Source organism: Maribacter sp. UBA3344 (genome assembly GCF_002362375.1).
Classification (GTDB): domain Bacteria; phylum Bacteroidota; class Bacteroidia; order Flavobacteriales; family Flavobacteriaceae; genus Maribacter; species Maribacter dokdonensis.
This window is the reverse complement of sequence record NZ_DERI01000028.1, coordinates 57,672-173,014: the sequence shown is the minus strand read 5'-3', so window position 1 is coordinate 173,014 and position 115,343 is coordinate 57,672. Positions and strand designations below refer to the sequence as shown.

At 36.0% G+C, this 115,343-nt stretch carries 89 protein-coding genes and 1 tRNA gene (1 of these 90 only partly in view); 46 read left to right on the top strand and 44 right to left on the bottom strand.

The genetic code is table 11. The annotated features are described in order from the left end of the window. Nucleotides 1-11,921: the 5' portion of a T9SS type B sorting domain-containing protein gene (locus B2Z27_RS17360; RefSeq protein ID WP_286814624.1), read on the bottom strand. It extends 5,989 nt beyond the left edge of the window; 11,921 of the gene's 17,910 nt are visible here — the first part of the coding sequence; it begins with the start codon at nucleotides 11,919-11,921; its stop codon lies beyond the left edge, outside the window. 1,103 nt (nucleotides 11,922-13,024) lie between these two features. Here B2Z27_RS17360 and B2Z27_RS17355 point away from each other — a divergent pair. Next, a complete protein-coding gene (locus B2Z27_RS17355) occupies nucleotides 13,025-13,858 on the top strand; it encodes a class I SAM-dependent methyltransferase (protein WP_286814623.1) in 834 nt (277 codons plus the stop codon). After that, nucleotides 13,848-14,030 carry a hypothetical protein gene (locus B2Z27_RS17350; protein ID WP_058104576.1) on the top strand — a complete coding sequence of 61 codons (183 nt, stop codon included), beginning with the start codon at nucleotides 13,848-13,850 and terminating at the stop codon, nucleotides 14,028-14,030. The genes B2Z27_RS17355 and B2Z27_RS17350 overlap by 11 nt, the downstream gene beginning before the upstream one ends. Before the next feature lie 293 nt (nucleotides 14,031-14,323). Here B2Z27_RS17350 and B2Z27_RS17345 read toward each other — a convergent pair whose 3' ends face one another. Together B2Z27_RS17345 and B2Z27_RS17340 are read right to left on the bottom strand one after the other, a co-directional pair. Continuing rightward, the gene (locus tag B2Z27_RS17345) at nucleotides 14,324-16,501 is read right to left on the bottom strand and encodes a PorP/SprF family type IX secretion system membrane protein (RefSeq protein ID WP_286814622.1); all 2,178 of its coding nucleotides are present in this window, start codon (nucleotides 16,499-16,501) and stop codon (nucleotides 14,324-14,326) included. A 7-nt stretch (nucleotides 16,502-16,508) separates the two neighbouring features. After that, nucleotides 16,509-18,755: a gliding motility-associated C-terminal domain-containing protein gene (locus B2Z27_RS17340; RefSeq protein WP_286814620.1), complete on the bottom strand. Its 2,247-nt coding sequence runs from the start codon at nucleotides 18,753-18,755 to the stop codon at nucleotides 16,509-16,511. Nucleotides 18,756-18,981: 226 nt separating this feature from the next. Here B2Z27_RS17340 and B2Z27_RS17335 point away from each other — a divergent pair, with 226 nt between their 5' ends. Continuing rightward, the gene (locus tag B2Z27_RS17335; RefSeq protein WP_286814619.1) at nucleotides 18,982-20,667 is read left to right on the top strand and encodes a glutamine--tRNA ligase/YqeY domain fusion protein; all 1,686 of its coding nucleotides are present in this window, start codon (nucleotides 18,982-18,984) and stop codon (nucleotides 20,665-20,667) included. A gap of 248 nt (nucleotides 20,668-20,915) precedes the next feature. Here the strand turns inward: B2Z27_RS17335 and B2Z27_RS17330 are convergent, their stop codons facing one another. Then, the gene (locus tag B2Z27_RS17330; protein ID WP_058104579.1) at nucleotides 20,916-21,845 is read right to left on the bottom strand and encodes an SPFH domain-containing protein; all 930 of its coding nucleotides are present in this window, start codon (nucleotides 21,843-21,845) and stop codon (nucleotides 20,916-20,918) included. 177 nt (nucleotides 21,846-22,022) lie between these two features. On the opposite strand from B2Z27_RS17330, the gene B2Z27_RS17325 reads away from it, so the two are divergent. Further along, nucleotides 22,023-22,382, top strand: a complete 360-nt coding sequence (locus B2Z27_RS17325; RefSeq protein ID WP_286814618.1) for a bleomycin resistance protein — start codon at nucleotides 22,023-22,025, stop codon at nucleotides 22,380-22,382. Between the two features lie 67 nt (nucleotides 22,383-22,449). On the opposite strand, the gene katG is transcribed toward B2Z27_RS17325, so the two are convergent. Further along, on the bottom strand, nucleotides 22,450-24,696 hold the full coding sequence (katG, locus tag B2Z27_RS17320) for a catalase/peroxidase HPI (protein WP_286814617.1): 2,247 nt from the start codon (nucleotides 24,694-24,696) through the stop codon (nucleotides 22,450-22,452). A gap of 463 nt (nucleotides 24,697-25,159) precedes the next feature. On the opposite strand from katG, the gene B2Z27_RS17315 reads away from it, so the two are divergent. From B2Z27_RS17315 to B2Z27_RS17305, 3 genes are all read left to right on the top strand, one after another. Further along, nucleotides 25,160-25,738 (top strand): PepSY domain-containing protein, encoded by a 579-nt coding sequence (locus B2Z27_RS17315; protein WP_286814614.1) that lies wholly within the window; start codon nucleotides 25,160-25,162, stop codon nucleotides 25,736-25,738. 15 nt (nucleotides 25,739-25,753) lie between these two features. Beyond that, nucleotides 25,754-26,752: a 23S rRNA (adenine(1618)-N(6))-methyltransferase RlmF gene (rlmF, locus tag B2Z27_RS17310; protein WP_339632680.1), complete on the top strand. Its 999-nt coding sequence runs from the start codon at nucleotides 25,754-25,756 to the stop codon at nucleotides 26,750-26,752. Nucleotides 26,753-26,883: 131 nt separating this feature from the next. Continuing rightward, the gene (locus B2Z27_RS17305; RefSeq protein ID WP_286814613.1) at nucleotides 26,884-27,279 is read left to right on the top strand and encodes an ACT domain-containing protein; all 396 of its coding nucleotides are present in this window, start codon (nucleotides 26,884-26,886) and stop codon (nucleotides 27,277-27,279) included. A 3-nt stretch (nucleotides 27,280-27,282) separates the two neighbouring features. Here B2Z27_RS17305 and gltX read toward each other — a convergent pair whose 3' ends face one another. Then, a complete protein-coding gene (gene gltX, locus B2Z27_RS17300; protein ID WP_286814612.1) occupies nucleotides 27,283-28,791 on the bottom strand; it encodes a glutamate--tRNA ligase in 1,509 nt (502 codons plus the stop codon). Between the two features lie 338 nt (nucleotides 28,792-29,129). On the opposite strand from gltX, the gene B2Z27_RS17295 reads away from it, so the two are divergent. From B2Z27_RS17295 to B2Z27_RS17275, 5 genes are all read left to right on the top strand, one after another. Further along, nucleotides 29,130-32,459 (top strand): DUF4175 family protein, encoded by a 3,330-nt coding sequence (locus B2Z27_RS17295; protein ID WP_286814611.1) that lies wholly within the window; start codon nucleotides 29,130-29,132, stop codon nucleotides 32,457-32,459. Continuing rightward, nucleotides 32,452-32,871 (top strand): rRNA maturation RNase YbeY, encoded by a 420-nt coding sequence (gene ybeY, locus B2Z27_RS17290; protein WP_286814610.1) that lies wholly within the window; start codon nucleotides 32,452-32,454, stop codon nucleotides 32,869-32,871. Before B2Z27_RS17295 ends, ybeY begins: the two co-directional genes overlap by 8 nt. Nucleotides 32,872-32,876: 5 nt before the next feature. After that, nucleotides 32,877-34,745: a tRNA uridine-5-carboxymethylaminomethyl(34) synthesis enzyme MnmG gene (mnmG, locus tag B2Z27_RS17285; RefSeq protein WP_286814609.1), complete on the top strand. Its 1,869-nt coding sequence runs from the start codon at nucleotides 32,877-32,879 to the stop codon at nucleotides 34,743-34,745. Between the two features lie 60 nt (nucleotides 34,746-34,805). Further along, on the top strand, nucleotides 34,806-35,642 hold the full coding sequence (locus B2Z27_RS17280; protein WP_286814608.1) for a class I SAM-dependent methyltransferase: 837 nt from the start codon (nucleotides 34,806-34,808) through the stop codon (nucleotides 35,640-35,642). 238 nt (nucleotides 35,643-35,880) lie between these two features. Beyond that, the gene (locus B2Z27_RS17275) at nucleotides 35,881-36,387 is read left to right on the top strand and encodes an OmpH family outer membrane protein (RefSeq protein ID WP_286814607.1); all 507 of its coding nucleotides are present in this window, start codon (nucleotides 35,881-35,883) and stop codon (nucleotides 36,385-36,387) included. A gap of 45 nt (nucleotides 36,388-36,432) precedes the next feature. Here B2Z27_RS17275 and B2Z27_RS17270 read toward each other — a convergent pair whose 3' ends face one another. The 3 genes from B2Z27_RS17270 to rnr all read right to left on the bottom strand — a co-directional run bounded on the left by B2Z27_RS17270 (nucleotide 36,433) and on the right by rnr (nucleotide 40,080). Then, nucleotides 36,433-37,113, bottom strand: a complete 681-nt coding sequence (locus B2Z27_RS17270; RefSeq protein ID WP_091607994.1) for a LysE family translocator — start codon at nucleotides 37,111-37,113, stop codon at nucleotides 36,433-36,435. Between the two features lie 6 nt (nucleotides 37,114-37,119). Then, on the bottom strand, nucleotides 37,120-37,797 hold the full coding sequence (locus B2Z27_RS17265) for a head GIN domain-containing protein (protein WP_210708609.1): 678 nt from the start codon (nucleotides 37,795-37,797) through the stop codon (nucleotides 37,120-37,122). Nucleotides 37,798-37,887: 90 nt separating this feature from the next. Further along, nucleotides 37,888-40,080: a ribonuclease R gene (gene rnr, locus B2Z27_RS17260; RefSeq protein WP_210708610.1), complete on the bottom strand. Its 2,193-nt coding sequence runs from the start codon at nucleotides 40,078-40,080 to the stop codon at nucleotides 37,888-37,890. Nucleotides 40,081-40,727: 647 nt separating this feature from the next. Between rnr and B2Z27_RS17255 the strand changes: the two genes are divergently transcribed. Then, nucleotides 40,728-41,159 carry an RpiB/LacA/LacB family sugar-phosphate isomerase gene (locus tag B2Z27_RS17255; RefSeq protein WP_286814606.1) on the top strand — a complete coding sequence of 144 codons (432 nt, stop codon included), beginning with the start codon at nucleotides 40,728-40,730 and terminating at the stop codon, nucleotides 41,157-41,159. 109 nt (nucleotides 41,160-41,268) lie between these two features. Continuing rightward, nucleotides 41,269-41,712: a GNAT family N-acetyltransferase gene (locus B2Z27_RS17250; RefSeq protein ID WP_210708611.1), complete on the top strand. Its 444-nt coding sequence runs from the start codon at nucleotides 41,269-41,271 to the stop codon at nucleotides 41,710-41,712. Between the two features lie 47 nt (nucleotides 41,713-41,759). Here the strand turns inward: B2Z27_RS17250 and B2Z27_RS17245 are convergent, their stop codons facing one another. Beyond that, nucleotides 41,760-42,134, bottom strand: coding sequence for a hypothetical protein (locus B2Z27_RS17245; protein ID WP_058104594.1), 375 nt, complete (start codon nucleotides 42,132-42,134; stop codon nucleotides 41,760-41,762). A 160-nt stretch (nucleotides 42,135-42,294) separates the two neighbouring features. After that, the gene (gene dcm, locus B2Z27_RS17240; protein WP_286814605.1) at nucleotides 42,295-43,524 is read right to left on the bottom strand and encodes a DNA (cytosine-5-)-methyltransferase; all 1,230 of its coding nucleotides are present in this window, start codon (nucleotides 43,522-43,524) and stop codon (nucleotides 42,295-42,297) included. 55 nt (nucleotides 43,525-43,579) lie between these two features. Here dcm and B2Z27_RS17235 point away from each other — a divergent pair, with 55 nt between their 5' ends. Together B2Z27_RS17235 and B2Z27_RS17230 are read left to right on the top strand one after the other, a co-directional pair. After that, nucleotides 43,580-44,773 (top strand): C40 family peptidase, encoded by a 1,194-nt coding sequence (locus B2Z27_RS17235; RefSeq protein ID WP_286814604.1) that lies wholly within the window; start codon nucleotides 43,580-43,582, stop codon nucleotides 44,771-44,773. A gap of 109 nt (nucleotides 44,774-44,882) precedes the next feature. Then, on the top strand, nucleotides 44,883-45,509 hold the full coding sequence (locus B2Z27_RS17230; RefSeq protein WP_286814603.1) for a hypothetical protein: 627 nt from the start codon (nucleotides 44,883-44,885) through the stop codon (nucleotides 45,507-45,509). A gap of 120 nt (nucleotides 45,510-45,629) precedes the next feature. Here the strand turns inward: B2Z27_RS17230 and B2Z27_RS17225 are convergent, their stop codons facing one another. Next, nucleotides 45,630-47,135, bottom strand: a complete 1,506-nt coding sequence (locus tag B2Z27_RS17225) for a S10 family peptidase (RefSeq protein ID WP_286814602.1) — start codon at nucleotides 47,133-47,135, stop codon at nucleotides 45,630-45,632. Between the two features lie 180 nt (nucleotides 47,136-47,315). Between B2Z27_RS17225 and B2Z27_RS17220 the strand changes: the two genes are divergently transcribed. Further along, nucleotides 47,316-48,191: a 3-keto-disaccharide hydrolase gene (locus tag B2Z27_RS17220; RefSeq protein ID WP_286814601.1), complete on the top strand. Its 876-nt coding sequence runs from the start codon at nucleotides 47,316-47,318 to the stop codon at nucleotides 48,189-48,191. A 2-nt stretch (nucleotides 48,192-48,193) separates the two neighbouring features. On the opposite strand, the gene B2Z27_RS17215 is transcribed toward B2Z27_RS17220, so the two are convergent. The 7 genes from B2Z27_RS17215 to B2Z27_RS17185 form a co-directional block, all read right to left on the bottom strand. Next, a complete protein-coding gene (locus B2Z27_RS17215; protein WP_286814599.1) occupies nucleotides 48,194-49,822 on the bottom strand; it encodes a S41 family peptidase in 1,629 nt (542 codons plus the stop codon). Further along, entirely contained in the window at nucleotides 49,803-50,186 is a 384-nt protein-coding gene (gene rnpA / locus B2Z27_RS17210; RefSeq protein ID WP_210708616.1) for a ribonuclease P protein component, read from the bottom strand. Before rnpA ends, B2Z27_RS17215 begins: the two co-directional genes overlap by 20 nt. Before the next feature lie 72 nt (nucleotides 50,187-50,258). Beyond that, nucleotides 50,259-52,112 carry a M1 family metallopeptidase gene (locus tag B2Z27_RS17205; protein WP_286814598.1) on the bottom strand — a complete coding sequence of 618 codons (1,854 nt, stop codon included), beginning with the start codon at nucleotides 52,110-52,112 and terminating at the stop codon, nucleotides 50,259-50,261. 15 nt (nucleotides 52,113-52,127) lie between these two features. Beyond that, nucleotides 52,128-53,777: a S8 family peptidase gene (locus B2Z27_RS17200; protein WP_286814597.1), complete on the bottom strand. Its 1,650-nt coding sequence runs from the start codon at nucleotides 53,775-53,777 to the stop codon at nucleotides 52,128-52,130. Between the two features lie 52 nt (nucleotides 53,778-53,829). Beyond that, complete coding sequence (locus B2Z27_RS17195) at nucleotides 53,830-54,690, bottom strand: MBL fold metallo-hydrolase (RefSeq protein ID WP_210708619.1); 861 nt, start codon at nucleotides 54,688-54,690, stop codon at nucleotides 53,830-53,832. Between the two features lie 133 nt (nucleotides 54,691-54,823). After that, nucleotides 54,824-55,243: a response regulator gene (locus B2Z27_RS17190; protein ID WP_099190569.1), complete on the bottom strand. Its 420-nt coding sequence runs from the start codon at nucleotides 55,241-55,243 to the stop codon at nucleotides 54,824-54,826. Continuing rightward, nucleotides 55,224-59,420 carry a PAS domain S-box protein gene (locus tag B2Z27_RS17185; protein ID WP_286814594.1) on the bottom strand — a complete coding sequence of 1,399 codons (4,197 nt, stop codon included), beginning with the start codon at nucleotides 59,418-59,420 and terminating at the stop codon, nucleotides 55,224-55,226. The genes B2Z27_RS17190 and B2Z27_RS17185 overlap by 20 nt, the downstream gene beginning before the upstream one ends. 636 nt (nucleotides 59,421-60,056) lie before the next feature. On the opposite strand from B2Z27_RS17185, the gene B2Z27_RS17180 reads away from it, so the two are divergent. Continuing rightward, nucleotides 60,057-61,922 carry a cation:proton antiporter gene (locus B2Z27_RS17180; RefSeq protein ID WP_286814592.1) on the top strand — a complete coding sequence of 622 codons (1,866 nt, stop codon included), beginning with the start codon at nucleotides 60,057-60,059 and terminating at the stop codon, nucleotides 61,920-61,922. Nucleotides 61,923-62,046: 124 nt separating this feature from the next. Here the strand turns inward: B2Z27_RS17180 and lepA are convergent, their stop codons facing one another. Further along, nucleotides 62,047-63,843, bottom strand: coding sequence for a translation elongation factor 4 (gene lepA, locus B2Z27_RS17175; protein ID WP_058104607.1), 1,797 nt, complete (start codon nucleotides 63,841-63,843; stop codon nucleotides 62,047-62,049). Nucleotides 63,844-64,046: 203 nt separating this feature from the next. Here lepA and B2Z27_RS17170 point away from each other — a divergent pair, with 203 nt between their 5' ends. Continuing rightward, nucleotides 64,047-66,449 (top strand): outer membrane beta-barrel family protein, encoded by a 2,403-nt coding sequence (locus B2Z27_RS17170; protein ID WP_286814589.1) that lies wholly within the window; start codon nucleotides 64,047-64,049, stop codon nucleotides 66,447-66,449. Between the two features lie 110 nt (nucleotides 66,450-66,559). After that, nucleotides 66,560-68,959, top strand: a complete 2,400-nt coding sequence (locus B2Z27_RS17165; RefSeq protein ID WP_286814588.1) for a TonB-dependent receptor — start codon at nucleotides 66,560-66,562, stop codon at nucleotides 68,957-68,959. Between the two features lie 6 nt (nucleotides 68,960-68,965). On the opposite strand, the gene B2Z27_RS17160 is transcribed toward B2Z27_RS17165, so the two are convergent. The 3 genes from B2Z27_RS17160 to B2Z27_RS17150 are packed head-to-tail and all read right to left on the bottom strand — an operon-like array spanning nucleotide 68,966 to nucleotide 71,308. Continuing rightward, on the bottom strand, nucleotides 68,966-69,163 hold the full coding sequence (locus B2Z27_RS17160; RefSeq protein WP_058104609.1) for a hypothetical protein: 198 nt from the start codon (nucleotides 69,161-69,163) through the stop codon (nucleotides 68,966-68,968). Further along, a complete protein-coding gene (locus tag B2Z27_RS17155; RefSeq protein WP_286814586.1) occupies nucleotides 69,160-70,554 on the bottom strand; it encodes a radical SAM protein in 1,395 nt (464 codons plus the stop codon). Before B2Z27_RS17155 ends, B2Z27_RS17160 begins: the two co-directional genes overlap by 4 nt. After that, nucleotides 70,526-71,308, bottom strand: coding sequence for a prolipoprotein diacylglyceryl transferase family protein (locus tag B2Z27_RS17150; protein WP_286814584.1), 783 nt, complete (start codon nucleotides 71,306-71,308; stop codon nucleotides 70,526-70,528). The genes B2Z27_RS17155 and B2Z27_RS17150 overlap by 29 nt, the downstream gene beginning before the upstream one ends. A 207-nt stretch (nucleotides 71,309-71,515) precedes the next feature. On the opposite strand from B2Z27_RS17150, the gene dusB reads away from it, so the two are divergent. Then, nucleotides 71,516-72,514, top strand: a complete 999-nt coding sequence (gene dusB / locus B2Z27_RS17145) for a tRNA dihydrouridine synthase DusB (protein WP_286814582.1) — start codon at nucleotides 71,516-71,518, stop codon at nucleotides 72,512-72,514. Here dusB and B2Z27_RS17140 read toward each other — a convergent pair. Both B2Z27_RS17140 and rbfA read right to left on the bottom strand, forming a co-directional pair. Continuing rightward, a complete protein-coding gene (locus B2Z27_RS17140; protein ID WP_286814580.1) occupies nucleotides 72,511-73,716 on the bottom strand; it encodes an ABC transporter permease in 1,206 nt (401 codons plus the stop codon). The genes dusB and B2Z27_RS17140 overlap by 4 nt on opposite strands. A 4-nt stretch (nucleotides 73,717-73,720) precedes the next feature. Continuing rightward, nucleotides 73,721-74,113 carry a 30S ribosome-binding factor RbfA gene (rbfA, locus tag B2Z27_RS17135; RefSeq protein ID WP_058104613.1) on the bottom strand — a complete coding sequence of 131 codons (393 nt, stop codon included), beginning with the start codon at nucleotides 74,111-74,113 and terminating at the stop codon, nucleotides 73,721-73,723. A gap of 65 nt (nucleotides 74,114-74,178) precedes the next feature. Between rbfA and mce the strand changes: the two genes are divergently transcribed. From mce to B2Z27_RS17120, 3 genes are all read left to right on the top strand, one after another. Next, on the top strand, nucleotides 74,179-74,583 hold the full coding sequence (gene mce, locus B2Z27_RS17130) for a methylmalonyl-CoA epimerase (protein WP_058104614.1): 405 nt from the start codon (nucleotides 74,179-74,181) through the stop codon (nucleotides 74,581-74,583). 132 nt (nucleotides 74,584-74,715) lie between these two features. Further along, nucleotides 74,716-74,789 (top strand) — tRNA-Ile (locus B2Z27_RS17125). A gap of 361 nt (nucleotides 74,790-75,150) precedes the next feature. Next, entirely contained in the window at nucleotides 75,151-75,618 is a 468-nt protein-coding gene (locus tag B2Z27_RS17120; RefSeq protein WP_286814578.1) for a hypothetical protein, read from the top strand. Between the two features lie 533 nt (nucleotides 75,619-76,151). Here B2Z27_RS17120 and B2Z27_RS17115 read toward each other — a convergent pair. The 12 genes from B2Z27_RS17115 to B2Z27_RS17060 form a co-directional block, all read right to left on the bottom strand. Continuing rightward, on the bottom strand, nucleotides 76,152-77,174 hold the full coding sequence (locus B2Z27_RS17115; RefSeq protein WP_286814577.1) for a nucleotidyl transferase AbiEii/AbiGii toxin family protein: 1,023 nt from the start codon (nucleotides 77,172-77,174) through the stop codon (nucleotides 76,152-76,154). Next, entirely contained in the window at nucleotides 77,174-77,770 is a 597-nt protein-coding gene (locus tag B2Z27_RS17110) for a DUF6088 family protein (protein WP_286814576.1), read from the bottom strand. The genes B2Z27_RS17115 and B2Z27_RS17110 overlap by 1 nt, the downstream gene beginning before the upstream one ends. A gap of 224 nt (nucleotides 77,771-77,994) precedes the next feature. Next, nucleotides 77,995-78,462 carry a DUF6730 family protein gene (locus B2Z27_RS17105; RefSeq protein ID WP_286814575.1) on the bottom strand — a complete coding sequence of 156 codons (468 nt, stop codon included), beginning with the start codon at nucleotides 78,460-78,462 and terminating at the stop codon, nucleotides 77,995-77,997. A gap of 12 nt (nucleotides 78,463-78,474) precedes the next feature. Then, the gene (locus B2Z27_RS17100; protein WP_286814574.1) at nucleotides 78,475-79,344 is read right to left on the bottom strand and encodes a relaxase/mobilization nuclease domain-containing protein; all 870 of its coding nucleotides are present in this window, start codon (nucleotides 79,342-79,344) and stop codon (nucleotides 78,475-78,477) included. Continuing rightward, nucleotides 79,341-79,637 carry a mobilization protein MbpA gene (gene mbpA / locus B2Z27_RS17095; protein ID WP_286814572.1) on the bottom strand — a complete coding sequence of 99 codons (297 nt, stop codon included), beginning with the start codon at nucleotides 79,635-79,637 and terminating at the stop codon, nucleotides 79,341-79,343. Before mbpA ends, B2Z27_RS17100 begins: the two co-directional genes overlap by 4 nt. Nucleotides 79,638-79,671: 34 nt before the next feature. Then, the gene (locus B2Z27_RS17090; protein WP_286814571.1) at nucleotides 79,672-80,697 is read right to left on the bottom strand and encodes an IS110 family transposase; all 1,026 of its coding nucleotides are present in this window, start codon (nucleotides 80,695-80,697) and stop codon (nucleotides 79,672-79,674) included. Nucleotides 80,698-81,003: 306 nt separating this feature from the next. Further along, on the bottom strand, nucleotides 81,004-81,246 hold the full coding sequence (locus B2Z27_RS17085; RefSeq protein WP_286814630.1) for a toprim domain-containing protein: 243 nt from the start codon (nucleotides 81,244-81,246) through the stop codon (nucleotides 81,004-81,006). 21 nt (nucleotides 81,247-81,267) lie between these two features. Beyond that, nucleotides 81,268-81,906 carry a DNA primase gene (locus B2Z27_RS17080; protein ID WP_286814570.1) on the bottom strand — a complete coding sequence of 213 codons (639 nt, stop codon included), beginning with the start codon at nucleotides 81,904-81,906 and terminating at the stop codon, nucleotides 81,268-81,270. Nucleotides 81,907-82,114: 208 nt separating this feature from the next. Then, nucleotides 82,115-83,320, bottom strand: a complete 1,206-nt coding sequence (locus B2Z27_RS17075; RefSeq protein ID WP_286814569.1) for a primase-helicase family protein — start codon at nucleotides 83,318-83,320, stop codon at nucleotides 82,115-82,117. A gap of 66 nt (nucleotides 83,321-83,386) precedes the next feature. After that, on the bottom strand, nucleotides 83,387-83,689 hold the full coding sequence (locus B2Z27_RS17070; protein ID WP_286814568.1) for a helix-turn-helix domain-containing protein: 303 nt from the start codon (nucleotides 83,687-83,689) through the stop codon (nucleotides 83,387-83,389). Nucleotides 83,690-83,818: 129 nt separating this feature from the next. After that, entirely contained in the window at nucleotides 83,819-85,003 is a 1,185-nt protein-coding gene (locus B2Z27_RS17065; protein WP_286814567.1) for a hypothetical protein, read from the bottom strand. Nucleotides 85,004-85,037: 34 nt separating this feature from the next. After that, nucleotides 85,038-86,285, bottom strand: a complete 1,248-nt coding sequence (locus tag B2Z27_RS17060; protein WP_286814566.1) for a site-specific integrase — start codon at nucleotides 86,283-86,285, stop codon at nucleotides 85,038-85,040. Nucleotides 86,286-86,547: 262 nt separating this feature from the next. Between B2Z27_RS17060 and B2Z27_RS17055 the strand changes: the two genes are divergently transcribed. The 8 genes from B2Z27_RS17055 (at nucleotide 86,548) to B2Z27_RS17020 (ending at nucleotide 93,010) form a co-directional block, all read left to right on the top strand. After that, the gene (locus tag B2Z27_RS17055; protein ID WP_286814565.1) at nucleotides 86,548-86,847 is read left to right on the top strand and encodes a GIY-YIG nuclease family protein; all 300 of its coding nucleotides are present in this window, start codon (nucleotides 86,548-86,550) and stop codon (nucleotides 86,845-86,847) included. Between the two features lie 382 nt (nucleotides 86,848-87,229). Beyond that, nucleotides 87,230-89,845: a M14 family metallopeptidase gene (locus tag B2Z27_RS17050; protein ID WP_286814564.1), complete on the top strand. Its 2,616-nt coding sequence runs from the start codon at nucleotides 87,230-87,232 to the stop codon at nucleotides 89,843-89,845. A 256-nt stretch (nucleotides 89,846-90,101) separates the two neighbouring features. Further along, nucleotides 90,102-90,863 (top strand): hypothetical protein, encoded by a 762-nt coding sequence (locus B2Z27_RS17045; RefSeq protein WP_286814563.1) that lies wholly within the window; start codon nucleotides 90,102-90,104, stop codon nucleotides 90,861-90,863. Between the two features lie 438 nt (nucleotides 90,864-91,301). After that, nucleotides 91,302-91,478, top strand: coding sequence for a hypothetical protein (locus B2Z27_RS17040; RefSeq protein ID WP_156894545.1), 177 nt, complete (start codon nucleotides 91,302-91,304; stop codon nucleotides 91,476-91,478). 8 nt (nucleotides 91,479-91,486) lie between these two features. Further along, entirely contained in the window at nucleotides 91,487-91,756 is a 270-nt protein-coding gene (locus B2Z27_RS17035; RefSeq protein ID WP_074670753.1) for a hypothetical protein, read from the top strand. A gap of 41 nt (nucleotides 91,757-91,797) precedes the next feature. Next, nucleotides 91,798-92,040, top strand: a complete 243-nt coding sequence (locus B2Z27_RS17030) for a hypothetical protein (protein ID WP_286814562.1) — start codon at nucleotides 91,798-91,800, stop codon at nucleotides 92,038-92,040. Between the two features lie 106 nt (nucleotides 92,041-92,146). Then, a complete protein-coding gene (locus tag B2Z27_RS17025; protein WP_286814561.1) occupies nucleotides 92,147-92,335 on the top strand; it encodes a hypothetical protein in 189 nt (62 codons plus the stop codon). 108 nt (nucleotides 92,336-92,443) lie between these two features. After that, nucleotides 92,444-93,010, top strand: coding sequence for a TlpA family protein disulfide reductase (locus tag B2Z27_RS17020; RefSeq protein ID WP_286814560.1), 567 nt, complete (start codon nucleotides 92,444-92,446; stop codon nucleotides 93,008-93,010). A 68-nt stretch (nucleotides 93,011-93,078) separates the two neighbouring features. Here B2Z27_RS17020 and B2Z27_RS17015 read toward each other — a convergent pair whose 3' ends face one another. Further along, entirely contained in the window at nucleotides 93,079-93,525 is a 447-nt protein-coding gene (locus B2Z27_RS17015; RefSeq protein WP_286814559.1) for a PepSY-like domain-containing protein, read from the bottom strand. A 160-nt stretch (nucleotides 93,526-93,685) separates the two neighbouring features. Here B2Z27_RS17015 and B2Z27_RS17010 point away from each other — a divergent pair, with 160 nt between their 5' ends. The 4 genes from B2Z27_RS17010 (at nucleotide 93,686) to B2Z27_RS16995 (ending at nucleotide 97,359) form a co-directional block, all read left to right on the top strand. Continuing rightward, nucleotides 93,686-94,363 (top strand): response regulator transcription factor, encoded by a 678-nt coding sequence (locus B2Z27_RS17010; RefSeq protein WP_286814558.1) that lies wholly within the window; start codon nucleotides 93,686-93,688, stop codon nucleotides 94,361-94,363. A 12-nt stretch (nucleotides 94,364-94,375) separates the two neighbouring features. Continuing rightward, the gene (locus tag B2Z27_RS17005; protein WP_286814557.1) at nucleotides 94,376-95,650 is read left to right on the top strand and encodes a histidine kinase dimerization/phospho-acceptor domain-containing protein; all 1,275 of its coding nucleotides are present in this window, start codon (nucleotides 94,376-94,378) and stop codon (nucleotides 95,648-95,650) included. Between the two features lie 94 nt (nucleotides 95,651-95,744). Beyond that, nucleotides 95,745-96,629 (top strand): SdiA-regulated domain-containing protein, encoded by an 885-nt coding sequence (locus tag B2Z27_RS17000; RefSeq protein WP_286814556.1) that lies wholly within the window; start codon nucleotides 95,745-95,747, stop codon nucleotides 96,627-96,629. A gap of 4 nt (nucleotides 96,630-96,633) precedes the next feature. Then, nucleotides 96,634-97,359 carry a TVP38/TMEM64 family protein gene (locus tag B2Z27_RS16995; protein WP_286814555.1) on the top strand — a complete coding sequence of 242 codons (726 nt, stop codon included), beginning with the start codon at nucleotides 96,634-96,636 and terminating at the stop codon, nucleotides 97,357-97,359. Here the strand turns inward: B2Z27_RS16995 and B2Z27_RS16990 are convergent. Beyond that, nucleotides 97,340-98,392 carry a phosphotransferase enzyme family protein gene (locus B2Z27_RS16990; RefSeq protein WP_286814554.1) on the bottom strand — a complete coding sequence of 351 codons (1,053 nt, stop codon included), beginning with the start codon at nucleotides 98,390-98,392 and terminating at the stop codon, nucleotides 97,340-97,342. The genes B2Z27_RS16995 and B2Z27_RS16990 overlap by 20 nt on opposite strands. A gap of 191 nt (nucleotides 98,393-98,583) precedes the next feature. Between B2Z27_RS16990 and B2Z27_RS16985 the strand changes: the two genes are divergently transcribed. After that, on the top strand, nucleotides 98,584-99,138 hold the full coding sequence (locus tag B2Z27_RS16985; protein ID WP_058104628.1) for a hypothetical protein: 555 nt from the start codon (nucleotides 98,584-98,586) through the stop codon (nucleotides 99,136-99,138). A 2-nt stretch (nucleotides 99,139-99,140) separates the two neighbouring features. On the opposite strand, the gene B2Z27_RS16980 is transcribed toward B2Z27_RS16985, so the two are convergent. From B2Z27_RS16980 to nirB, 5 genes are all read right to left on the bottom strand, one after another. Next, entirely contained in the window at nucleotides 99,141-99,725 is a 585-nt protein-coding gene (locus tag B2Z27_RS16980; protein WP_058104629.1) for a precorrin-2 dehydrogenase/sirohydrochlorin ferrochelatase family protein, read from the bottom strand. Then, nucleotides 99,712-101,562, bottom strand: coding sequence for an ATP-binding protein (locus B2Z27_RS16975; protein ID WP_286814553.1), 1,851 nt, complete (start codon nucleotides 101,560-101,562; stop codon nucleotides 99,712-99,714). The genes B2Z27_RS16980 and B2Z27_RS16975 overlap by 14 nt, the downstream gene beginning before the upstream one ends. A 22-nt stretch (nucleotides 101,563-101,584) precedes the next feature. Then, nucleotides 101,585-102,175, bottom strand: coding sequence for a DUF4202 domain-containing protein (locus B2Z27_RS16970; RefSeq protein WP_286814552.1), 591 nt, complete (start codon nucleotides 102,173-102,175; stop codon nucleotides 101,585-101,587). A 21-nt stretch (nucleotides 102,176-102,196) separates the two neighbouring features. Next, nucleotides 102,197-102,577 carry a nitrite reductase small subunit NirD gene (nirD, locus tag B2Z27_RS16965; protein WP_058104632.1) on the bottom strand — a complete coding sequence of 127 codons (381 nt, stop codon included), beginning with the start codon at nucleotides 102,575-102,577 and terminating at the stop codon, nucleotides 102,197-102,199. A 91-nt stretch (nucleotides 102,578-102,668) separates the two neighbouring features. Then, a complete protein-coding gene (gene nirB / locus B2Z27_RS16960; protein ID WP_286814551.1) occupies nucleotides 102,669-105,185 on the bottom strand; it encodes a nitrite reductase large subunit NirB in 2,517 nt (838 codons plus the stop codon). 123 nt (nucleotides 105,186-105,308) lie between these two features. Here nirB and cobA point away from each other — a divergent pair, with 123 nt between their 5' ends. From cobA to B2Z27_RS16915, 9 genes are all read left to right on the top strand, one after another. Next, nucleotides 105,309-106,082 (top strand): uroporphyrinogen-III C-methyltransferase, encoded by a 774-nt coding sequence (gene cobA / locus B2Z27_RS16955; protein ID WP_286814550.1) that lies wholly within the window; start codon nucleotides 105,309-105,311, stop codon nucleotides 106,080-106,082. Between the two features lie 246 nt (nucleotides 106,083-106,328). After that, nucleotides 106,329-107,756, top strand: a complete 1,428-nt coding sequence (locus B2Z27_RS16950; protein ID WP_286814549.1) for a NarK family nitrate/nitrite MFS transporter — start codon at nucleotides 106,329-106,331, stop codon at nucleotides 107,754-107,756. A gap of 12 nt (nucleotides 107,757-107,768) precedes the next feature. Next, complete coding sequence (locus B2Z27_RS16945; RefSeq protein WP_286814548.1) at nucleotides 107,769-108,527, top strand: Crp/Fnr family transcriptional regulator; 759 nt, start codon at nucleotides 107,769-107,771, stop codon at nucleotides 108,525-108,527. 250 nt (nucleotides 108,528-108,777) lie between these two features. Further along, nucleotides 108,778-110,166: a CmpA/NrtA family ABC transporter substrate-binding protein gene (locus B2Z27_RS16940; protein WP_286814547.1), complete on the top strand. Its 1,389-nt coding sequence runs from the start codon at nucleotides 108,778-108,780 to the stop codon at nucleotides 110,164-110,166. 33 nt (nucleotides 110,167-110,199) lie between these two features. Continuing rightward, nucleotides 110,200-111,300 (top strand): ABC transporter permease, encoded by a 1,101-nt coding sequence (locus tag B2Z27_RS16935; RefSeq protein WP_286814545.1) that lies wholly within the window; start codon nucleotides 110,200-110,202, stop codon nucleotides 111,298-111,300. 17 nt (nucleotides 111,301-111,317) lie between these two features. Then, a complete protein-coding gene (locus B2Z27_RS16930; protein ID WP_058104637.1) occupies nucleotides 111,318-112,157 on the top strand; it encodes an ABC transporter ATP-binding protein in 840 nt (279 codons plus the stop codon). An 11-nt stretch (nucleotides 112,158-112,168) separates the two neighbouring features. Continuing rightward, nucleotides 112,169-112,993 (top strand): ABC transporter ATP-binding protein, encoded by an 825-nt coding sequence (locus B2Z27_RS16925; protein ID WP_058104638.1) that lies wholly within the window; start codon nucleotides 112,169-112,171, stop codon nucleotides 112,991-112,993. A 35-nt stretch (nucleotides 112,994-113,028) separates the two neighbouring features. Continuing rightward, complete coding sequence (locus B2Z27_RS16920; RefSeq protein ID WP_286814544.1) at nucleotides 113,029-114,309, top strand: alginate export family protein; 1,281 nt, start codon at nucleotides 113,029-113,031, stop codon at nucleotides 114,307-114,309. A gap of 111 nt (nucleotides 114,310-114,420) precedes the next feature. Next, nucleotides 114,421-115,095: a response regulator transcription factor gene (locus B2Z27_RS16915; protein ID WP_286814543.1), complete on the top strand. Its 675-nt coding sequence runs from the start codon at nucleotides 114,421-114,423 to the stop codon at nucleotides 115,093-115,095. Nucleotides 115,096-115,343: the final 248 nt, after the last annotated feature.

Below are 115,343 nucleotides of genomic sequence, written 5' to 3'. Positions count from 1 at the left end.
TTAGTTTGTGAAATAGAAACATAGTATTCACCAACACCTAAATTAATTATTGGTGTAGGACCGTTCGCAGCTTCAGAACCACTAAGAACAGAAGTATTATCTGTACGGAAAATTTCCCAATCAAAACCTGTGCTGTATGTAGCATCTATCAATTCAAAAGTTACTTCACCGGTATTTGTTCCAAAGCAAATAACATCACTTGTTTTAACAACATCAATCGTAAACGTGTTTGGCTCTTCAATTCTAGCCGAAGCAGTTATAATACAACCCGTATCTGTATGTCTTATCAAGAAGTTATGGTTTCCAGCAGACAATCCGCCAAAAACATTGGTAGAAAGGTATGTAACACCATTATCAATACTATACTCGTATTTAGAACTATCACTAGCTGTAGAAGTTGCCGTTACGGTAATTTCACCATCAGCACCAGGCGCACAAGTAACCGTATTGGTCACCGCGGCCGTTGCTCCTGTTAATTCATCATACGGAAGCACAGTAGCCGTAGTGCTACCGGAACATCCATTATCATCATAAACATTGATGGTATATGTTTCACCCGTTCTATCGGTAACCGTTAAAACATTAGATGATCCAGACTGAACAACAGCAGAGCTGCTATCAATAAATTCGTAAGTTACATAGGTATTGCTACCTCCTGTAATTGCTGCCGTATCTACGGTTATTGTTGCATTGTTTGAATTGTTACCAGCTGTACAACCAAATTCAACAACATCTGCATTTACATTTGCAATTTGTAACGGAGTACCTACAGGACTATCTACCTCTAATTCACAACCACGACCAGAAATTACCCTAACAACGTAATCATCATTTGCGGCTAAATTTGTAAATGTTCCTGTTGTTTGAGGGGCACTTGCAGGAGTTAACACCGAAGGCGCGGTTTCAATAAATAACTGATAAACGTACGGTGGGTTATCCATAGATGCATCTAAAATGGCCACTATAGAACCATCTGTTGCTCCAAAACAAGTTACATCTGTTATATCTGTCGTAAATAAAACAGGGGTTGCCAACTCTAATTCTACGTCTGTTTGTGCAGTACAACCACCCAAAACCGTATCATAAACATGAGCTGTATAAATGCCTGAATCTAATCCTGTAAAAATAGGTGAAGGTTGAGGGCTTCCAGTTACACTAACTCCGCCATTATCGAATAATTCATATTCATAGAATGTAGATCCGCCATATGCCGTAATTACTATTTCTCCATCGCCTTCCGTACATGAAGGTTGGGTAGTAACTTCAGCTGTAATAGCTGTCGGTGCAAAAATTTCGATCGTCTCTACATTTCCACAACCGTTAAAATCACGAACTTGAACGGTGTAGTTTCCAGAACTTAAATCTGTAAACTGATGTGTTGAGCCTGCAGTGGTCAACGTAGATGATTGGTAAGAACCGCTATTTATACTCAAAGTATAAGGTTGAATACCTTCTCCGTCCAAAGTAATTTCTATAATAAAGTCACCTTCATCTGCCGTACATTGGTTGATTACGACACCAGAAATAGCCGGTGTTGGGTCATCTGCAATAGTAACATCCAATGGTAGTGCCGTAGAACAACCGTTACCGTCCATCACATAAATATCCCATTCTGTATTAACTGAAGGATCTAGTTCCGCATAGTTATTAGTAACATAATCACCAGCAACAGGAGGAACACCATTTTCAACATAGGCATACGTATAAGAGCCATTTCCACCGCCTGCAATTACGGTTACATTAGCATCTTCAGAGCAGTAACCGTTATTTTGATCCACCAAGGTCAAAGTCACCGGATTAGGCTCTAAAATTCTGAATTCGAAAGTATTTGTACACTCAGGAGTAGCTGCTTCTTGGAAAAATAGTACATAATCTCCAGGAGGAATGTTTGAAACCGTTTCCAACGGTGTTGGACCAGGACCTATTGGACCTGTAACACTACCTGAATATGCTCCACCTAATGGTGTATTACTAATGCTTTCTCTTATTTCATAATTTATAGTAGTTACATTAGGATCATATTCTTCAAACTGGAAAGAAATAGACCCATCTGTATCTCCATAACAAGAAACATCTGTTACCGTTGGATCTGCAACTACATCAATAGCAGATACATTAGGAATATCAACTTCAACAAAACTAGAACATCCTGTTGTCGTGTCGATCACTTGAAAAACATAACTAGCACCAGGGTTTAGTCCGTTGTATGTTGCAACTTCCTCATCAGCTGTAGCACCCGCCGCCTCAGCATCTGGTGCGGTACCTGTACCATAAATAGTAAAATCGTAATTTCCTGAACCTCCACTTGCGGTAAGTTCAGCGGTACCACCAGCAATACAACTAACTGGCATTAAAACCGGGTCAACCGATAAATATGGACTAGACAAAACCCTAACCGGATTCTCATAATACTCACAACCATTGGCATCCAATACACGAACATAGTAGTCTCCGAAAGCCAATCCGTCAAAAGTTACTGTAGTTGCTGTCGTATTTACCACAGGGTTTGGTCCTGTCGTAGGAACAACATTATTAAGATTATCATATAGGGTGTATGTAAAATTAGGGACCCCACCACTTGTAATTGTAATTTCAATACTACCTGGAATATCACCAGAAGGACCACAACTAACGTCTGTTGCTACAACATTTGCATCAAACAATACTGGATCAACAACAATTGCACTACCATTATACGTACATTCTTTAGAATCTCTAACTATATAATTATAAGTACCAGCGGCCAAACCTGTGTAAACCCTTTGGCTTGTAAAGGCACTGCCGGCAAAACTAATTTCATAAGGTGATGAACCAAAGTTAGGATCCACATTGATTTCAACGATACCATTGGTATCTCCAAAACACGTAGGGTTGGTAACGGTTTCAGTTGCAACAGGGTTTACTGTTGGTGTAACCGTAACTATATTAGAAACAGCTGTACAACCTTGATTATCAGTTATTCTAAACCTATACGTACCTGCTGTAGAAGTGGTATATGGAAATGTTCCCGTAAAAGCGGTATAACCACCACTATTTACATCTAACTCATAAGTATAAGGAGCATAACCACCAGCAATCTGTAAATCCATAGTTGCATCTGGCGATACCGAGCAATCCAAATCTTTTGTTAGTGTAAGGTTCGCCGTTAATTGAGGTTCAACATCAAAAGTTACCGTATCTGTACAACCATTGGCATCTCTAATCTCAAAAGTATAACTACCTGGGGTAAGACTTGTAAAACTGTTCGATGCTCTATATGCACCCGTTCCAATTCTGTAAGTGTAAGGTGCCATTCCACCTGATGCGCCTACCTCTATAGTAGCTGATCCGGTAACCGAAGAATCAAAACATACATCTGAACTTGGTAAAATACTCGCTACAGGAGCTACAGGAGCGGTTAATGTAAATGTATCCGTTTCCGTACAGCCATTTGCATCGGTAACCGTTATCGTATGTAAACCTAATTGATCCAAACCTGTAAATACCCCTGTGCTTTGTGCAGCCGTATTGGAGCCGTCTGGCAGTTCTATTACATAAGAATATGCTGAAGTACCACCGGTTACATTAATAGTTACCGAACCATCATCATCACATGTTGGTTGAACAGGTGTATTTGAAACTACAAGTGCTGCAGGTTCTGTTATTGTTTGTGTTAAAGGAACCGTACACCCTGCAATAGGGTTATCTACGTCTCTAACATAAATAATATAAGTACCGGCAGCTAGACCAGTAATTTGATGTGTTGTTGCGGTATCACTACCTGCTATAGTTGCAAAAGAACTATCATAGCTATATTCATAACCACCAGCTCCAAAATTATCGACTTCAAAAGTAATTGTACCACTATTATCTGCATTACAATCCAAATCTTCAAAAGATAGAATTGCAGCTTCAAAAGCATTACCGTCTTGAACATTTACAATAATATCTGTTGTACAGTCACTACCATAATCCACGGTAACCGTATGTTGACCAACAGATGTGTTGTTAAATACATTGCTTGTCTGTGGCGTATTGCCATCAATACTGTATGTATATGTAGCATCATTAGGAAGAATTGTAACATTTCCTGTACCGTCACAATTATAAGTAACACTACTACTTAAAGATGGTTCCGTTGGTAATGGAGCTATAACAATATTTGGAAGGTCAACAACACAACCTGTATTATTTGCATCTCTAACCTGCACAGTATACGCACCATCTGTTAATCCTGTGAAAACCGTACCACCTGTGGTAGCAGTCGTCCAAGAACCACCGTTTAAGCTATATTGATAAGAACCAGAACCGCCCACAGTAGGTGTAATGCTACCTACCGAAATTTCTGCCAGTTGATTACAGGTATAATCTTGTGTTTGTTGGCTCTCAGCGACAATTTCTGGTAATTGATCTACGTCAACAGACAACGTTAGCTCACAATTATTTACATCCCTAACTCGAACATCATATGTGCCTGCAGTTAGATTATTGAATAAACTTACAGACCCGAAGTTTGCACCGCCATCTATACTAAAAGTATACGGAGCCTCACCACCACTAGGGGCTAAAGAAATACTACCGTCATTTCCACCAAAACAAGTTACATCTACTACTGTTGGTACAGCAGCTACTGGAGCATCTTGATCAATATTGATGTCGTACATGGCAGGACATGCATCTGCCGCTCCATTGTTATCCAAAACATACACATCATAATCCCCAGCACCACTAACGGTAACCGGATTGGTAGCTGAATAATCGCTCGCTGTAGGCGTTACACCATCAGCAACTACTGCGTAAACATAATTTCCGTCACCACCTGCTGCTGTAATATTAATTTCACTATCGGTACCGCAAGCTGTTATAGTACTTGCACTTGCGCTGACCGTTACTTGTTGTTCAATGGTTACGGTTTGGGCAGGAGCATCACAACCATAAGCATCGGTAACCTCAATAGTGTACGTTCCATTTGAAAGACCTGTAAATGTATATGTGGTTGCATCAATTGGAGTAGGGGTAACAAACGCTCCTCCATTGATTCTAAACTGATAATCACCATTACCGGCGGTAACATCTACAACAATAGTTGCATCATTACCACCACTATAACACGTTGTTTCCAATAATGTAAAAGCTGGTGTTTCCGGAGCCGTAACTACAATTGGGGTGTCAATTAAATCTGAACAACCATTGGCATCTCTAGCACGAATATTATATGTTCCTGCCGATAAGCCATTGAACACTGTATTCGTTTGATATGCAGTTATAATTCCGCCAGAAGTATCTTCTAATTGGTACTCATACCCTGGAGTACCACCTGTAGCACTCGCTGTTATTTCTGCTCCGCCATTATTACAAGTAAATTCTTGTGAAAGGTCTGCATCAGCAACCACAACTGTTGGTTCATTAATAGTATGATCAAAAAATGTTGTACAACCAGGTAAAGAACTCGCCGCGTCTCTAACATATACTCTATACGTACCTGCAGAAAGTCCAGATATAGTTTGTGGCGATACCGTTGTACTACCTAAAATACTAATAAAATTATCTAAGCTATATTCAAATCCGCTTGCGCCATAGTTATCTACTTCAAAAGTAATTGATCCAGAATTATCACCATTACAATCTAAATCTTCAGAAGAAAGAAGACTAGCTTCAAATGCATTACCATCTTCAATGATAACGTCAATTGATTCCCTTTGCGAACATTGTTCTGGACTCTGAAAAGCTTGAATATTATCTATAGCAACATCGTTTCCGTTTGTTCCTGTTGCAATTGTTCTAATTACAATATCAATAGTACTATTGGTTCCTGGATCTAAAGGTGGAATATTAATATTTCTCCAATCGTTAGCTCCTGTGTTTTCATCAATTAAACCTGTTGTACCACTATCAATTACATTACCAGATGGATCAACTATCTCTACTAATATATTTGGTCTAATTAGACCTGATCCTTGTCTAACTAAGTTAATAACATCTAACTCTACCTCAACATCTCTGTTAGGTATAATCTCAATATCAGTTTTGCTATAAACTATGGTATTTACTCCTGGGTCACCAACATTTACCGCTAAATATCTTCCGTTAGGGTCTCCAGAATTATCAATAGGACTTACCCACGTTCCAAAAGGAGCAACAATAGTGCTAGTTACACTATACTGCAAATCGTTTATATTGAAATTGGTGTCTGAACATGTGCCTAATGAGGCATCTTGAGACTCATAACAATAATAAGTTGTATCGATCTGAGGTATAGAAATATTTGAACCTGTACCAAAATCTTCGCGCATTAATACGCTTCTTGCAGGTGGTGTATTACTTATATAATCAACATCAATAGTATGTGTACCTACAGGAACATTCGTAAATACATTTGAATCTCCAGGGGAATTGATCGTACCGTTAAGATAATATGTATAATCTAAGTTTGGATTATCTGGAGTTATGGTTACGATACCTGTTCCGTCACAAGAATAATCAACCTCTGGTGTAAGCACAACATTAGGAGGTGTTGGCGCTTGTTCAATAGTTACATCCATTGGATAGGTACAGTTATTTGCATCTTGAATATATACCGTGTGCGATCCAGGTAATAAGTATCCTATTGCATCTGAGCCAAAAGAGCCACCTCCATCAAAACTGTAGGTATATGGGGCGGTACCGCCTTGAGCGTTCGTTATTCTAACCTCAGCACCATCTGCGGGGTTACATTCAACTAATTGGGTAACCGCTGCCGATGCAGAAAGTGTAAATGGTTCTGAAATGGTATACACTTGGGCAACCTCACAATTATTTACATCTCTAACACGAATATTGTACGTGCCAGCACCAAGGTTATTAAAGGTATTCGGAGTTTGATAATTTGCCCCATTATTAATACTATAGGTATATGGTGCCTCACCACCAGAAGCAACTATTGTTATAGTAGATTGATTTTCTCCACTACAAAGTATATCTGTATTAGAAATAGATAATGCTAATGGATCATCTTGGTCAATAGTGATGTCATAATTAGATTCACAGAAATCAGCATTACCGCTATTATCTCTAATGTAAACGTCATAATTACCTGCGCCGGTAACCGTCACAGTAGTACTTGGATCAAAGTCTCCGGCATTTGGGGTAACCCCGTCAGCAACTACTGCATATACATAATTACCATCGCCACCTGCACCACTAATGGTAATATCGGTATCGGTGCCGCAGGCAGTAATGTTACTTGCGCTTGCAGTTACCGTAAGTGCAGGATTTACAGTAATACTTTCAGTGTCTGTACAATTATTACCATCTCTTACCTCAACCGTATATGTTCCTGCTGAAAGATCAGAAAATACATTGGTTGTACTAAAAGGACCGCCATTTAAACTATATTCAAAAGTACCGTCACCACCAGAAGAAACACTTGCGGTCAAGGTCAATAACACGGCATCATCAAAACAATCTTGATTTGGTGTAATAACCAATACCGGAGCAGTTGCAGGGTTAAGGTCAAAAGTAAACGGAACGCTACAGTTATTAGCATCTGTTACCGTACCGTTATATGTACCAGACTGGGTTAAACCAGTAAAAGAACCTGTTGAGTTAGACCCAAAAACCGAATTATCTGGATTGTTCAATTCATATACATAGCTTCCCCATCCGCCAGTTGCGGTTACACTAACACTACCATCTGTTATACAACTAGGTTGTGTTTCTGTTAGGTTAGAAATGGTCAACGCCGAAGCAGGACCTTCCAATTCATGTGTTTCAGAATAGGTACAGTTAGTATCCGTATCTACAATGTCTATGGTATAAATACCGGCAACCAAGTTATTGATGTTGTCAATGACAGCTTCTGTACCACCAGTTCTAACACCACCTGTAGGACCAGTGATTGTATATGTGAAGTTTTGACCTGCTTGGAAATTTACATTGAACCTAACAACCCCATCTGCAGCTCCAAAACAACTAATAGGCTGTGTGGTTTCTCCACTAGCCGATATTGGATTGATTGCATTTATCGTATAATTTTCTTCATAGAAACAGCCATCCGCATCAGTAACCCTAACCGTATAGGTATCTGGAGACAAATCTTCAAAGACAGCCTCATTTCCTGAGGTACTTGTTGGATCAATGGCAGAAGATGCAGTAATGGTATATACGTAAGGTGCTGTACCATTAATTGCGTTAACAGTTAAGTTAGATGTTCCAGCAGGACATGTAATTTGAGATTCCGTAATAGTTAAATCCGTTGGTGGATTTGGTCTATCAATAACAATTTGATTGGTTACAAAAGTACAGTTATTAGCATCTCTAATAGTAATGGTATAAGAACCATCTGTTAAGTTTTCAAAACGATTAGCATTTGCTGTCGTATCGGGTACAAAATTAATACCGTCAATACTGTATGAATATGGTGCGGTACCTCCTATTACATTTTGTGCCTCAATAATACCCTCTTGTAAACAGGTATAATCTTGAACCAAAATAGCATCACCACTAATTGCAGCCGTTGGTGCGTCAATACTAAAACTTTCTTCTGAAATACAAGTTGCCGTACCCCTTGTTTGGGTAATTTCAACTCTATAGTTTCCTGCTGCCAAGTTTGGAAAACTACCTGTACTGTTATCTGCTAATGGTTGATCGGTATCATCAAATAATGCGAAATCTAAAGTATAGCCATTAGGGTTGGTTACATTAAACTGAATTCTACCGGTAGTTTCACCAAAACAAAGTACATCTGTAACAGTAGTTGGATCAAAATCTGCAGTTGGGTGATATTCTATAGAGACCGTATTTGATTCTACATAACAGCCTGTTCTATCCAATACCAAGAAAACATAATCTCCAGCTCCAGAAACATTGAACGTAGTCTCTGTTTGGAAATTGGTTGCAGGAATATCCGCAAAATCAGAATAAGAAATAACCGTAGCTCCTCCCTCATCAACATAGCTCCAAATTACATAAGAGTAATCTGGGTTACCACCACTAGCATTCATTGAAATAATACCATCTTCACAAGTAATATGTTGGTCTACACTAGCGGTAAGTTCTAAATCGTTCTCATCTAAAACAGTAACCGCTTCACTATAAGAACATCCATCATCTGTAGAAATATAGGCGATATAATTACCGGCACTTACATCTGTAAAAGGATAATTATTATCTGCATGACCATTTTGGCTATCTACTAATGTACCCAATCCACCATTAGTGCCATCATCTAGTCTTATTTCAAAATCATATGGAGAATCAGCATCTGTAATCTGAAGCGTAATAGTACCTAAATTGAAACACGTCTCTGGAGTTACACTTACGTCATATGTTACCGCTCTTTCTCTAATACCTATAACCGGAGTTGAAAAAATACATGCATCTTGAATTGGATCACCGTTTGTATCTAATTGAGTAACCTCAACTCTATAAGAACCGTTCTCACCAGAAGCAAAATCAAAACTTGGACCGTTGTTAGCACTAAATGGAACAATAACATTATTAGTGTCATTATCTACCAATTGATAACCGTAACCCGCTCCAATATTTGTAATGGTAATATTACCATCAGTGTCACAAACAATATCCCTATTATTAAAATCTATATCTAAATTGTTCTGAAAACCTTTGAAATAGAAACTGCTAGTACATCCATTTTGATACACTACGGATAGCCTATATTCACCTGGTGCATTTAATAAATAATTACTACCGGTACCTACTTCTGTCCAAGAACAAGTAAGGGCCCTGTTGGCACAATCCTCACCAACAGTAACACCGCAACTACCTTCATCCAAAATCTCCCAAGTAACACTTTGAGCATCAACAATATTAACAGCCAATGGTTGGGTATCGTTAATACCGCACAGGAAAATTTTAGGTAAAAAAGAGCTATCATCTGAACAGAAAACTATTTCGCCAGGTATGTCATTACTAGGGTCGGCATCACCATTTACTTCATTAAAGTATTCCGTAACAGGGTTTGGTAAATTACCCGAACCAAATGGCTCTACATTTATAATTTCTTTAAACCCTTTACATGGATCGGCAACAATTTTATCTACTATATATTGACCAACAAGTGTTACTACTTGTGTACTTGGGTCATTATCTGGATCACCATCATTGATTTCAATATCGGTAGCATCAATTTCACCGTTACTATTTGTATCTCTATACCATACATAGGAATCAAAACCATCACCTGCATTTAAAATAGTACTTGTACCACAAAGTTCTATGGTTCTTTGAAAATTACAATCGGACAAATCATCCAATAGGAAATTGGTAGCTCCCGGAACAACAAATCCACAAGAATTAAAATCTGTAACACTTGGGTCATCTGTAACTTGGGCAGAGTTGTTTTCACCTCTATATGAGCTATAAGCCAAGTTCTCGATTAAATCTGAACATGCGTCTATAAAATCAAAACAGTTTTCAGCAACTTGAACTCTAAAAATAATTGAATATTCCCCATCTTCATCCTCAACATAAACATCCGGAACATTAAAAACTATTTCCCTGCTTGCTGGATCATAGGTATACGTAATTTCATAACATGTTCTGGGTGTTCCCGTACATATAGGTGCAGGAAAAGAAAAATCAGTATCATTGAAAAAGCTACGTCCGTCTGGTGGAGAAACGTTAACTGGCAATACGTCTCTAATGGTATAGTTGACCCCATCATCATTACCAATATTTTCAAAAGTCAATACATAATCCAATGTTTGACCTAAGTTTACCCCTTGACCTGTAATGTCGACACCGCCTGGAGTTTGTACTCTTTTTTCCAAAACAATGTTTGGCGCAATTATATCGACATCAAAAGAAGTAAAGAAGATATCATACTTATCTTGTGAAGAACTTGCCCTTAAAATAGCACTTGTAGAACCATTAGGTATTACGGTATTACTGGCACCACCATTAGGTATTTCAAAAAGATCAACATCCCAACCCAGTGTATTTACACTATTAGGGTTTCTATTGGTATACTGAGCATCGAACTGAGTAATACTGGAATTAAAAAAGTTATTTGCTGGGTTTTGACCATTTGACAATGTGGTAAAAGAGCCGTTGGCATTAATTTGCAAAGCATCACCACCAATTCTATTATCACCTTCTAAGGCAGCAACACCCATATTTGCATACACAGGAAAAGGTGCTGGCAAGGTTGTAAATCCGTTTACGGGTATGTCAATACTTTCACCGGATTTTACACCCGCATAACCATCAAAAGTGGTGATGAATTTATCACCCGGTAAATTTGGGTTTTCATATACAATGACCATTTTCCATCCACCGGAAATACCACCTGAAATATTATTGCCTGTACTAGCTCTAACATTTGCTACAAAGTAATCTCCATTTGGGTTTCCTAAACCAGCTACTATAGAAGTTACATCTTTATAAGCTGCATAAGGACTGTAATACCCAAAATCTACATCACCATTACCATCAAAAATTATTTCATCTGCAGTAATATCTTGGTAAGTTCCTCCTGGAGTTCTAAACTTAATATCATCAATAGTACTTCTATCTGGATTTACATAAACGGCTGACCAATAAAGACCTGCATAACGTACCAATGAACAATCAACATCCGGTATTTCTAAGTTAGCACTACTAGAACTGAATGTGCTGTTATCATTATCGACATCAATATACTGCATGTCGTAATTATCATTATAATCTGAAGAACTTCCGGTAGCGTTAAGTGGTTCATTAGGTGAAACTTCAGGAATTGTTACAGTTTCGCGTCTCCATCTGCCATTTCTATAAACCCATTGTCTACTTGTGGTCTCTGGTATTCTTCTATTTACAATGTTGTTAGCAATGAATGTAAGTTCACCTCGAATATCCGCTTCGTAACGAACATCAAAATCATTTTTAACCTGAGCAACCGCAGTTTGTAAACCAAGTACCAAGAATAAAATGAAAAATAAACATTTTGAGTAATGTTTTCCCATAAGAGAAATGTGTTTGTTGAAATCTAAAAATGTGGTCAGCTTTGTCATGTCCTAAAATTGTTGAAGCATTCCTTTCACTCGACATCGATTACCCATCGGTCCACGTGGAATTCTCCAATAACAAATATTAACCTTAGTAGTAACGTGAAGAATTTATTGTTGTGGTAACGATGTTTTCTGTTGTGAAACAGCAAATAAAATGGGTTTGTTTTTATCAAAAAGTGTGCATTTCAACGATAATACACACATAGGCACGACTTTAAAAATGCATTGAATGAGGTAATCCTAATAAAAATTTTGGCAGATTTTTTATGTAAACACCTCTTTTTCAGGGATAAAAATCAGTGTCATTTTTTCTGAAATTAGAGTAAATTTTTCATGTATTTCTAACTCAATTTTAATGCACTAACAACAATTTTAAATGAGTAAAATAATGCTATTTTATGCTTAAAAAATGAACACAAAACACATTAACCAAACGTTTCAAAAATTGTATTTCCAGATATTTTTTAATAACATTTAGCTGTTTTTCTGATATTAAAAGGCGCTTAAAATCAAAATGAAAAATGTTATTTGGAGTGCATTAAAGCGTTTTAAACAATATTAAAAGCAATGTGGTCTTCTGCAAAAAAACAGTCTTTAAAATAGCTTATATAAAGCTGTAGGGCACTAATAGTTTTCAAGCACTTTACTACAACTACAAACCTTGTGCTGCTCCCCTATATTTTAAAGTCAAAATTCTTTAAAGGCACTGCTATGAGCAACTATTATATTAAATATCTACTACTGTTTATTGTATACCCAAATATTAAAACTGAGACTTTGAACCTCTATTTTAATGTACATAAACAAAAATTATTTAGAAGTTCAAATGAGTACGAGATAAGAATTACTATATTTATAGCCTGTTATATTCATACTACATATTAGCAATGTCTTTCTAAAAGACTTTCTCGGAAAGCGAGTAAAAAAGCTTTGAGCCCTTTCAAGGCTTAGCTAATTACAGCCAAATTATTTATTAGAATTTTTATTACGAAACTTTAGGTTTTAAGCACTATATAATTTTGCATTTTAACCTTTTGTGCCAAAACATGTAGTATGAAATGAACAAACAATTAATATCTAAAACCATTGAAACATTCTACAATCAAGCCTCGGAGGAAACCCGACTTGAAAGTGGAATGGGATTATTTGAATTTGAAAGAAATAAATTGCTAATTGAAGCATATCTAACCGCACCAAACTTACAAATAGTAGATGTTGGCGGAGGAACAGGAAAATATGCGGAGTGGCTATCAAAAAAAGGTCATAAGGTCCATTTAATAGAGCCGGTTGAAAAACATGTGCACTTAGCAAACCAAAGGTCAAAAAGACTTAAGAACAAGTTTAAGGTGCATTTAGGAGAATCTAGAAGTCTTAATTTTCCAGATGATTTTGCCGACTTGATCATACTTCATGGTCCACTTTACCATCTTCAAAGAAATGAAGATAGAGCATTAAGTATTATAGAAGCTAAACGTGTCTTGAAAAATGGCGGAATCATTTTGGGTTTTGCCATAAACTATACAGCTTCAACCGTGGTAGGACTTTTAAATGGTCTCATTCACAAAAGGTCATTTTTTGAGATGTGCAAAAGTGAATTGACAACGGGCATACATAATCCGCCAGATGATTTTCCTTGGCTCTTGGCAGAGGCTTATTACCATAAACCAGATCAATTAAAATCAGAATTTGAAAATCAAGGTTTAGCCTATTTAAAAACCTATGCAGTGGAAGGTATGGCATGGCTTGACAAAGAATTTTTTGTCAACATTCAAAATGTCAAAAAAAGAAAGACTTTAATAGCGTTACTTAAAATCACGGAAAACGACAGCTACATTTTACCTTTTAGTCCACATATGATGATAGCAGTAAAAAAAGAAACACATGGAAAATAAAGACAGATACTTAAAAGCCCTCATTGAAAACCGTGGTCAATTAAATGAGATTGATTTAGGAGAAAAGATTCAATTGGAAGAAGAGGAGACAAGGGAAATAATAGCACAGCTATTATCTGAACATAGAGTTATTTACCAAGAAAACGGATGTTGTGCATATAACGTTAAGTAAGTACTTTCCACAGGTCTCCATTCTACTTTTTTTGAAATTAACTATGTAGTAAAAATGACCGGTATAGACAGTTACATTCTATTCCAAGCCACTTAAATATACCCATATGTATATTTTGTGAAAAAATGACAGATAGAGTTTCTGTGCAAAAATGGTTTATTATAATTTATACTACATATAACGATTGGTATATGATAGATTGTCATTTAAAAATAAAAACAAGTAAAAACAACAAATCCCTTGTCAATGTAATGACAAGGGATTCAATATCGTAGAATTACCTTATAGTGGTTCTATGCCATCTGCTCTTGATTGACCCGCATAATCCACATTTTGTCATCATAGGCATCATTTAGCTTAGAGTAATAGGATATAAGGGCATTGGTCCAAGAGTCGTGCTTTTTAAGGTACACGTATCTATAATTGTTCTTAGGGTTGATAAAGTAGCTAGCACTTAGTCCAAATGAATTTAGCAGCGCCACAAACTTTTTAGCATTATTTGGGTTTGCAAATACATTTGCAATTAAGTAGTAACCAGAACCGGCTCCTTCTATCACATAAGATTTAGAATCGATCTCTCTAGAATCTACATTGTCTCTCACCACCTCATTGGAGGTTAAAACATTAGAATCATATTTGGAAGACTTCTCTTTTAGTTTGTTTACATTACTGGCGTAGGCCTCATTAGAGTACTTATTATCAACGTTCATGATCCACATGGCACCATCATAAGCGCCATTTAATTTTGAGTCATGTGCGGCAACAGCATCTTCAAAAGTTTCAAAACGTTGTAAGTACACATATTTTAAACCAGTGTTGGGGTTATCAATATAATCGGCTTGTATCCCTTTTGCATTAAGGTCATCTATGAAGTTGTTCATGTACTGCCCACCTTTATACACATTGGCTACTACGTAATACCCATCGGTAACATCTGGTAAATTTTTAAATCTTCTACTCTTAACTCCGTCTTGTACAATCTCTGTACTCGTAGCAGTAGGTGTTGTGGTAGTGGTTCTTCTTCTACTTCCCACAACTGCATCTTTAGGTTGTACCTGCTTTTGATATTCGCGGTCAACGGTTGATCTATCGGTAGTATTAGTTGCCACAACCGCTTCGCTTTTAATAACAGGTTCTTTAGTGTTATTAGCTGCAACAACTACTCTATCCTGTTGACTTTCATTTACTACTTTATTCGAATTTATGGGTTGTCCTGTGTTGCTTGGGTTATAACTAGATGCAATCCCAGTATCACTATTCTCATCTAAGAAAAGTTCCTTTGCCCTTTGCTCTAAATCTGGTCTTTCACCGTTGGTCTCGTTACGTACCATACGCATAACCATGGCAAAACGTCTTTCTAGGTCAGACTGGCGAATAGCTTCCAAAGAATCCTGACGAAACATCAGCTCTTCGATTATAGCATCATTTTCGGCCAGCTTCATTTTTAGCTCCTCAATTTCTTCATTGGTTGCAACGTTCTCAGGCTCTTCATCGTTCTTAACCAGATCATCTTCAAAATCATCTTCTAACATTACCCTATCTTCGGTTAGGTTAGGAGAGAATGAATATGCAACGGATATCTCATGCGTAAGACCAAAATTGTCAAAATTATTGGACAGACCTTTTTCCATGGTATACCCTAATGATATTCTTTCATTCAAGTTAAAACCAACACCTGCAGCAGCTCCATAGAAACTATCATAACCACCCTGAATCCAACCTAATTTAGGAAGATCAAGAATTAAACTACCACCCAAGGTGACATCTTCTTCACCTACTTTTCTAACCCTTGCCAACGGCATTAATCTAGCCTCTTCAAAAATTCCTTTTTGATTTTCAAACTGATGGGTATATTGTAAGTGGGCAGAATATGTTTTATCCTTAAATTCGGTTACCGACTCGCTATTCTTTAAATTGTAGTCAAATAGGTTTTCTGCAAACATACCTACATCAAACTTTCCATAAGAAAGGTTAAAACCAGGTTGAAACGATAATAGGCTTTGATCTTGTAAACCCGCCAAAAAAGGATCTTCTTCAACCGTTGAAGCCCTACCGTTATCAAATCCACTTTGATAGTACGATACGTTAGCACCAAAGGTAAAATTACTCTTATCGTTCAACTTAACGCCATAAGCGTAGTTTGCAAGTACACCAAAATTACTTAGAATACCTTCTCTTTGTGAATATAGACTTAAACCAAGTCCGGTTCTATCACTAATACGTCCACTATAGCTTAAGAAATAGTTCTGATTGTTATCATCAAATTGTACCGATTGGTTTCTGTGTAACAAGTTGATATATGATTTATCTTCCCTAACCGTTGAAAACGTAGGGTTAATTAAGAATCGGTTATACTTCAATAAGTTTTGGGCAGGAACGTCATATGATACAAACGGACTTTCCTCTTGCCCACTAACCTTCATGATAGCAAACACAAATAACAATAGATATAAAACACTTTTCTTTAGCATGGTGAGCTTAACGTATTACTGTGATCGTACCTTGTTTAAGTACTTCACTGGCATTTCTAATTTTATAATAGAATACCATATTTTGTTTGGTGAAAGCCGTAGTTGACTGCGGCCAATTATTTTTATAGTCGAATTCGTTTACAATTTCCTGACCTTGTTCATTATAAATTATGATATTAACATCGGCCTTATTAGAATATGAGTTAGGGATTACCCATTGATCATTAATTCCATCTCCGTTTACCGTAATTACATTAGGTACTTTAAACGTATCTAAGTACGAGACTTCCACTTGTCTAATGATCTCACAATTATCAATTGAAGCGATCAATGTATAGCTACCAGCTTCCGTAAAAGTTATACTATCCGCATTGCCTATTTCAACGGCATTGGCATCTAGCCATCTATATGCGGTACCTCCACTTGCGGTAACCAATTTTGTAGTGCCTTCTGGCATTACAATCTCAGTTCCCGGATCAAGCGTAATCAAGTTTTCATCAAGGGGACTAATGACAATTTCATTGGATAATAAAGCACAACCATCTCGGTTTACTGCCAATCTATAGCTACCTGCAGTAGTTACCGTTAGTGATGTATCTGTTGTATTTACAGATGCTCCATCTAGTTGCCATTCAAAAGTGGAAGAACCTAAATCACTAGAGGTACTTAAAGTTATCGTTTCGCCACCAGAACAGAATACAGTACCTGAACTTGCTATAGAAATGGTCTCGCTAGTTAATAACTGAACAGTTAACGAATTGGAATCTACAGTAAAACTATCTACCGATGCGTTAAGATCGTATGTTCCATTTTCAGCATTAGAAGCCAAACTTATTGTACTACTTGTTGCACCACTAACAGCTGTACCATCTTTGGTCCATTGATAGGTGAACCCATCTACTAAGGCGCTGGTAACATCTGTTTTAGTACCATCTGTAGCAACGGCATTAATTTGTTCTACACCCAATATCGTACTTGTTGATTCACATGAAGTATACGCATCGGTATAATTAATGGTCATTTCAAAAGAAGCAGGTGACACAACCGTAGTCACATCAGAATTTTTTGAGGATACAGAACACGACCCCCCTGTTTGGGTTACCTCAGCGTAATACTCGCCGTCTTGCGAAATAGTTATAGCACTATTGGTCTCGCCAGCTATTTCTATTCCATTTCTAAACCATTTATAACTAGGTGTATTTGCCGTTGTACTAATTGATAAGGTTTGGCTCTGCGTAGGCAAAAGCACCATATTAATTTCGTTTTCTACATCTACCGTATATACATCTGCATTTGTTATAGTAATCGCCGAAGATCTTTCATTACAGATACCCGTGCCCGAAATTTCTATGGCATAGTCACCTTCAAATCCTGCAGCGGATGCATCAACGGTATAAGAAGTTGCTGTAGCACCTAATATAGCAACATCATTTTTAAACCATTGATAGCTCCATGAAGCATCTGTTTGATCTATAGTAAGTGTTTCAGCATCTGTACTACACAAAGCAGTTTTGCTTGGTGCCGTTACAGCTATCCCCGTACCAGAACCTCCAATCGTTACATCAACGATATTAGAATCTGTATTACCGGAACCGGTACAACGTGGTCCGTAATCAATATAAACATTATACATACCAGACTGGGTTACGTTTAATGTATGACCTGTTTCACCTGTTAACTCAGTTCCACTTCTAAACCAAATATACTGGTAGGTTTCTGGGTTGCTTATATTATCTACTTGCAAGGTAATAGGACCAGTGCTACACACTGTACCCGGAGGCACACCATTACCTTGTTCACTAATGTTCAAGTTAGAAGTTACATCCATGTAATACATGTTATATGCGGGAGATTCGTTACCAATCTTTTCAGGATCGGTACTGCGAACCCTCATTTTGTAACCTTCGCCACGCGTATCAGTCGGTATGGCAAAACTGGTATCAAAGTCCTTTACAGTATTTTTATCGCTAATAGTTTGTAAAGTTTGCGCATTAGCAAAGCTACCAGTGGCATCAGATAATTCGAGAATAAACTCATTACCTGCATTGGCGGTACCAATCCACGTGATATTCACAAAATATTCATTGAAACCAGAGTTTCCCGCACAAACGGCGGTCCATGGCGTACTTCCTGACAGATTAGGATTGTCTGCAGGTTCCGGGGCATTGAGTACTATTGCCTGTGCCGATAATTGATAGGCACTAAATAGCATACAAAATGCGGTAAAAAAGGTAATTTTGGTCAAGGTTTTCATAAGTATTTGTAGTTATGGGGGCCACTACGGTTGAAAAGTTGGTTAATAAATTATTTTACTTTTCCATCATTTCATAGACAAATATGTTATTTAATCCGACGAAGAGGAATTTATTGTTGTCGGAAGGAAGATTTATGTTGTGAAACTCATTTTATGTAAGGTGTACTTTATTTAAACCTGTCGTTTAAGGCAATTTTGCTACTTTTGTAGCTTGAAATATATTGACATGAGCGAGACAACAAAGTCTTTGAATTTTATTGAACAAATTGTTGAAGAGGACTTGGTAAATGGTTATACCAAAGATCAATTACGATTTCGTTTTCCCCCAGAACCTAATGGATACCTTCATATAGGTCATGCGAGTTCCATTTGCTTAAACTTTGGTTTAGGTTTAAGGTATAATGCCCCTGTAAATCTGCGTTTTGACGACACCAACCCGGCAAAAGAAGAACAAGAGTTTGTAGATGCCATTAAAAAGGACGTTGAATGGTTAGGTTTTAAGTGGGATACCGAACGGTATGCATCTGATTATTTCCAACAATTATATGACTGGGCAATTGAATTGATCAAAAAAGGAAAGGCATATGTGGACAATCAATCTTCTGAAGAAATGGCCGCACAAAAAGGCACGCCTACAGAACCCGGTACAAATAGTCCATTTAGAAATAGATCGGTTGAAGAGAATCTAGCGCTTTTTGAAAAAATGAAAAATGGCGAATTTGAAGAAGGTACACATGTACTTAGGGCAAAAATTGATATGTCATCTTCAAATATGCTAATGCGCGACCCTATTATGTACAGGATCCTGCATAAAGCGCACCATAGAACAAATACCGATTGGTGTATTTATCCTATGTACGATTGGACTCACGGTGAAAGTGATTATATAGAACAAGTATCTCATTCCTTCTGTACGTTAGAATTTGCCATGCACCGTGAATTGTACAACTGGTTTTTAGATCAGGTATATGATCAAGATAAGGTAAGGCCTAAACAACGTGAGTTTGCACGTCGTAACTTAAGCCATACCGTAGTTAGTAAAAGAAAATTAGCCCAGCTGGTAGAAAAGGGCATTGTTAATGGGTGGGACGACCCAAGAATGCCAACCATATCAGGTCTGCGTAGAAGAGGATATACGCCAGAGTCTATCCGTAATTTTGCGGATACCATTGGAATTGCTAAAAGGGACAACTTAATTGATGTTTCTTTATTGGAATTCAACATACGTGAACATTTAAATAAAACCACGCATAGGGTAATGGGTGTTCTAAATCCATTAAAACTGGTTATTACCAATTATCCAGAAGGAGAAACCGAGTGGATAGAAGCAGAAAATTCCCCTGAAGATGAAAATGCAGGTTCAAGACAAGTTCCTTTTTCAAGAGAACTATATATAGAACAAGAGGATTTTAAGGAGTCTGCCAACAAAAAGTTCTTTCGTTTAAAATTGGGCGGAGAGGTTCGTTTAAAGAACGGATATATCATAAAAGCTGAAAGTTGTACAAAAGATACCGATGGTAATATTACAGAAGTCCAATGTACATATGACCCAAAAAGTAAAAGTGGTAGCGGTACGGAAGAAAGTTTGCGTAAGGTAAAAGGGACTTTACACTGGGTTTCAATAGCACATGCCTTAAAGACGGAAGTTAGGTTATACGATAGGCTATTTACAGATGAGAGTCCAGATGCTCACAAGGACAAGGATTTCTTGGAGTTTATTAATCCAGATTCTTTAACCGTAATAACAGGATATGTAGAGCCTGCGTTAAAGGATGCGAAGGCAGGTGATCGTTTTCAATTTCAACGACTAGGATATTTTTGTGTTGATCCGGATACCACAACAGATAAATTAGTCTTCAACAGAACTGTTGGTTTACGAGATTCTTGGGCTAAAATCCAGGAAAAAAAGTAATATAATCATTGCTTATAAAGACACGTTAGTTTAATCAATAAGTCTTATACAAAAGCGCCGTTAGATATACGTTCTAACGGCGCTTTATAAATTAAAGACCTATTGGTATTGTTTAGCCGGCAAAACTCCACTAAAAGGGTGTATTTAGCGAAATCCTATATAAGTAAGAACCTTTACTATCAAAAAAAGCCAGACATAAAAAAAGCCCGAAAAAAAATTTTCGAGCTTTTTTAAAATTGGTCTTTAAATTATTCTTTTGGTTTGGGCTTGTTGGTTTTTTTCATGCTTTCTCCGATCATGTTACTTGCCGTAAAGCTTGCTACCATATTATTCAACATATCACTACCGGCTTGTGGTGAGTTAGGTAATAGAATTAAATTGGTATTGGTTTCTTCACCTATACTTTGAAGTGTATCATAATGCTGTGTTACAACGATCAATGCAGAAGCTTCTTGCGAGTTTATACCTACCTTGTTCAATACCTCTACAGATTCTTCTAGACCACGGGCAATTTCTCTTCTTTGATCGGCAATACCCTGACCTTGTAATCTTTTGCTTTCCGCTTCGGCTTTTGCCTTTTCCACTATTAATATACGAGCAGCATCACCTTCAAACTGGGCAGCTGTTTTTTGGCGCTCAGAAGCATTAATTCTATTCATGGCCTCTTTTACCTGTGGATCTGGATCAATATCCGTTACCAAGGTCTTTATGATATCAAAACCATAATCCAACATGGCCTCCTGTAGTTCAGATTTTACCGCAATTGCTATATCATCTTTTTTAACGAAGACATCATCCAATTTCATTTTTGGCACTTCTGCACGTACAACATCAAATACATAAGAAGTAATTTGCTCGTGCGGATATTCCAACTTATAGTAAGCATCATAAACTTTTTCTCTAATTACTACATATTGTACCGATACTTTCAGCTTAACAAAAACATCATCCAACGTTTTAGTTTCAATAATTACATCTAGCTGCTGAATTTTTAAACCTATTCTTGCTGCTATACGTTGTACAAAAGGAATTTTAAACTGAATACCCGATTGTCTAACACTGGTAAATTTTCCAAATGTTTCTATTAAAACCGCGGTTTGCTGTTTTACAATAAACACACCGGATAAGATGGTCACAATGACCAGAAACAAAATTGGAATCCAAATAAATGAGCCCATAATAATTGATTTTTAAGTTAATAATGGAAGATACTAAAAGCCTTCTTAACATTAGTTGTCAAATAGCCACATTTGTTACATGAATTCTCTGTTTAATTCATAACGGGTAATTCAAACGTTACACTGTATTGATAATTAACTAACTATCTGTACATTTAAAGCTATAAAGTTATTTCAATGCTATTAGCCATACAACCAAAACTACCTATGCGAAATAAGTCTAAAACCAAGGCCTATTATATAGATATGCTAGGTTTTAAAGAGTTGGGCACTGCCACATATCCGGATTACTTAATGCTTGTAAAAGAGCATATAGAAATTCATTTCTTCTTGTTCAAAACACTTGAACCTAAGGAAAATTATGGCCAGGTATATATACGAACCAAAGACATAGAAATATTATACCAATCATTATTAAATATCAAAGTTCCTATTCATCCTAATGGTAAACTAGAAGTAAAACCATGGGGTCAAAAGGAATTTTCCCTTTTAGATCCAGACAATAATCTATTGACATTTGGTGAATCTACAACTTAAATTCTACTATAAAAAAAGGGCAGTACCCAACTTGGATACTGCCCTTTGATTTAATATTGAAGTGTTATTACTTTAAATCATAACGATCTAAATTCATAACCTTTGTCCAAGTCTTCGCAAAATCTCTAACGAATTTCTCTTTAGCATCTTCCGTACCATATACTTCCGCTAAAGCACGTAGTTCAGAGTTGGAACCAAAGATAAGATCTGCTCTTGTACCTGTCCATTTAATCGCTCCAGATTTACGATCGCTACCTTCAAATACGGTGTCATTATCTGATGCCGCTTTCCAAGTAGTACCCATGTCTAAAAGATTTAAGAAGAAATCATTAGTCAATACACCTGGCTTGTCTGTGAACACGCCGTTATTAGAACCATCATAATTTGCGCCTAATACACGTAGACCACCTATAAGAACCGTCATTTCCGGCGCAGTTAAAGTCAATAGGTTAGCTCTATCGATTAATAATTCTTCGGCCTGTACAGACAATTTTTTTCTAGTATAATTTCTAAATCCGTCCGCTAAAGGCTCTAATGCATCAAATGACTCGGCATCTGTCATCTCCTGAGTAGCATCGGTACGACCTGCATTGAATTCCACATTCGTAGCAAAACCTGCTAAACTAGCGGCATTTTCCACAGCAGCAGTACCACCTAATACAACTAAATCTGCAAAAGAAACCTTTTTATTGCCAGACTGGCCTTCATTAAACTCTTTTTGAATTCTTTCTAAAGTTGCTGTAACCTTGGCCAATTGAGTAGGGTTATTTACTTCCCAATCTTTTTGAGGAGCTAAACGAACACGACCACCATTTGCACCACCTCTTTTATCTGAACCTCTAAAAGTAGATGCAGAAGCCCATGCTGCACTTACCAACTCTGCTGTTGAAAGTCCAGAAGACAAAATAGTTTTCTTTAATTGGGCGATATCGGAATCATCGATCAATTCAAAATCTACCGTTGGTACAGGATCTTGCCATAGCAATTCCTCTTGTGGCACCTCTGGTCCTAAGTAACGCTCTTTAGGTCCCATATCACGGTGTGTTAATTTGTACCAAGCTCTAGCATAGGCATCCTTGAACTCATCTGGATTCTCTAAAAAGTTTCTTGAAATTTTTTCAAATTCCGGATCTACACGCAAAGACATATCTGTTACCAACATAAATGGTTGGTGAGTTTTTCCTGGAATATGCGCATCGGGCATTTCACCAGCGCCTGCATCACCTACTGGTTTGTATTGCCATGCACCAGCCGGACTTTTAGTTAATTCCCATTCAAAACCAAATAGGTTTTCAAAGAAATAATGGCTCCATTTTGTAGGAGTTTGTGTCCAAGCACCTTCTAGACCACTGGTAATTGTATCTGCACCAAAACCACTGCCATAACTACTTTTCCACCCAAGACCTTGTTCTGTAATATCGGCGGCAGCTGGTTCAACATCTACATAATCATCGGGATTGGCAGCTCCGTGCGTTTTACCAAAAGTGTGTCCACCGGCAATTAATGCAACAGTTTCATAATCATCCATGGCCATTCTCTTAAAGGTCTGTCTTATATAGTGAGCAGCTTCTAATGGGTCAGGATTTGCATTATGCCCTTCAGGATTTACATAGATCAATCCCATGTGGGCAGCACCTAAAGGATTCTCCAATTCATTTCCATCCTCATCATATCTTTGTTTGTTGCCCAACCATTCTGTTTCAGATCCCCAATACACATCTTCTTCAGGTTGCCAAATATCTTCACGACCACCAGCAAAACCAAACATTGGTAATCCCATACTTTCATGGGCCACGTTACCTGCTAAGATCAGCAAATCTGCCCAAGATATTTTTTTACCATATTTCTGTTTAATAGGCCATAATAATAAACGTGCCTTATCTAGGTTGGCGTTATCCGGCCAACTATTCAATGGAGCAAAACGTTGGTTACCTGAACTTGCACCACCTCTACCATCTGAAATACGGTAAGTACCAGCACTGTGCCAAGCCATACGGATGAAAAACGGACCATAATGACCATAATCTGCTGGCCACCAATCTTGACTATCGGTCATTAAATCGGTCAAATCCTTCTTTATAGCCGCTAAATCCAAAGACTTAAATTCCTCAGTATAGTTAAAGTCATCATCCATTGGATCAGCCATTTTAGAATGTAACCTCAATATATTAAGGTTTAACATATTTGGCCACCAATCTTTATTAGTGGTTCCACCACCTGCTGCTTGATGCATTTCACCATTTAAAAATGGACAATTTGCCGCTGACGAATCATTCACGTCCCAAGCTTCACCTTTTCCGTTAGTACTACTCATGATTATAATAGTTTAATTGTTGTTTTTAGTTCTTCAGTGGTAAAATTATCAATAATTAATTTATCGAAAATTCAATTACAATAGAAAATATCTATGATGCGATTATAAAACGTTTAGCAATTATTCAATTCGGTTGCAGAACCACTTCATAAAAGCCACTAAATCTTAGAATATCATAAAGATAAAAAGATAATAGTATAATCTGATACCAAACAACCATTAATTAATGGTTTAGTAAACCAAGCTTTAAGGCACAAGAACTATAAACGTATAATGCATAAAGAGGGATAGACCAAAAATCTACCATTGAGATAAAGTAGCACATATTTAATGATAATGATTACACTTATAAATTCACCTGCATGCCTTTGAACAAAGCCGACACTCAAAAATTAATTTAACAAATCATTGATAATTCTACCTTCTAAAACTAGCTATATTGCAGGTTAACCAGACCAAATAAATGCCTAAAATCACCAAAAGACAACGCCAAGCAAAATGGTTGCGAATATTTCGCAAAGTACATCGAGCAACAGGTGCGGCTTTGTTCATTTTTTTCTTTTTCATTTCTATTACTGGTCTTCTTTTAGGTTGGAAAAAGCATAGTGGAGGAGTAATTCTGTCTAAAACTTATAAAGGCACTTCCACTGATTTAAAAGATTGGCTACCCGTAGATAGTTTACATAGCATTGCCAACACCTATATCTTGGAACATATATCGCCAGAACTATCTACCAAAATAGATCGCATAGATATTAGAAAAGAAAAAGGTATCGTAAAATTTGTATATGAAGATCATTATTGGGGTTTGCAACTAGATGGTGCCACAGGTACTGTCTTACACACTGAACGTCGGTATTCTGATATCATTGAACATATTCATGATGGTTCCATTTTAGATGATTATTTTAGTACAAGTGATAATCAAATAAAGGTGTTCTATACTACGGTAATGGGTCTTGCCCTTTTACTTTTTACCATTACAGGCTTTTGGCTTTGGTATGGACCTAAGCGAATGCGTAAAAATAATGCAAGTACTTAAAAATTAGGCTTAGCTTTGAAATCTTCAATAAGCTATAAAGACATGCCAGAATACAAGAAAAAAAATACCTTACAAAAGCCTAGTTTACACTCAAGAAATAAACATACCGGTCGTTATGATCTTAAGGCACTAAAGCTACTCAATCCAGATTTAAAACCATTTGTAGCCAAAAATAAACACGGTAATTTATCTATTGATTTTTTTAATCCAATAGCAGTAAAAGCTCTGAATAAGGCATTACTTATGGCACATTACGGTATTGAATATTGGGACATACCAGATGGTTTTTTATGTCCGCCAATACCAGGTAGAGCAGACTATATACACCATATTGCAGATGTTTTGGCAGACAGTAATCATGGAACTTTAGTCAAAGGCGATAAAATTAAGTGCCTAGATATTGGAGTAGGTGCAAATTGTGTATATCCAATAATTGGAAACAGCGCCTATGGTTGGTCTTTTTTAGGTTCGGATATTGACTCAAAAGCCATTGAGGCGGCACAAAAAATTGTAGAAAACAACGCCAATCTAACTGGTAAGGTAAAATTTAGATTACAAGAAAAACCTGAGCATATATTTTCTGGAATTTTAAAGGCTGATGAAAAAGTAGATTTCACTATATGCAATCCGCCATTTCATGCGAACCAAGCCGAGGCCGAAGCTGGAACTTTGCGTAAATTGAGCAATTTAAAAAAGAAGCGTATTAAAAAACCGGCCCTTAATTTTGCAGGGCAAGGAGGAGAGCTTTGGACCGATGGTGGCGAAAAACGATTTGTATTGAACATGATCAATGAAAGTGCACAATTTTCAAAAAATTCCGCTTGGTATTCAACTTTGGTAAGTAAACAATCAAATTTGAGATCGTTCTATGACCGACTGGAGAAAATTGGAGCAACTGCCCATAAAACCATACCTATGGGACAGGGCAACAAAATGAGCAGGTTGGTTGCTTGGACATTTTTGACCGATGAAGAAATGAAAACATGGGCTGACGAACGTTGGAAAAGCGAATAAATATCAACTTTAAAAATTATTGAAGTAAAAACTGGTTTATAATAATACGTTTGTAGCTTATTAAACCCTTTATTTGATAAATATGACCCGAAGGGTCGATTTTTATTTTTTAATCCCTTAAAATCGATACTATGCCCGGAGAAAGCAATCTAGAAGTTCTTTTACAAAGTTTAAAACCTAAATTAAACAAAGGAAACTATGTTTTTATAAGTCTCCCCGAAATTGGCCATATTTCAAGAGCTGATATTCTTTTTGAATTTAAAGAAGCCGAAGGCATCACAATAATATTGACAAAAGAAAAAGCAGCGCATTATAAACTAGCTTATGAATTCATTGCCTCTTGGATTACATTGACCGTACACTCCGCTTTAGATGCGGTTGGGTTGACCGCTGCAGTTGCCAATGCGTTAACAAAACATAATATTAGCTGTAACGTGGTTGCCGCATTTTATCATGACCATATTTTTGTCTCCACAAAAGACGCTACTAAAGCCATGAACGTTCTGCAAGAATTTTCTAAGAAATAAGCTTTAACCCAGTTTTTCTAGCGCTGTTTTAATTCGGGCAATACTTTCTTCTTTTCCAACCATTGCCATTATATCAAAAATATGGGGACCTTTCATATCACCAACTAAGAACAAACGTAGGGGAGGCATAACCTTAGCAAAAGAAAGTTCTTTTTCACCGATCCATGCTTTAACCATGGTTTCGCTATTCTCCGATGAAAAATCTTCAATAGAATCTATTACAGAAATTAATTCATTCATGATGACTGCAGTATCTTCTTTCCACTGCTTTTTGGCAGCCTTTGCATTATACTCAGTAGGAGCTACGAAAAAATAATCTGACAGATCCCAAAAATCGGAAACAAAAACTGCGCGTTCTTTTATTAAACTTACTACCTTGGTTACATACTCCAGATTTATCTTATCCTCATCCATAGTATGCTCTTTCACAATAGGTAAGAAGCTAACAGCCAATTCTGCATTGGCAGTTTCCTGTAAATAGTGTTGATTGTACCATTTGGTCTTTTCTGGGTCAAAACGCGCTCCAGATTTATTTACACGGTCTAAACTAAAGGTTTTCACCAACTCGTCTAAAGAAAATAGTTCTTGTTCCGTACCAGGATTCCATCCTAATAAAGCCAAAAAATTAACAACTGCTTCAGGGAAATATCCTGATTCTTTGTACCCAACAGAATCGTTCCAAGAAAGAGGAAAAACCGGAAAGCCCATTTTTTCACCATCACGCTTACTCAATTTACCTTTACCAACAGGTTTCATGATCAATGGTAAATGAGCAAATTCTGGAGCAGTCCATCCAAAGGCATCATACAATTGTTTGTGTAATGCTAAAGAAGGTAACCATTCTTCGCCACGAATTACATGAGAAATTTCCATTAAATGGTCATCAACTATATTTGCTAAATGATAGGTTGGCATACCATCACTCTTAAAAAGAACTTTATCATCTAGCACATTTGTATCTATCTGTATTGTACCACGAATTAAATCTTGCAATTGCAAGATTTCATCTGGCGGCGTTAAAAATCGAATAACATATTCATCACCATTGGCCAACCTTTCTTTAACTTCTTCTGGCATTAACGAAAGAGAATTATCCAACTTTAACCTGTTATGCCAGTTATATATAAACGTTTTACCTTTTTCTTCATGCTCTTTTCTATGCGCATCTAAGCTTTCTGAAGTATCAAAAGCATAATATGCCTTACCATTCGCGATTAAATCATCTGCGTATTTTTTATATAAAGATTTACGCTCGCTCTGTCTGTACGGTCCAAAACCACCTTCTTTACCAACACCTTCATCAAAAGGAATTCCGCACCAGTTCAATGCATCAATTATATATTGTTCCGCACCTTCTACATATCTATTCTGGTCGGTATCTTCTATACGCAGTATAAAATCGCCACCATGTTTTTTGGCAAATAAATAATTAAATAGGGCAGTGCGCACACCGCCAATATGTAATGGTCCTGTAGGACTTGGTGCAAAACGCACACGAACTTTCTTAGACATAATGATTATTTGATTGCGCAAAGATACATAACCAAGTGTTTTTAAATATAGAATACGAAATAGGATTTCACTTAAGTAATGCGCATTTTCACTGTAATAATAAGCATTACAGGATTTTGATTTAACAAATATTTCCCAACAAACCATCTTAATATCCGTTATCTTGGTATAAAAAAGGGCAATTGCAAGACTATAATCACATATTACACCGGTTAAATCAATTTATAAAAAAACATTATTCTCAAATTCTTCTAAAAGGAATTTTGCTTTTTATAGCATTAGGATTTTTGTTTTTCCTCACCATCTTAGCTATAGAGTACTTTCTTTGGTTAAACTCTTTGGGCCGAACGGTATTATTTACCTTGTTCATAGCAGTAGAAGTTCTATTGCTATACAAATACATTTTAATACCGGTCTTCTATCTTCTTAAATTAAAAAAGGGCATTGGAAATAAAGAAGCCGCAAATATGATTGGCAAGCATTTTCCAGAAGTAGGGGATAAACTAACAAATTTATTAGACTTAGCAGAAGATTCAGAACAGTCTGAATTATTACTAGCTAGTATTGCACAGCGTTCTAAACAAATGGATTCCGTTCCATTTTCAAGCGCAATTGATTTCAAAGACGCCATCAAATATGTAAAGTATTCTATTATACCGATTGCCATTGTCTTTTTACTTTACCTCACGGGTAGTTGGAGTTCATTTTTTGGTACATATGAGAGAGTGGTAAACTATGAAATGGCATATGAAAAACCTGCACCGTTTCAATTTCATGTACTTACCGATCAATTAAGTGGCTTGCAAAATGAATCATTCACCATTCAAGTTTCCACAAAAGGAAAAGTTAAACCAGAAAATGTGTACATCGTAGTAGACAGTAAAACCATATTGATGCAAAAACAGGACGGAATTTATGAATACACCTTTTCACCACCCATACAATCCACAAATTTTACGTTTTTGGCCAATGAAGTTAATTCAAAATCCTACTCATTAATCGCATTGAAAACTCCTTCAATATTAGATTTTTCAATGGATTTAAAATATCCTACTTACCTGAACAAACCAAATGAAACAATCAAAAGTACGGGTAATGCGATTTTACCGGAAGGAACCCAAGTAACATGGAACATTGAAGGAGAAAATACCGAAAAGATTAATCTAAACACAAAAGATACCGTTCAATCTTTTATAAAAGAAAAAAACACTTTTACAATTCAACGGAAAATATACAACGACCTAGATTATGAACTTACCACAACCAATGTAAATGTCCAAAATTATGAACGTTTAGAATACTCGTTAAAAGTAATTAAAGATGCTTATCCAACATTAAAGGTGACCCAGATTTTAGATTCCTTGAATCCAAATGTTTCGTACTATACAGGAAATGCCAGTGACGATTATGGTCTTTCAAAAATTGAACTTGTTTACTATGAAGTTGGTAAAGAGCATCAAGAGCAGAAAATAAGCCTTGCAAAACCCAGTTCAAATTTTGAACAGTTTTACTACACCTTTCCATCAGGTTTGGCATTAGAATCTGGTAAACAATATGCGTTCTATTTCCAGGTAACCGATAACGATGCCGTACACCATGGAAAGGCTATAAAAAGTCAAATATTCCAACAGGTATTATTAAATGAAAATCAACTCAAGAATAAAGATCTTGAATCTCAACAATCACTCATAAAGGATTTAGATAAATCTTTAGAACGTGCAAAACAACAGAAAGAATCATTAGAGGAAATAAATCAAAATCAAAAAGAGAAAAGTAGTTTAAATTTTAATGATCAAAATCAAATTAAAGACTATTTAAAAAAGCAAGAACAACAAGAGCAATTAATGCAAAAGTTCAGCAAAGAGTTAAAGGAAAACCTAGACAAAGGAGACAAGGATGATAAATTAAACCAATTGTTACAAGAACGATTGGAGCGACAAGAACAACAAGCCAAGAAAAACCAGCAACTGCTAGAAGAACTTAATAAAGTAGCAGATAAAATTAAAAAAGAAGAGCTTACTAAAAAGCTTGAAGAATTGGGTAAAAAGCAACAAAATAGCGAACGCAGCCTAGAACAATTATTAGAATTGACCAAGCGCTATTATGTCACAGAAAAAGCGTCTCAGCTAGCACGTAATCTTGAAGAATTGGCAAAAAAGCAAGAGGAACTTTCTAAAAAGAATAAAGAAGAAAATAGTTCAATTAAGCAGCAACAATTAAATAAAGCTTTTAATGAATTGTCCAAAGAAATGGATGGGCTAAAAAATGATAATGGAAAACTAAAAAAACCAATTGATTTAAATTTAGATACCAATAAAAAAGAAGCTATTAAAGAAGATCAGAATGAAGCTTTAGACGAACTACAAAAACAAGAAAATTCAGAGTCAAAATCAACCCCGGAAAGCGATCAAAACAATGCTTCAAAGAAACAAAAATCCGCTGCGCAGAAAATGAAAGAAATGAGTGAGCAACTCAGCTCATCTTCTTCCAGTAGTAGTGAAGGATCATCAGTAGCCGAAGATGCAGAAATGCTAAGACAAATATTGGATAACCTCATTATATTTTCATTTAAGCAAGAATCTTTATTTGATAAACTATCGGCTAAACAAGACCAAGATCAAACGCAATACTCACAAACAGTTCGTGACCAAAATGAATTAAGAGGGTTATTTGAACATGTTGACGATAGTCTTTTTGCCTTGTCTTTACGACAAGCAGAACTTTCAGAATTTGTAAATGAACAAATTACCGAAGTATATTATAACATTGATAAATCTTTAGAAACAATGGCAGATGGACAATTGTTTCAAGGAATTTCACATCAAAAATATGTATTGACCGCTTCAAACAGCTTAGCAGATTTTTTAGCAAATGTTATGGATAATATGCAAGAAAGTATGCAAATGGGTAAAGGTTCCGGTCAAAATGAAGGAGGTTTTCAACTACCAGATATTATCAAAGGACAACAACAACTTGGGGAAAAAATGGGTCAACAAGGCCAATCCGGAAAAGAAGGCAAAAATGGAGAAGGAGAAAAGGGAAGTAAGGGCGAACAAGGAGAAGGAGGAAAACAAGGAGAGAATGGGAAGCAAGGTCAAAACGGAAAATCTGGAGAAAACGGAAGTGAAGGAGAAAATGGCCAGAATGGAAAAAATGGAAATAGTGGTCAAAAAGGAGAAAATGGTCAAGGAAACGGAAAAGGGAACTCTAACGGAAATGGAGGACAAGGAAATGGACAGATGAGTGAAGCAGAACTAAAAGAGATTTATGAAATTTATCAAAGTCAACAAAAAATTCGTCAAGAGCTAGAGAAACAGTTAGAAAACATGATTAATAGCGGAGACCAAAAATTGGGTCAAAAGCTGATTAAGCAGATGGAGGATTTTGAGAATGATTTACTTGAAAATGGAATTACACAACGTACCATCAACAAAGCCAACACTATACAGTACGAATTATTGAAGCTGGAGAACGCAGCACTAAAGCAAGGAGAAAAATCTGAGCGAGAAAGTAATAGAAATACAAAAGACTTCACAAATCCTATTACTACTAAACCCTCATTATTAGAGAATTATCATAATGAAGTGGAAATTTTAAATAGGCAAAGCTTACCTTTGCGGCAAAATTTTCAAACAAAGGTTAAAGAGTACTTCAAAGCAAATGATTAATTACAACTACCTAACCGATTTTAAGCTAGTAGAAGAAACACATTTTGATTCATGGATTATTAATTCTTGCAAAACCGAAGGTTTTTCAGTTCAAGAATTAAACTACATTTTTTGTGATGATGAATACTTGCTTAAAATCAATCAAGATTATTTAAAACACGATTATTTAACAGACATTATTACCTTCGATTATGTATCAGGTAAAAATATATCTGGAGATTTGTACATCTCTATAGATCGCGTAAAAGAAAACGCAGAAGACTTTAATGTCTCATTTGAAAATGAATTAAAGCGTGTAATGGTTCACGGTGTTTTACACTTAATGGGCTATTCGGATAAATCGGAAACAGCTACTGCCGAAATGCGCGCTAAAGAAGAAGAAAAAATAAAGCTGTTCCACGTGGAACAATAGAAGGTATGTTTGGAGAAGAATATGATGTAATTGTAGTTGGCGGAGGACACGCCGGTGCAGAAGCGGCAGCAGCAGCTGCAAACTTGGGTTCTAAAACCCTATTAGTAACCATGAATTTGCAAAACATTGGTCAAATGTCTTGCAACCCAGCAATGGGAGGTATTGCAAAAGGACAAATTGTAAGAGAGATTGATGCACTTGGAGGATATAGTGGCATAGTCTCTGACAAATCTGCAATACAATTTAAAATGCTGAACAAATCTAAAGGACCTGCAATGTGGAGTCCAAGAACTCAAAACGACCGAATGCGATTTGCAGAGGAATGGCGTTTAATGTTAGAACGTACTCCAAATGTTGATTTCTACCAAGAAATGGTTTCTGGACTATTAGTTGAAAACAATAAAATTGTCGGAGTTAAAACTTCCCTAGGCATTGAAATAAAATCTAAAGCTGTTGTATTAACAAATGGTACATTCTTAAATGGTTTAATTCATATTGGTGAAAAACAATTCGGAGGAGGTAGGGCAGGAGAAAAAGCAGCTAATGGCATTACAGAACAACTTGTAGAATTAGGATTTGAAAGTGGTAGAATGAAAACCGGAACACCACCAAGAGTTGATGGAAGATCCTTAGATTATTCAAAAATGATTGTTCAACCAGGAGACGCAATACCTGAAAAATTTTCATACTCAAAAACAAAACCACTAGCTCACCAACGTGATTGTTACATGACACATACCAGTGCGTTGGTTCATGATTTACTAAGAGAAGGTTTTGATAGGTCACCAATGTTTAATGGAAGAATTAAAAGTTTAGGTCCAAGATATTGTCCATCTATAGAAGATAAGATAAACAGGTTTGCTGATAAGGATAGTCATCAAATGTTTATTGAACCAGAAGGATGGGAAACGGTTGAAGTTTATGTAAACGGCTTTTCAACTTCATTACCGGAGGATGTTCAATTTAAAGCATTGCGCTCAGTAGTAGGTTTTGAAAACGTAAAATTCTTTAGACCAGGTTACGCCATAGAATATGATTACTTTCCGCCAACACAATTGAAACATACACTAGAAACAAAGCTAGTTGATAATTTATATTTTGCTGGTCAAATTAACGGAACCACAGGTTATGAAGAAGCTGCTTCCCAAGGATTGATGGCTGGTATTAATGCACATCTTAAAATTAAAGAACAGGAACCATTAATACTAAAAAGAGATGAAGCTTATATTGGTGTTTTAATAGATGATCTAATTACAAAAGGAACAGAGGAACCTTATAGAATGTTTACTTCTCGCGCAGAATATAGAACATTATTAAGACAAGATAATGCTGATTTACGTCTTACTCCCTTAAGTCATTCTATTGGATTAGCTACGGATTCACGAATGAAAAGAATGGAAGAGAAATTAGCACAATCAGAATCATTAGTTCAATTTTTCAAAGAAACCAGTGTTTTACCAAAAGACATAAATCCTATACTTTCTAGTGTAGATTCTGCCTTAGTAAAACAATCAGATAAAATGTATAAAGCATTTTCAAGACCAAATGTAACTATGAATCACATGTTGCAATTGAAGGATGTATCTACCTTTGTTGAAGAAAACAATTTTGATAATGAAATTTTGGAACAGGCAGAAATACAGATAAAATATTCTGGTTATATCGCAAAGGAAAAACTAAACGCTGATAAACTTCATAGATTGGAAGCCGTTAAAATTCCTGAAAACTTCGACTATACTAAACTAAAATCTTTATCATTTGAAGCAAGGGAAAAACTAACTAAAATTCAACCGGTAACCATTTCTCAAGCATCAAGAATAAGTGGGGTGACCCCAAGTGATATCAGTGTACTTTTAGTTTTTCTCGGAAGGTAGGGCAAATTGTTCCACGTGGAACAACTAAAAATATTCACTACCCAAATCCAAAATCACAGTATGAATAGCAATAAAATCTATCTAGAAACTACGGATCATTTAGTTAGTAAGAAAAAGTTTCGACTTGAATATTTAACGGAAACCGATATGTTGGTTACACAACCAATACCCGAAAATCTATCCAACTATTATGAATCCGATAATTATATATCACACACAGATGAAGCAAAAACCTTGCTTGAAAAGGTATATCAAACAGTAAAAAAAATTGCCCTAAAACGTAAACTAGCACTCATAAACAAGTATCATAATACAAGTAAAACCATATTAGATATAGGTTGCGGAACAGGAGAATTTCTAATAACCGCTAGAAAAAATAATTGGAATACCCTTGGTGTAGAAATAAATGATGAAGCTAGAAATAAATCAAGTAAGAAAAATATTACAACATACAGATTTATAGAAGAAGTAAAATCAAATCAATTTAATATAATAACATTGTGGCATGTACTTGAACATCTTAAAGATTTAAATGGAACTATAACCAAAATATCCAGTCTATTAGATACTGACGGTACCTTAATCATAGCAGTGCCAAATTATAAATCTTACGATGCTAACTACTATAAAGAATATTGGGCAGCATATGATACACCTAGACATCTATGGCATTTTTCCCAAAAATCAATTTCAACAATATTCGAAAAGCATAATTTAAAAGTGGTAAGAACATTACCAATGTATTTTGATTCCTATTACGTTTCGTTATTATCAGAAAAATATAAAACTGGTAAATCCAACTACCTTAAAGCATTCTATAGGGGAATGCTCTCAAATTTAAAGGCTAAACGTACAGGAGAGTATTCTTCACTTATATATGTACTTAAAAAAGCATAATTTATCAATTTAAAGCGATTTAAAGTGTTTTAATCACCAAGTGATACTATTTAACCTTAAATAAATTTAAACGCAGTACAGTACACTAAAAATAGGTCAATATTATAAGTTGTAACTATAAAAAATTTAAAAAGAATAAGAAATTCTTATATTCATAAAAATCAAATTATTAATATCAATTTAAAAACAAAATCCTTCTAAAAGCTTTATTACTTTTGCATCTCATAAAAATGAAAAAATGAAAAACATAATTGTAATTTTTGCTATTGTACTATTAGCATCTTGCCAACAAGAAAAAATTGGATACGTAGATAACGTTAAATTAATGGATGAGTATCAACAAAAAATTGATGTTGAATCTAAATTCAAAGTTAAGGCAGATGCTTTAGCAAAAAAAAGAGATAGCATATCGCAAGCATTTCAAATGGAAGCTCAAGCTTTTCAAACTAAAGCACAATCCATGTCTCAATCTAAAGCACAAGAAGAATATGCCGCTATGCAACAAAAGGGACAAATTATTGGTCAGCAATTACAACAACAAGACCAACAATTACAAATGGAAGGACAAACTGAAATGGACAGTATTGTCTCTAAAGTAAAAGAAGAAATTAAATCATACGGAAAAACAAACGGCTACTCTTATATCTTAGGCGGAGGAGATGGTGGTAGTGTTCTTTATGGTACAGAAGCAAATGATCTTACCGATGAGATTGTTAAAATCCTAAATGATAAATACAAGAAATAAAATTAGATTTCTATTTTAAAAAAAGCCGGTAACCCCGGCTTTTTTTTATTCAATTAAACTAGGTTCAAAACGTTCTAATTCATGTTCCAAATTAAATTGATCCTTGGGTAAAAAGCCCTTTACTACTAGAACAACTCCACAAATAATGAGAATAATTCCTATTACTTTCTTCACCCAAACAATTCTTTCTGGGGTTAATTTTCTTTTTAATTGCTTAGCCAATAAAATTTTGAAAACATCGGTCACAAAATAGGAGAGTAGTACGGTTGCAAAAAAAGTAAAAAACCTATTGGGTTGATTATCTAAACTAGGGCCTACTATTATAATTATACCAAGCCAAAATACCAGCACACCAATATTGATAAAATTCAATAAAAAGCCTTTTATAAAAAGTCCGAAAAAATCCGATTTTCTAATCTTTTTGGACTCTATAGGAATTTCTTTCTTTTCAGTTCTAAAAAACGTTACCAAACCATATACCAATAAAATAACACCACCAAAAACATAAAGTCCTGGTTGATTACTTAAATTTTCAAGTAACTGAAAACTACTAAAGTAAGCTACTAAAATAAATAGAACATCTGCAAATAAAACGCCTAAATCAAAAGTAATTGCTGCTCTAAAACCTTTGACCGCACTAGTTTGTAAAAGGACAAAAAAAACAGGGCCAACCATGAAACTTAGAAAAAATCCTAAAGGAACTGCCGCTTGAATATCTTCTAACATTACCTATTACATTCTAGTTATAGTACCGCCAAAAACGGTCTTTTCTTCTAATTTTTTAGGATTACCATAAACCAATACCTCGCCACCTGCCTTTACGGTAGCCTTTACATAGTCTCTAGCATTAATTTCCGCACGAGAACCGGCGTTTACATTAATCGTAGAAAAGTTAGTCTCAAAAGATTTACCTTCATAGACTCCACCAGTATTTATTTGCACATCTTGTACGTTTGAAGAACCGTTGGTTTTTATAATTCCACCAGAAACGGACTTGATCAACATTTGTTCAACTATTGCATTCACAACCAACTCACCACCTTCTTGAGCTTTTAATTCCAGTACATCTTGCTCAATCATTTGCTCTGTAACTATTCTTGCATCTTCATTAACATCTATAATCAAAATATCTTGAGCATAATGTAAATCTACGAAGGTTTTATAACCACTAAAGATTTTACCAATCTGCATTCTTATTTTTAAGATACCATCATTATTAACAACAGCAACTTTATCCGTATTCTCTCCAGAAATAACAACCTTATTTTCAGATGATTTAATAAGATTTATAGATAGACCATCAAATCCTTTTACTTCTTTAAAAGGCTCTATACTTTGAGTTATTTTGACATCTTGGCCATTGACCATAAAACATCCAAAGAGAAACATTATTAATAAAACTTGTTTCATTCCTATTTATGTAATTTTTAAATAAAATGCATTGATTACGTCCAATATATTTTATCAATTCTGCCAATGAATACCAAAATCTATTCCAAATTATTTAGTGTCCTCTGCAATTAAAGCAAAATCTAAATGTCTTTTTATTAGGTCCGTATTCTTAACCATAACGGTTACTTCATCACCTAAGGTATATTTTTTCTTGGTACGTTCACCAATAATTGCGTATTCTCTCTCATCAAAGATAAAATAATCTCCCTTGATGTCCCTTATACGAATCATACCTTCACATTTATTTGAAATAATTTCCACATATATTCCCCATTCGGTAACCCCACTTATAACACCTCTAAATTCTTCATCTTTATGGTCTTGCATAAATTTGATCTGCATATACTTAATGGAATCTCTCTCAGCACTTGATGCTAAATATTCCATATCGGAAGAATGCTTACATTTTTTCTCAAATTCTTCCGCATTTGCAGATTTACCACCATCTAAATAATGCTGTAATAACCTATGCACCATTACATCTGGATATCTACGAATAGGGGAAGTAAAGTGAGTATAATAATCGAAAGCCAAACCATAATGACCAATATTATCAATGGTATAAATAGCCTTACTCATACTACGTATGGTAAGTGTATCCACCATATTTTGCTCTCTTTTACCTTTTACATCTTCCAATAATTTGTTCAAAGAAGAACTAATGGTCTTTTTATCCTTAAAATCCAATTTGTGTCCAAATCTTGAAACAATACCGTTTAAAGCCATTAATTTATCTGGATCTGGATCATCATGAATTCTATAAACAAAGGTCTTTTTAGGTTTTTGTTTACCAATAAATTCGGCAACCTTTCTATTTGCCAAAAGCATAAACTCTTCTATAAGTTTGTTGGCATCTTTAGATTCTTTAAAGTATACACCTACTGGTTCGTTATTTTCATCAAGATTAAAACGTACTTCAACCTTATCAAAAGATAAAGCACCTTGATCCATACGTTTATCACGCATGATCTTAGCAAGTTCATCCATTTTTAAAGTAGCTTCCACAACTTCATCAGAGACCTTATACGCAGTTTCTCTTATAGAAATTTCCTCCGGAATTTCTCCACTACCTGTTTCAATAATATGTTGCGCCTCTTCATAAGCAAAACGCTCATTGGAATCTATTACAGTTCTACCAAACCATTGATTTCTAATAGTGGCATTTTCATCCAATTCAAAAATTGCTGAAAATGTATATTTTTCTTCATTAGGCCTTAAAGAACAAGCATTATTAGACAACACCTCTGGTAACATTGGTACCACACGATCTACTAGATATACCGAGGTAGCACGTTCGTAAGCTTCATCATCTAAAATGGTATCTTTTTGTAAGTAATGAGATACATCTGCAATATGAATACCTATTTCATAATTACCATTTTCCAATTTTTGAAACGACAATGCATCGTCAAAATCCTTAGCATCTTTAGGATCTATGGTAAAAGTAAGTACGTTGCGTAAATCTTTACGCTTTCTAATCTCTTCCTCTTTAATACTGGTATCTAAACCATCTGCAAACTTTTGTACATCTTCCGGAAAAGAATAGGGCAAACCGTACTCCGCCAAAATGGAATGAATTTCCGTGTCGTGTTCACCAGGAACACCTAAAACTTGAGAAATTCTACCAAATGGAGAATCTACATCATCTGGCCAATCTGTAATTTCAACCAATACTTTTTCACCATCTTTTGCATCGGCCAATTTATCCTTTGAAACAAAGATATCTGTATACATTCTAAAATCTGTAGGTCTTACAAAAGCAAAAGTTTTCTGCATATCAACAATACCCACAAAAGTAGTTTTATACCTTTCAAGTACCCTAACTACTTCACCTTCAAGTTTTTTACTCTTTTTTCTAGGATATATAAAAACCTCTACCTTATCTTTATGAAAAGCCTTGTTCAATTTATTTGAAGGTATAAACACGTCATCATCCATACCATCTACCACAATATAGGCATGACCTTTACCGGTTAAATCTACGGTACCTTCATAATAGGTCTTTGTATTCTCTAAAACTTTAAACTGACCACGATCTACTTCTTGAATTCTTTTTTTCTCTTTTAGCTGCGTAAGCCTTTTAATAAGAGTATTTCTATCTTGAGCATCGGTAATATTTATCTTAGCGGCAATTTGCTTATAGTTGAAACTTTTATTCGGTTCCTTTTCAAGAACGGTAAAAATTCCCTTAGTAATTTCGTTCTTTCTATGATTCTTCGCCTTCTTATTTCTTTTCGACATTAAACTTTTAATTTGTTGGAAAATTACGAATTATAATCCACTACCTGTTACACAACCATTTATTGAAAAGTTAAGCAAACTAGTTGTTATTAACATATATATCATATAAGACATTTTTTCTTTTAAATTAAATTAAAAATTAATGATTATTATAGCTTGTTAATATCTAGAATAACTTATTTAGATTTTACTTGACTTTATGAGATACTAATAGTTGTTGACAATAACTTTTATAAAACTATAATTGAATATCAGTATTTTGAGAAGTTATTAAACACAGTTTATAAGTGCTATTAACATGAATTTATTAATAACTAAATGTAATTTTAATGTTAACTAGGATTAGATTTTTGATGAAAATGAGCTAAAACTTTCTAATATTTAAATTCGTGTTAAGAAGATTAAAAGTGTAAGCAGATGTCAACATTAAAAAGCAAATATTTTAGCAACTTTTTCTAAACAATTTATGCAATGGGTAAACTCGTTTATAACATACTAATTAACAACTATTATTATTTAGTTGGTAACAATTGTTGTGAACCCCCTGTTTTTTGTTGTGAACCCCTGATTATTGTACCTTTAGCTTAGTTTATTAACTACCCCACAGCAAATAAACATTGAATAATTAACCTTAAACTATTATGCATATGAAAATTGCTATTGGTAATGACCATGCGGGTACAGCTTATAAGTTAGCTATTATAGGTTTGCTAAAATCTTTACAAGTAGAAGTTATTAATTATGGAACAGATGGTACGGATAGTGTTGATTACCCAGATTTTGCGCACCCGGTTGCTTTAGATGTTGAGGAAGCTAATGTAGATTTTGGAATATTGATCTGTGGAAGTGGTAATGGGGCATGTATGACGGCAAATAAACAACAAAATGTTAGAGCGGCGTTATGCTGGACAAAGGAAATTACGAAATTGGCAAGAGAACATAATGACGCCAATATATTAAGCCTGCCCGCAAGGTACATAGCACTACCTCAAGCACTTGAAATGGTATCTACTTTTTTAAATACTTCTTTTGATGGGGGTAGACATGAACGAAGAATTGAAAAGATTCCTATTCAATAAATAGTTATTATAACTATGTTGATAACCTAAATTAGTTATTATAAGTATTTGAAAATAAATATGTTACATGGTAATAGATATAAACATAAGAAGTTAATTGAATAGATTTATGCTAGATATTAAAGTAAAAGGTTTTAATGAATTTAATAGTGTAGAACTTTATAATGTGCTGCAGTTACGAAGTCAAATTTTTGTAGTTGAACAAGATTGTGTTTATTTAGATATTGATGGTAAAGATGATAAGGCATTACATGTAATAGGGCTAAGTAATAACAAAGTAGTTGCTTACACACGCATATTTAAGCCAGGTATTTATTTTGAACAAGCTAGTATTGGTAGGGTGGCCGTTCATGAGGATTATAGAAAATTTGGGTATGGTAAAATAATTATGCAATCCTCTATACAGGCCGTTAAAGAGCATTTTAATTGTACTGAAATAAAAATTTCCGCTCAAAAATATCTAACCAAGTTTTATTCAGATTTGGGTTTTACCGCAACAGGAGAAGATTATTTGGAAGATGGCATACCTCATATAGCAATGATCAAAAAATAATAAGTCCGCTCATAGCGGACTTATTTTAAATAATTCTTTTAAGGTGATTATATTTTGATAGGCGTCTTATTGCTTAGGTTAATATCCTCTAACATATTATCCGTAAACTTATAATGACCTTTGGTGGTTATAATTCTAAATCTATTAGAGTTCATTCTACTCAAGGTATCTAAAAACAACCATTTGGATTTTAATAACCTAGTTTTTGGTGATTTTAAACTAATATCGAAATAATATTTTCTACCATTTTTAATAGCTACTATGTCTGGAGTAACGTTGTCATCTTTCCCTTTTCTAACGTATGATTTTGGAGTTTCATAACCTTCAATATCAGCCTTAATATTTTCAAAACCAGTGGCTTCTAAATGTTGTATAGACTTTTCTAAAAATGCTGTGTTTTCTGACTTTTCTACTTTTACCATACCTAATAAGATAATAAAAAAAGTGACAATTCCTAATTTTAAACGTTGATTAACAATATGTTATGTTTATCAACATCAATATTTAGGAATTAATGGAAATACAGAAATGAGGAATAAAATTAAAAAGAGAGCACTAAAATATTAGATATGCATGTTTAAATTATGCTTCCATAATTTTTTCAGATAGTACTTTTCCTATTTTTTTAACCACACCTACCACTAAGGCATTACCCATAAAAAAAGCTCTTTTAGTATTAGAAATACCTTCTAGTAATGTATGGTTATCTGGGAACATATTTAAGCGTTCCAATTCTACGGGAGTTAATCTACGAAGACCATTTTTAGTGTTGATAACATGTTTAAACCGTGATGGGCTTTTACCGCCCTCACCGGTAATAATGGTTCTTGAAGCATTATCCAATGCATCTGGAAAAACCATACTACCTTCATTGTAATGATATATAAATCCAGATTTTGAAGTTCTGGTTTCTTTTTTAGCACCTTTTAAATAGTGCCATTTATCATGATCTTCTTCCGGAATATAAAATTCGTTTAAAATAGATTCTTTCTGTAGAATATCTCCCAAGACTGTTCTTTTTCCAATATAGCTAGCTGTTGTTTTGGTAGTATGAACCTTTCCTTTTATAAAAACTCCGGTATTTTGAAATGGAGATAATTTTTCGCCCAAATTAAAATTTTCTGACAGTGCTACCAGATTATCTTTAATATCAAAAGATTGCATTTTAGAGGAAGTACTGGTAATAGGAAACGCTGTTGCTATAGTTCCTTTTTCAAAAATCCACTCTGCGGCTCCGGCTTTTTTAAATTTTTTATAAAGCGGAGTAGATTTATGGTATCCTAAGAAAAAAATACGTCTTCGTCTTTGTGGCATTCCATAATCCGCAGCGTTAATAACCCTCCATTCTACTGCATATCCTAAGTCATCAAGACTTTTTAGCATAATGGCAAAATCTCTACCACGTTGTGTAGAAGGAGATTTCAGCAAGCGATCAACATTTTCTAAAAACAGGTATTTAGGAGGATGTTTTTTTTCAGATAAAATACGGTGAATACTCCACCATAGCACTCCTTTTTTACCAATTAGTCCTTTAGAATTATGAAGGGTAGTTGCTACCGAATAGTCTTGGCAAGGAAAACCTCCTACCAAAATATCGGCATCTGGAATTTCTTTTGTAGGAACTTCCGATATGTCTTGATTACGGTGGTTGTTTGATCCAAACCTAGCTTCGTACACCTTAGATGCATGTTGCATTTTTGTGCTGGGTTCAAATTGATTGCTCCAAACTACCTCAAAATTGTCAGTATCTTCTAATCCTAAGCGAAATCCACCTACACCTGCAAAAAGTTCTATGACCTTTAGTTTCTTCATTTGCGATAAAATTACATAATTTCACAAGGCTATTACTATTAGAAATTGTTTAAGGATGAAGAGAATATTGCTAACAAAGGCTTTTGTATTGATTTTGATTACTTTAAATAACTCGTGTGGAGTTCGTATGGGTCAAAAGAAAGTTCTTGCCAGTGAGATAGAACAAATTAAGAATACGTTTGCTCCAGATAAACGAACTGCGTTATTTAATATAGATGTTTTAGATGGTCCTTCAGGATTTACTTTAATAGGTGAAACAAATTTACCCAGGGCAATTGATTCTTTAGAAGCTGTTTTAAGTGAAAAGGGGATAGTGGCTACCAATGAGGTTAACGTATTACCTGCAGATAACCTAGAGGGTATGACAAAGGCAGTGATAAACATTTCTGCCGCCAATCTAAGAAGTAACCCTAAACATTCAGCAGAATTGGCAACTCAGGCTACTTTGGGTACAGTGGTCAATGTACTTAAAAAAGAAGGGGATTGGTATTTGATACAAACGCCAGATAAGTATTTGGCATGGGTAGATCCCGGTGGAATTCAGTTAATGAACAACGCTGAGATTACAGCATGGAAATCATCAGAAAAGATTATTTATACCAATACCTATGGGCATGCATTTAGTTCTATAGATGCAGTGAATAGAATATCTGATATTGTTGCAGGAAGTATTTTAAAATTAGTGGGTAGTGATGAAAGCCATTTTAAAATAGCATTTCCAGATGGTAGACAAGCTTATATTTCAAAAGATGAAGCACAAGAATATGAGACTTGGTTATCTAGTTTGGATTATACGGCAAATTCGCTGATAGAAACCTCTAAAACATTAATGGGTGTTCCTTATTTGTGGGGCGGTACTTCTACAAAAGGTGTAGATTGTAGTGGTTATACAAAAACCATTTATTTTTTAAACGGTATGGTTATACCACGTGATGCTTCTCAACAAGTACATGCTGGTAAGCCAGTAGATTCTATAGCAGATTTCAGCAAATTGGAAAAGGGAGATTTATTGTTCTTTGGAAGAAAAGCTACAGACTCAACCGCAGAAAAAGTTGTACATGTAGGTATGTGGATCGGGGACAAACAATTTATACATTCTTCTGAAATGGTAAGAATAAGTAGTGTGGATGAAGAATCTCCAAATTATGATGCCTTTAATGTAGGTAGGTATTTAAGAACTCAAAGATTATTAAATGAAGATGACCCATTGCTTCAAAATTTAACGATCAACCAACCGATCAAAGATTAAAAGGAAGTTTACTGAAAACTGAAATAGGTGGTTCATCGAATTTAAGAGAAAAAGTATAACATAGTAATTATGTACCCGTTTTATGATAGATATCTATCAATTACGTGTCATGAAAAAAACGTTTCTTTTAGTTTTAATCAGCTGTTTTGTAGGGTCATATATGGGCATTGCCCAAAAAGATGTTGCTACCTTATATTTTAAAGATGGTAAAAAGCTTACAGGTTTTGCTAAACTCATTAATGGTGATCAAGTAAAATTCAAAAAAAGCAAAAGTGACAAAGCGGAAAAATTTCACTTTGAAAATCTAGAACAAGTAGTAATTAATGATAAGGAAAAAGCCTCTACCTATATCTATTTAGAAACCCGTAAAGGCTATTTCAATGTGGTGCGGGAATTGGAGATAGGTACTGTTAATCTATATGTTCTTGAACAAAAAGGGTATTCTTCTCCAATGTTCGTAGGTGGTGCAAATGGGCAAATGAACATGATGCATGGTAATTACTATGATATAAAAAATCTATATGTAAGTAAAGGAGTAAATGGTGAAGTAACCCATTTAGGTTCTAATCAGCTCTTTAGTAAAAACTTTAAGAATGCAGCTTCAGATTACTTTGCCGATTGCCCAGAATTGGTGGCAAAAATTCAAAATAAAGAATACAGGAAAAAACATGTAAAAGACATTGTACACTTTTACAATCTTAAATGTAATGGACAACATGTGGTTTTAACAAAGTAAAGTAAAACACCTTAAGGCAAGTCCATGAGGCATTCAAAGGAAACAAACTTTTAAATTCCAGGCAAGCCTCGGGGTATTATACCCTTTGGTGGTGCCTATAAATAATATCGTAGAAACAGGTTAATTCTTAGTTATAAACTCACGAATATCTTTACTTAATTTTATTAGATCTGGTTCATGGGTGTACATCATATGACCTGCTTCATAATACTTCATTTCAACACGTTCCTTAACAATTCCGTTTCTATCAAAAGTATATTCAGCATCAAAAAACGGAGTAATCAAATCATAGTATCCGCTGGCTACCATTACTTTCATAGCAGTATTTCTACGCATGGTTTCACCTAGGTCAGGAGCCGTATTAACAGGCATGGGTTCCCAGTATTGACCATCTGGTACCGTTCTCCATCTCCAATTAGAACCTCCACCAGAAGTAATATACGGTCTATCCATTTTTACCTTTAATTCTGATGCAAAATAATGATTTAAGCTTGCGGTATAGGCAGCGCTTATTTGATAACTGGCTGCATCTCCCAAATGTGGTTTTTCAGATACTTTATCCTCTTCATTTCCCATAAATCTTCCGTCAAGTCTACCAATTGCCAAACCTTTATCTTCTAATAGTTTCTTCTGAAAACGGCCCATTAGAATTCTCAAATTAGATTGTAGAATATATGTTTTATCCAATCCAGTAAAATAAGAGAGTTTTTCTGCCAAACTATTCTTTTCCGGATCACTTAAAGAATTGCCTTTGTATAAAGCTGGCACATAGGTATTGTATGTAAAATCTCTACATTCCTGTGTAAAACTTTCCAATGTTTTGCCTTGCCCCGCTTTTTTATGGTACCAAGCTGTTGCCGCCATACTTGGTAAATAGGTAATGAATGAAGTTATGTTATTAGATATAGATGTTGAGCCTGCATAATCTAAAGCTTGGGAAATTAAAATCATTCCATTTAACGCCATATTTTGACCAGAACCTTCTAATGCTTTTCCAAGAGCGGCGGCACGTGTTGTTCCGTAACTTTCGCCAGCTAAATACTTAGGTGAAAACCAACGTTCATTTTCGGTAACCCATTTTCTAATAAATTGGGCAAAGGAATTTACATCTTCTTTTAACCCGTAAAAGTCTTTTCCTTCACCTTTCCCTACCAATCTGCTGTAACCGGTACCTACTGGATCTATAAAAACCAAATCTGTAATATCTAATAAACCATGATCATTATTTACTAAATGGTAAGGTGCCGCACCATCATCTGATTTGGCATCAGAATCTACTTTTACAACCTTGGGTCCAAAGAATCCCATATGTAACCACATTGAAGCAGAACCTGGTCCACCATTGAAGACAAAGGTTACCGGCCTTTTGGTAACATCTCCTATATTGGTTTTAGTATAAGCAACAGACCAAAATGTAGCTATAGAATCTCCTTCTTTATTTGTCAAGTAAGTTTCTTTTGCTGTAGTGGTGTATTCAATGTTTTTACCGCCAAAAACCCCTTGGTGTTTGGTAACAAAAGATTTTGTTGGGGGTATAGGTTTTATATTTTTCTCATTTTTTGAGCTTTGTCCATAAAGCGATGGAATTAGTAAAAAACAAACGGTAAGAAAGAATAGATTTCTCATGATATATTTTAGTAAAAGTAGTTTTGTTAGCTCTTTTAAAAGTAGCATAATATTTCTACGTATGATCCTCTTATTAAAAATCAAAGGTATTTTAATGAAACCTACATTTCTAACAACCTAACATTGAGTATATTTAGAAATAGAATAGTATTGTTTTATATCAATTTTTATAGCAACTATATGAAAACAACGTTACGTAAACAACATACCATGATGTCAACATTATTCTTTGTGATCGGATGTGGTATTGCCAGCTCACAACAATTAAATGATGGTTGGGAAACCATGTTCAATGGGAATGATTTAAAAGGATGGACCACAAAAGTACATCATTATGAAGTTGGTGATAATTATGCTGATACCTTTAGGGTAGAGGATGAGATCATAAAAGTAAGATATGATAAGTATGAGGGTGATTTTAATAATAGATATTCTCATCTGTATTATGATCGTCCATTTTCCGATTTTCATTTAACTATGCAATATCGTTTTGTTGGAGAGCAGTATAAAGGAGCACCAGATTATACTATTCTTAATAGTGGTGTCATGTTTCATTCACAAGACCCAAGAACTATGTTGAAAGAACAAGATTGGCCTATTAGTGTTGAAATGCAATTTTTAGCGGGAGTGGAAGAAGGTGTAGAACGACCAACAGGTAATATGTGCTCACCAGGTACAGATGTAGTTTTTGAAGGTAGAATAGACCCAAGGCATTGTATAAATTCTACATCGGATACCTTTTACGGGGATCAATGGGTAACCGCAGAATTAGTTGTATATCATGATTCGTTGGTTAAACATATTGTTAATGGTAAAACAGTATTGGAATACACAAAACCACAAATAGGGGGCGGTGTGGCAACCGGTTATGATCCTAAGATGAAACAAGATGGTAAACTTTTAAAAGAAGGATTTATAGCATTGCAAAGCGAGGGTCAACCTATTGACTTTAAGAATATTAAAATACGCAACTTAAAAGGCTGCACAGACCCTAAGGCATTGAATTATAAGGAGTACTATAAAATTTCAGATAAAGGGGCGTGTACTTATGAATAGGTCTAATTTAAAATAGCACTGTATTTTGAGTTATTGCTTAATAGTTCTGTTGCTGCTAAAATAGCTTCGTCATTATTCAAGTAATATTGGTACAGGCCATCTCTATAAAAATAGCGCTTTACTATTTCATCTTCTAAATTCTTTTGAATTTCGCTTTGGTATTTATCCAACGCATTAAGTTTGCCTTTTTCAATGTTGGCTAGCAACGTTTTGTAACTATCCTTAACATCTGACCCTAAAAAGTCGTTCTCGTCGCCTGAGAGTGCTTTTTTAATAGCTTGTTCCGCCTTAGTCTCAAAAGAGAAGCTACTTTGCTTTACATAATTTTTAAAAGCATTAAAATCGGCATCTGTAAATTTGAAATCGTTTACATCTGCATAACTGTGGGTGTAATGGTAGTCTGTGGCATAATCAAAAATGACATTGTTCTGTAAAAGTGCCAAGGTAAGATCATTGGTTTTAGAAGTGGCTACTTCAATATCTGGCAAAATACCACCGCCATCTTGTACTTTTCTACCATTACGCGTAGTAAAATCATTGAACGTAGTATTACGTACGGCATTGCCACTTTCATCTCTGTTCCAATAATCCAAAGATTGTATGCAACGACCAGATGAAGTATAATATCTAGAAATGGTAACTTTGAGTTGTGTACCGTAAGTTAATTTTAATGGGCGTTGTACCAAACCTTTACCAAAGCTTCTTGCACCCATAATCACTGCTCTGTCTAAATCTTGTAAACTACCAGATACAATTTCACTGGCAGAGGCGCTGCTACCGTTTACTAAAACAACCAGTGGTATTTCTTCATCTACAGGTTGGTTGTTGGTGTGGTATTCTCGGTTGAATTTTTTAACCTTTGATTTTGTAGTCACCACAAGCTCTCCTTTTGGAACAAATAAATTGGTAACATTAATAGCTTCAGATAACAAGCCACCAGGGTTGTCCCTTAAATCCAAAATGATTTTTTCGGCACCTTTTCCTTTAAGGTCCAATAATGCCGCTTTAGTTTGATCGGTAGCTTTCGCATTGAATTTTGCAAGAACAATGTATCCAGTCTTGTTATCTATCATTTTAAAGAACGGTACGGCATCTACCTCAATACCTTCACGGGTTATGCTGGTAGTTTTTAATTTGCCCTGTCTTTTGTAAGTAACGGTGACTGTAGATCCATTAGCTCCTTTTAAAAGCTCACTGGCGTTATTTTCAAAATCTGCTACTTTGATATCTCCGATCTGTATTAATTCATCACCAGCCTTTAATCCTGCTTTATCTGCCGGGTAGCCTTCATGTGGTTCAATGATTAATAATCTATCATCAAACGAACGTACCATGGCACCAATACCAGAATATTCACCGGCATTGTTTATACGATACGTTTCAACATCTTGTTCGTTCAAAAATTTGGTATAGGGATCCAATTCATTCAGCATATTTTTAATGGCGGTATCCATTAATTCTGCCGGGTTGGTTTCATCCACATAGTTCATGTTCAATTCTTTGAACAAGGTGGTAAAGATTTCAATTTGCTTAGCTATTTCGAAAAAATCACTTTTATAACTACTTCCAATGAAGAGAAAGGCAATGGCTATTATGGGTACAAGTACTTTTTTACTTAATATTTTTTTCATCAATTTGTAGCTTAAACTTGTTTAAAACGAGCTTCATTTTATGATCTAACTGCTCAAAGGTGGGCATATCCTTACCAAGGTATAAAAATAGAAACGCAAAGTTAGCATCTGTATTGTTAAAAACCTCTGCTTTATTACGTCTATAACTCTCTCTAAGTAAGCGCTTGATCCTGTTTCGATCCACTGCGCTCTTAAAATTTCTTTTAGATACGGTGACTGCTGATTTAATAGAAATCTCTTGCTTTTCCGTAGATAAATAAATCAATTTCAAAGGGTATACAGAAATACCTTTACCCTCTTCAAATAATTGGGTGATGAGTATTTTGCTTTTAAGTTTTTCCTTTTTTCCGAAGGATTGATCCATTATAAAAAATGCATTAAAAAGAATTAGCCCCCAAGTTGGGGGCATAAATATCTTAAACTTTACAAGAACTTACTATTCTGCTTGCCAAACATTATTCTCTAAATTAACATCTGCCATTAATTGAGAAGGGTCTATCACTATGGCTTGAATAGAAGATATTGGTTTTTGAATCTCAAAATCATAAGTTGGATAAGCCCAAGCCCAATCTTTGATAACCGTTCTTTTAATACCCTCATAAGGGTTTTCCTTTTCACCGCGCATCATTTGTAAAGGAGCATAGAAAGTTTCTCTGCTGCCATCATTATACACAATCAATATATCTAAAGGCATTGGCATTAAGCCTATACGTTCTAAGGTTACTTTTGTAACATTGTCTTCAGCGGTAACCGTTTTTATACCGTAATCAATGGTATTGGTAGTTTGTGTCCAATCTGTTAAGTACCAATCTAACTCAACACCGGATATTTTTTCTGCAACACGTTTAACATCGTTTGGTACTGGATGTTTAAATTTAAATTCATCGTAATAGGTACGAATTGTTTGCATCAATTTATCTTGACCAATTACATAACCTAGTTGAGAAAGGAAAATAGATCCTTTACTGTATGCAGAAATGCCATATGCAAAGTTAAGTGCATAACGATCGGCATGTGTTGTTTGTGGCTGTTCTTTGCCAGACAACGCTAAGTTTCTATAACCTTTGTAAGTGCTCTCGAACGGATTTTCCTTGTCCAAATCCATTATTTCACTCATACAAAGTTTAGAAATGAAAGAAGTAAACCCTTCATCCATCCATTCATGCTTGCTTTCATTTGTTGCCAATATATGTTGAAACCAAGAATGTGCAAGTTCATGAGCCATTACACCAACCAAACTACCAAATTTGCGATCACCCGTAATTAAAGTTGACATAGCATATTCCATACCACCATCACCACCTTGAATAACAGAGTATTGGTCATATGGATATTTACCAATATTCTTACTGAAGAACTCCATTGCCTCAATGGTCTTAGGTTGAAGATTTTTCCAGTTCTCTAATATTTTAGGATCATCCTTATACAAAAAATGTAACACAGGACCGTTAGGCACTTGTTGTATATCATGAATATAATTTGGATCTGCCGCCCACATAAAGTCATGTACCATTGGTGCCTTAAAGTGCCAAGTTAAGGTCTTACCTTTTTGCTTTTTAACTTTTGTACCGGGAGTTTCATATCCATGCCCTATTTCATCGGCATTTTGTAAATAACCAGTTCCGCCAACGGTGTAATCCTTATCAATAGTCAATTTTACATCAAAATCTCCCCAAACACCTTGAAACTCTCTAGCTATGTACGGATCGGCATGCCAACCTTCAAAATCATATTCCGCTAATTTTGGATACCATTGGCTCATAGATAAGGCAACACCTTCTTCGCTATTTCTTCCTGAACGTCTAATCTGTAACGGCACTTGACCTTTAAATTCCATATTAAAAGTAGACTTGGCACCTGCAGGAATGGGTTTTGCAAGGTCAACCACCAATATAGTACCTTCTTCAGAAAAAGAAACTTCGCTACCATCTTGTGTCAAAGAAGTTGCATGTAAATAGCCTTGTTCACTTTCTGCAAGCAAAGCTATTCTACTTTTCTTATCAGCCGTTGTCATTCTACCATCTGGGTCGGCTATGTTCTGTAGGCGAATATCCATTTCACTACCTGGTTGAAAAGCATTGAAATACAAATGAAAATATACTCTTTTAAGCTCATCTGGAGAGTTGTTGGTATACACTAGTTTTTGTGTACCGGTATACTGAAAATTATCAACATCCATGTCTACGGCCATGGTATAATCTACATGTTGTTGCCAGTAATTTGTAGTATTTTGGGCGAATACTGCCATAGAGCATAAAGCCGTAAAAAATGTGAGAAATGATTTAGTCATCTGAGTTATTTATAATTAAAGTTTAATCTGACCTGCTGCAACTTTACTCGCCATTACCAAGGCGTTATACGCGTTTGCAATTTTACCAGAGGTAGAGATTTCATCTAAAGAAGCACTTTTGCCGGTATTTTTACCTAAAACCACTTTTGTTTTAATTGGAAGTCCTGATTGTAAAATTATTTTCTTCACCTGCGCAGCCGTTAAACTTGGATATTGAGACATAACCAAGGCGGCAACCCCTGCAACACCAGGTGCGGCCATTGAAGTACCTGGAGAATATTCATAATCATTGTTTGGGTAAGTAGAATAGATATCTGTACCCGGGGCAAAAATATCGACATTTATTTTACCATAGTTAGAATAGCTAGCTACAAGCTCTGACCCATATTTAGGGTTTAAAGCACCCACCGTAATTACGTTATCTGCAATTTCAGGTCCGTTGTTAACTTGGTCATTTGGGAAGTTGGCGTTAACAGGATTATCAAGATCGGCACCATCATTACCGGCAGCATGTACAAAAAGTACGTTATTATCTGCAGCATATTTTATGGCATCATAAACCCATTGTGCATTTGGAGAAAAAGACTTTCCAAAACTACCGTTTATAATACGTGCACCATTGTCAACGGCATATCTTATACCTCTAGCAATATCTTTATCATATTCATCTCCGTTAGGTACTGCCCTTATGCTCATAATAGCTACATTGTTGGCAACACCGTTAACCCCAATTCCATTATTACGTTCAGCACCAATAATACCTGCTACGTGCGTACCATGGCTCTCATCATCTACCCTGTTCATTGGGTTGCCGTTACCATAATCTACATCTGTAAAATCATAAGGATCATCACCAACGCTCTCACGACCGTTAAAATCTTTGTTTAGATTGTAGTTCAGTTGCTCTGTGTAATATTTGATACCGTTGTTCAATTCTTCAAGAACTTCAGGTATAGTATCTTTTATACCGAACATTTGATTTAGAATGGCAATATTACGCTGCATGGTTTCATCGGTCGCGGTAATAGTGGCTAAATCTTGTTTAGTATACGTATCCTTTTTCAAGTATTTCCTTACGTCCGCATCGGCATTTTTTACTGCCTGATATATAGATTCATATTGTTCTTTACCTTGAAGAGCTTCGTTATATTTAGAATCAAGTTTGGTTTTTGCCTTGGCTAAAGTTGCTGCATCGCCTATGTTTAAACGAAGCATACGAACATATTCCAATTGTTCATTATATGACTCTCCTAAGAAATTATAGCCATGTATATCATCTATATAACCATTACCATCATCGTCTATACCGTTACCGGGTTTTTCTTTTGTATTGGTCCATAAAACTCCGTCTAGATCTTCATGGTCGAGGTCAATTCCAGAATCTAGGACGGCAACTATGGTTTTTGTTCCCTTTTTGTTTTTAATGATTTCTGCGTAAGCTTTATCTACACTCATACCCGGTATGGTATCTGTTACCAGATCCAAGTGTCCCCAATTATTTTTTTCAGCTGTTGTTAAATCTGAAATCTTTAAAGGAGTAGCATCAATGTTTTCTACTGGAGTAAGAATTAAACCGCTGCTAGTGGCTGTATTTGTGCTTCCGCATCCTGAAATTACGACCGCTAATGAAAGGGCAAAGATTGATTTAAGAGATGTATTTGTCATATAAGGGAAAACGTTTAGTTAATGTTTATCGTTAGAATTTAAAAGTGTAGAGTTAGTTGAAGAGCTCGTTGAAAGTATATACTTGATCCAACCTAACTCCTCTTTCTGTATGTTTTAAGGTACAAAGTTGATTGTGTGCATCGTGTTCAAAGAATAAGTAGTAGTTATTTTCCACAGCTTCATTTAAAAATATTTCTTTTTCGGTCATAGTAACCAATGGTCTGGTATCATAGCCAATAACATAGGGCAAGGGAATATGACCTACCGTTGGTATAAGATCTGCCATGTAGGCTATGGTTTTGTCTTGATAGGTAAATTGTGGCAACATTTGTTTCTCCGTATGGCCGTCTACAAAACGGATATCAAAACCAAGCTGACTGTTCTTTAAAAAGCTATTATCCGTTGGGTCAATAAAAGTTAATTGTCCACTTTCTTTCATGGGATATAGGTTTTCTTTTAAAAAAGAAGCTTTTTCCCTAGGGTTAGGTTCGGTAGCCCATTTCCAGTGTTTTTCATTGGTCCAAAACTTGGCATTTTTAAAAGCGGGTTCATACCCCGTTCTATCTTTGTTCCATTGGATTGCACCACCAACATGGTCAAAATGAAGGTGGGTCAAAAAAACATCGGTAATATCATCTCTATGAAAACCATATTTATTTAAAGATGAGTCTATATTAAAATCTCCCCATCTGTAGTAGTAACCAAAAAACTGATCAGATTGTTTATTGCCCATACCGGTATCAATTAAAACTAACCTGTCCCCATCTTCTATCAAAAGACTTCTGGCGGCAATATCAATTAAATTGTTTTCATCTGCAGGATTCGTTCTTTGCCAAATGGTTTTAGGAACCACCCCGAACATTGCACCACCGTCCAACTTAAAATTACCAGTTTCAATGGGATAAATTTTCATAAGGGGCAAAATAGTAAAAGTGTACCAAATCTTATGATTATTAAGAAGATATTATAATTTAACCTGGATAAAGGGTGTTTTTCTGATGTTTTCACTGAATTGTGAAAGGGAGAAAATATGTTTTTACCAAAGTTTAATCTTCAGCCAGTAGATCGCCAATTTTATGATGTGCTAGAGGTTTGGTCAAATGCTTTTTAACAATAGCATATTCTTTTCCCCTTTCGGAATCTATAGAATCTATAGATGAGCTCAATATGTAAATTTTACAATGATTTACGAGTGTTTCCGGTAGTTTTAAATATTCATCTAAAAATTCAAAACCGTTCATTCCCGGCATTTTAATATCCAGAAATATAACATCTGGAAATGCTTGAGGATTATCAATTACCCCATTCAAGTGCGTTAAAGCTTCTTGCCCAGAGGTCATAGTGGTAATTTGAGAAATATTATCCTCTTTAGAGATAACGGCTTTATTAATGAAGTTATCTACGTCAGAATCGTCAATCAACAAAATATTAATATCCTTGCTCATATTATAATTTACCTGATTCATTTGGTATTGTTATCGTAAACGTTGAACCTTGTCCTATTTTAGATGTTACGTCTATTGTTCCTTTTAATTTTGCGATTACCTCTTTAACAATAAACAGCCCAATACCAGAACCCATTACTTTAGAGGATACCCTATAAAACATTTCAAAAATTCTTTCTAATTCAACATCTTCAATACCAACACCGTTGTCTTTTACAACTAAGATAGCTTCTTTTTTAGATGTCTTTACATTTATATGTATATAAGGTGATTCTTTATTAAGATCATGATACTTGATAGCATTTGAAATAAAGTTATTCAATAAAACCGAAACTCTCTTACTATCAGATACAAATTGTTCTTTATCATCTATATTAATATCAATTTTAATTTTTTTACTGTTTTCTAAGTACCAGAAACTTTCAAGTGATTGTTCAATTAATGTATTAAAATTAATGGGTTCAAGATCAATATTTTTGTGTTTGTTTCTTGAGTATTCAATAATATCTTTGATAAAACTATCCAGTCTTTCTATTGAAATCTCCATCATATCTATATGCTGATATAACTTTGGATCTACCCCTTCCATTTTAATTAGTTGTATTAAGCCCAATACAGAAGATAATGGAGCTCTCAATTCATGTGAAGCACTGTATACAAAGCTATCTAGTTCTGAGTTGGTCTTTTGGAGTTCATTAAACTGTGATGCTAAGATTTCAGCGGTTTCTTTTCTTTTTGTTTCATCATTTATGGTGACCAAAACTCTTGTTTGATCTTTTATCTTTAAATATTCTTTAGAAACCAATACAGTTTTTTCCTGTCCGTTTTTAAGTGTAATTCTAAATTCTTCGTTGGTTACTTTTCCTTTTTCTTGAAGCTGGTTTATTGTTTGGTGTCTTTTCTCAGTATAGTGTTCATTAAGAAAAACAACTCCTGAATCCATTATTTTTTTATTTATCAGGTTTTCTTTTGATACGTTCAATATATTACAAACAGTAGTGTTTGCCTCTATTACTATTTCTTCTTCATCTAAAATGAGCATACCAATAAACTTATTTTCAAAAGCCTTGGCAAATTTCTCTTGACTTTCTTTAAGGGCTTCTTCCGCAAGTACATTTTTGGTAATATCCATAGCAGTACCTCTATATATTATTGGGTTACCAGAATCATCAAAAACTACTTCTGATGAGGCCAAAAAATATTTGAACGTATCATTTTTTAATTTTGATCGGTATATGTTTGGAGAATGGTGTTGTTCGCCTGGTTTGGATGATAAAATGTTATCCATTAGATACAAATCTTCATAATATATAGTTTTCCTAACTAAGTCTACGGTCATTTTAGTACTTGGATCTATTTCATGTATGGCATACATTTCATTTGACCATTCTACAATATCACCAGACATATCCCAATGCCAATACCCAATATTACCAATACGTATTGCGGCGTTCATTCTATTTTGCAGTTTTAATATCTCAAAATCAGCTTCTTTCTGTTTTGTGATATCTAAAATGGTCCCACGAATGTTGATAGCCCTATTGTTAGCATCCCTTTCTACTTCAATTTCTACCATTAAGTGCTTAATAGATCCATCTTTTATGATGATTCTATAGGAAAAGGTATGTGTTATTTTTTCTTTTAAAATTTGCCTTACATTCTTTCTATGCATTTCTAGATCATCTGGATGTATCAGACTTTCTAATAATGGTATATCTATGATAACATCTTGTTCTAAATCATATATATTATACATCAATGGGGAGCAAATAAATACTTTAGATTCCATGTCAAAATCCCAATATCCAATTTTACCTATTCTTATGGCAGCATCCATTTTGCTTTGTAGAGCAAGAATTTCTTTTTGAGTTTTTTTACGTTCTGTGAGATCAAATCCTATGGCACCTATAGCAATTGGCTGGTTGGTTGTTTTATCCTTAATGGAAAAACCAGAAAATTCTAAAGGGGTAGGTATATTGGTTTTAAAGTTTTTTAGGGGAACTTCACCGGTCCATAGTCCCTTTTCCCTAATGGTTGGCAAATGTTCATTTGCTATGACATCTCTATAGTCATCTTCAAAAAAATCATATATAGTACCGTTTTTTAGGTCAACATCTTTAGGTAGGTTCACTAATTTTTTTCCAGCATCATTTAAAAATAATGGTTTACCTTCTAAAGTTGCCAAACCTATAAAACCAGGACTGTTTTCTATTATAGAGATAAGTTGTTGCTTTTCTTCATCTGCTTTTTTTCTATGGGTGATATCTCTAAAAAATACAGATAGACCGTTTGAAGATGGGTATAGATGATTTTCAACCCATCTGTCCACACTTTCATGATATTGCTCAAAATGTGTATATACTTGCCTGGTCATAGCTCCCATGAAGATGGCATAAGCTTCGGAATTTTTAAAGGTGGGAAATTCGTCCCAAAGATTTTTACCGATCATTTCCTTGGCATCCATACCAACCACTTTGGCAGCCTTTGCATTAATATCCATAAAATTCCAATTGGCATCGAAGCTTACGTATGCATCAGAAATACGTTCAGTAAATTGTTTATACCTTTTTTCACTTGCTGCAATGGCCAAGTTTGCATTCTTAGAATCTGTTTGATCAATATAAATGCTAAGACTATATTTTTCACCTAAGTATTCATAGGGTTCAATGGATGTTATTAGGTGTAGGTTTTTACCATTTTTAGAGGTAAACTCAACTTCAATCTTATCAATTCTATCAGAATTAATAAAGGCATTGTATAAAGTATTTTCTTCTTTCGTTTTTTCTAGGGCAATTAAATTAAGGTCTTGAATTGTTTTCCCTTTTATTTCTTCTAATGAATAACCGATCAAGTTGAGAAAATAACAATTGGCATCTACAATTTTTTTGTGCTGATTTTTAATAACCATACCCACGAACGGATTGTTATAGGCTTTACTGAATTTTGCCAAATTTTCTTGGGCTGTTAGCTCAAGTTGTTTTCTTTGGGTAATATCCCTAACTATGCTCAAAATAGTGGAGTTACTCAACTTTTTGGCACTGACTTCACCATAGAATAGTGTTCCGTCTTTTTTTAGTAATTTACTTTCTGTACGTAGCGTTTGCCCTTCAAGTATTCTTGTGTAGGTCAAAGGCATATTTAGAGACTCATCTTTTAGTGATAGATCAGCAAGGTTTTTGTTCAATAGTTCTTTCTCACTATAACCGAACATTTTTATACCGTACGGGTTGGCATCTAACACATTTCCATTAAAATCATTTAAAAAAATACCGTCAGAGGCCTCATTGATCAATTGTTTATATCGCTTTTTACTTTCTTTTAAAAGTGCTGTTTTTTCATCTACCAATCTTTCAAGTTTAGCAGGTTGCCGCATTAAAAACCAAGAAAGTAAGCCACAAACAGAAGCAAGTAAAAAGCCTAGAATAGAAAAAAGAATTGCGGTAGCGTATGATTCTGTCTTATTTGAATATACATATAGTTTCCACTCCCCTTGGCTAGTGGTTAGTGGTAATGTAGTAATTCCGTCTTTGTAAATATTTTTAGAAACATAAAAGGTTTCTTCAGAGTTGTCAGAATTTATTTTTACAAGTTCATATGAAAAATCAGACTTACCTATAGAGTCTAATTTTACCGCATTTACTACGGTAGATAAACGTACTACAGCTGCAACAAAACCATTAAAGTCTCCATTTTTATATAATGGTCTTCTACCTATGATACCTGATCCACCTTGTCTTAAATAAATAGGACCGGCAGTATAGTAATCTTTTCTTTCTAAGGTGGTTATGGCGCCATATTTATTATCAGGATCGTCCAAGATATTTAATCCAATAACATCATTGTTTTTAAGTGGATAAACGTGTGTTATTATACCTTTCTCATTTACCAATTCTAATGCGTCAAGAGCCTTGTTACTATTTAGAAGTAATTGGGCTACACTATCAAAATTTTCTGGAATACCATATTGATCAACAATAAATGCTAGAGTTTGTGTAGCATTGTAGCTTTGACCTAGAACGTTCTGTAAATCAACTTTTAAATTTGATACCCGTTGTTCAATCTCTTGCTGATCTGTCTTTTGGTCTAATTGATATTTTTGATACGCAATAAATTGTGTAATAACCAGAACCAGTATAAATGATAAAAAGCCATAAAATAAAGGGCTTTTTAAAATTTTACGATTTTCTGGAACAGACATTTTTATTGATATGAGTTAATTGATCTAGCTTATTATTTTAGATTTTAAGGATATTGATTTAACCATAGTGGTAATTACGAAGTTATAAAAGTCTTGCCTATTATGATGTTTTTTCTGATACTTTTGTAAGATTAAACTTGGTGTATAAAACACATTTAATAATTGATATTGAAAGCAATACAGTTTTTTAAAAATTGCATGATACGTACCAAAGTGCTATAGTTCTCTTTTGTTAAACGTAACACCTTTACACAATGGAATTTTAGAATTACCTATAAAATACAGCAATTATCTTAAACATTAGTTGGATATTTATTTCTTTTTATGAGTTAATTACGAGCTATAATTATAGTTAGTTTGGAATTTAAGGAGAATTAAACTGCTCCATATGGTGTAGTTATAATTGTGCATAAAATAGGGTTAAAAGGGGAAGGCGAGTAGCGTTGTATAGCTTTTAGGTATCTTAATTTTAGATGTAGAACAAACAACTGAAATGTTTTACAAATCAAATTATATGCTTTCCGTCCGTGTTTTATAATAATCGAAAAAACAAATGATATTAAAATAGGTGTTATGGGCTGTAAATTATGACGTTTACTGGTCTAGAATTGTTATTTTTATCTCAAAACAAATTAAATGCTAGAGCTTGCAGGAATTATAATTTTAGGAATACTTGCTCAATGGGTAGCATGGCGCTTAAAACTGCCTGCAATTTTACCTTTGATACTTATAGGATTGATTGTGGGGCCTTTGTCCACACTATATACCGAAGATGGATCTAAAATAATTGAACCAATTTGGAACGGTGATAAAGGACTTTTTCCTGGTGAGGGACTATACTATTTTGTATCACTCGCCATAAGTATTATTTTATTTGAGGGCGGACTTACCTTAAAGCGCTCAGAAATAAAGAACATTGGACCGGTAATTACTAAACTGATTACACTGGGTAGTTTAACCACCTTTTTTGGGGCTGCATTGGCCGCATACTTTCTTTTTGGATTGTCATGGCAACTTTGTTTCCTTTTTTCGGCATTGATCATTGTTACGGGACCTACTGTAATAACCCCTATTTTAAGAAATATTCCGCTTAAAAAAGATGTATCTGCAATTTTAAAATGGGAAGGAATTCTTATAGATCCTATTGGAGCCTTGGCCGCGGTATTGGTATATGAATTTATAAGTGTGGGTGAAGGCCAGGCATACACGGTGACGGCATTAATAGAGTTTGGAAAAATTCTGTTATTTGGTTTTACCTTCGGGTTTACTTTTGCACATGCACTTACATTTTTGATCAAAAAGAACTTTATACCACATTATCTTTTAAACGTAGTGTCCTTATCTGTGGTACTCGGTGTTTTTGTAATGTCCGATGTTTTTGCACATGAATCTGGTTTATTGGCAGTAGTTGTTATGGGTATGGTCATGGGAAATACAGATTTACCCAACATTAAGGAGTTGCTGTACTTTAAAGAGTCTTTAAGTATTCTTTTAATATCCATATTATTCATTTTATTGGCTGCAAATATTGATATTGCCGATTTAGAATTGATATTCACCTGGAAGACCATAGCCCTTTTCTTATCAATAGTACTTATTATAAGGCCTCTTGGGGTATTTTTAAGTTCAATAGGATCTAATTTAAAATTCAACGAAAAACTTTTTATTAGCTGGGTAGGTCCTAGGGGTATTGTAGCTGCAGGTATTGCCTCATTATTTGGATCAAAACTTTTATCTAAGGGCGAAGCTGGCGCAGAATATATTACACCCTTGGTATTTATGATTGTTTTGGGTACCGTTTTGTTAAACGCAACTACGGCCCGTGTATTCGCTAAATTAATAGGAGTCTTTTTAAATAAATCTGAAGGTATTTTGATTTTGGGTGCCTCTAAGGTTTCACGTTTAATTGGTGATTATTTACATAAAAACGATAGGCATGTGGTTTTAATTGACAATAATCAATCCAATATTGATAAGGCCACCAAACTAGGTTTAGAAGCTATATCTGCAAACATATATTCTGATAATTTGACAGATAATATAGAACTCAATGACATTGGCTATTTAATGGCCTTGACCCCCAATTCGGATATCAACAAATACGCAATCAACAAATTTCAAGATGCCTTTGGTGAAAATGGATCCTTTAGATTGGTAGATGCCGATGAAATGTCTGACCCGGAAAACAACCCTAAAGAAGGGTTGTTCTCGCATACCGATGACTTTATTAAGTTGACCGAAGCTGCTAGAAAATTCCCTGCGATACATGAAATAGAACTTCATGATACAGAGCATTATGAAGGGTTAATTGAAATTACCAAGGCCGATGCCGATATTGTACCGTTATTTCTTTTAGATCCAGACGGCGACATACATATTATCACTGCATTCAGTAAGGACTTTACAGATATACAAAAAGGTTATAAATTGGCATATTTGGGTAAAATGTTCCCTAATGAGGATCCTGATATGGAAGCTCAATCGGAAACCGATGAGTTATAATGGGTTTACTGTTTTAAATAATGCCCCTTTTTTGGTATTGTGAGAACTACAACGCGTTAAAAAAAAATATAGCCTATCTCAATATCCAGAGATAGGCTATTATAATTGTAAGATTAATTAATTACTAATCGTTTAGTTTTAATACGGCCATAAATGCTTCTTGTGGTATTTCAACATTACCCACTTGGCGCATACGCTTTTTACCTTTCTTCTGCTTTTCTAGAAGCTTTCTTTTACGAGAGATATCTCCACCATAACATTTAGCGGTTACGTCTTTACGTAAGGCCTTGATCGTTTCTCTCGAAATAATCTTTGAGCCAATTGCTGCTTGAATAGGAATATCAAACTGTTGTCTTGGTATTAGCTCCTTTAATTTTTCGCACATCTTTTTACCAATTGTGGTAGCACTATCAAAATGTATTAGAGCGGACAATGCATCTACGGTTTGCGAATTCAAAAGAATATCTACACGAACCAGTTTAGATTCACGCATACCTATTGGTGTATAATCAAAAGAAGCATATCCTTTTGACACTGTTTTAAGGCGGTCATAGAAATCAAATACTATTTCTGCCAAAGGCATATCAAAATTAAGTTCAACACGTTCCGTTGTCAAATAGGTTTGGTTGGTAATCTGCCCTCTTTTTTCAATACAAAGAGACATAACATTACCCACAAAATCAGACTTGGTAATAATGGTTGCTTTAATATATGGTTCTTCTACACGATCTATGGTAGATGGATCTGGTAGATCGCTTGGGTTGTTTACAATTAACGGAACTTCTGGGTCTTTTCTAGTAAACGCGTGGTAGCTAACGTTTGGTACCGTAGTAATTACGGTCATATCAAACTCACGTTCCAAACGCTCTTGAATAATCTCCATGTGCAGCATTCCTAAGAATCCACAACGAAAACCAAATCCAAGTGCAGCACTACTCTCAGCCGCAAATACTAAAGAAGCATCGTTAAGTTGTAATTTCTCCATTGAAGAACGTAGCTCCTCAAAATCTTCGGTGTCTACAGGATATATACCTGCAAATACCATTGGTTTTACATCTTCAAAACCACCTATAGCATTTTTTGTTGGGTTTGCAGAGTCTGTAATGGTATCACCAACCTTTACTTCACGGGCATCTTTTATACCTGTAATCAAGTATCCTACATCACCAGTGTTTATTTCCTTTTTTGGGTGCTGGGTCAATTTTAAGGTACCTACCTCATCTGCAAAGTAACTTTTATCCGTAGCAACGAACTTTATTTTTTGTCCTTTTTTAATAGAACCGTTAACGACCCTAAAGTAAGTTTCTACCCCTCTGAACGGATTGTAAACAGAATCGAACACCAAAGCTTGCAAGGCTTCATCAGAATTGCCTTTAGGGGCAGGAATTCTTTCAATGATGGCACTTAAAATTTCTTCTATACCAATGCCCGTTTTTGCAGAGGCGGGTATAACCTCTTCTGCCTTACAACCTAATAGGTCAACAATATCATCGGTAACCTCTTCTGGGTTGGCACTCGGTAAATCTACTTTATTCAATACCGGTATTATCTCAAGATCGTTCTCTAGTGCAAGGTATAAGTTAGAAATAGTTTGTGCCTGTATACTTTGTGCAGCATCTACTACTAACAATGCGCCTTCACAAGCTGCTATAGATCTAGAAACTTCATAAGAGAAATCTACGTGACCAGGGGTATCTATTAAGTTCAGTATATATTTTTCGCCTTTATAGATATAATCCATCTGTATGGCGTGGCTTTTTATGGTAATACCACGTTCTCTTTCAAGATCCATACTATCTAGTAGCTGTTCCTTTTTTTCTCGATCGGTAACAGATCCCGTATATTCCAATAACCTATCTGCCAAGGTACTTTTACCGTGGTCAATATGTGCAATAATGCAGAAGTTTCTAATGTTTTTCATAGCGGAAACAGTAATATTGATGCTTTTTATACCATAAATTATACTCGGTACAAAAGAGCAATTGCAAATATAATCTAATTTATAGCGCTAAACTTTAGTGGGCTTACCTATTTATTTATTGTATTTATAACTTTGTATTACATATATTGTAAAGAATTACGACAATATTATATTTAGATTTGACAAAAAACCCCAAATTTCTGTTGAAACCTCTACTTGTTATTTTTTGTTTTGCCCTAGGTTTTTCACACGTTTCATACGGGCAAGGCTTTGAACTTAGCGGAGAAGTAAAAGACCAATACCAAGAACCCGTTGCTTTTGCTTCTGTTTTTCTACTAACGGTTACAGATTCAACCTTGTTAACAGGTACATCTGCAGATGAAAACGGAGCGTTTTTGTTCTCTAATATTGCAGAAGGTCTATATTTTTTAAAAGCATCTTATATAGGTCAGGTTTCTGAGAATTTGCCTTTGGAAATTTTGAAGGATACTAAAATTGGCGCATTAATTTTAGAACAAGAAGCTGAGCAATTGAACGAGGTAACCGTTACCAGTAATAAGCCCGTAGTCAAAAGAGAAGTAGATCGTATTGTTTTTAATGTAGAGAATACCGTAATCTCTCAGAATAGTTCATGGGATATTCTTAGGCAAACGCCCGGAGTACTTATGATGAATGATGAACTTAAAGTAAGAAACCAGGCTACTACCGTTTATATTAATGATAGAAAAGTTCAATTATCTTCAGATGAAGTCAAAAGTCTTTTAGAAAACTACCAAGGCGAGAATATTAAATCTGTTGAAGTAATACATAATCCACCGGCTAGTTATGATGCCGAGGGGGGATCTATTTTAAATATTATTACCAGTAAAAATGTATCTATTGGTTATAAGGGAAATGTCAATGCCGGTTATACGCAAGGTGTTTTTCCCAAATATAATTTTGGTACCTCTCACTTTTACAAAACCAAAAGGTTAAACGTAAACGCCAGTTATAATTATGCACCCAAAAAGGAGTATAAAAACACGTTGAACAATACTAATTTTATGGGCGATAGTGGTATTGTTTCTGTTTGGGATACAGATTTTGACCAAGTAATACGTAGCAATACACATAGTGCAGGTTTAGTAATAGATTATGATTTTAACGATAAAAATGTACTAAGTTTTACAAGTAATGCCCTTATACAACCTAAGAGAGATGCAGATTTCTTTCAGGAAACTACCATTAAAGATGCATCTGGTGTTTTGGATTCCCTATTTACCACAAATAGCTTTTTAAGTGAAAGAAAGAACAATATTTCTGGTGACCTTACTTTTAAACATCAATTTAAGGATCAGGGTAATTTGACCGTAAACGCACATTACACGAATTTTGATTTAGATAGAAATCAGGATGTCAATTCAGACTACTTTGAACCCAATGGATCATTTATTCGCGATTTTAACTTTTCTACACTTGCCGATCAACAAATAGAAATTAAAACCGCTCAAATAGATTACAACGATTACCTGGGCAGTGTCTTTTTTGAGACAGGAATCAAAAGTTCTTTTATAGACTCTAAAAGTAAACTAGATTATTTTTTGGAGAATAATGGCACCGAGTTTATTCCAAATTTATCCGATGATTACACGTACGATGAAAGTGTGTATGCTGGTTATTTTAGCCTTTCTAAAGACTGGGAAAAATGGAGTGTAAAAACAGGATTACGTGCAGAACAAACAGAAAGTTCTGGGGTATCTGTAAATGTATCGACTATCAATGATCTTAGTTATTTTGAACTTTTTCCTTCTTTCTACCTATTACATAACATTAATGACAATCACAGCTTATCTTTTGATTATGCTAGAAAAGTACAACGCCCTAGGTATGAAGATTTAAACCCCTTTAGAACCTATATCAATGAACGTACTTTTGAAGAAGGTAATCCTAATCTAATGCCTAGTTTTGGTCATAACTTTAATTTGAATTATACACTGAATCAGGAATATTATTTTGATTTCTATTATCGAGATAATGGTAGGTATATCTCTACACTTACTTTTCAAGACAATGATAATTTCGTTTTAAGGGATATCACACAGAATGTATTGGAAAGTACTTCGTATGGGATTGATTTTACCTATGGAAAATCCATTACCAACAATTGGTATTTGTATAGTTACATTTCACTGTTTCATGAAGATGAAACATTCATAGCCCTACAAAGCGATGATTACTCTTTTAAGAATGAGTATAATGGGGCCTATATAGACTTAACCAATTACGTAACGCTTTCCAACGATGGTAGTTTTAAGGGGGAATTAGGTTTTGTATATTTATCAGGCTGGTTGCAGGGTTCTTATATTCAAGAAGAATCCACAAATTTAACAGTAGGTTTAAGAAAGTCTTTTTTCAATAATAGAGCGGTTTTAAGTGTAAGTGCCAATGACTTATTAGGTAATTACAATTCTTATGTTTCTTCGCAGTATCTGAATCAAGACAACAGATTTCTAACCGTTCCTGAAACCCAATATGTAAAGTTCGGCTTTACCTACAATTTTGGAAATTTCCGTTTAGAGGACAATCAAAGAAGCATAGACAAATTAGAACTGGACAGATTGGAATAAGATAAAATGTTAACTATCAACATCTTATTGTTTTGTTAAGAAAATATTAAGAGTACTGTAAGATAATTCAATTTTACTTTCCTACATTTAGTTAGAATTCCGCTTATTAAATGATTAGGAGTACTTATTTAACGGTTATATTTTTTTTTACGTTTTCTTTAGCGTTTGCACAAGATTTTACCATCAACGGTTCGGTCGTAGACGAGAACAATACACCCGTTGTTTTGGCCAATGTAATCTTGATGAGTGAAGAAGGTGAATTCATTAAAGGTACGGTTACCAATGATCAAGGAGACTACAGGATTCATTCCATAGCAAAGGGTAATTATAGAATTGTTGCCAGTTATATAGCCAATACTGTTGAAAGTGATTTGTTAGTAGTAACAAGTAATATTGAGATGCCACCACTTGTTCTTCAAAGCGCTCAAGAATTAGATGAGGTCGTAGTAACCCAGAACAAACCAAAATTAGAACAATTGTCAGATCGCCATATTTTCAACGTTGAAAACACGGCAATTTCCGATGGTGATATTTGGGATGTTTTAAAGCGTACACCAGGCGTTATGGTAATGAATAATCGCTTGTATGTAAATGGTAGCGCTAATGTAAATATTATGATCAATGGTAAGCTGGTCAACTTACCGGAAGAGGATATTATTAATTTACTTAGCGGTAGTTCTGCAAGTAATGTACAATCTATAGAAGTAATTACGAGTCCGCCGGCAAAATATAGTGCAGAGGGTGGTTTGTTAATTGATATTAAAATGAAGAAAAACCTTGTTGCAGGGTATAATGGTGCTGTTTTTAACAGATATACGCAAGGTGTTTTACCAAAACATACAGTAGGTACAGATCACTTTTTTAAAGGTAAAAGAGTAGATTTTTCAACGAACTACAGTTTTAGTCATGATAGGGATTGGACCAGATATTCTGATGCTACCACGTTTTTTGAAGACGGACAAGAAAATGAGATTTGGACTGCAGAGCAAAAATCTATATCTAAAGGAAAAAGTCATAATCTAAATCTGTTTTTAGATATTGAATTAAATGAAAAAAATGCGCTAAGCTTTTCTTCTACCTCAAGTTTATCACCCGATAACAATACAATATATACCTCATCAACCGATATTGAAAGTACCAATGCAGATATAATAGCGCGTTTAAAAGGTCTTAATACATTAGGTGATGATACCTATAACACGTCTAATTATTTAGATTGGGTACATAAGTTGGATGATAAAGGGGCAGAAATAGCAACAAACGCCCACTTAACCTATTATGATTCTAAGGATAATCAAGAATTAAATAATGACATTGTAGAAGGTTTTACCGAGAATACTTCTGAGAATACCTTAAATATAAGTTCAGACCAGATTATAAACCTTTTCAGCGCCCAAACAGACCTAACATTACCGTTATCAAAACAGTCTACTTTAGAGACAGGCTTAAAATTTGCAAATATAAACTCAGAGTCAAGTATTCTACAGTCTGGGTTTGATGAAACCATTACCAACATTAACCCTTCAGAATCTGGAATTTTTAATTACGACGAACAAATTTATGCAGGTTACGTAAGCCTTAGCAACAGTTGGGAAAAATGGAAAGTAAATGTAGGTCTTAGAGCAGAATATACAGACACAAAGGGAGAATTAAATATTTTATCATCAGCAAACACAAATTCTTATTTTGATGTATTTCCAAACTTGTCTATGTCCTATACGAAAGACAAAAATGCTTTCATGGTTAAATATTACAGGCGAATTACCCGACCTAGATATAGCAGCATTAACCCTTTTCAATATTATTTATCTGCAAACTCTATTTTTGAGGGAAACCCTAATTTAAAACCAGCTTATCGCAGCTATATAGAAGTTGATTATGTGTATGATAAAGACTATAAGTTTGCGTTATTTACGAGTATAAAATCGGACCAACAGGTACAACAATTTATACAAGACAATACGACCAATTTTCTAATAGCGCAGTATATAAATTTAGAAACCAATTATAATTTTGGTGCAGATGCTAGCGTATCTAAATATTTTACCTCGTATTGGTATTTTTATTTTTTAGTGAGCCAATATTACAATCAGAATAAATTTGTTGATGTAACTACCAACGCTATTATTGACAACTCTACTTGGACCACATACCTACGAGCTAATAATTATTTTACATTATTAAAAGATGAATCATTGTATGCGGACATGGCATTCACTTATATTTCGCCATACGTACAAGGTAATGCCAGTTTTAGAGCCTATAGTAAATTGGGTATAAATTTCAGAAAGACATTTTGGAACAAAGATGCTAGCATTTCAATAGGTGTAGAAGATATTTTTAATAAGGGAAATATTTATTCTACAAGAAACTATCTTGAACAAAATAATTCTACAAGTACTAGACGCGAAAATCGACTGTTTGTATTGGGTTTTAGGTACAAATTTGGTAACACGAAAATTAGAGATAACTCTAAGAGTAAAAGCACAGATGAAAATAATCGATTATAGATTTGCTTAAGTCATCATAGATCCACAAATACCTAAACTAACTAGTAGGTAGATACCTGCCAAAATCAAAAAAACTTTACCGGCTTTTTTCTTTTGTTGAGAAAATAGAATAACTCCAATAATTAAAAACAATAATGCCGGACCAAACATTATAAGAAGTATTAAAGTAAATAGCCCATCAAGATTTCCAACCTCTAAAATCATATCATTTCGTTTTGTAATTCCTTTAATCGTTCTATTTTATCATCTCTATAAAATAAGTTCATAGTTTCAAAAGGGATAATTTTATAGTCTTTGTTTACAATGTGCACACAAGATTTCTTAATGGCACGGACATCAAAATTATGGGCATCTATAAATTGCATAATGATGATGCGAAACAGGTTATCATATCCAAGTTCTGGGGCGTCAATTTCAGGAAGGCAGCACATAATACTTTTTAAATTTTCCGATGCTTTTTCAACGGAATTGCCTGTACTAAAAAGCTCGATCATTTTGCCGTGCAGTTGTTCATCTTGCTCGTAAATAATGGTGTTTTTCCCTTCGTTCAATAAATCATCTGGGTTAATGAACCGTGTTAGCGGATTTACCTCATCGCCTAATTTTAGAGCATATGCCATCACCAAGGCATCGGGATTACAGGGTACCGGTATTAAATCGTCTGGTTCAAAAATGGGCGATTGCTCTAAAATTTTTCTACGTACTTCAGTTAAGGTAATACGGTTTTCATCTACTTCAAAATTTTCTAATCTACCGGCAATTTGAGTGGGCTGAAAAGTTACGCCGCGCACACATTTTTGTTTTAGGGCAAAGTCTATGGTGCTTCCCATTTCATGGTCGTTCAGCCCCTTTTGTAATGTGACTACCAATGTTGTGGAAAGGTTCAATTCATTTAGGTAGTCTAACGCTTGTAGACGAATATCTGCCAGGTCTGCCCCTCTTAAGGTTTGTAGAACATGGTTATCCAACGAATCAAACTGTAAATACACTTCAAAATCTGGTGCGTAAGTTGCCAATCGTTTCGCAAAATCAAAATCTTTTGCAATTTTAATTCCGTTGGTATTCAACATTAAATGCCGAATAGGGAGGGTTTTTGCGTAATCAAGAATTTCAAAAAAGTTAGGATGTATGGTAGGCTCACCACCACTAAGCTGAACCACATCTGGTTCTCCCTCGTTCTTAACGATAACATCTAACATTTTTTTAATCTCCTCTAATGTGCGGTGTCTACCATAAGTGGGAGATGATCCCGCATAGCAGGTAGGGCAGGTAAGGTTGCAGCGGTCGGTCAGTTCAATGACCGTAAGACAAGAATGTTGTTCGTGATCCGGGCAAAGACCGCAATCATAAGGGCATCCATAATGGGTTTTTGTATTGAACGTTTTTGGGTATTCAGAAGCCTTATTATAGTTTCTTATGTTCTTATAGTACTCAATATCGTCTGCAATAAGCACCTTAGACCTACCATGCTCTCTACAGTTTTTAAGCATATACACCTTCTCGTTCTCAAAAACGATTTTGGCATCTACCCTACATAAACATTCTGGGCATAGGCTTAATGTAAAATCATAATAGGTATAGTTTTTTTCTGACATATGTTATTCCCCGTAGGATGAATTTTTGGTAGTACACCAAACAAATTAGACATAATATTTGAATACTGCTTAGCCCTAAGAAATAAAAAGGGTTGGGTTTTAGAAATTCGATACCGAACCGAAGGGAGAAATAGGTAACCATAAAGAGCTTAAAAAAATCTCCGTTTTTAAAAGTAAGATTCAACTTTTGTAACCTTTTGATGATGAGGAAAAGCACGGATAAAAACAGCACTTCATAAAGTGCAATGGGATGCCTTAAAACACCATCACCTAAGTCCATACCGGTAAAAAAGGTAGTTTCTTTTCCATAGGTAAACTCTTTAACACCTGCTAAAAAGCAACCAATTCTACCTATGATAATGCCTAAGATGATAGGAAGTGTAAACAAGTCTCCAGACGAATGTTTTTCGCCAATAATTTTCTTCGCAAGCTCCACACCCAGCAAGCCACCAAAGAGTCCGCCCATTATGGTTTTGTTGTTTAGGTTATAAAGCAAACCTTGATCTATGTGGGCTATAGGGTTTTCTAAAAACGCCGCTAATCTTGATAAAAACAGCGCCCCAAAAATAGCACCTATGATTATGGAGAGTCGGTTATTGGAAGAAATGACATCAGCGCTCTTTTTCCGTAGAAAAACATAGTATCTAAATCCTACAAAAAACGCTAGGTATTCAAGAATAAGGTGCATGTTTAATTTTACACCAAATACAATAGGTTCAAAAGGTAGCGAGACAATAAGTAGCGTTTGGGTCATAAAGTTATTGTCAAAGCTTTATTTAAAATTTGAAATATATTTAGAAACGTAAATAAAGGCTTCATTTGGATACTAATTTACGTCGTTTCTACAAACAAGTGTTTTAACAAGTGATAATAGTCTGTAAAACCATAGAATTTATCAAAAAGCTTAAGTAATGCGCTTCCCGTATTTTTATATAACTTTGCAACCCAAAATTAGACAGCAGTGCCCAAGATAGGATACATACAACTACCTGATTTTCCGTTGCTTTTAGCGCCAATGGAAGATGTAAGCGACCCACCATTTAGAGCCCTTTGTAAAGAGCAAGGAGCCGATGTTGTGTATACAGAATTTATTTCTTCGGAAGGATTGATTCGTGATGCCGCAAAAAGCGTTATGAAGCTGGATATTTATGAGAAGGAACGCCCTGTAGGTATTCAAATTTTTGGCGCTAATTTGGACAGTATGTTACAATCTGTAGAGATTGTAGAAAAGTCTAAGCCCGATATCATTGATATTAATTTTGGTTGTCCTGTAAAGAAAGTGGTATCTAGAGGAGCGGGAGCCGGAATATTAAAGGATATAGACTTAATGGTCTCTTTGACCAAGGCTATGGTAGAGCATAGTAATTTACCCATTACGGTAAAGACCAGATTAGGTTGGGATGATAGTTCCATTAAAATTGTTGAGGTTGCAGAACGTTTACAAGATGTGGGCTGTGCTGCAATTGCAATACATGGAAGAACCCGTGCACAAATGTATAAGGGAAGTGCAGATTGGAACCCTATTAGAGAGGTTAAGAACAATCCAAGAATGCATATACCCGTATTTGGTAACGGAGATGTAGATTCACCGGAAGCAGCCATGAAAATGCGTGATGAATATGGATTGGATGGTGCAATGATAGGTCGTGCAAGTATTGGCTACCCTTGGATATTTAGGGAAATAAAACACTTTTTTGAAACAGGAACCCATTTAGCACCACCAACAATGGCAGAACGTGTAGAAGCTGCGCGTCGTCATTTACAGATGTCCATAGATTGGAAAGGGGAAACTTTGGGCGTGTTTGAAACTAGAAGACATTATACCAACTACTTTAAAGGAATTCCAAATTTTAAGGAGTATCGTATGAAAATGGTAACCAGTGATGATTCTGCTTCGGTATTCGCTGCTTTTGATGAGGTGTTGCAAAAGTTCGGCGATCACCAGTTTACGAATGCTTAGAGGTCTACCAACTTTTTATTGATTCGGCTACTTGCAATTTTAGAGGCAATTACACCCAATACAAGAATCGTTGCCAGTACTATGACAATATTGATAAATTCAAACTTTACCGGGTAAGCCAAAGTAGCCGTTATTTTTAGCCAACTGAAAGCAAGCTGCGACCAAACAATTAATACGCCAAGCAATACGCCAATTAATCCACCAAAACCAGTTACTAGAATGCCTTGTACAAAATAAATTCGGCGCAATTCTTTGATCGTAGTACCTAGGCTGTAGAGTGTTTTAGAATTCTGTTGCTTGTCTAAAATCATCATGATAATAGCGCCGACAACATTAAATAAGGCAATAATAAGTACTAAAGTAAAAATGAGATACGTGGCTATGTTTTCGGTATTCAGCATTTTGTAGAGTGTACTGTTCAGTTGCTGTCTGTTTTTTAGTTGTACGCCATCACCCAAAATTGTTTGAATTTCATCACGCACGGCGCTAGGTTCAACACCTTCATCCATCTTAAAATTAATACCGGAAATGGAGAGCGAATCTTTTTCCAATAAAGCTTGTGTCAATCGCAGATCGGCAAAAACATATTTATTATCCAAATCAGCTTCTACGGCATACACGCCACCAATGACCATGGGCAATTGATTGTAGAGCGATGAAATACTTTGTTGCGATATAGAACCCTTGCCCGGTTTAAAAGCATAGATCTGCATAGGGCTTCTATATTGATTGATGGTAACACCTAGGATATTGGCAATACCCAGACCGGACACTACTTGAGATTCATTTAATGTCCAGTCGCCAATATAAAGCGTACTATCTACACCGGTTACTTTAGTGTAGTTACTATCTACCCCTTTTATGTATGCAATATGGTTTTTTCCTCGGTGTTCAAGAGAAACTTTCTCTTCTATTTCTTTAGAGTAAAATGCCAATCCGTTGACCGATTGCAAACGTTCTTCCTGTTCTGGGGATAAGGTAAAGGTCTTACCAGTTACGGGTAACGCTTTTAATTGTGGGTCAAAAGACTCGGTAAAAGAAAGGCTAAAGGTTTTTAATCCGGCGAAGGCAGATAATACAATAAATAGTGCGGCAGAGCCAATGACAATAACTAAAAAGGTGATAAAATTAATAATGTTGACCGCGTTCTGGGTACTTTTAGAACGCACATACCTTTTAGCGATATAGAGAGGAAAATTCAACCGATCAGCTCTTTTTACGTTTAGGTAATAAATCTCTGTTCTCTATTGGGTTTTCTTCGCGCTTCAGTGATTTTTCGATGTTCTCTATATAATCTAGAGAATCATCTAAATAGAACAATAACTCAGGCACTCTACGTAATTGGTTACGTGTACGTTGAGAAAGTTCGTGTTTAATTAGGGGTTGGTTAGATTTTATGCCCTCCATTAACTCTCCAGCTTTCTCATTAGGAAAAATGCTCAAGTATATTTTGGCAATAGAAAGATCTGTTGTAACCGAAACCTTAGATACGGAGATAAGGGTATTACGTAACCCACCATCAATGGCAGCCTTTTGTAGAATGTCTACAATATCTTTTTGAATAACTCCCGCTATCTTACGTTGTCTTTGCGTTTCCATACTGCAAAAATACATAGAAAAATGTATCTTAACCCCTATATAATGCACTCTGAAGCAAATAAGGCATGAAAAAGATCGAACATTTGGGTATTGCGGTAAAGAACATGGAAGATTCTAATGCCCTTTTTGAGAAATTACTGGGTGTGGCACCCTATAAGCAAGAAGAAGTTGCTTCTGAAGGAGTACTTACCTCCTTCTTTAAAAACGGACCTAACAAAATAGAGTTGTTGGCCGCCACAACGGCTAACGGACCCATTGCCAAGTTTTTGGAAAAAAAGGGAGAAGGCATACACCACGTAGCTTTTGAAGTGGAAGATATTTTTGCTGAAATGGAACGTTTAAAAGCTGAAGGCTTTACTTTACTGAATGAAAAACCCAAGAAAGGGGCAGATAATAAGCTAGTTGCCTTTGTACACCCAAAGACTGCAAATGGGGTGTTGGTAGAGTTATGCCAAGAAATTGTCAAGTAGCGGTGAAATTGTTTGTGTTGGTTAAAAATAAGTAGTAATATTGCATCCGCAATTTGCGGGTTTTGTAATGCAACTGGTTTGAGCACTAGTTTAACCCATTAAATTCGGGTTACGTCTTACAAAATTATAACCGGTCCTATAGCTCAGCTGGTTAGAGCACCTGACTCATAATCAGGTGGTCCCTGGTTCGAGTCCAGGTGGGACCACAGTAAACCTCTCAGAACGTTTGTTTTTGGGAGGTTTTATTTTAAATAGGGGGCAGAAAAGGGGGCAAATAATCTATAATTTGTGTGTAGCTTTCCTTATTTAAGATAGATTGGCCACCGAACTTACTTTTGTTATAATACAGCCCCAAAAAGGTGCTCTTCATACGGGCGAATATTGTTTTAACCAGCTCTAATGGTTTTAATCTATTTTGCAAAACTCTCAAAGAAAATGAATTTCACAACAATTAAGGCGCGATTCACAACAAAAACAAGAAACAATACAACAACGGGGTAGGGAATTCGTTGTTACAGTTGTTTAAAAGTCAACAATAATATTATTTAAAATTAAAAAAAGTAAATTATGAAAACCTCAAATCTATTCAAATCAATCATTGCAGGAATAATGGTATTGACCGTAATTTCCTGTAGCAAAGACGATGACCCCACCGCAAGTGTTACGGTCAATGGAACTGCTTTAACAGCAACCCCTTCTGACTTTACAGTTGGTGACCAATCCGATTTCAATGGAGACATCGATGCAAGTTTTACGGGCAATGGTGGTTCCGCTACTCGAATGTTCAGCTGGAACAATGGCTTGACAACTGCGGATTACAATGCCGATATCACAGCGACTACAAATGGTACCTTCAATATGATTGTAACAGATGCAGATGCAAATATCGTGTTGAACAGATCTTTGAACGGAGCGGTTGAACCTGATTCTTTCTCTGGGGTAACCGAAGCGGGAACTTCTGGGATATGGACGGTGACGATAACCGTAGGCGATTTCAACGGCGATGGAAGTTTCTCTTTGAGCGAAGGGAACTAAATAACAACAAAGTATAGATAGTGTTTTGGTCAGATTTCCAGATTATTTCTGGTTAATCTGACCAAACTTTTTTTAACTTAAGATGAAAATTCTTATTATGAAATTACATGTATTTGTGTTATGCACATTATTAACAACCTCGGTTACCTCTTTTGCACAGAATGTCGAGTTCGGAGTCAAGGGAGGGCTCAACTTTTCAAGTATTTAAATACTTGAAAACCTAGTGAGATAAAAAGCTGTTCTACAATGGTTTCTGCAATCCTGCCTTTGTTTACTCCGGATACCCAAGGGTTTCCGTTTTCCTTTTGGTAGCAAGTCGTGCATAGTCCGTTATTAAATTTTGTATAAGCTTTACATTCGATACATTCCGGCATAGATTATAAAAGGGATTGTGGATGAAATTAATATTCTACCAAAATAGAAAATAGCCAACTATTTAACAATTATTCGCCGTGTTCAATTAGGAATTTTCCTATTTATCTCCATAACGACTGTTCTCTGCAACCTTGACGAAAGTGCAACTACGGTATTGGTTATTTGGATTTACTTTTTTCAAATGTCAAGGCATTATATTTTTCTGTTGCTTCTTTAACTATCGACAATAGGTCTGAAAAGTTTGGGCTTTCTTCTGGAATCATGTTGGTCTGCATGGTTATATAATCGGCCTCCCAAGCGTCTAGAAATTGATCTGGTGGAATGGGGTTTAGGTTTGGCGGATACAAGCTCTTGTAATCGACCCCTCGCATATTGTTAAACCGTTCCCGATGCCGAATAATGGAAACAATAAGCTCTTGGTCATATGCTTTGGAAAAATGATTGCTTTGATAAATTTTTGTGAGGTCATATAAATGCCTACTCAATCGTTCTACCCGGATTTTATCAATAGGTCGTTGAAACTCTTCATGCAGTAAAAACATTTTTTCCAAAAAGGTGCGTTCTGGATTGACACAGGGAATAGTAATGGGAGTATCTGCGAATGGTCGTTTGGGAAATTGTTCTCCTACAAATGATACTATTTCACAATGTGTAAAAGGGTCCTTTAATGAACGGCTTCCCAGTTCAACTTTTACCCTTGGCAATACGTATTCAGAATGTTGGGTTACCGCTGGATAATAAATTAAAATAGAAACGGGGTCTTGGTCGTCATCACCCAAATCTTCGAAACCAAAAGTTACATCTGAATACCCTTTTATATGAAAGCCTTTTTGCAGTAGTTCATAAAATTCAGTAGTAACAAATTTAAAAGACTTCTCCCTTAATTTTTTCACCTGAGACTTACTGATGGGCCTAGAATCGAACCCTAAATACTCTCGGTTCAAGGCCAAATCAATGTCTTCTGAAAAGCGATGTATGAGGTTCCATGCTTTGCTCAAAGATGTGCCGCCTTTGAACAATAGGTGCGGAGCCATTTCTAATTGAAAGATGATATCAAGGGTTTGCACTACCCACCAGTCTTTTTCTACTGCATAGTTGGGCAAACCTTTCTGCTGTGCGGTCGCTGTAAAGATTTCGCTCTTTTCTGCTTCTTTTAATGTATAAAAATCCTTTGTTGCCATTATAGTGCTTTTGCCATGATTTCTGCAATCCATTGTGGAGCCAATGCAATATCATGTTTTAAATCCTTAACATCTTCCTTTTGTAAAAGTGCTGTTATCTTTCTAAGCTCCTGATCAGTGGCTTTGTCTTTGCCTATTTCCTTTAACGCTTGAACCACCAACTTGCTTATCTCGCCCTTTAAAGCCAAGTTTTTCGGGGTTGTTTTTTTAAATTGTATGGTACGGTTGCCAATATTTATTTTTCGTGGCGAACCATCGGTCAGGTACACTAGTTTTAAGGGTACTTGCGTGGATAGGCCCAACATGTTCTGTGCATAAACTCCTGTTGGTAATAGACGTGCCCTGTCTCTTTCTGCTATGGCAGTGGCAACTTGCTCTGCTGAAGGCATAACATCTTGATTCAATAACTTACTGAATTTTGGTTTTGTGTATATACCTCGGGCTATTGTGCGCAATAGACCTTTTTTAACCATGCGGTGCAAGGCCACTTTAACCGCTCCAGAGCTACCATATTCTTGAAAGTCTTCTGTAAAAATAATGGAGCCAGGTTTTAACTCCCTTATTTTCTGTTCTATTTGATCATCTGTACTAAGCATGGTGTAAAGATAGTTATTTGTAATCTATTTTAAAATAATTGTAACTAATTTATACTAAAAAGGTTACATAAAAATAATTTGTAATAGTATCATTCTTGACTCTTGTTGATTACTGCTAAAAAATATCCCCAAATCTTACCAGAACTTACCTGCGCACGGATCCTGTGGAATTTTTGTAGTGTTCCGGTAGATAAGCGTCAAGCAAAAATTCCATAGGGCGCATTCTACTTTTGATTTGGAACACTATCCTGTCTTTTTGACCACGATTGAAAGCCTTTGTAAACATCTGGATGTTCATCGAAATAGCTTCTCAAATCTAAAATGACCTGTTCTTTCCCATCTTTAAAGGCTTCTATTTTGAAATCATCCAACTGGATAAAGTGATAGCTAAAATAACTTAGGGCTGTTACCACTAGTGTAAATACAATGCAAAATAGAGCCAACAGCCATTTCGGCGTGAGCTTTGCGATGGCCAGTTTTTCACTCAATTCCCGTAATTCTCCTTCGTGCCTTTGAAAATGAGCGTCCTGTTTTTCCCTAAGTTCCGATAGTTGCCGTTTGATGGTGTAGATATCCAGTACTACTTTGGAGCTTTTCAATTCCTTGGAGAGTTTTTCCAATTGGGTAATACCCTTTTTAAAAGCTTCCAGTTCGTCGGTCAACAGTTCGGTGATCTCATCCAGTTTTGCCATAATGGTTTTGTTTTAATATCCTATCTCGAATCCTACCGATTTTTTGATGGTCTGTTTGATAACCTGTTTCGTTAGCTTCAGGGCCAAATTGGCACTCAGGTCGGTCGCTTTTCCCAACAGGTTTACAGCTGTTCCCTGCTTTAACAGAAATCCCTTTTCCGCATTGCAAGAGATTCCAATGGCCAGTCTGCCGCCCGACATGGAACGGTGCACCTCGCTTCCTTTCAGGTTGTGTCCTTGGTATTCGAAACGGAAACCCTGTAGCTTCCCGGCTTTGTTGATGCTCGGGATAACCTTTACCTGATTTTGTTTCATGCGCTCGATATATTGGTCGAAGTCCCTCGGTCTGTGTTGGTTCATTACTTTTTCGTGGATTTCCTTGATCTGCTGTCTGACATTTTTGATCTCGTTCAGCTTTTCCTGTTGTACTTCCCGTACAGTGGTCAGCCCCATTTGTTTGGCGACCCTTTCAGCGGCATACTGGCTTTGTTTGCCTATAAAGCTGTCGTTGTAGGCCTTGCCGTCAAAACCGATACGGTTGACATAAACATGCACATGGGTGTGCTGTTGGTCCCGGTGTACGAAGGCGATGGCCTGCCGTTCCTGTAGCTTCATTTCGTTGATGAACCTTACTGTCAATTCCCTTAGTTTCTCTTTGGACAGGCTTTTCCCGTCCTCGATGGTAGGGCTCAGGATAAAGCTCAGGGTGTTCTTTTGGCACCTGGCGTTCTGTTCCTGTACGATCTTGAACTCCTCACTGATCTCCTTTGGACTTTCCTCGGACACGAATTGGCTATGGACAATTTCCGCTCCCTTCTCCTGGTTCCATCCGTATTCGATGCTCGCCCGTGCATGTACTATTGCTTTTCCCTTGCCTATCATTTCCTGAAATTTTGGATATGGTCCCGTATTTCCCGGGCCAGTTGCCTAACTTCCCCGGCTAGTTTTGGATTGCTTTTTTTGTACATATTACCGATACGGATAAAATTGTTCCGGTAGTCCACTAGCATTTTATACATGGCTATTTGGTCTTCGGAAAGACGTTCGATAATACGGTCATTAAAAGCGGCCCGTCGACAATACTCGCTCACGGAAAGGCCAGATTTTCTTGCCTTTACCCGAAGCCAGTTCCGCTCGAAGGTCGAGCACCTGAAACGTACCGTTTTGCTTTTCATTTTTTTACTTTGCGAATTCTAAGAGAAAACCAAATCAATTGATAAAATTTTGTTCATAAACTTCCACATAAGGGGACTGCCTTTTGATTACTGCAAAAATTCGGTTGACAAGTTTGCAACATACCGCATTGACGACGACCTTATGGTCTTTTCCCTCCCCACGTTTTCTTTCATAGTATTTTTTAATTTGTTTGTCATATCTGATCGCTGAATTCGCTCCGTTGTTCAGGAGCGTTTTGATGGTCTTGTTCCCGAATTTGCTCGTTCTGGTCTTGCTCCTGATAGAAGTCCCCGAAGTGAACTCAAAGGGCGCAATGCCGGCATAGCATGCATATTTCCTGCCGTTCTCAAAACTTGTGAAATTGTTCGTCGACACCAGCATGAAAGCCCCTATGATTACCCCGATGCCCTTGACCGTTGCAATAAGCCGATAATTTTTTAGCAGCTCTTGGTCGCTCTCTATGATCTCTGTAATTTGCTGTTTGATACCGGTTATTATTTGATCTTGTCTGTCTATCTGCTCCCTGATCTGAATTATGATATTATCCATACCACTGATAGTCTGATATTGTTTGTGACTTTTGAGACTGTTCTTTAAAGAAGTCCTGATCCTAACCATCTGTTCACGGTAAGTCAGCAGTTGCTTGATCTTGACCAAAAGGGGCGACGGCATTTCAAAGGGCTTTAATTTCGCCCTATGGGTAAATAAATAATCGGATATCCTCCTGGCGTCCACCGCATCGTTCTTACCCCTGGTCATGCCCAGGCTCCGTTTGATATGCAACCCCGACTCCACACAGAACAAGATTTCCATTTGCGCCAACCAGGCACAGAATAGAAGCCCGTACGTTCCCGTGTGTTCCATACAAAATGCACAGTCCTCTAATCGGATCCCCTTTTCTTGGATCCATTCCATGATTTCGTTGAACCCGTCAATGGAGTTCTTTGTTTTCAACTCGGAAAAGGAACTGTAGTCTCCTTCGTTCAACAAGGCCAGGTCCAATAACGCCTTGCTGATGTCGACTCCGATGAAATGCTTTTTCTCACTAAATTTGTCCATAATCTTATAGTTTTTTCAAACCGGAATTGTTGCCATGCTGATACCTTTAATAAGTCTGACTTAAGATTCTAATTTGCCATTGCAACTAAAAGGGAGGCCAGGACTACTTCGCAAAATGAGACTAGATCAGACCGTCGGATAGTTCACCTTGCCTCCCCCGGTTTTTAGTTATCAACTACTTTAAAGTTATGAGTCTCCCCCCAGACCCCCCTCTTGAATCATTATCAACATGTATTTTTAACTTTTGCGACCAAGGGCCTTTAATCTAAAGGACCCTACGGGAGCAAAGCAAGATCGTTTTTGTGGCTACAAAAACACATCTTGCCTTCCTTTCGCCACGTCATTTTTCACCTCCGCCATGAGTTTTTCGTTCATATCCTTGAAGCCTTCATAAAGCTTCGATTTATCAATACACTTTTTGGAACTTACCATTAGCTCTTCGGTCAGTTTTCTTCCCGTAATATCATTGTCGAGGTACAGTTCAAGAGAGTCATATTCTTCAATTTCATCAAGTATATTTTTTACAAATGCGGCCGAGTTCAATACCAGGAAATCGTTTTCAAAATTCAGTTACGGATTCATTTCCACCAGAGAGAGCAGATCGAACATTCCTTCCGTGACGATAAGCTTGTGGTTTTGATTCTTGATATGGGTGCAGTCTTTTGGAGAAGCGGAATTTTTATAGTATTTGTTCCGCAGTTCCCATCCGCCTGAATCGTTTTTCAACCCGATGGCGAAGTACCTCTTGCCTTTTAGACGATAATGGACTTCCCTGCAGAGTTTCTTGGCAGTTCCTATTGTAATTCCTCTGGATCGCACATATTCCTTTAAGGCATAATGATGGATTTCTTCGGTTTGTACTATTTCGATTATAGCATCTTTTTCCCCGTTCAGAATTTGCTGCTGCTGAAAAGAAAAAGAGATTTGGTCCGTGTTTAAAAACCGGAGTACTTCCTTGACGCTCCATTTATTAATAAGACATATTAGGTCGATAACGTTGCCACCTGTTCCCTCTCCATGGTCATACCATCTATTCAGTTTCTTGGACACCTTGAAAGAGGCTTGGGTCTCTGAGCGAAAAGGGCTCAGGAACCAAGCTTCTTTTTCGTTTGTCTTGGTCGGAAAGTGCCCGAGTTTTGCCAGCGCTTTTCCGATGGGAAAAGCTCGGGCTCTTTCACACGGTAATCCTTTTGTTCTTTCTTTTTTCATAAGCTAAATGGTTTTATCCATATTTTTGATGATTTGATGACAACATCCTTTAAAGCCTTGTCTCTATTGACTTTTACCTATCATCATTTTTTCATCATTTCATCACTTTAGTTTATTTGTTTCCCTTTTCCGTCATCACTTTTATTTTTGATGACAAAATGATGACTGTTTGATGACAGCTTCAGCCTTGGTAAACATTGACCTCGTCCTATTCTGTCATCGTTTCATCAAAATTTTTGGTCAAAAAATCTTTTTCGACCGTAAAATAGCGTCCCTTGGCATCCGCCATATGGACATCCCCATCGCTCCATATCACCATTTTCCGGTAGCTGTTGGAGTTGTCCTGATTGGTCAGTTTCCAATCGTTTTTGAGCAAACGTCGCAGCTGGGTCAAATCGGTCCGTACCCTAGTTTTGTTCAAGACATGTAAAGCATCTATGGGACATAGGTCCACCGCTTCCAGGTCAAACTTCTCCATAACGCTCAATAGGATACTTGCCAGTTCCTTTTCCACCCTGTTCCGGTTGTTCTGTACCAGTTTTTCAAGTGCACGGGTCTTTATCTGCCCGGGGGTAAACCACATTCTTGTGCTGTGCTCCGTAGAAATTTCTCGGTGCTGTAGATAGAATAGAAAAGCCGGTATTTCTGCTATCAGGAGATTCAAGAAATTGGTATGCTCCTTTTTCACGCTTGGGACTTTGATTACCCAGAACCGGGTCTCATTGCCATCGATTTTTATAAAATTGTCCTCATTATTGCTACAAAGGATGAACTTGCCGAAAAACTCTACCTCCCGCTTATCCTTGCCTTTGGCTTCCAGTTTATTGATGTTGGTAGTGCTCAGATATTTTATACGTTCGGTCATTTCCTCCTTATTAAAAAGAACCTCGTCAATACAGATGAGAAGTTTGTTCGCCCAATCCGCATTGAACTGACTGCTAAAACTGTCGTTCGTCAAGTAAGTAAGGTTGTTATCGAAGATTACCTTTAGCCACTTTAAAAAAGTACTTTTGCCCGTGGAACGTTCTTTGGAAACGAGGCACAAAATGGGCAAAACCTGAATAGGTCTTAGGTACAACAATTGAAGATAGTCCAGTCCCAGTTCATAATGTTTGCCGAAAATATGCCTAAGAAATATTAGACTGTGTTCCAATTTACCTTCGTGAGGTAATTTGGCCAAAGGCGAATAGGTATTGTAAAACCCTTTGAATTCCTGTTTAAAATCGATGTGGCTAGGGATGCAAGTAAAGCCATCAAATTTGGGAACCTTACTCAAATGGTCTTTCCCATGGTCCTGTTTAATGGTTTCCATGTTCCAATGAACTAGAACTTCGTTAAAGTGCCCTGCGATGGTAGGTGCATGGACTAACTTATAATAGGCGGTACCCACACGGATATAAGGAGTGTCTTTCATACTAATTGGATTATGAAGTAGAGTAGAAAGGGCTTGTTAGTAGTATTTTTAACTATTATGCCATTACTATTTTCTAACCGGCGTTACTAGTTTTTGGTTTTTTCTTGCACAATCAAGAAGTTCCTTTTTGGAGTAGAAAACGGAGCCGGCAATCTTATAAAATGGAATCAGTTTTTTCTTTCTCCATTGAATGAGACATTGCTCGGTTTTTCCAAGAAATTTTGCTGCCTCTTTTTGGGTAAGACGGTCTTCTTGGGTATCAAGAACCGTGTCGCTTATCAGCTCTGTTTTTCGAAGTCTTTTTACAACTAACTCAATGGTATATTCCAAGTCTTTCTTGGTAAAACCGTATAGAATAGGATTTGACATAATTTAGCAAGTGTTTGATTAATACTCATTTACATCCGCTAAATTCTAGACTTTTTAGACACACTTCATTTTACCCATTCCTGTGGGTAAAGCCGGCATTTTGAAATAAGGTATTGTGAAGTAAAAAACTTATGAAGCTATTTTAGGTTGGGGATACTTGTCTAGAAATGAATTGAGTTTTATTCGTATTTCCTTGGGTAATTCATCACCGCTCTTTTGAGAAAAGGAAGTTCTAATGCTTTCGAACCCAAGAACAGGTGTCTCTAAAAGATACTTCTCCAATATTCTGGATAGCTTTCTGTCGCTGTTGCTTTTTGAGTTAATAAAGACATTTTTTTGGCGAAGATATTTTAGCAACGCTATAAAATCTTTAAGCTCTTCCTTGCTTAGTTTAGGTCGATTTAATGTGCTTGAAGCATCCGTTAAACAGTGTTTTTCAGATACTTTTTTTGAGTATCCGGTACATGCCGTTATGAAATCTCTGGCATTTATTTTTTTCAAGTATTCTGTTGTGAAGACTTCAATAATTTTAACCAAATCGGATTGTCTATAAATCTTGTTTATTAAAATGCGTTCTTTCGGGATTGAGATTTCAGTATTGACTTTATTGATACGATAAATGGCATCTTTTAATCCTTTTTTATCCAACGAAACCCCATTCTCATTTAGATTTATATTAATCAAAAGTGCGTCCTCAATATCAGAAATGGAAGTAGAAATCTTTTTTTGATTCAACAGTACTAGAACGATTTGAATCCCGGTTTGAAAAGCGTAATGATAGTTAAAAATATCTCTAACCCATTTGGAATCACTATGCTTTTCGATTTCATTTCTGTACCTATCAAAATCGAGTTCAGATAAGATTCTATTTTTGTATTTATCGGCTAAGAGTTCCTTTAGCAAATGTTTTTTCTCCACCGAATAATTGCCTTTCTCAGTTTTAGCAATCGGATAAACCAAGTCATTTTCTAATATATGCTTTACCGAAATTTCATAAAAATTTCTTTGCTCTTGTTCGCTGAACAGTTTAAACGCTTTGGTGGAACAGTTTTGGAATTTGATTAATTTAAAATCCCTCTTATCCCGCCTAATAGCATTATACATCTTAAACCCTAAGAAGCTAGCAGCTATAATTATTAGCAGAACTATCGGAATAATATACTTCAAATCGATATTGGATTTGAAGGAATTGGGCCAAATGCTAAAGATTATTAAAAGTACTATCAACAAGGTAAGAGCTGGAAAAAAGAAGAGCAAGGTTTTGCTATTTTTCAAAACCAACTTATGCACCGCATATTCCAAAAATTTTCTCATCTTCGAATTTTTTCACAGCTTCAGCTATTTGGTGTTAAGCCGTAGTGCTCATTTTATCCCAGGTGTTATCCATTTCTTTTCTTTTAAAATCTTCCGCAATATCAACATAGCGTCTAAAGGAAGCTTCGTCTTTATGTCCGGTAATGTTTCTTACTACCATTGCCTTCATGCCCAACACCAAACTATTAGTAACAAAGGTTTTACGTGCTGTATGGCTTGTAATTAATTGATATTTTGGATAAGTCTTGTCAATTCTTTTTTGACCTATATATCTTGTTATGGTAGTCGGTGTTTTTATGCCTACCTCCTTACAGCATTCCTTTATGTACTCATTGAATTTTTGTGAAGAGAGTGTTGGGATAGGCTCGTAAATTGTACCAACATATTTATCTAAAATGCTTTTGGAATACTTGTTCAAAGGTATCTTTTGATCAATAGATCTTGTCTTTACGATATTTACCTTTAAGTGATCATCAAAAACATTGGATGCCTTAAGCCTTTTTATATCACTGAATCGTAGACCGGTAAAACAACCAAGGCAATAAAAGTCCCGAACATGTTCCAATCTTCTTGATTTAAAAGGGTGCTTATAAAGTTTCATCAGCTCATCAATGGTCAGGTAAATCACTTCTATATCATCTTGGGGTTTTATAAATCTTTTAAAAGTAAGGTTCTCGTGGTATTCCCTCTCCAGTGACCAATTCATAAAAGTTTTAATAATTGATATTAGCTTTCCAAAGTAGTTGTTCAGCGTGTTTCTTTTGAGAAAAGAGTAGTCCCGGAATTTTTCATAGAAGTCTATATGTATGGTATCGAATCGAACCGAGTAACCCGTACTGTTTTGAAAATCTTTCAAAAAGTTTTTGACGGTCGTGTATTTCTTAATAGTGCCTAACGCTTTGGTGGTTTTACTTGTTTCTATGAATTCATCGAAACAAGTAAAAAATTTAGGTGCCAAGCTATTTTGTCCAAAATGCTTGTCGCCAAGCTTGTTCAATATAAAGTCTTCGGAAGGTGTAATATTACGCAAATGGATAAATCGGAAAATGGCATTCACTTTTTCCTGAAATTCATCCAATATCTGATTATACTCAATATGATTGTTATAGGTTTCTGACTTTGTATTGGGTTTGATGCGCTGATTCTTCCAATGCTTTTCTTTGGTTTTAACGGATTTGATATTTTTTCTGATTCTTGCGCCTTGAAAAGTAATTACAGCCCTAATGGGCATGGTTCCATCTTTGTTCGTCTTGTCTTTTCTTAAAATATAGGTTGTCTGCATTTTAATGATATTTAATCCTCTTTAATTCAAAATGAACTCATCTAGATTCAAATTGATAAAAAGGGGGGCAAAAAGGGGGGCAAAATGCATCAAATATTATGTGAAAAATCATGAAACTGGATTCCGCTCAGCCCTTATGTACACTAATATAAGCAATTATTCTGGGTTATACTGGGTTAATCCAAAAAGGGGGTGCAGGTGGGACCACATATAAAACTCCTTTAAAATCACTAGATTTAAAGGAGTTTTTTTATTTCCAACCATGTCTTCACATACTTACATTCTATACAGCACAACACTTAACAAATTCTATATTGGTGCATGTCATAAAGATTTAGACCAACGTATTGAACATCATAACGCAGGTGTTTATGGTTCAAAAAGCTTTACCTCGAATACAAATGATTGGGTTTTATTCTTGAAGTTTGATTGTGATGATTATGCACATGCAATTCGCCTAGAACGAAAAATCAAATCAATGAAGAGTAGCGTTTACATTCGGAACTTAAATACATATGCCGAGCTACGAGATAAGATATTTAATGAAACCAGGAGCACCTGACTCTCCCGATAGCTATCGGGACAGGTGGTCTTCAGTTAAGTAAGGTGGGACCACATTTATAACTCCATTAGATCATTTGATTTAATGGAGTTTTTTCATTTATGGACAAATCACAAACATAAATTACACTTAGAGCTACTACTAATAGGCGCATTGTTCCGGTTCTTGTTGAGAAGAATTGTTGAAATAAAGTGATTTTAACAATATCAATCTTCCCACATGTAGTAGATTTTATCTTTGGATAAACCATTTCCTCAAAAACACCCCCATCAAATCACGAACTCTGAAATTAACATTTCTTTTAACATAATCTTTGTTTGTAAGATTTACGCAACTCTTTACTATTTCTTAATTTCCTAGTTCAAACAAACTAATTCAAAAAATGACTACAAAAAACTCTTGGTACAAGGCGGCATTGCTGACCCTTGTACTAGCCATTTCGTGTATGCCCATGACCATGGCGCAAACCGTACCTTCACCTGAAGACGTTTTTGGTTTTAAAGTCGGTGCCGATTATAAATTGGCAGACTACAGCCAAATTGAAGACTATCTTTCTAAACTGGACGCTTCATCTAATCGTGTCAAAAAAGTAGAAATTGGAACTACGGTACTCGGTAGAAAAATGTACATTCTGTTTATTTCTAGTGAAGAAAACCTAAAAGATTTAGATAAATGGAAAGACATTAGTACAAAACTTGCCCGTGTTCAGGTTTCTGACGAAGAAGCCATGAAATTATCCGAGGAGGGAAAAGCTGTGGTTTGGATAGACGGCGGTATGCACTCTACAGAGTTGGCACACGGACAAATGACCTCTGAGTTAGCATATACCTTGGCTACTGCAGAAACTACCGAGATTAAAAAAATTAGGGATAATGTGATTACCATATTAATGCCGGTAATGAATCCTGATGGGTTGGATATTGTTGTAGACTGGTACAAGAAGAATTTGGGTACGGCATATGAGACATCAAGACCTCCAATTTTATATCACTACTACATGGGGCATGATAATAACAGGGATTGGTTTATGAATACCATGCCAGAAACTTATAATGTAACTAAGATTTTGTACAATGAATGGTATCCGCAGATAGTATATAACCACCACCAATCTTCACCATCTTGGACAAAAATATCATTACCACCATATGCAGACCCCGTAAACCCAAGAATACATCCAGCAATCACTGCCGGTGTAAGTGAGGTAGGTTCTGCAATGACCAAAAGATTTTCATTGGAAAATATGCCAGGTGCCATTGCCGATAATTTTTATACCATGTTCTGGAACGGCGGTGGGCGTACCGTGCCTTACTATCACAATATGATCGGTATTTTAACCGAAACGGGACATACCTCGCCAACACCAAGATACTATGATCCAGAAAAATTACCGAAAACGGTAGCAGGTGGCACACCTACGGATGGTACCGATATTATGTACCCAGACCCTTGGAAAGGTGGTGAATCTCATTTTCGCGATGCCGTAGATTATATGTTGACCGCAACTTGGGCAACTCTGGATTTAGCAGCTGATCGTAAGAGCAACTACTTGTACAATATCTATAAAATGGGAGCTTCGGCAATTGAGAAATCAAAAGAGGAAGGTCCGTTCGCATATGTAATAGCAAAAGAGCAGTGGGATGCTTTTGAATCTGTAAACCTGGTAAACGTATTGTTAAAAGGCGGAATTGAAATTGAAAAAGCCACTAAGAATTTTGAGATCAACGGAAAAAAATATGAGAAAGGTTCGTATGTAATTTACACTGCACAAGCCTTTAGACCGTATTTAATGGATTTGATGGAAAAGCAGAATTACCCAACGCGTTTTCAATATCCAGGTGGTCCACCGGACACTCCCTATGATTTAGCTGGTTGGACATTGCCCATGCAAATGGGTATTGCAGTAGATAAAATTGCAGAACCTTTTAAGGTAAGTACAGAAAAAGTGCTTGCATCTGCACCGTATTATGAAGGTGGTGTGAAGGGGAATGCTTCCTTTGGATATCTATTAAGTGCCAATAGTAATGCATCTGTTGCTGTGACCAATAAAGTATTAAAAGCAGGCGGTACGGCACATAAAACCAAAGCAGCGTTTAAATCGGGTAAAACAGAGTATCCTGCTGGTTCATATATTGTTTCGGGTGGTAGTGCATCTATAGATGACTTAGCGGCAGAATATGGTTTAGAAGTTGTTGGATTATCTGCCGAGCCAAAAGTGGAAATAACCAAGGTACATACGCCAAAAGTGGGATTGTATAAATCTTGGATTTCCAATATGGATGAAGGGTGGACACGCTTTATCATGGATGAATATTCGTTCGAGACCGATACGCTTCACGATACAGACATACAAACAAAAGATTTATCGCAGTATGATGTACTGATCATACCATCGCAACGCGCAAAATCAATTTTACATGGTAACTCACCATTAAAAATGCCAGAGAAGTTTACAGGTGGTATTGGTTTAGAAGGTTCGCTTGCCTTGAGCAAATACGTAGAAAATGGCGGGACTTTAATGGCTTTTGATGCTGCTAGTAATTATGTAATAGAGCAATTTGGCTTACCCCTAAAAGACGCTACGGAAGGTACAGATAGCAAAGAATTTTTTATACCGGGTTCATTGATCAAGACAGGTATAGACACCACGCATCCGTTGGCATTTGGTATGCAAGATACCGTTGCTGTATCCTTTAATAAAAGTCGTGCCTTTGTTATTGATAAGCAAAGTAAAAAAGGCGAAGGTGGTACAGAAGATATAAAAGATGCACCTGCTCCAGAAGTTGAGGTAATTGCCACGTATGCAGCAAAAGACCTTTTAATGAGTGGCTGGGCCATGGGCGAGAAAAAGTACATTGCTAAAAAACCAGCTATGGTCAAAGCAACATACGGTAAGGGTTCTGTTGTGTTGTTCGCGTTTAGGCCACAATTTAGAGCACAACCAAGAGGTACCTATAAACTAATATTCAACACTATTTTTGAAGGAGCCGCAGAATAGTATTAAGTATATGAATTAACATAGGATTAAGTGATATCATCTTTCAATAACAGAAAGGTTAAGTACCAAAAATGCCCATCGAATTTCGGTGGGCATTTTTTATTTAATTTTTTTTTCGAATCAAATTATTCCTACAAACACCGTGGTAGTTGACCTCGTTAAATTATTACGGATTTCCGTAATAAATACATTACAATATTTTTAAAGGCTAATGGTTAAGTATAGACCTAACAATAAATAAAATCAAAATTTAAGCATGAGATCAATTAAACACTTATTACTATTTTCATCTGTTGCAATCCTTAACTTTAGTTGTGATGATTCTACCTCAGACGAGTTTGAAGAAGTAAACGGTAAAGTAGAAACAAAGCTAATAAGCTCAATAGATGTAGCGTCTGTCGAAAATTCAGATGATAGCAGCAGTATTATATTTTCTTATAATAGCGAGCTACAGTTGAATTCTATTTTTGATGGAACAGAAACCACTAATTTCATTTACGAAGATGGAAATTTAGCTAATGTTTCCGGTAATGTAGACAATGGTAATGTAGAAGAATTATACGAATCACCGTATGATGCTTTTGAAACTGGCCAAGTAGAGCAATATGATGAAAATGGCAATCCATCAGTGATCAAGTTTATAGAATATGATTATGATTACATGACCGGTGAAGAAGAAGTAGTGTATTACACCGCTGAAATCTCTTATGATGATAAGCCAAATCCTTTTTATAAAACTGCAGAAGCAGCAGGTTTGATCGATGTAATGGATCAAATTAGATTAAATTTTGCGGCAGCACCACAAGCAGAAGAAATTGTAAGGGCCAAAGCATTGTTCCCAAACAACAATCCGTCACAAGTACTATATAAAAATGAGGAAGGTGAAATAGAGTACACTATTAATATGTCATATACTTATGACGGTGATTACCCTACAACTGCAACGGTTTCAACAGTATCTGAGTATTCAGATGAGAATGAAACTTACGTAACTACGTTTACGTACTTAGGTGAATAAAAATATAAATTGTAAACACTAAAAAGCAGCCTAATCGGCTGCTTTTTTTGTTTTATATCATTTCTGGTAATGAAATACCATTGAATTTATATCTGATTTTTGTATTTCCTAATTAAATGTTAAATTGAGGCTGCCCTTAATATTAGTATACTAAAGTTCCCCCAGAATCTATTAGTGTTGCTCTTTATTAATGGGCTTTTTTTACCCTTTGATTGCACAAAAACTTTTTAGCATAATCTTTTCACCTTTACCTCAATAAAGAAAATGCTACTAGAAGTACATATAGCAGAGGTTTAGCATTGACAATTCATTGGCGTAATAAATAATTTTTCAATTAACTTTAATAGGTATATGTGTTGGGTAAGGTATTTCAATGCCCAAATTCAAAAGAATATTCCTAAATTTAGGCAAACACTAAAATAAATGCATTTGTAAACAATGGCAAAAATTGAAATTAAAGGTTCCCCCGAAGAGCTAGAAAGAGTAGCCACTTTCTTGGCAAACAATAACGTAAAATTTGACATTGTCAATGATTACGGAAACCACTCTTTAGAGGATTTAGATAAGTATGCGCATTTAAAATCAAGGTTCTCTGACCCAGTGCCAGAAAATTAGGATAAGATATGAAAGGCTTACAACAAATTAAATCTGAAATAGATCAGCTGGCGAACAATAGCAATAAGACCGAGTTAGAAGTGGTTGATGCCCTGCATAAATACTACTTCAATAAAGCCGTTACGGCAGAAATAAAACACTACAAAAAGAAAACTAAAAAGGTGGCGCAAATTACCAAAGACCTTAAAATAAGTCACCGTAGGTTTTATAAAATATTGGAAGATAAAAAAGTAGAGTTTACCAAATACAACAAGTCCAAGGACGATATTGAAGAATAGCGGTTATACCTAAATCATGGACTTGCCAAAAAAGAAATGAAATGACCAAAGAAGCCTTAGCTAAATTAAGTAATGAGGAACTGCTTAAAAAGCATACAGCAGCCAAAACTATGGTATGGCTCTTGGCAATTGTATTGTCCGGAATTTTACTCTTTTTTATCTACGTTTCTATACAAGATGGCTTAACTCCGTTATTGGCAGTTCCGTTTGCCTTGTCGGCAATTATTCCGTTGAATGTAAAGAATATGAATACCTTTAAAAAGGAATTAGATTCCAGATTGTAAAACACCTCAGGGCAAGCCCATGAGGCATTCAAAGGAAACAAACTATTAAATTCGAGGCAAGCCTCGGGGTAGTATACCCTTTGGCGGTGCCAATAAATAAAGTAATATGAGAAAAGCAATTTTTATTATTGGTATGGTTATAGCAATAATTGAAATAGCCTATAGCTTTGTTAGCAACAGTGAAACAGGTCAGTTTTTTGGAATTGACATGAATATCTGGATTTTCCGTTTGATTTGGGTTGCCCTATTTGGTGTGGTATTTAACGGGTATCTTAAGGAAAGCATAAAAGGATAATTCCTTAAGAATTTGCACAATTTTAACCTTATTTTGATTTAATCTGATACAAAGAGGTAATTACGTTCCACTGTTAGTAAGCACTATGTTTTTCGACTCACACCCCATATGAAAAAGAGGAAGTTCAAAATTAGTGATATCATATTTGTGGTGTTTATTGTTTTGCTATTAATACCACAGACCAGAACACCTATTCAAGTAGCGGTCAATAAACTAAAAGTAGCGGTTTGGTCGCCCAGTTTAGAAGACGCCAATGACCAAGATCAAGTGGCGCCATTTCAATACGCGGTTACAGATTTGCAAGGTGCTTCAAGAAATGTTGCCGTTGGTGAAGGCAAGGTTACCTTCATTAGTTATTGGGCAACATGGTGCCCGCCATGTATTGCAGAATTACCGGGAATTCAAGAGTTGTATAAAGACTACGGGGACAAAGTCAATTTTCTATTGTTGACACAAGAAGCCCCAGAAATTGTGCAGCGGTTTGTTCGTAAGAAAGGCTATGAGCTACCTATCTATTTTCCACAAATGGAGGCTCCGGAAATTTTACAAGAAAACAGTATACCTACCAATTATGTCATTGATGCCCAAGGTACCATTATCATTAAGGAGACCGGTGCAGCGGATTGGAACAGTTCTAAAGTGAGAAATTTGCTGAATGTGTTGTTGGCAAAGTAATAGTTTAGAATAAAAAAAAGCCGAAAACTGAATTCCGGCCTTTCCCACATTTCCCAATCAAAGAAACATCAATCAATCATTTCACTAAGTACTTTTCCATCTTCATTGAAAACAACGTCCTTTTCGTTGTTCCATCCTTTTTTAAGTTCTACTTCATACGTTGAATTTCCATTTACCGTAGTTTTTTCAATGGAATCTACTTTATAGCCGGCATAGTTTCCGCTTATGGCCGTTTTAATCGTTTGTGGTAATTCTGCCTCGGTCAATTCTTGTTCCGTTCTCGTAGCAGTACCATCTGTAGCGTACCATATTTCATGTTCATTTCTATTCATATCGAATTCTACTTTATAAGACTGTCCGTCCATTTCCCACTCCACATCGGTAGCCTGAGGAAAACTTTTCTGAAAATTCTGTTTTAAATTTGAAGGTACATTACTAGGGTTCATATCCTGCGCAAATATTGAGAATGCACCAAGTAATGTAAAAGCTGCAGTTATTATATTTCTATTCTTCATGATCAGATAATTTTTAAATTCAGTTCAAAGAAAAGAACCAAATCTAGAAGAAATTGGGAATGGAATTGATGTGCTCAATTTTAACAACTATTTAGTACCGAAACATTATTCCCATATCTTTCTAGAATTCTTTTATATTATTGATGCAAATAATGATGCCATGAAAATTCTAATTATAGAAGATGAACCCCAAATGCTACAGAATATGCGCCAAACGTTAGAGCGTGAACAGTATACTGTAGAAACGGCTTCTGATTATGAAACGGCAAAATCTAAAATTGGCATTTACGATTATGATTGTATTTTGTTGGATATCACCTTGCCTGATGGTAACGGACTGGAGTTGTTAAAACTTGTAAAACAACTTGGCAAGGATGATGGTGTAATCATTGTTTCGGCAAAAGATTCTTTAGATGATCGTATTAAGGGCCTTAATTTAGGAGCGGATGATTATTTGCCAAAACCTTTTCATATGGCCGAGTTACATGCACGTGTAAACGCCATAGTTCGTCGAAGAACTTTTGACGGTAATAAATTTATAGAAATCGGTAATGTAAACATTGATCCAGACAGTAGAAGCGTGCATATCAATGAAAAAGAAGTAGTACTTAACAGAAAGGAATATGATGTACTGTGGTATATGGTAGCCAATAAAACAAGGCTGGTGACCAAGACCGCATTGGCAGAACATGTTTGGGGCGATCATATTGACCAAACCGATAGTTTCGACTTCATTTATTCGCAAATAAAGAATTTACGTAAAAAGCTGTCAGACGCAGCTGCCACAATTGAAATTGAAGCGGTTTATGGTGTGGGTTATAAATTACTGGTCTTATAAGCAGCAGGTACTATGAAACTTCTAAACCACACCACAAAATATTTTGCCTTACTACTCATAGTTCTTATTTCCGTTTGGGCGGTTATCTTCTATTTTGCCATGATAGATGAGGTGTACGACAGTTTAGATGATGGCTTGGAAAACCAAAAAGAACTTATTATTGATGCGGTAAAAATAGATCCCAGTTTATTGCAGGATACGGAGTTTGGGGTAAACAACTATACCATTAAAAGGGTAGATGCAGTTAGTCACGACATCAATAAGGATAGTTATCGCGATACTTTAATGTACATGCAGAATGAAGATGAGTTTGAGCCCATTAGAATGCTTGAAAGTACTTTTGTGCAAGATGACACCTATTATAAGATCAAGCTTATAACGTCAATGGTGGAAGAAGATGATCAAATAGAGAACCTGTTTACTTATTTGGTGGGGCTGTATTTGGCGTTGGTATTGAGTATTGTGGTTCTTAATAATTTGGTCTTGAAAAAGGTGTGGAAACCATTCTACTCCTTAATTGATAAATTAAAAGGATTTAGAATTGAAAAGGATGAACCTATTCAGCAAGAGCCCACGGATATAGATGAGTTTAACTTACTGAACCAAAGTGTAGAAAAGTTAACCAAGAAATCTCGCGATAGTTATATTGCACAAAAGGAGTTCATTGAAAATGCCGCACATGAGTTACAGACCCCGTTGGCCATTGCAATGAATAAACTAGAACTACTACTGGAGAAAAATGAACTTACAGGGCATCAGACCCAAGAAATAGGAGGAGTTCTTGATAACCTCACCCGTTTAACACGCCTGAACAAGTCGCTATTATTACTGTCTAAAATAGATAACCGTCAGTATTTGGAAGAGGAGGATATTGATTTTAATGCACTTATAGAGAAAGTCGCGGCAGATTTTTTAGATTTTGCCACCCATAAGAACATGCAGGTCAATGTAATATCTAATGCCAAAATCCGGTATACCATGAATACCGATTTGGCAATTATAATGGTCAACAACCTCATTAAAAATGCCATAATCCATGGCGAAGAAGGTAAGGAAATAGCCATTGTAATTGATGAAAATAGTGTAACCATCAAAAATTATGGTAAAGAGAAAGCATTGGATTCCGGCGAATTATTTTCACGATTTAAAAAGGTTTCTGCAGATAGCCGTTCTACAGGGTTGGGTCTTGCCATTAGTAAAGCTATAGCTGATAAATACAACCTACAATTAAGGTATAGCTATAGCCGGCAACACCATTTTATGATCCTATTTAAGGTAAAGGGTTAAGGATTTTATAAAAAACGGATCAAAGCGCATTAGTTCCTATTTCTTTACAGATTTGAAGGCTATTTTTATCTAAATAGTTTTAAATAAAGGAATTATGACAACTAAGAATGCAACATTGAATATGGCTAAAGTAAAATTTTGGACCATTACAGCCATTGTTTTAGGTATGGGTTTCCTTTTTATGAACTTTAGAGATTGGTTACCCTATGATAGTGCTAATAAGGCAGTATATGAAATTTCAGAAAGATGGGAGTTGCCGGCAGAATTACGGGAAGTTTTAGGTATTTCATGGGTAAGTGAACATCAAATAGCTGCAATACAAGATGAAGACGGTATTATTTATATCTATGATCTTGAGCAGAGAAAAGTAGTAGAGGAAATTGAATTTGGCAACGCAGGTGATTATGAAGGCCTTGCCGTAAAAGGAAACAATGCCTATGCGCTTGAAAGTGATGGTACAATAACCATTATTGAGAATTTTCAACATAAGGATAGAAAGGTTACCGAGTATAAAACCAGGTTTAATGAAAAGAACAACATGGAAAGTCTTTGGTTAGATTTATCCGCAAATCAACTATTGATGATCCCCAAAGACCGTGATATAGATACTGATAATACAAAAGGTGTTTATGCCTTTTCATTAAAGGAGTTCACTATGGGTTATGATCCTGTAATGCAACTAGATATGGATGATGAGGTATTAAAACACTTTAGGGAGAAAAAGATTTATAATAATTTTAGACCATCTGATATTGCAATTCATCCGCAAACAAAAGAAATATACATGCTAGAAGGGGCTAAACCCAAACTGTTGATATTGGATAAAAACGGAGTGGCTAAGAATGGGTATAGTTTAAGCAAGAAAATATTTCCGCAACCAGAAGGCATTACTTTTAGCCCAGATGGAGACCTGTATATCTCAAGTGAAGGAAAAAAAGATGGTGTGGGCACCATCACAAAATTAAAATTGTTGCTTTAATTATATGCCAAACAAAGAAGCCGATACATCTAAAAGTAAGCTACCATTATATATCTCTATAGGTATTTTGGTGGCGTTGGTAATAGCTTATTTTGTAGTGCCCAGTGTACAAGATTTTTTAAATGAAGCATGGTCTGTTTTAACAAGTGATAATGAAGAGCGCATTCAGCAATGGGTATCTGGATTTGGATGGTTTGGTCCGGTAGTACTGGTGTTGGCCATGGTAGCCCAACTGTTTCTTTTGGTAGTGCCCAGTATTTTGCTAATGGTTGTTTCGGTATTGGCCTATGGTCCCGTTTGGGGCAGTGTAATCATAATTGTTTCCGTATTTGCCGCTTCTACGGTAGGTTACTTTATAGGTAGTTATTTTGGCGATGCATTCGTGAAGAAAATTATAGGAAAGAAATCTGAAAAAAAAGTAGCATCATTTTTAGATGACTATGGGTTTTGGGCCGTAATTATTACCAGGTTGAATCCCTTTTTATCAAATGATGCCATAAGTTTTGTTGGTGGAGTTTTAAGTATGGGGTACTGGAGGTTCATGGGGGCAACGTTGGCAGGTATATTGCCATTGACCATATTCATAGCCGTTTTTGGTAAAAATATAGACAACTTAAAAATGGGGTTGCTATGGGGTTCATTAGTGAGCTTGCTGTGTTTTATAGCTTACATTTGGTATGATAAAAAGAAAAAACCAAAAAGCAAGAAACTTAGCCAAGAGCATTCTTAATGTACTTAGCCATATAGTGTTTACGGTCCAGTGCTTTTTCCGCAAAATTAAAGAGACTAAGACAACGGTCTAAATTCTGATTTTCGTAGCTGACTTTGTAATATGTATTGTTGTTCAAATAGTCGGTCAACGCCCGTAAGCCATGAATAAAGGGCATAAATACAGCACCAAGCGGAAGACTTTCCTTTTCGGCTGATGATAAAAAGGGTCCGTTGGATGCCAGGCCGTCTACGAAGGAAGTAAACAATGCTTCGTTAAATATAATTAAGCTATGATCTTGCTCATCTTCTGCAGCAGTATTGACAATGGTTCTAATGGCATCACCAAAATCATAAAAGAAAAATCCCTGCATTATAGTGTCCAAATCAATTAGGCACAATGCTTTTTCAGATGTTTTTGAGAAGAGAATATTATTAAGCTTTGTATCATTATGGCAAACTCTAATGGGTAGGCTACCTGTATTCAAATGGGCAAGCTCGGTTATAAAATGCTGTGCTTTTTTAATAGCTTTATCGGCAACATTAAGCTTTTCTTTGGTAGCATTTTGCAAGGCTTGTTTAAACTCATCTTTTCTGTGAGACAGTTTATGAAAATTTGGCAACGTGTCTTCAATAAGAGTTGTATCAATATGTTGTAATAGTTGATGAAACTTACCAATAATACGGCCTGCCTCAAATGCGGTAGTTGGGTTGGTTGTGGTATTATACGTAGTACTGTTGGGAATAAAGGTCATCATTCGCCAAAACTCATCGTTTTGAACAAGATAATTTTTGTCGCTTCTCGTTTTTAGAAAAGTTATTTGTTCATAGTCATCAGCATTTAGAATGGGCAATGTAAATTGAATATTTGCCATTAATATACCGGCATTTTTAAATACCTGTGTGTTGATTTTCTGAAGGATATACTGCTCATCATTATCTTCTTTCACTAAATAAGTGTCATTGATAAGTCCGTTATTTAGCGGTGTCCACTGGGTAGAATTTCCGTTGAGGTTGAATTCAACCAGTATTTTTTTGATAGATGCCGAAGTCATTTATATGAAACAAGTTTAAGCATTTAAAGTTATAGAAAAAGGGGCTTTTGCGGTATAATAAATATACTTGTTTGATGATTAGGCGCGAACATTTAGTAAGAATATTCTTTAATTTATGCAGTTGGCCTAATAATAATACGATTTTGAAAATAATGTAGTTACTATCATAACCAATTATAATTCCCCCAAGAATGAACAAGATTAAAACCTGTTTAAAGGTGGCTGTATTATGTATTACTTCTACCTATGTACACGCCCAATGTGAAGTTTTTAAGAGTGAAATTAGCGATGTACAGCATTATATGCAACAAGTGAGTCAGCTTTCAGATTCGCTCAGTACTTCTGCGGAAATTGCCGCTTTTGATGCTTCTTTGACCAAAGCAAGAAAGAACACTAAAACTGTAATGCTTTTAATGGGACAAGCGGTGAACGCTGCGGATGAGGCCGTAATTTTAGCATCTGAAGCGCAATACGATTCTGAAAGTTGCGGTTTGGCAGAAGCCATTAGCTATACCATAGATGCTGAAAAGCATGCTATAGATACGAGAGACTTTTCTGCAGAAGCTTTTGAAAATGTAAAGAGTGCCGCAAAAGCGCGTAACCTAGGAAATTTACAATATCATATGCGCATTGCGCAACGCTTAATAAAAGAGGCGCAAGAGTCTGCAGATGCTTCTGTTTACGCTGCGGATAATGCACATTACAGTTGTAGCCATGATCAGGATCACGCAAGTTTAGAGAAGTAATTTTACTTCTCTTTTTTGTTGACCAGACCTTTGGTAAATTCATTTAGGGTTTCAACTTTTTCTTCAAAATCGCCCTTTATGGTTTTTCTAAATTCGTTGAGGTTTTTAACCAGGTCATCAATATTTTCCGGTATAACATCTTCAAAAAACTGTCGTAGCCTTTTGGCCGTGGTTGGGGATTTACCGTTTGTTGAAATCGCCACTTTCACATTCCCTTTGGTAACAATACCGCCCATGTAAAAATCACAGTATGGTGGGTTGTCCGCAACATTCACTAAAATTTGCCTTTCTCTACAATCATGATATACCTGTTCATTTACGGGTACGTTATCGGTAGTGGCAATGGCAATGTGTTTTCCTTTTAAAAATGATGCATCGTAAGTAGCATTATGCATCTTAATATTGAATTTATTGGCAAGTTCAATGGTTTCGTCCCTAAACATAGGTGCCACCATTTCTACTTGTGCATTAGGGCTAGACTTTAGAAGAAAAGTGAGTTTCTCTAGAGCCACATTGCCACCGCCAATTATTAAGATATGCAGGTTAGATACTTTTAAAAATATGGGATATAGCTCATTCCGTTCCATATGAAATTTTGTTTTCTTCTGTTTTGTAATTGATGGTAACACGTGTGCCCCTACCTATTTCTGAATTTATAAAAAGGCGTCCGTTGATATAATCTATACGTTCTTTCATAAAGAAAAGCCCCATGCCACCTTCACTGTTGTTCTTTGGTAATTGAGCCAATAAGGTGTCATCAAAACCTTTTCCATCATCATCAATAACCACACTTAATATAGGATAAGAGTAATTTAAGGTAACCAAAATATAATTAGATTCCGCATACTTTATAGCATTGTTCACCGCTTCTTGTGTTACTCTATAAATGTTGGTTTCTGCCAAAGAATCAAATCTGATGTTGGCATCTGTCTTATTTTTGAAGAGAATGGTCTTACCGGTCAATTTAGACAGTTCGGCAGTCATTTTCTGTAATGCGGGAAAAATACCATGATCACCAAGTTCAGGTGGGGTAAGGTTAAAAGTAGCGGTTCTCACCCCTTTAATTAAATCTGATGTCAGTGCCTTTAAATAGGCGATTTTTTCTTTCGTCTTGGTCTTATCCTCAGTATCAATGGACTCAATATTGAACTTTAAAGCGGTCAACATTTGTCCAATACCATCATGAATATCTTTAGCAATACGTTTGCGTTCTTCTTCTTGTCCCTCTACGATTTGACTTGCCTGCAGTTTTTTCTGTTGCATACGCTCCTCAAAATTCTGCTGGGTCAATTCTTGTACTTTTAGCTGGTTTTCTTTTCGTTCTGTGATATCTGAACATAGAATTAAAATATCCTGTTCTAGAGTAGAATGGTGCATGGGAACAATAGACATGTCCAACCATATGGTTGTGCCTTTAGTGGTCACTACCTGCAACTCCTCTTTTCTAATGATATTTTTTCTGTTGATTTTTAGAACCTCTTTTAGATACGATTGCTGACCCTCTTCTACCGTTAGAATTTCTGAAATCGGCTTGTTTATCGGGGTGTTCGTGTGCCCTAATAGGTCAAGAAATTTTTTACTGATGAATACAATGCTACCGTCTTTTCTGATACTTGCAAAAAGGGCAGCATTGTCAATTACGAAATTCAGTTCTTGTAGTTCTTTTAACGAGCGTTCCTTTTCGTCATAGAGGCTTTGTATTTTTTCGAGCTGATTTTTAGACTCCGCATCTTTTCCTATTAAATGGCCAATGGTATTTTTAATTTGAATGGATAAGGGCCTGAAAATAACAAAGATTTCGAGCAGAAGAATCAATAGCGAAAAAGCAAGTAGCCAATATTCTTTTCGTTTTAATTTTTGAAGCTGTTCGTTACTACGTGCATCATACTCATTAACAATTTGGTCCATGAGGTTTAAAAACTGCCGCTCATTATTTAATAAGGTATCTAAATCTGCTTGCTCTACCGGTGCATTAATATTTTGTTGATGGGTAAATAGTACATGTTCTATGGCATTGACCATGGCATTATGATGCGGATCAAGTTTTTTGAACAATGATTGTACTTTGGGGTCATCTTCATAAGGTAGGTTAAAGGAGGCATCGCCTAAATGAAGGCCCATATGGGAAACTTTCCAAATTTCTAGGGTTTTTGCAATTTCCGATAGCACTAATTTTTTCTCCTCAGGGTTGTTCAGTGCTTTTAATAGCAAAGTCTCTTTAGTCAATTTTTGACTAAAGGCACGTTGCCTACCGGCAATGTTTATAAGTTGAGAATCGCCAGATTGTGCCTTTAAATGTAGTTGAATAAGTACTTGGGCAATGATTACCGTAAGCGCAATAGCTGCCAATGCCAATAGGTACCATTTTCGTATACGTATAAACGTAGCGGTGTCCAATGGTATGTTACGCTCGTTATGGTCCATAAAAAAGCAATCGTATATTAAACTAGGCGTTTAGGGCCTTGGTAATTAAGTCTAAAGAGAATTTAGAAAGGGGAAGTTCTAGAGCTGCTTCTTGACCCTTGGTTGACATTTTTCTCCATGTTTTTTGAAGAATATCAATAGTTTTGTCCTCTGGGTGTTTATGGGCAAAGGGTTCAAAATAGAACTCTAAAAAGACCAAACAAATAACATCTTCCAAAGTTTGGGTTTCTTCGTTTTTCTTTAGTTGTTTTTTTTGTAAAAGAAATTTGACATTGTCAATGGTTTCCTTGTCATAGCCTATATCTTCTAAAATAGAAGCGGCTTTTGTGGCATGGAACTTTTTTAATTCTTGTCTCCATCTCAAATACCCTTCACGGTTCATCTCGTAAGACTCTCTAGGAATTTCCCATCTACAGATATGTTGACATCTTGCGGTTAGGCGTAATGCTTCAGATGCATTGGGGTCAAAGGCATTTAGTCTTTCTGTCATGCGTATACCGTACAATACTTCTTTTGGGTAGGTAGTACCTTCAAAAACTTCTGTATTTGGATCTTGCTTATTGGCTTCGTCAAATTGTTGAAATGCTAGTAGTAATTTATCTGTGGTCGCCATAAGTCTTTTATTTACTCAAAGCTATTCAGAAAAGCCAACATACACAAAGTCCGACTCTATTTTTACAGGATATGTAGCAATGGGATCTAAAGTCCCGTTTAAATTTTCTCCGGTTTTTAAGGAAAATGTATTCTTGTGAAGTGGGCAGGCCACTTTAGCTTCCATATTTTCTTCACCGATCATACCTCTGGAAAGTACCATTTCCATTTTATGAGGACAAAGATTTTGGCAGGCGTACCAAGTACCTTCTCTTGTAAAATTGAATACGGCGATCTGTTTGTCCTTATATTTGATACAAGCTCCGCCATTCTTAGGAAATTTGGAAATTGGCGCGGCTTTGAACCAAACCTTAACATCACTGGCAGCTACACTTGCATACGTATTCAAAACAGATAAAGACATAATTTCGTTTTTTTGATTTTTAATAAATTTCTACACTTAGATGATTGCAATAATGGTTTATAAATAACCAACAACTGTCAACCATCAACCGTTACGCCCACTCCTTTGGCATTTTTTGTTCTCTTAAAGACACAAATTCAATATTGTTATCCGTTTCTTCAGAATTGACAAAGTGTGTATAGCGCTCTCTTATTTCTGGAGTTTCTACCGCTTCTTTCCATTCACATACATAAGAATCTACCAAGGCTTGCATTTCGGCATCCAATTCATCAACAATGCCCAAAGAGTCGTTGATAACAACGTTTTGTAAATAGGTAATACCACCTTCTAATTTCTCTAACCAAGGTGCGGTTCTTTGTAAAGGTTGCGCTGTTTTTATGTAGAACATAATAAAACGATCTACGTATTTGATGGCGGTTTCCTTGTCAACTTTTTCAGCAAGTAAAAGGGCATGTTTAGGCGTAGCACCGCCATTACCGCCTACATAAACATTCCATCCGCCTTCAACGGCAATAAATCCGAAGTCTTTGCCCCTTGCTTCTGCACATTCACGAATACAACCCGAAACGCCACCTTTAAATTTATGAGGTGATCGTATGCCTTTGTATCGGTGTTCTATTTCAATAGCAAAACTTACGCTTTCATCCATACCATAGCGGCACCATGTGGATCCCACACAACTTTTTACCGTACGTAAAGATTTTCCATAAGCTTGGCCCGTTTCAAATCCTTCGGCAATCAATTCTTCCCAAATAGGAGGTAATTCGTGCAGTTTTGCCCCAAACATATCTATGCGCTGGCCACCTGTAATTTTGGTGTAGAGGTCATATTTTTGAGCTATTCTTCCAATGGCCATTAATTGTTTAGGTGTAATCTCTCCGCCAGCAACCCTAGGTACAACAGAGTAGGTACCGTTACGTTGTATATTGGCCAAATAACGGTCATTACTATCCTGTATGGTTTCTTGCCTGTTGGCGGTTTCATTATATAGACTAGCAAATATTGCGGCAACTGCCGGCTTACACACCTCGCAACCATGCCCGGTACCTACTTCATCTAATAGGGTATCATAATCAGTAATTCCTTTTAATTTGGCAAGATCAAAAAGCTCTTGGCGAGAATAATCAAAATGTTCGCACAAGCGTTCTTTTACCGTTTTCCCTAAAGTCTTTAAGCTCTCCTTGATTAAGTCTGCCACCATAGGTTTACACCCGCCACAACCTGTTGTTGCCTTTGTGGCTTTGGCTACATCTTTCATGGTTTCATTGCCATCTTCTAATACAGAACAGCAAACTTGGCCTTTGGTAACCGCTTCACAAGAACAAATAACTGCTGTATCGGGCAGGTCCATGGCACTACCAAAAGCAGAGCCGCCTTCACCTCTAGAACCAACGATCAGTTCTTCAGCGTTATCGGGCAGCGGCATATTGTTCAAGTACATTTGGTGTAAAATGCTATAATCTTCAGCATCGCCCACCATAATTCCCCCTAAAAGGGTTTTACCGTCATGGCTTACATTTATTCTTTTATAGATACCCTTTGTTTTGTTCTCGTAGATGATGGAAAGTCCCTTTTCCGCAGGCATATAAGGAATACCGAAACTGGCAACATCAACACCTATTAATTTCAGTTTGGTAGACATATCTATTTCCGGTTTCATGACAACCTCGTTTTGCTCAAGAATTTGATTTACGGCCACCTCGGCCATTTCATAACCCGGTGCCACTAAACCGTAGATCATTTGGTTGTATAGCGCTACTTCACCAATGGCAAATATAGTTGGGTCAGAGGTTTGCATTTTATCGTTGACCACAATACCGCCACGAACGCCCATTTCTAGATTACAGGTTTTGCCCAATTCATCTCTTGGACGTATACCGGCGGAAATGACCAACATATCTACATCTAGTTTATCGTCTTCGCCAAAGTCCATACCCGTTATGGCGCCGTTACCCATAATACTATTGGTAGCTTTTCCAGTATGTATGGCAATACCTATGGATTCCAATGTTAATTGTAGTACGTTACTACTTCTGGAATCTAGTTGTCTAGGCATTAATTTTGGAGCAAATTCAACCACATGCGGTTCTAGCCCCATGTCCATGACAGCTTTTCCTGCCTCAAGACCAAGTAGTCCACCACCAAGAATAGCCGCTTTACCGTTAGGTTTAGCTTTTTTAATTTCTTCGGCATATGCTAGCATTGCCTCTAGGTCTTCTATGGTTCTATAAACAAAGACACCTTTTTTCTCTACGCCTTGTATTGGAGGAACAAATGGAGCAGAACCCGTAGCCAATACCAGGTAGTCATATTTAAATTCTTTTTCACTGGCGGTAGTAATAGTCTTTTTACTTCTGTGGATATCGGTGACCCTTTCATTGACCACTAATTCTATATCATTGTCCGCGTACCATTCCAAGGGAGCCATTTCTAGAGCTTTGGCATCTCTATTTTCAAAGAATTCGCTTAAGTGAACCCTATCATAGGCTGCGCGTGGTTCTTCACCAAAAACAATTAGTTTAAAATGTTTGCTTTCTTCCCTTGCGGCAAATTTTTCACAGAATTTGTATCCTACCATTCCGTTACCGACAACAATTATTGTTTTCATACCCATATTGTTTAGCTACTTAGCAATATTACGTATAAATACGTATATAAATACTGATTTTATGAAAATAATTACGTATTCTTGTTGAAGAATCGATAATTAATAATGCTAAATACTATGAAGATGGAATTAGAAAAAACGGCAAAAGTAAGTTTAGTAGGTGCGGGTCCAGGAGCTAAAGACCTAATAACTATAAGGGGTTTGAAGGTTTTGAACCAAGCCGATATTATTTTGTACGATGCATTGATCAGTGATGATCTATTATCTGAAATACGTACTGATATACCTAAGATATTTACGGGTAAAAGATGTGGTCAACATTCGCATTCCCAAGATGAAATCAATGAATTAATAGTAAAATATGCCTTTGAATACGGTCATGTGGTACGTTTAAAAGGTGGCGATCCTTTTGTATTTGGCAGGGCAAATGAGGAAATAGAATATGTAGAGTCATTTGGCATACCTGTTAGTGTAGTTCCTGGAATTTCCAGTGCTATAGCTGTACCATCTGGTCAAGGTATACCGATGACCAAAAGAGGAATAAGTAGTAGTTTTTGGGTAATGACGGCAACAAAAAGAGATGGTACGTTTTCGCAAGATTTGCAATATGCAGCAAAATCTTCTACCACTATGGTTGTTTTAATGGGCATTAGAAAACTTAATGAAATAGTGAAAGAAGTTAGTAAATATAGGGGTTCAATGACGCCTATTGCGGTAATTCAAAACGGAACTACCCAACATGAAAAATGTTATGTAGCTACTTTAGATACATTGAACAATAGTATAGGGGAGGTTGATGTTACCAAACCGGGCATTATTGTCATTGGAGACGTGGTAGCTGATCATCCATCATTTTTTGAAGAAGAAGTACAGCGTATTCTACACCATGCTATTTAATCAAATAAAGGAGATTTCACCTTTATAGTAGTCTAATAAAAGGTAAACGGCAAGGCATTTTAGTGGTAGAAATTACACTATTTCAATTTTTTTGAGCATTTAATTTAGAATCGAATAATTGTAACAGGCTCATTTCCTTAATTCCTCAAAAATACGTAGTAATTTAAAATTATATTAAAAACTACGTATAATTACGTATTATTTATAGTAGGTTTGTATGCATTCAATAACGCAATCTGCTATATTATGGAAAATCAATCTAAAAAGTCCACCACCTTAAATTTAACGAATATAAAGAGTTTACCCATTCGTACTTTTTGGATAACTTCAATTGCATTTTTCATTTGCTTTTTTGCATGGTTCGGTATTGTGCCCTTCATGCCGGATGTTGTTAAAGATTTAGGGTTGACTCCCGATCAAAAATGGAACTCAATTATATTGGCGGTTACAGGAACCGTTTTCGCTAGACTATTAATAGGAAAGCTTTGTGATAAATATGGTCCTAGGTTATGTTATACCTATTTATTGATACTAGGTGCCATTCCTGTAATCCTTATCGGTTTTGTGCAAACGCCGCTTCAATTTTTAATTTGCAGATTGTTTATTGGTTTTATAGGTGCTTCATTCGTAATCACCCAGTTTCATACATCTATCATGTTTGCACCCAATATTGTTGGTACCGCAAATGCAACTTCTGCCGGATGGGGTAATTTGGGTGGTGGTGCCAACCGTTTAGGTATGCCATTAATTGCTGCTGCAGTGGTAAGCTTTGGGGTTGCCGATGAAATTGCATGGAGATATTCAATGATCATTGCAGGTATCATTGCCATGCTAATGGGGCTTGTATATTATTTCTTTACCCAAGACACACCAGAAGGTAATTTTAAGGAATTAAAGGAGGCAGGTAAAATGCCGAAGCTAAAAAAAGATGAGGAATCGTTTTTAAGTGTTTTAAAAGATTATAGGGTGTGGATTCTTTTCATTGTATACGCAGCATCTTTTGGAATGGAACTTACGGTGTATGGTACCATGGATGATTATTTGCAAAACACGTTTGGGTTAACACGGTCCACTGCGGGTAACTTGGTACTTTCTTTTGCCCTGATGAATATATTTGCCCGAACCTTGGGCGGCTTTTTCGGAGATCGTTTCGGTAGATTAAAAGGCTTGCGCGGTAGGGTACTTTTCTTAACGGTCATATTGGCTTTAGAAGGAGTTATGCTCTCCGTTTTTTCAATGGCAACAAGCTTTGCCATGGGAATTGTATTTTTAATTGCCTTTAGTTTAACGGTACAAATGGCAGAAGGGGCAACGTTTTCGGTAGTGCCTTTTATAAATAAAAAAGCTATTGGTTCTATCTCTGGTATTGTTGGTGCAGGTGGTAATGTAGGTGCTTTTTTGGCGGCATTATTATTAAAATCAAAATCCGCTTTGGCAGAAACCAATGCCTTGGCTGCTAACGCTAATTTAGGTGAAGAAGCAATGAAGGCCGCTCAATCTGCTGCGGCATCGGGGGCTGTTTCAAGTGGGTATTTACTTATAGGTGGCTTTGTTATAGTCACGGCACTTGTTACGCTGGCCATTAAATTCTCCGTCGAAGATGAAAAACTAGTTAAGGAAGAATTACAAAAGGCAGATAAGTCCGTTATCAATTTATCGCCAAGTAGTATCTAAATTCATGTAGTTATGCGAGCAGGTGCTAATCATATATCAACGCGTATTTCCGATTCATCGGAGCTGCTAGATAGTGCCTGTGGATTATGCTCCAATGAAAATTGTCTTATTCAAAAGAACATTCATACTTCTAGTATTGGCAAACTTGTAAAGGCAAGAAAAGAAATAAAGTGTAAAAAAGGACAGCAATTTATTATGGAAGGAGCTTCGGTAACCGGACTCTTCTTTCTTTTAAGTGGTAAGGTCAAAGTTTTAAGGACCGGTCTACATGGTAAAGAACAAATTGTTCGTTTTGCATCTCCAGGTGAAATCATTGGGCATAGAGGTTTTGGCACAGAAGAGACTTATCCAATTAGTGCCATTGCTTTGGTAGATTGCACCTTATGTTATTTCTCAAAAGAGTTACTTCAAGAATCATTAAGGGAAACACCTGGTCTTACGTATGATTTTATGTTGTTTTATGCCAATGAACTTAATCGTAGTGAAATAAGGGTAAAATCCTTATCTCAAATGACGGTTCGTGAACGGGTTATAGACACACTATTATATATTGACCGCAAATTTGGACAGGTAAATGGGTATTCTTCACTTTTATTAAGTAGGAGGGAATATGCAGATTATGCGGGTACTACCGAAGAGCAGGTCATAAGAATGTTCTCTATTCTTAAAAAAGAGGGCTTATTGATTACCAAAGGCAAAAGAATTGGTATTGCTGATATAGCATTACTTAAAAAAGAAATTTCAGAGCACAATTTCTATTTGGATAGTTAATAGTACGTACTATCTAATCACACATACTTACGTAGTTATTCTCAATGTTCTCAGTATTTATATACTGCTGATAAATAGGTTGTTATTGGATAAAAACTGCTTTTTCGCAGTAAAGGATATGTGTTTTACAGGGTTAATTATATGGTGTAAAAAGAGGTTTAAACATACCTAATAGCATTAACAAAAGTATAGGATACGTATATATTTGCTTCAATAAGTATTAATACGTAGAAAACTAAATGATATGATTATGAAAAACATTTTTACTTCATCTATTTTAACCCTTTCCCTCGCTTTGGTGTTTACCGCTTGTGGAGATACAAAAAGTAAGAAAACCGAAGCGGTTTCTGAAGAAGCTGTAACCTCAAAAACAAAAATGCTGGATATTGAAAAGCCACAATTAACTTTTGGTTTTATAAAATTGACCGATATGGCACCATTGGCCATTGCAAAAGAAAAGGGCTTTTTTGAAGAGGAAGGACTTTTTGTTTCGGTAGAAGCACAATCTAACTGGAAAAATGTATTGGACCGTGTTATTGACGGTCAATTAGATGGTTCGCATATGTTGGCAGGCCAACCAATTGCTGCAGGGGCAGGTTTTGGTAGACAAGCAGAATTGGTTACTCCGTTCTCTATGGATTTAAATGGAAATGGAATTACGGTATCTAATGATGTTTGGTCAAAAATGAAACCAAATGTACCTGCAGATTCAGATGGTAAGCCAATTCATCCTATTAAGGCAGATGCATTAAAACCTGTAATTACTTCTTATAAAAATGAAGGGAAACCTTTTAAAATGGGAATGGTTTTCCCGGTATCTACCCACAATTACGAATTGCGTTATTGGTTGGCTGCAGCAGGTATTCACCCAGGTATGTATACTGCGGATAATGTACAAGGGCAAATAGATGCCGAGGTTTTACTTTCTGTTACACCTCCGCCGCAAATGCCGGCTACATTGGAGTCCGGTACTATTTACGGATACTGTGTAGGTGAGCCATGGAATCAACAAGCGGTATTTAAAGGTATTGGTGTTCCGGTTACTACCAACTATGACATTTGGAAGAATAATCCTGAGAAAGTATTTGTAATGACCAAGCAGTTTGTAGAGCAGAACCCTAACACGGCAATTGCGGTTACAAAAGCATTGATCAGAGCGGGTAAATGGTTAGATGAGCCTTCTAATAGAGCAGAAGCGGTTGAGATTCTTTCTATGTCTCAATATGTAGGTGCACCAAAAGAAGTATTGGCAAATTCTATGACCGGTACTTTTGAATTCGAAAAAGGAGACAAGCGCGAAATGCCAGATTTCAATGTATTCTATAAGTACAACGCAACATACCCATTCTATTCTGATGGTATTTGGTTCTTAACTCAAATGCGTAGATGGGGACAAATTCCAGAAGCTAAAACTACAGACTGGTACGCTAGTACTATTAAGGATATCTACAGACCTGACATTTGGAAAAAGGCTGCGGATCTTTTGGTTGCCGAAGGTCAAATACCTGCAACGGATATACCTGCAACAGATGGATACAAAGCACCTACGGCAGATTTTATAGACGGTACAACCTATGATGCCAAAGATCCAATTGGGTATATCAATAGTTTTTCTATAGGTAACAAAGACAAAAAGTAAGCACATTTATTCATTGACTTTAAACAAATTATTATGGAGCAAGAAATGGTCTTAAAAAACGAAAAAAGCATGTCTGCAAGTTTTAAGCAGGTACTTTTAAAACTTACACCAAGTGTAAAAAAGGATGGCATTATAAAATCTATGAAGAATGCTGGGATAACACTTCTATCCATCTTATTGTTTATAGGTTTATGGCATATGGGATCTAAAGCCCTTTACAACAAAGAGGCAGATTACAAGGTAGAAAAAGCGTTGCAAGAACGGGGTGAAGAAGCTGCAGCGGCAGAGCGAGCTTGTATAGAGTCGGGTGACAGTAGTTGCCAGCCCAACACCCTACCATCACCTACACAGGTTTGGGCATCTTTAAAATCTTTGGTCGCAGATCACCAAGTTATAAAAGCGGACAAGGCTGCCTTTGCGGAAAAATTGTCGTCTACCAATGAAAAATTAATTGCTCAGGGCAAAGATCCTATTGTTTATACGGGTAGAGCGTCATTTATAGATATAGTACTTACAAGTATTAAAACGGTATTTGCAGGTTTTCTATTGGCATTGTTGATTGCTGTGCCCATAGGTATCATAATAGGTCTTAGTCCGTCTTTACGTAGTGCGTTCAACTGGTTCATCCAAGTTTTTAAACCAGTATCGCCCGTAGTATGGTACTTATTGGTTTTTATGATCGTAAAAACGTTGTACATAGGCGATAGTTCAGATAATGCCTTTGTTATTTCTTTTATCAGTGTTGGGCTATGTGCCATGTGGGCAACTTTGGTCAATACGGCAATGGGGGTATCATCGGTAGATAAAGATTATATCAATGTAGCCAAAGTATTGAAGTTAGGCACGTTTCAAAAAGTATTCAAAGTAATACTGCCATCTTCGTTACCCTTAATTTTTACAGGTCTAAGAATTACCCTTTCTGTTGCTTGGATGGTTTTGATCGCCATTGAATTGCTTGCACAAAGTCAAGGTTTAGGTCTTTTCGTTTGGGAGGAATTCCAGAATGGTGCCAACGACTCCAATTCAAAAATCATTGTGGCCATGTTTGTCATAGGTATCATTGGGTTTTTATTGGATAGGTTGATGTTGACCGTACAGAACATGGTTTCTTTCAACAAAAACGAGATGGCATAATTTATAAAAAGAAGAGCATGGCATACTTAGAACTAAATAATATATACAAAACCTATGGTGAAGGAGATGGAAGTACAGAAGTACTGTCTAACATTAACCTTACCATGGATGAAGGAGAATTTGTTGCCATTGTAGGGTTTACGGGTAGCGGTAAGACCACCTTGGTAAATTTGATCAACGGCTTATTACAGCCAACAAGTGGCGAAGTACTTTTTAAAGGAAAACCCGTAACCGATACCAGCCATGAACGTGGAGTTATTTTTCAAAACTATTCGCTATTGCCATGGTTAACTGTTGGGCAAAATATTTACATGGCGGTAAAAGAAGCTTTTCCAAAAGAAAGTAAAGCAGATTTAATGAAAAGGGTAAAGGAGTATGTGGCAATGGTAAGTCTTAGTCCCGCAATCAATAAAAGACCTAAAGAGCTTTCTGGAGGAATGCGCCAAAGGGTAGCGGTTGCACGTGCCTTGGCCATGAACCCTGAGATGATCATTATGGATGAACCCTTAGGAGCTTTAGATGCTTTGACCAGAGGTAATCTGCAAGATGAGATCTTGAATATTTGGAGCCAGGACAAGCGTACGGCATTATTGATTACCAATGATGTTGATGAAGGTATTTACATGGCAGATAGAATAATACCTCTTAAGCCGGGACCAAACGCCACTTTGGGTCCGGAGTTTAAAATAGATATAGAAAGGCCAAGGGATAAAACGGCCATGAATGACAATCCTGTTTACAAGAAAACTAGAAATGCCATTATAGAATATCTAATGGATATAGGCGAAGAGAGAAAAACGGTATCTAATGTAGAGTATAAATTGCCAGAGCTTACACCAAAAAGTTTTGTCGCTTAAAGAATTGGAAAATGAATACAATAGAACAATCTAACGAAGTATATTCAGAGAACGGCATTATCTACCCATCCAAGGTAATGCTAGATTTGGCCGACTTAAAAAAAGTGTACCCTACGCCAAAAGGGGACTACGTAGTTCTTGAAGATTTGAATTTACAGATCTTAAAAGAAGAATTCGTAACCATTATTGGGCATTCAGGATGTGGAAAAACAACCATGCTTTCCATGATAGCAGGTCTTAATCCTATCTCTGGCGGTAATATTTCAGTTCTGGGAAATCCGGTAAAAGGTCCGGGTCCAGATAGGGGGGTTATTTTTCAATCTCCAAGCTTAATGCCTTGGATGACCGCACTTCAGAATGTCTTATTAGGGGTCAACCAGGTTTTTCCTCAAGCCACCAAAGGGCAGCGAGAAGACATTGCCAAATACTATTTACACAAAGTAGGTCTTGAGAATGCCTTTCATAAAAAAGCATCAGAACTATCTCAAGGCATGCAACAACGTGTAGGTATTGCAAGAGCCTTTGCCATTAAACCAAAAGTATTGTTGTTAGACGAACCTTTTGGAATGCTAGACTCGTTGACCAGGGGAGAGTTGCAAGATATTCTCATAGAAATTTGGAACAAGGAGAAAATTACGGCGGTCATGATTACCCATGATGTGGATGAGGCCATTTTTTTAGCTGATCGTGTTATTATGATGACCAGTGGGCCTAGGGCAAAAATTGGGGATATACTCTCCATTGACTTTGAACGGCCACGAACTCGCAAATCTGTATTGGAAAGCGACGATTATTATACCTACAGAAAACACTTAATAGATTTTCTTGAACACTAACCATTAACTAACTCAAAATTTTAATTAGAAAAATTATGAAAAAACAATACTTAATCATCACCCTATTATTACTAACGGCTAACGCCATATATGCACAATTTACACTAGATGGTCAGTTTAGACCAAGAACGGAATACAGACATGGCTTTGGTAGTTTAATACCAGATGCGGCAGATGCCGGATTCGCCATTTCTACACGTGCACGTTTAAATGCCAAGTATGAATCTGAGGCATATCAGTTTTATCTAAGCCTACAAGATGTAATGGTTTGGGGTGAGAACAGACAAATTCTACCAGATGATCAAAACGATTCTTTTGCCGTATTTGAAGCATGGGCAAATATTAATTTAGGAAAAGGGTGGTCCACTAAATTGGGCCGTCAAGTGATATCTTATGATGACCAACGAATATTTGGCGGGTTAGATTGGGCACAGCAAGGAAGAAACCATGATGCCGGACTATTAAAGTACAAGAAAGATAAATTTATCTTGGACATAGGTTTAGCCTTTAGTCAAGATTTTGACAACCCCACAGGTTTTCAGTCTGTAGGTACGGCATATAATACAGCAGGATTTTTTACCTATAAGACCATGCAATATGTATATGCAAAACAACAATGGGACGGTTTTTCTGCAAGTTTGTTAGCCTTGAACAATGGCTTTCAAAATTTTGATGAAACAGACGCTGCAGACGGTGTAAGCAATTTGCAAACAATAGGTACACACTTAAATTTTAAGCAAGGAAAGTTCAATGCTAATGCCAACTTGTTTTTACAAACGGGAGAAAGACAAAACGAAGTAAAATCTAGTGCCTATTTATTAGGTTTGGAATTGGGTTATAAAGCAAGTGATAAAGTAGCGTTGGGTATTGGTACAGAAGTAATCAGTGGTAATAAAGCGGATACTACGGACAAAACTGAGGCATTTTTTCCATTGTACGGTACCAACCATAAGTTCAACGGATTTATGGATTATTTCTACGTGGGTAACCATGCCAATTCTGTAGGTCTTTTTGATATTCATGCGAGTGCAAAATTCGATTTAGGCAAGCAGTCTAGCCTATTGGTAAAGGTGTTGAACTTTAGTGGCGAGCAAGAATTACCAAGTGGCGAGAAATCATTGGGTACTGAAATTGATTTAGTATTTGCGAAAAAATTCAAAGGCTACGGTTTGGCAATCGGGTACTCTCAAATGTTCGCTGCAGATGGTATGTATGAACTTAAGGGAATTACAGAAGATCTAGCTGCCAGTAGCCAAAATTGGGCATGGGTACAGTTAACCATCAAGCCTCAATTTTTGAATACCAAAAAAGAATAATATTAGAACTTAAATTAGTTTGGTTTTACGGTCTATACAGCACTTTTTGTATAGACCGTATTTTTTTAAAATTATATGTAATTTAGCGGCATACGTATAATTACCTATATTTTGAGTGAAATAACAAGAATAGTATTGGCAGATGATCACGCTTTGGTAAGGGACGGTATACGTTCTTTATTGGAAACAGAGTCTGATCTACAAGTAATCGGTGAAGCGTCTAACGGTAAAGAGGCCATTGATTTGGTAGGGGAAGTAAATCCCGATATTTTGATCATTGATATTAGAATGCCCGTTATGAACGGTATTGATGCCGTTGCAGAATTGACGCAAAGCAAATCTTCGGTGAAAACTATAATCTTGTCAATGCATGATTCTGAAGAGTATATCTTGAAATCCATTAGCTCTGGAGCCAATGGTTATTTATTGAAAGATACTGATAAATCAGAGTTCATTAAAGCTATACATACCGTTAGGGAAGGTGGTAAATATTTTAGTGGAGATATTAGTAATGTGTTGGTAAACAATCTTTTGGGTGGTAAAAATGAAATTGTAAAAAAAGAAGAAACACTAAAAAAGACAGGTGAAAATGTTTTTGATCTTACCAATAAAGAATTAAAAGTGTTAGAGTTGGTACTCTCTGGCTTAACCAATCAGCAAATTTCCGAAAAGCTTCAGAACAGTAAGCGTACTATTGAAACGCATCGTTTTAATTTAATGCGTAAGATGGATGTAAAAAACCTCATTGATCTTTCTAAAAAATCGCAGAAGTATAATTTAATTTAATATCGTTTGTATTTGAGGTTGTTGTGCTACAAAAGGGAGCTGTAGCCTAAAACGGATATGATGATAAACAACTCTTTTTCAAATAGAGCTGAGGTTTAATACTTTAACGGGTATTAGCTCTAGAATGCTATTCTTTGACTTATTCTCAGTATTTGTCCGTTTTAATTTTGAATCACTAGTTTTTAGGCAAAACATTTATCATAAAAAAGTACGTATTTATACGTACTTTTTATAATTTGCAGTATACT

Bases quoted from the DNA above. Each gene is read 5' to 3' on its own strand.
- B2Z27_RS17355 (WP_286814623.1), top strand. From the start codon at position 13,025: ATGAACAAACAATTAATATCTAAAACCATTGAAACATTCTACAATCAA.
- B2Z27_RS17330 (WP_058104579.1), bottom strand. From the start codon at position 21,845: ATGGGCTCATTTATTTGGATTCCAATTTTGTTTCTGGTCATTGTGACC.
- cobA (WP_286814550.1), top strand. From the start codon at position 105,309: ATGGAATTAGAAAAAACGGCAAAAGTAAGTTTAGTAGGTGCGGGTCCA.
- B2Z27_RS17340 (WP_286814620.1), bottom strand. From the start codon at position 18,755: ATGAAAACCTTGACCAAAATTACCTTTTTTACCGCATTTTGTATGCTA.
- B2Z27_RS17165 (WP_286814588.1), top strand. From the start codon at position 66,560: ATGATTAGGAGTACTTATTTAACGGTTATATTTTTTTTTACGTTTTCT.
- B2Z27_RS17045 (WP_286814563.1), top strand. From the start codon at position 90,102: ATGAGATCAATTAAACACTTATTACTATTTTCATCTGTTGCAATCCTT.
- nirD (WP_058104632.1), bottom strand. From the start codon at position 102,577: ATGTCTTTATCTGTTTTGAATACGTATGCAAGTGTAGCTGCCAGTGAT.
- B2Z27_RS17345 (WP_286814622.1), bottom strand. From the start codon at position 16,501: ATGCTAAAGAAAAGTGTTTTATATCTATTGTTATTTGTGTTTGCTATC.
- B2Z27_RS16935 (WP_286814545.1), top strand. From the start codon at position 110,200: ATGGAGCAAGAAATGGTCTTAAAAAACGAAAAAAGCATGTCTGCAAGT.
- B2Z27_RS16980 (WP_058104629.1), bottom strand. From the start codon at position 99,725: ATGGAACGGAATGAGCTATATCCCATATTTTTAAAAGTATCTAACCTG.
- B2Z27_RS17350 (WP_058104576.1), top strand. From the start codon at position 13,848: ATGGAAAATAAAGACAGATACTTAAAAGCCCTCATTGAAAACCGTGGT.
- B2Z27_RS17115 (WP_286814577.1), bottom strand. From the start codon at position 77,174: ATGGCAACAAAGGATTTTTATACATTAAAAGAAGCAGAAAAGAGCGAA.
- B2Z27_RS17270 (WP_091607994.1), bottom strand. From the start codon at position 37,113: ATGTTAGAAGATATTCAAGCGGCAGTTCCTTTAGGATTTTTTCTAAGT.
- B2Z27_RS17040 (WP_156894545.1), top strand. From the start codon at position 91,302: ATGGCAAAAATTGAAATTAAAGGTTCCCCCGAAGAGCTAGAAAGAGTA.
- B2Z27_RS17065 (WP_286814567.1), bottom strand. From the start codon at position 85,003: ATGAGAAAATTTTTGGAATATGCGGTGCATAAGTTGGTTTTGAAAAAT.
- lepA (WP_058104607.1), bottom strand. From the start codon at position 63,843: ATGAAAAACATTAGAAACTTCTGCATTATTGCACATATTGACCACGGT.
- B2Z27_RS17235 (WP_286814604.1), top strand. From the start codon at position 43,580: ATGAAGAGAATATTGCTAACAAAGGCTTTTGTATTGATTTTGATTACT.
- B2Z27_RS17200 (WP_286814597.1), bottom strand. From the start codon at position 53,777: ATGACAAATACATCTCTTAAATCAATCTTTGCCCTTTCATTAGCGGTC.
- dcm (WP_286814605.1), bottom strand. From the start codon at position 43,524: ATGAAGAAACTAAAGGTCATAGAACTTTTTGCAGGTGTAGGTGGATTT.
- mce (WP_058104614.1), top strand. From the start codon at position 74,179: ATGAAAAAGATCGAACATTTGGGTATTGCGGTAAAGAACATGGAAGAT.
- B2Z27_RS17075 (WP_286814569.1), bottom strand. From the start codon at position 83,320: ATGAAAGACACTCCTTATATCCGTGTGGGTACCGCCTATTATAAGTTA.
- B2Z27_RS17155 (WP_286814586.1), bottom strand. From the start codon at position 70,554: ATGTCAGAAAAAAACTATACCTATTATGATTTTACATTAAGCCTATGC.
- B2Z27_RS16925 (WP_058104638.1), top strand. From the start codon at position 112,169: ATGAATACAATAGAACAATCTAACGAAGTATATTCAGAGAACGGCATT.
- B2Z27_RS17090 (WP_286814571.1), bottom strand. From the start codon at position 80,697: ATGGACAAATTTAGTGAGAAAAAGCATTTCATCGGAGTCGACATCAGC.
- B2Z27_RS17030 (WP_286814562.1), top strand. From the start codon at position 91,798: ATGACCAAAGAAGCCTTAGCTAAATTAAGTAATGAGGAACTGCTTAAA.
- B2Z27_RS17195 (WP_210708619.1), bottom strand. From the start codon at position 54,690: ATGAAAATTTATCCCATTGAAACTGGTAATTTTAAGTTGGACGGTGGT.
- B2Z27_RS17225 (WP_286814602.1), bottom strand. From the start codon at position 47,135: ATGAGAAATCTATTCTTTCTTACCGTTTGTTTTTTACTAATTCCATCG.
- katG (WP_286814617.1), bottom strand. From the start codon at position 24,696: ATGAGTAGTACTAACGGAAAAGGTGAAGCTTGGGACGTGAATGATTCG.
- B2Z27_RS17250 (WP_210708611.1), top strand. From the start codon at position 41,269: ATGCTAGATATTAAAGTAAAAGGTTTTAATGAATTTAATAGTGTAGAA.
- B2Z27_RS17215 (WP_286814599.1), bottom strand. From the start codon at position 49,822: ATGAAAAAAATATTAAGTAAAAAAGTACTTGTACCCATAATAGCCATT.
- B2Z27_RS17000 (WP_286814556.1), top strand. From the start codon at position 95,745: ATGACAACTAAGAATGCAACATTGAATATGGCTAAAGTAAAATTTTGG.
- B2Z27_RS17315 (WP_286814614.1), top strand. From the start codon at position 25,160: ATGCCTAAAATCACCAAAAGACAACGCCAAGCAAAATGGTTGCGAATA.
- ybeY (WP_286814610.1), top strand. From the start codon at position 32,452: ATGATTAATTACAACTACCTAACCGATTTTAAGCTAGTAGAAGAAACA.
- mbpA (WP_286814572.1), bottom strand. From the start codon at position 79,637: ATGAAAAGCAAAACGGTACGTTTCAGGTGCTCGACCTTCGAGCGGAAC.
- B2Z27_RS16950 (WP_286814549.1), top strand. From the start codon at position 106,329: ATGGAAAATCAATCTAAAAAGTCCACCACCTTAAATTTAACGAATATA.
- B2Z27_RS17120 (WP_286814578.1), top strand. From the start codon at position 75,151: ATGAAAACCTCAAATCTATTCAAATCAATCATTGCAGGAATAATGGTA.
- B2Z27_RS17305 (WP_286814613.1), top strand. From the start codon at position 26,884: ATGCCCGGAGAAAGCAATCTAGAAGTTCTTTTACAAAGTTTAAAACCT.
- B2Z27_RS17205 (WP_286814598.1), bottom strand. From the start codon at position 52,112: ATGACTAAATCATTTCTCACATTTTTTACGGCTTTATGCTCTATGGCA.
- B2Z27_RS17050 (WP_286814564.1), top strand. From the start codon at position 87,230: ATGACTACAAAAAACTCTTGGTACAAGGCGGCATTGCTGACCCTTGTA.
- B2Z27_RS16930 (WP_058104637.1), top strand. From the start codon at position 111,318: ATGGCATACTTAGAACTAAATAATATATACAAAACCTATGGTGAAGGA.
- B2Z27_RS17105 (WP_286814575.1), bottom strand. From the start codon at position 78,462: ATGGCAAAACTGGATGAGATCACCGAACTGTTGACCGACGAACTGGAA.
- B2Z27_RS17180 (WP_286814592.1), top strand. From the start codon at position 60,057: ATGCTAGAGCTTGCAGGAATTATAATTTTAGGAATACTTGCTCAATGG.
- B2Z27_RS17035 (WP_074670753.1), top strand. From the start codon at position 91,487: ATGAAAGGCTTACAACAAATTAAATCTGAAATAGATCAGCTGGCGAAC.
- B2Z27_RS17335 (WP_286814619.1), top strand. From the start codon at position 18,982: ATGAGCGAGACAACAAAGTCTTTGAATTTTATTGAACAAATTGTTGAA.
- B2Z27_RS17020 (WP_286814560.1), top strand. From the start codon at position 92,444: ATGAAAAAGAGGAAGTTCAAAATTAGTGATATCATATTTGTGGTGTTT.
- B2Z27_RS17255 (WP_286814606.1), top strand. From the start codon at position 40,728: ATGAAAATTGCTATTGGTAATGACCATGCGGGTACAGCTTATAAGTTA.
- B2Z27_RS17060 (WP_286814566.1), bottom strand. From the start codon at position 86,285: ATGCAGACAACCTATATTTTAAGAAAAGACAAGACGAACAAAGATGGA.
- B2Z27_RS16985 (WP_058104628.1), top strand. From the start codon at position 98,584: ATGAACAAGATTAAAACCTGTTTAAAGGTGGCTGTATTATGTATTACT.
- B2Z27_RS17080 (WP_286814570.1), bottom strand. From the start codon at position 81,906: ATGAAAAAAGAAAGAACAAAAGGATTACCGTGTGAAAGAGCCCGAGCT.
- B2Z27_RS17185 (WP_286814594.1), bottom strand. From the start codon at position 59,420: ATGTCTGTTCCAGAAAATCGTAAAATTTTAAAAAGCCCTTTATTTTAT.
- B2Z27_RS17150 (WP_286814584.1), bottom strand. From the start codon at position 71,308: ATGACCCAAACGCTACTTATTGTCTCGCTACCTTTTGAACCTATTGTA.
- B2Z27_RS16920 (WP_286814544.1), top strand. From the start codon at position 113,029: ATGAAAAAACAATACTTAATCATCACCCTATTATTACTAACGGCTAAC.
- B2Z27_RS17100 (WP_286814574.1), bottom strand. From the start codon at position 79,344: ATGATAGGCAAGGGAAAAGCAATAGTACATGCACGGGCGAGCATCGAA.
- B2Z27_RS17220 (WP_286814601.1), top strand. From the start codon at position 47,316: ATGAAAACAACGTTACGTAAACAACATACCATGATGTCAACATTATTC.
- B2Z27_RS17160 (WP_058104609.1), bottom strand. From the start codon at position 69,163: ATGATTTTAGAGGTTGGAAATCTTGATGGGCTATTTACTTTAATACTT.
- B2Z27_RS16990 (WP_286814554.1), bottom strand. From the start codon at position 98,392: ATGACTTCGGCATCTATCAAAAAAATACTGGTTGAATTCAACCTCAAC.
- rnpA (WP_210708616.1), bottom strand. From the start codon at position 50,186: ATGGATCAATCCTTCGGAAAAAAGGAAAAACTTAAAAGCAAAATACTC.
- rnr (WP_210708610.1), bottom strand. From the start codon at position 40,080: ATGTCGAAAAGAAATAAGAAGGCGAAGAATCATAGAAAGAACGAAATT.
- B2Z27_RS16940 (WP_286814547.1), top strand. From the start codon at position 108,778: ATGAAAAACATTTTTACTTCATCTATTTTAACCCTTTCCCTCGCTTTG.
- B2Z27_RS17230 (WP_286814603.1), top strand. From the start codon at position 44,883: ATGAAAAAAACGTTTCTTTTAGTTTTAATCAGCTGTTTTGTAGGGTCA.
- B2Z27_RS17325 (WP_286814618.1), top strand. From the start codon at position 22,023: ATGCTATTAGCCATACAACCAAAACTACCTATGCGAAATAAGTCTAAA.
- mnmG (WP_286814609.1), top strand. From the start codon at position 32,877: ATGTTTGGAGAAGAATATGATGTAATTGTAGTTGGCGGAGGACACGCC.
- B2Z27_RS16945 (WP_286814548.1), top strand. From the start codon at position 107,769: ATGCGAGCAGGTGCTAATCATATATCAACGCGTATTTCCGATTCATCG.
- rbfA (WP_058104613.1), bottom strand. From the start codon at position 74,113: ATGGAAACGCAAAGACAACGTAAGATAGCGGGAGTTATTCAAAAAGAT.
- B2Z27_RS17245 (WP_058104594.1), bottom strand. From the start codon at position 42,134: ATGGTAAAAGTAGAAAAGTCAGAAAACACAGCATTTTTAGAAAAGTCT.
- B2Z27_RS17280 (WP_286814608.1), top strand. From the start codon at position 34,806: ATGAATAGCAATAAAATCTATCTAGAAACTACGGATCATTTAGTTAGT.
- B2Z27_RS17055 (WP_286814565.1), top strand. From the start codon at position 86,548: ATGTCTTCACATACTTACATTCTATACAGCACAACACTTAACAAATTC.
- B2Z27_RS17005 (WP_286814557.1), top strand. From the start codon at position 94,376: ATGAAACTTCTAAACCACACCACAAAATATTTTGCCTTACTACTCATA.
- B2Z27_RS17070 (WP_286814568.1), bottom strand. From the start codon at position 83,689: ATGTCAAATCCTATTCTATACGGTTTTACCAAGAAAGACTTGGAATAT.
- B2Z27_RS16995 (WP_286814555.1), top strand. From the start codon at position 96,634: ATGCCAAACAAAGAAGCCGATACATCTAAAAGTAAGCTACCATTATAT.
- B2Z27_RS16975 (WP_286814553.1), bottom strand. From the start codon at position 101,562: ATGGACCATAACGAGCGTAACATACCATTGGACACCGCTACGTTTATA.
- B2Z27_RS17015 (WP_286814559.1), bottom strand. From the start codon at position 93,525: ATGAAGAATAGAAATATAATAACTGCAGCTTTTACATTACTTGGTGCA.
- gltX (WP_286814612.1), bottom strand. From the start codon at position 28,791: ATGTCTAAGAAAGTTCGTGTGCGTTTTGCACCAAGTCCTACAGGACCA.
- B2Z27_RS17025 (WP_286814561.1), top strand. From the start codon at position 92,147: ATGAGAAAAGCAATTTTTATTATTGGTATGGTTATAGCAATAATTGAA.
- B2Z27_RS16970 (WP_286814552.1), bottom strand. From the start codon at position 102,175: ATGGCGACCACAGATAAATTACTACTAGCATTTCAACAATTTGACGAA.
- B2Z27_RS17110 (WP_286814576.1), bottom strand. From the start codon at position 77,770: ATGCTTAGTACAGATGATCAAATAGAACAGAAAATAAGGGAGTTAAAA.
- nirB (WP_286814551.1), bottom strand. From the start codon at position 105,185: ATGAAAACAATAATTGTTGTCGGTAACGGAATGGTAGGATACAAATTC.
- B2Z27_RS17265 (WP_210708609.1), bottom strand. From the start codon at position 37,797: ATGAAACAAGTTTTATTAATAATGTTTCTCTTTGGATGTTTTATGGTC.
- B2Z27_RS17010 (WP_286814558.1), top strand. From the start codon at position 93,686: ATGAAAATTCTAATTATAGAAGATGAACCCCAAATGCTACAGAATATG.
- B2Z27_RS17190 (WP_099190569.1), bottom strand. From the start codon at position 55,243: ATGAATCAGGTAAATTATAATATGAGCAAGGATATTAATATTTTGTTG.
- B2Z27_RS17275 (WP_286814607.1), top strand. From the start codon at position 35,881: ATGAAAAACATAATTGTAATTTTTGCTATTGTACTATTAGCATCTTGC.